The organism is Streptomyces incanus, assembly GCF_042656345.1.
Lineage (GTDB): Bacteria > Actinomycetota > Actinomycetes > Streptomycetales > Streptomycetaceae > Streptomyces > Streptomyces incanus.
Map to the genome: position 1 here is coordinate 1 of NZ_JBHSPC010000029.1, position 101,555 is coordinate 101,555.

The 101,555-nt window shown below is 71.3% G+C and carries 93 protein-coding genes, 1 tRNA gene and 4 pseudogenes; 35 read left to right on the forward strand and 63 right to left on the reverse strand.

Going from position 1 to position 101,555, the window contains the following annotated elements; genetic code table 11:
• Positions 1-400 (reverse strand): RNA-guided endonuclease InsQ/TnpB family protein (locus ACFP2V_RS11215; RefSeq protein WP_381209329.1); only part of this gene is annotated, 400 nt, incomplete at its 3' end.
• A 66-nt stretch (positions 401-466) separates the two neighbouring features.
• Positions 467-663 (reverse strand): annotated as a pseudogene (locus tag ACFP2V_RS11220) (glutamine synthetase); the annotation flags it as partial.
• A gap of 192 nt (positions 664-855) precedes the next feature.
• Between ACFP2V_RS11220 and ACFP2V_RS11225 the strand changes: the two are divergent.
• Entirely contained in the window at positions 856-1,545 is a 690-nt protein-coding gene (locus tag ACFP2V_RS11225; RefSeq protein ID WP_381209332.1) for a gamma-glutamyl-gamma-aminobutyrate hydrolase family protein, read from the forward strand.
• A 62-nt stretch (positions 1,546-1,607) separates the two neighbouring features.
• Here the strand turns inward: ACFP2V_RS11225 and ACFP2V_RS11230 are convergent, their stop codons facing one another.
• The 5 genes from ACFP2V_RS11230 to ACFP2V_RS11250 all read right to left on the reverse strand — a co-directional run bounded on the left by ACFP2V_RS11230 (position 1,608) and on the right by ACFP2V_RS11250 (position 7,964).
• On the reverse strand, positions 1,608-2,543 hold the full coding sequence (locus tag ACFP2V_RS11230) for a LysR family transcriptional regulator (protein WP_381209335.1): 936 nt from the start codon (positions 2,541-2,543) through the stop codon (positions 1,608-1,610).
• 9 nt (positions 2,544-2,552) lie between these two features.
• Complete coding sequence (locus ACFP2V_RS11235; RefSeq protein ID WP_381209338.1) at positions 2,553-3,299, reverse strand: helical backbone metal receptor; 747 nt, start codon at positions 3,297-3,299, stop codon at positions 2,553-2,555.
• Entirely contained in the window at positions 3,296-3,865 is a 570-nt protein-coding gene (locus tag ACFP2V_RS11240; RefSeq protein WP_381209341.1) for a helix-turn-helix domain-containing protein, read from the reverse strand. Before ACFP2V_RS11240 ends, ACFP2V_RS11235 begins: the two co-directional genes overlap by 4 nt.
• A gap of 393 nt (positions 3,866-4,258) precedes the next feature.
• On the reverse strand, positions 4,259-6,883 hold the full coding sequence (locus ACFP2V_RS11245; RefSeq protein ID WP_381209344.1) for an ABC transporter permease/substrate binding protein: 2,625 nt from the start codon (positions 6,881-6,883) through the stop codon (positions 4,259-4,261).
• Positions 6,876-7,964 (reverse strand): quaternary amine ABC transporter ATP-binding protein, encoded by a 1,089-nt coding sequence (locus ACFP2V_RS11250; RefSeq protein ID WP_381209347.1) that lies wholly within the window; start codon positions 7,962-7,964, stop codon positions 6,876-6,878. The genes ACFP2V_RS11245 and ACFP2V_RS11250 overlap by 8 nt, the downstream gene beginning before the upstream one ends.
• A 267-nt stretch (positions 7,965-8,231) precedes the next feature.
• Here ACFP2V_RS11250 and ACFP2V_RS11255 point away from each other — a divergent pair, with 267 nt between their 5' ends.
• The 4 genes from ACFP2V_RS11255 (at position 8,232) to ACFP2V_RS11270 (ending at position 11,697) form a co-directional block, all read left to right on the forward strand.
• On the forward strand, positions 8,232-9,161 hold the full coding sequence (locus ACFP2V_RS11255; protein ID WP_381209568.1) for a 5'-3' exonuclease: 930 nt from the start codon (positions 8,232-8,234) through the stop codon (positions 9,159-9,161).
• Between the two features lie 83 nt (positions 9,162-9,244).
• Positions 9,245-10,093: a siderophore-interacting protein gene (locus ACFP2V_RS11260; protein WP_381209350.1), complete on the forward strand. Its 849-nt coding sequence runs from the start codon at positions 9,245-9,247 to the stop codon at positions 10,091-10,093.
• 231 nt (positions 10,094-10,324) lie between these two features.
• Positions 10,325-10,612: a hypothetical protein gene (locus ACFP2V_RS11265; RefSeq protein WP_381209352.1), complete on the forward strand. Its 288-nt coding sequence runs from the start codon at positions 10,325-10,327 to the stop codon at positions 10,610-10,612.
• Positions 10,613-10,614: 2 nt separating this feature from the next.
• Positions 10,615-11,697, forward strand: coding sequence for an RluA family pseudouridine synthase (locus tag ACFP2V_RS11270; RefSeq protein ID WP_381209355.1), 1,083 nt, complete (start codon positions 10,615-10,617; stop codon positions 11,695-11,697).
• On the opposite strand, the gene ACFP2V_RS11275 is transcribed toward ACFP2V_RS11270, so the two are convergent.
• The 17 genes from ACFP2V_RS11275 to ACFP2V_RS11355 all read right to left on the reverse strand — a co-directional run bounded on the left by ACFP2V_RS11275 (position 11,691) and on the right by ACFP2V_RS11355 (position 29,487).
• The gene (locus ACFP2V_RS11275; protein WP_381209358.1) at positions 11,691-13,253 is read right to left on the reverse strand and encodes a cytochrome P450 family protein; all 1,563 of its coding nucleotides are present in this window, start codon (positions 13,251-13,253) and stop codon (positions 11,691-11,693) included. The two genes, ACFP2V_RS11270 and ACFP2V_RS11275, sit on opposite strands and share 7 nt — an antisense overlap.
• Before the next feature lie 57 nt (positions 13,254-13,310).
• Complete coding sequence (locus tag ACFP2V_RS11280; protein WP_381209360.1) at positions 13,311-13,931, reverse strand: GTP-binding protein; 621 nt, start codon at positions 13,929-13,931, stop codon at positions 13,311-13,313.
• Positions 13,912-14,319 (reverse strand): DUF742 domain-containing protein, encoded by a 408-nt coding sequence (locus ACFP2V_RS11285; protein WP_381209363.1) that lies wholly within the window; start codon positions 14,317-14,319, stop codon positions 13,912-13,914. Before ACFP2V_RS11285 ends, ACFP2V_RS11280 begins: the two co-directional genes overlap by 20 nt.
• Complete coding sequence (locus ACFP2V_RS11290; RefSeq protein WP_042168469.1) at positions 14,316-14,723, reverse strand: roadblock/LC7 domain-containing protein; 408 nt, start codon at positions 14,721-14,723, stop codon at positions 14,316-14,318. The genes ACFP2V_RS11285 and ACFP2V_RS11290 overlap by 4 nt, the downstream gene beginning before the upstream one ends.
• On the reverse strand, positions 14,720-16,354 hold the full coding sequence (locus tag ACFP2V_RS11295; RefSeq protein ID WP_381209366.1) for a sensor histidine kinase: 1,635 nt from the start codon (positions 16,352-16,354) through the stop codon (positions 14,720-14,722). The genes ACFP2V_RS11290 and ACFP2V_RS11295 overlap by 4 nt, the downstream gene beginning before the upstream one ends.
• An 806-nt stretch (positions 16,355-17,160) precedes the next feature.
• The gene (locus tag ACFP2V_RS11300) at positions 17,161-20,016 is read right to left on the reverse strand and encodes a DEAD/DEAH box helicase (protein ID WP_381209369.1); all 2,856 of its coding nucleotides are present in this window, start codon (positions 20,014-20,016) and stop codon (positions 17,161-17,163) included.
• 60 nt (positions 20,017-20,076) lie between these two features.
• Entirely contained in the window at positions 20,077-20,967 is an 891-nt protein-coding gene (locus ACFP2V_RS11305; RefSeq protein WP_381209372.1) for a diacylglycerol kinase, read from the reverse strand.
• A 30-nt stretch (positions 20,968-20,997) separates the two neighbouring features.
• On the reverse strand, positions 20,998-21,948 hold the full coding sequence (tatC, locus tag ACFP2V_RS11310; protein ID WP_381209375.1) for a twin-arginine translocase subunit TatC: 951 nt from the start codon (positions 21,946-21,948) through the stop codon (positions 20,998-21,000).
• A gap of 48 nt (positions 21,949-21,996) precedes the next feature.
• The gene (tatA, locus tag ACFP2V_RS11315) at positions 21,997-22,284 is read right to left on the reverse strand and encodes a Sec-independent protein translocase subunit TatA (RefSeq protein ID WP_381209378.1); all 288 of its coding nucleotides are present in this window, start codon (positions 22,282-22,284) and stop codon (positions 21,997-21,999) included.
• A gap of 239 nt (positions 22,285-22,523) precedes the next feature.
• Positions 22,524-22,718, reverse strand: coding sequence for a hypothetical protein (locus ACFP2V_RS11320; protein ID WP_381209381.1), 195 nt, complete (start codon positions 22,716-22,718; stop codon positions 22,524-22,526).
• A 77-nt stretch (positions 22,719-22,795) separates the two neighbouring features.
• On the reverse strand, positions 22,796-23,089 hold the full coding sequence (locus tag ACFP2V_RS11325) for a hypothetical protein (RefSeq protein ID WP_381209383.1): 294 nt from the start codon (positions 23,087-23,089) through the stop codon (positions 22,796-22,798).
• A gap of 61 nt (positions 23,090-23,150) precedes the next feature.
• Positions 23,151-24,146 (reverse strand): helix-turn-helix transcriptional regulator, encoded by a 996-nt coding sequence (locus ACFP2V_RS11330; protein WP_381209386.1) that lies wholly within the window; start codon positions 24,144-24,146, stop codon positions 23,151-23,153.
• 17 nt (positions 24,147-24,163) lie between these two features.
• Positions 24,164-25,117 carry a helix-turn-helix transcriptional regulator gene (locus tag ACFP2V_RS11335; protein WP_381209389.1) on the reverse strand — a complete coding sequence of 318 codons (954 nt, stop codon included), beginning with the start codon at positions 25,115-25,117 and terminating at the stop codon, positions 24,164-24,166.
• Positions 25,118-25,287: 170 nt separating this feature from the next.
• Positions 25,288-25,659: an FKBP-type peptidyl-prolyl cis-trans isomerase gene (locus ACFP2V_RS11340; protein WP_381209392.1), complete on the reverse strand. Its 372-nt coding sequence runs from the start codon at positions 25,657-25,659 to the stop codon at positions 25,288-25,290.
• A gap of 60 nt (positions 25,660-25,719) precedes the next feature.
• Entirely contained in the window at positions 25,720-26,721 is a 1,002-nt protein-coding gene (locus tag ACFP2V_RS11345) for an FKBP-type peptidyl-prolyl cis-trans isomerase (protein ID WP_381209395.1), read from the reverse strand.
• A 135-nt stretch (positions 26,722-26,856) separates the two neighbouring features.
• Positions 26,857-28,218 (reverse strand): Pup--protein ligase, encoded by a 1,362-nt coding sequence (gene pafA, locus ACFP2V_RS11350; protein ID WP_381209398.1) that lies wholly within the window; start codon positions 28,216-28,218, stop codon positions 26,857-26,859.
• Positions 28,219-28,227: 9 nt separating this feature from the next.
• On the reverse strand, positions 28,228-29,487 hold the full coding sequence (locus ACFP2V_RS11355) for an MFS transporter (protein WP_381209401.1): 1,260 nt from the start codon (positions 29,485-29,487) through the stop codon (positions 28,228-28,230).
• 130 nt (positions 29,488-29,617) lie between these two features.
• Here ACFP2V_RS11355 and ACFP2V_RS11360 point away from each other — a divergent pair, with 130 nt between their 5' ends.
• A complete protein-coding gene (locus ACFP2V_RS11360; RefSeq protein WP_381209404.1) occupies positions 29,618-30,634 on the forward strand; it encodes a LacI family DNA-binding transcriptional regulator in 1,017 nt (338 codons plus the stop codon).
• Positions 30,635-30,809: 175 nt separating this feature from the next.
• On the opposite strand, the gene prcA is transcribed toward ACFP2V_RS11360, so the two are convergent.
• From prcA to arc, 6 genes are all read right to left on the reverse strand, one after another.
• Positions 30,810-31,601: a proteasome subunit alpha gene (prcA, locus tag ACFP2V_RS11365; protein ID WP_381209407.1), complete on the reverse strand. Its 792-nt coding sequence runs from the start codon at positions 31,599-31,601 to the stop codon at positions 30,810-30,812.
• A gap of 76 nt (positions 31,602-31,677) precedes the next feature.
• On the reverse strand, positions 31,678-32,523 hold the full coding sequence (gene prcB / locus ACFP2V_RS11370; protein ID WP_381209410.1) for a proteasome subunit beta: 846 nt from the start codon (positions 32,521-32,523) through the stop codon (positions 31,678-31,680).
• The gene (locus ACFP2V_RS11375; RefSeq protein ID WP_381209413.1) at positions 32,475-32,903 is read right to left on the reverse strand and encodes an endonuclease VII domain-containing protein; all 429 of its coding nucleotides are present in this window, start codon (positions 32,901-32,903) and stop codon (positions 32,475-32,477) included. Before ACFP2V_RS11375 ends, prcB begins: the two co-directional genes overlap by 49 nt.
• Before the next feature lie 217 nt (positions 32,904-33,120).
• Entirely contained in the window at positions 33,121-33,336 is a 216-nt protein-coding gene (locus ACFP2V_RS11380) for a ubiquitin-like protein Pup (RefSeq protein ID WP_042168504.1), read from the reverse strand.
• Positions 33,337-33,491: 155 nt separating this feature from the next.
• Complete coding sequence (gene dop / locus ACFP2V_RS11385) at positions 33,492-35,003, reverse strand: depupylase/deamidase Dop (RefSeq protein ID WP_381209417.1); 1,512 nt, start codon at positions 35,001-35,003, stop codon at positions 33,492-33,494.
• Positions 35,004-35,238: 235 nt separating this feature from the next.
• Positions 35,239-37,005 (reverse strand): proteasome ATPase, encoded by a 1,767-nt coding sequence (arc, locus tag ACFP2V_RS11390; RefSeq protein WP_381209420.1) that lies wholly within the window; start codon positions 37,003-37,005, stop codon positions 35,239-35,241.
• Between the two features lie 260 nt (positions 37,006-37,265).
• Between arc and ACFP2V_RS11395 the strand changes: the two genes are divergently transcribed.
• Complete coding sequence (locus tag ACFP2V_RS11395) at positions 37,266-37,571, forward strand: ferredoxin (protein ID WP_381209423.1); 306 nt, start codon at positions 37,266-37,268, stop codon at positions 37,569-37,571.
• A gap of 124 nt (positions 37,572-37,695) precedes the next feature.
• Here ACFP2V_RS11395 and ACFP2V_RS11400 read toward each other — a convergent pair whose 3' ends face one another.
• The 3 genes from ACFP2V_RS11400 to ACFP2V_RS11410 all read right to left on the reverse strand — a co-directional run bounded on the left by ACFP2V_RS11400 (position 37,696) and on the right by ACFP2V_RS11410 (position 41,379).
• Positions 37,696-38,274: a hypothetical protein gene (locus ACFP2V_RS11400; RefSeq protein ID WP_381209426.1), complete on the reverse strand. Its 579-nt coding sequence runs from the start codon at positions 38,272-38,274 to the stop codon at positions 37,696-37,698.
• Positions 38,275-38,482: 208 nt separating this feature from the next.
• Complete coding sequence (locus ACFP2V_RS11405) at positions 38,483-39,385, reverse strand: tRNA (adenine-N1)-methyltransferase (RefSeq protein ID WP_055597854.1); 903 nt, start codon at positions 39,383-39,385, stop codon at positions 38,483-38,485.
• A 92-nt stretch (positions 39,386-39,477) separates the two neighbouring features.
• On the reverse strand, positions 39,478-41,379 hold the full coding sequence (locus tag ACFP2V_RS11410; protein ID WP_381209429.1) for a site-2 protease family protein: 1,902 nt from the start codon (positions 41,377-41,379) through the stop codon (positions 39,478-39,480).
• Between the two features lie 211 nt (positions 41,380-41,590).
• On the opposite strand from ACFP2V_RS11410, the gene ACFP2V_RS11415 reads away from it, so the two are divergent.
• Both ACFP2V_RS11415 and ACFP2V_RS11420 read left to right on the forward strand, forming a co-directional pair.
• Positions 41,591-42,568 carry a RecB family exonuclease gene (locus tag ACFP2V_RS11415; protein WP_381209432.1) on the forward strand — a complete coding sequence of 326 codons (978 nt, stop codon included), beginning with the start codon at positions 41,591-41,593 and terminating at the stop codon, positions 42,566-42,568.
• 69 nt (positions 42,569-42,637) lie between these two features.
• Positions 42,638-43,309 (forward strand): response regulator, encoded by a 672-nt coding sequence (locus tag ACFP2V_RS11420; RefSeq protein ID WP_055606214.1) that lies wholly within the window; start codon positions 42,638-42,640, stop codon positions 43,307-43,309.
• Between the two features lie 149 nt (positions 43,310-43,458).
• On the opposite strand, the gene ACFP2V_RS11425 is transcribed toward ACFP2V_RS11420, so the two are convergent.
• From ACFP2V_RS11425 to metH, 3 genes are all read right to left on the reverse strand, one after another.
• Positions 43,459-45,060 (reverse strand): ABC transporter substrate-binding protein, encoded by a 1,602-nt coding sequence (locus ACFP2V_RS11425; protein ID WP_381209436.1) that lies wholly within the window; start codon positions 45,058-45,060, stop codon positions 43,459-43,461.
• Positions 45,061-45,504: 444 nt separating this feature from the next.
• Positions 45,505-46,245, reverse strand: coding sequence for an HAD family hydrolase (locus ACFP2V_RS11430; protein ID WP_381209439.1), 741 nt, complete (start codon positions 46,243-46,245; stop codon positions 45,505-45,507).
• 129 nt (positions 46,246-46,374) lie between these two features.
• Positions 46,375-49,887 carry a methionine synthase gene (gene metH / locus ACFP2V_RS11435; protein ID WP_381209442.1) on the reverse strand — a complete coding sequence of 1,171 codons (3,513 nt, stop codon included), beginning with the start codon at positions 49,885-49,887 and terminating at the stop codon, positions 46,375-46,377.
• 316 nt (positions 49,888-50,203) lie between these two features.
• Between metH and ACFP2V_RS11440 the strand changes: the two genes are divergently transcribed.
• The 6 genes from ACFP2V_RS11440 to ACFP2V_RS11465 all read left to right on the forward strand — a co-directional run bounded on the left by ACFP2V_RS11440 (position 50,204) and on the right by ACFP2V_RS11465 (position 57,530).
• Complete coding sequence (locus ACFP2V_RS11440) at positions 50,204-50,968, forward strand: IclR family transcriptional regulator (protein WP_381209445.1); 765 nt, start codon at positions 50,204-50,206, stop codon at positions 50,966-50,968.
• 442 nt (positions 50,969-51,410) lie between these two features.
• Positions 51,411-52,205, forward strand: coding sequence for an MIP/aquaporin family protein (locus ACFP2V_RS11445; protein ID WP_381209448.1), 795 nt, complete (start codon positions 51,411-51,413; stop codon positions 52,203-52,205).
• A 110-nt stretch (positions 52,206-52,315) separates the two neighbouring features.
• Positions 52,316-53,851 carry a glycerol kinase GlpK gene (glpK, locus tag ACFP2V_RS11450; protein ID WP_381209571.1) on the forward strand — a complete coding sequence of 512 codons (1,536 nt, stop codon included), beginning with the start codon at positions 52,316-52,318 and terminating at the stop codon, positions 53,849-53,851.
• Positions 53,852-53,869: 18 nt separating this feature from the next.
• Entirely contained in the window at positions 53,870-55,486 is a 1,617-nt protein-coding gene (locus tag ACFP2V_RS11455) for a glycerol-3-phosphate dehydrogenase/oxidase (RefSeq protein WP_381209452.1), read from the forward strand.
• Positions 55,487-55,672: 186 nt separating this feature from the next.
• On the forward strand, positions 55,673-56,362 hold the full coding sequence (locus ACFP2V_RS11460) for a FadR/GntR family transcriptional regulator (protein ID WP_381209574.1): 690 nt from the start codon (positions 55,673-55,675) through the stop codon (positions 56,360-56,362).
• A 181-nt stretch (positions 56,363-56,543) separates the two neighbouring features.
• Positions 56,544-57,530 carry a PAC2 family protein gene (locus tag ACFP2V_RS11465; RefSeq protein ID WP_381209455.1) on the forward strand — a complete coding sequence of 329 codons (987 nt, stop codon included), beginning with the start codon at positions 56,544-56,546 and terminating at the stop codon, positions 57,528-57,530.
• An 86-nt stretch (positions 57,531-57,616) separates the two neighbouring features.
• Here the strand turns inward: ACFP2V_RS11465 and mshC are convergent, their stop codons facing one another.
• From mshC to ACFP2V_RS11485, 4 genes are all read right to left on the reverse strand, one after another.
• Positions 57,617-58,846, reverse strand: a complete 1,230-nt coding sequence (gene mshC, locus ACFP2V_RS11470; RefSeq protein ID WP_381209458.1) for a cysteine--1-D-myo-inosityl 2-amino-2-deoxy-alpha-D-glucopyranoside ligase — start codon at positions 58,844-58,846, stop codon at positions 57,617-57,619.
• Positions 58,847-59,149: 303 nt separating this feature from the next.
• Complete coding sequence (locus tag ACFP2V_RS11475) at positions 59,150-59,950, reverse strand: SCO1664 family protein (protein ID WP_381209461.1); 801 nt, start codon at positions 59,948-59,950, stop codon at positions 59,150-59,152.
• Positions 59,947-60,537: a DUF3090 domain-containing protein gene (locus ACFP2V_RS11480; protein WP_381209463.1), complete on the reverse strand. Its 591-nt coding sequence runs from the start codon at positions 60,535-60,537 to the stop codon at positions 59,947-59,949. Before ACFP2V_RS11480 ends, ACFP2V_RS11475 begins: the two co-directional genes overlap by 4 nt.
• A 78-nt stretch (positions 60,538-60,615) precedes the next feature.
• Positions 60,616-61,302 (reverse strand): histidine phosphatase family protein, encoded by a 687-nt coding sequence (locus ACFP2V_RS11485; protein WP_381209466.1) that lies wholly within the window; start codon positions 61,300-61,302, stop codon positions 60,616-60,618.
• Positions 61,303-61,412: 110 nt separating this feature from the next.
• Between ACFP2V_RS11485 and corA the strand changes: the two genes are divergently transcribed.
• Entirely contained in the window at positions 61,413-62,417 is a 1,005-nt protein-coding gene (corA, locus tag ACFP2V_RS11490) for a magnesium/cobalt transporter CorA (RefSeq protein ID WP_381209469.1), read from the forward strand.
• Positions 62,418-62,451: 34 nt separating this feature from the next.
• Here the strand turns inward: corA and ACFP2V_RS11495 are convergent, their stop codons facing one another.
• Positions 62,452-63,240, reverse strand: a complete 789-nt coding sequence (locus ACFP2V_RS11495; RefSeq protein WP_381209577.1) for a ferritin-like domain-containing protein — start codon at positions 63,238-63,240, stop codon at positions 62,452-62,454.
• Positions 63,241-63,559: 319 nt separating this feature from the next.
• Positions 63,560-64,615 carry an LLM class F420-dependent oxidoreductase gene (locus ACFP2V_RS11500; RefSeq protein WP_381209472.1) on the reverse strand — a complete coding sequence of 352 codons (1,056 nt, stop codon included), beginning with the start codon at positions 64,613-64,615 and terminating at the stop codon, positions 63,560-63,562.
• A 181-nt stretch (positions 64,616-64,796) separates the two neighbouring features.
• Between ACFP2V_RS11500 and ACFP2V_RS11505 the strand changes: the two genes are divergently transcribed.
• Positions 64,797-65,783, forward strand: a complete 987-nt coding sequence (locus ACFP2V_RS11505) for an aldo/keto reductase (RefSeq protein ID WP_381209475.1) — start codon at positions 64,797-64,799, stop codon at positions 65,781-65,783.
• Positions 65,780-68,098, forward strand: a complete 2,319-nt coding sequence (locus ACFP2V_RS11510) for an ATP-binding domain-containing protein (RefSeq protein ID WP_381209478.1) — start codon at positions 65,780-65,782, stop codon at positions 68,096-68,098. The genes ACFP2V_RS11505 and ACFP2V_RS11510 overlap by 4 nt, the downstream gene beginning before the upstream one ends.
• A 108-nt stretch (positions 68,099-68,206) precedes the next feature.
• On the opposite strand, the gene ACFP2V_RS11515 is transcribed toward ACFP2V_RS11510, so the two are convergent.
• On the reverse strand, positions 68,207-68,914 hold the full coding sequence (locus tag ACFP2V_RS11515) for a hypothetical protein (RefSeq protein ID WP_381209480.1): 708 nt from the start codon (positions 68,912-68,914) through the stop codon (positions 68,207-68,209).
• Between the two features lie 47 nt (positions 68,915-68,961).
• On the opposite strand from ACFP2V_RS11515, the gene ACFP2V_RS11520 reads away from it, so the two are divergent.
• Complete coding sequence (locus ACFP2V_RS11520) at positions 68,962-69,150, forward strand: DUF5703 family protein (protein ID WP_055592975.1); 189 nt, start codon at positions 68,962-68,964, stop codon at positions 69,148-69,150.
• Between the two features lie 102 nt (positions 69,151-69,252).
• Here ACFP2V_RS11520 and ACFP2V_RS11525 read toward each other — a convergent pair whose 3' ends face one another.
• The 3 genes from ACFP2V_RS11525 to ACFP2V_RS11535 form a co-directional block, all read right to left on the reverse strand.
• Complete coding sequence (locus ACFP2V_RS11525; protein WP_381209484.1) at positions 69,253-69,939, reverse strand: chaplin; 687 nt, start codon at positions 69,937-69,939, stop codon at positions 69,253-69,255.
• 212 nt (positions 69,940-70,151) lie between these two features.
• A complete protein-coding gene (chpH, locus tag ACFP2V_RS11530) occupies positions 70,152-70,385 on the reverse strand; it encodes a chaplin ChpH (protein ID WP_055626490.1) in 234 nt (77 codons plus the stop codon).
• A 142-nt stretch (positions 70,386-70,527) separates the two neighbouring features.
• Positions 70,528-71,853, reverse strand: a complete 1,326-nt coding sequence (locus ACFP2V_RS11535; protein ID WP_381209488.1) for a M20/M25/M40 family metallo-hydrolase — start codon at positions 71,851-71,853, stop codon at positions 70,528-70,530.
• A gap of 269 nt (positions 71,854-72,122) precedes the next feature.
• On the opposite strand from ACFP2V_RS11535, the gene ACFP2V_RS11540 reads away from it, so the two are divergent.
• Positions 72,123-72,207: transfer RNA gene (locus ACFP2V_RS11540), tRNA-Leu, on the forward strand.
• Positions 72,208-72,279: 72 nt separating this feature from the next.
• Positions 72,280-72,654, forward strand: coding sequence for a YchJ family protein (locus tag ACFP2V_RS11545; RefSeq protein ID WP_381209491.1), 375 nt, complete (start codon positions 72,280-72,282; stop codon positions 72,652-72,654).
• Between the two features lie 112 nt (positions 72,655-72,766).
• Here ACFP2V_RS11545 and ACFP2V_RS11550 read toward each other — a convergent pair whose 3' ends face one another.
• The gene (locus ACFP2V_RS11550) at positions 72,767-73,468 is read right to left on the reverse strand and encodes a FadR/GntR family transcriptional regulator (protein ID WP_381209494.1); all 702 of its coding nucleotides are present in this window, start codon (positions 73,466-73,468) and stop codon (positions 72,767-72,769) included.
• 137 nt (positions 73,469-73,605) lie between these two features.
• Here ACFP2V_RS11550 and ACFP2V_RS11555 point away from each other — a divergent pair, with 137 nt between their 5' ends.
• Together ACFP2V_RS11555 and ACFP2V_RS11560 are read left to right on the forward strand one after the other, a co-directional pair.
• Positions 73,606-74,124, forward strand: a complete 519-nt coding sequence (locus ACFP2V_RS11555) for a gluconokinase (protein WP_381209497.1) — start codon at positions 73,606-73,608, stop codon at positions 74,122-74,124.
• A gap of 150 nt (positions 74,125-74,274) precedes the next feature.
• Positions 74,275-75,672, forward strand: coding sequence for a GntT/GntP/DsdX family permease (locus tag ACFP2V_RS11560; RefSeq protein ID WP_381209500.1), 1,398 nt, complete (start codon positions 74,275-74,277; stop codon positions 75,670-75,672).
• A 135-nt stretch (positions 75,673-75,807) separates the two neighbouring features.
• Here ACFP2V_RS11560 and ACFP2V_RS11565 read toward each other — a convergent pair whose 3' ends face one another.
• From ACFP2V_RS11565 to ACFP2V_RS11580, 4 genes are all read right to left on the reverse strand, one after another.
• Complete coding sequence (locus ACFP2V_RS11565; protein ID WP_381209503.1) at positions 75,808-76,440, reverse strand: cytochrome b/b6 domain-containing protein; 633 nt, start codon at positions 76,438-76,440, stop codon at positions 75,808-75,810.
• Positions 76,424-77,200 (reverse strand): molybdopterin-dependent oxidoreductase, encoded by a 777-nt coding sequence (locus ACFP2V_RS11570; protein ID WP_381209506.1) that lies wholly within the window; start codon positions 77,198-77,200, stop codon positions 76,424-76,426. The genes ACFP2V_RS11565 and ACFP2V_RS11570 overlap by 17 nt, the downstream gene beginning before the upstream one ends.
• 113 nt (positions 77,201-77,313) lie before the next feature.
• Positions 77,314-78,867 (reverse strand): APC family permease, encoded by a 1,554-nt coding sequence (locus tag ACFP2V_RS11575; protein ID WP_381209509.1) that lies wholly within the window; start codon positions 78,865-78,867, stop codon positions 77,314-77,316.
• A gap of 105 nt (positions 78,868-78,972) precedes the next feature.
• On the reverse strand, positions 78,973-79,923 hold the full coding sequence (locus ACFP2V_RS11580; RefSeq protein ID WP_381209512.1) for a hypothetical protein: 951 nt from the start codon (positions 79,921-79,923) through the stop codon (positions 78,973-78,975).
• A 322-nt stretch (positions 79,924-80,245) separates the two neighbouring features.
• Here ACFP2V_RS11580 and ACFP2V_RS11585 point away from each other — a divergent pair, with 322 nt between their 5' ends.
• The 4 genes from ACFP2V_RS11585 (at position 80,246) to ACFP2V_RS11600 (ending at position 82,526) form a co-directional block, all read left to right on the forward strand.
• Entirely contained in the window at positions 80,246-81,139 is an 894-nt protein-coding gene (locus tag ACFP2V_RS11585; protein WP_381209515.1) for a DMT family transporter, read from the forward strand.
• A 51-nt stretch (positions 81,140-81,190) separates the two neighbouring features.
• Positions 81,191-81,697: an NUDIX hydrolase gene (locus tag ACFP2V_RS11590; RefSeq protein ID WP_381209518.1), complete on the forward strand. Its 507-nt coding sequence runs from the start codon at positions 81,191-81,193 to the stop codon at positions 81,695-81,697.
• A 101-nt stretch (positions 81,698-81,798) separates the two neighbouring features.
• Positions 81,799-82,194, forward strand: coding sequence for a YidH family protein (locus ACFP2V_RS11595; RefSeq protein ID WP_381209521.1), 396 nt, complete (start codon positions 81,799-81,801; stop codon positions 82,192-82,194).
• Positions 82,191-82,526, forward strand: coding sequence for a DUF202 domain-containing protein (locus ACFP2V_RS11600; RefSeq protein ID WP_381209580.1), 336 nt, complete (start codon positions 82,191-82,193; stop codon positions 82,524-82,526). The genes ACFP2V_RS11595 and ACFP2V_RS11600 overlap by 4 nt, the downstream gene beginning before the upstream one ends.
• A gap of 25 nt (positions 82,527-82,551) precedes the next feature.
• On the opposite strand, the gene ACFP2V_RS11605 is transcribed toward ACFP2V_RS11600, so the two are convergent.
• A complete protein-coding gene (locus ACFP2V_RS11605) occupies positions 82,552-83,514 on the reverse strand; it encodes an NADP-dependent oxidoreductase (RefSeq protein WP_381209524.1) in 963 nt (320 codons plus the stop codon).
• A gap of 204 nt (positions 83,515-83,718) precedes the next feature.
• On the opposite strand from ACFP2V_RS11605, the gene ACFP2V_RS11610 reads away from it, so the two are divergent.
• Positions 83,719-84,765 carry a phosphotransferase family protein gene (locus tag ACFP2V_RS11610; RefSeq protein ID WP_381209527.1) on the forward strand — a complete coding sequence of 349 codons (1,047 nt, stop codon included), beginning with the start codon at positions 83,719-83,721 and terminating at the stop codon, positions 84,763-84,765.
• Between the two features lie 3 nt (positions 84,766-84,768).
• Positions 84,769-85,983 carry an acyl-CoA dehydrogenase family protein gene (locus ACFP2V_RS11615; RefSeq protein ID WP_381209530.1) on the forward strand — a complete coding sequence of 405 codons (1,215 nt, stop codon included), beginning with the start codon at positions 84,769-84,771 and terminating at the stop codon, positions 85,981-85,983.
• Positions 85,984-86,331: 348 nt separating this feature from the next.
• On the opposite strand, the gene ACFP2V_RS11620 is transcribed toward ACFP2V_RS11615, so the two are convergent.
• Both ACFP2V_RS11620 and ACFP2V_RS11625 read right to left on the reverse strand, forming a co-directional pair.
• On the reverse strand, positions 86,332-86,925 hold the full coding sequence (locus ACFP2V_RS11620; RefSeq protein WP_326751862.1) for a TetR/AcrR family transcriptional regulator: 594 nt from the start codon (positions 86,923-86,925) through the stop codon (positions 86,332-86,334).
• 176 nt (positions 86,926-87,101) lie between these two features.
• Positions 87,102-87,875, reverse strand: coding sequence for an SDR family oxidoreductase (locus tag ACFP2V_RS11625; RefSeq protein WP_381209533.1), 774 nt, complete (start codon positions 87,873-87,875; stop codon positions 87,102-87,104).
• A 232-nt stretch (positions 87,876-88,107) separates the two neighbouring features.
• Between ACFP2V_RS11625 and ACFP2V_RS11630 the strand changes: the two genes are divergently transcribed.
• Together ACFP2V_RS11630 and ACFP2V_RS11635 are read left to right on the forward strand one after the other, a co-directional pair.
• The gene (locus tag ACFP2V_RS11630; protein WP_381209536.1) at positions 88,108-89,403 is read left to right on the forward strand and encodes an exo-beta-N-acetylmuramidase NamZ family protein; all 1,296 of its coding nucleotides are present in this window, start codon (positions 88,108-88,110) and stop codon (positions 89,401-89,403) included.
• A 552-nt stretch (positions 89,404-89,955) separates the two neighbouring features.
• On the forward strand, positions 89,956-90,558 hold the full coding sequence (locus ACFP2V_RS11635; protein ID WP_381209538.1) for a hypothetical protein: 603 nt from the start codon (positions 89,956-89,958) through the stop codon (positions 90,556-90,558).
• A 39-nt stretch (positions 90,559-90,597) separates the two neighbouring features.
• Here ACFP2V_RS11635 and soxR read toward each other — a convergent pair whose 3' ends face one another.
• Positions 90,598-91,104 (reverse strand): redox-sensitive transcriptional activator SoxR, encoded by a 507-nt coding sequence (gene soxR, locus ACFP2V_RS11640; protein WP_381209541.1) that lies wholly within the window; start codon positions 91,102-91,104, stop codon positions 90,598-90,600.
• 131 nt (positions 91,105-91,235) lie between these two features.
• Between soxR and ACFP2V_RS11645 the strand changes: the two genes are divergently transcribed.
• On the forward strand, positions 91,236-91,697 hold the full coding sequence (locus ACFP2V_RS11645; RefSeq protein WP_381209544.1) for a MaoC family dehydratase: 462 nt from the start codon (positions 91,236-91,238) through the stop codon (positions 91,695-91,697).
• 18 nt (positions 91,698-91,715) lie between these two features.
• On the opposite strand, the gene ACFP2V_RS11650 is transcribed toward ACFP2V_RS11645, so the two are convergent.
• From ACFP2V_RS11650 to ACFP2V_RS11660, 3 genes are all read right to left on the reverse strand, one after another.
• Entirely contained in the window at positions 91,716-92,363 is a 648-nt protein-coding gene (locus ACFP2V_RS11650; RefSeq protein WP_381209547.1) for a TetR/AcrR family transcriptional regulator, read from the reverse strand.
• Positions 92,364-92,479: 116 nt separating this feature from the next.
• The gene (locus ACFP2V_RS11655; RefSeq protein WP_381209550.1) at positions 92,480-92,767 is read right to left on the reverse strand and encodes a YiaA/YiaB family inner membrane protein; all 288 of its coding nucleotides are present in this window, start codon (positions 92,765-92,767) and stop codon (positions 92,480-92,482) included.
• A gap of 171 nt (positions 92,768-92,938) precedes the next feature.
• Entirely contained in the window at positions 92,939-94,090 is a 1,152-nt protein-coding gene (locus ACFP2V_RS11660) for an acyl-CoA dehydrogenase family protein (RefSeq protein WP_381209583.1), read from the reverse strand.
• A 69-nt stretch (positions 94,091-94,159) separates the two neighbouring features.
• Here ACFP2V_RS11660 and ACFP2V_RS11665 point away from each other — a divergent pair, with 69 nt between their 5' ends.
• The 3 genes from ACFP2V_RS11665 to ACFP2V_RS11675 all read left to right on the forward strand — a co-directional run bounded on the left by ACFP2V_RS11665 (position 94,160) and on the right by ACFP2V_RS11675 (position 96,830).
• Complete coding sequence (locus tag ACFP2V_RS11665) at positions 94,160-94,801, forward strand: TetR/AcrR family transcriptional regulator (RefSeq protein ID WP_381209553.1); 642 nt, start codon at positions 94,160-94,162, stop codon at positions 94,799-94,801.
• A 92-nt stretch (positions 94,802-94,893) separates the two neighbouring features.
• On the forward strand, positions 94,894-95,604 hold the full coding sequence (locus ACFP2V_RS11670; RefSeq protein ID WP_381209556.1) for an ArsR/SmtB family transcription factor: 711 nt from the start codon (positions 94,894-94,896) through the stop codon (positions 95,602-95,604).
• A 182-nt stretch (positions 95,605-95,786) separates the two neighbouring features.
• Positions 95,787-96,830, forward strand: a complete 1,044-nt coding sequence (locus tag ACFP2V_RS11675; protein WP_381209559.1) for a DMT family transporter — start codon at positions 95,787-95,789, stop codon at positions 96,828-96,830.
• Between the two features lie 163 nt (positions 96,831-96,993).
• On the opposite strand, the pseudogene ACFP2V_RS11680 reads toward ACFP2V_RS11675, so the two are convergent.
• The 5 genes and pseudogenes from ACFP2V_RS11680 to ACFP2V_RS11700 all read right to left on the reverse strand — a co-directional run.
• Positions 96,994-98,076, reverse strand: a pseudogene (locus tag ACFP2V_RS11680) (Zn-dependent alcohol dehydrogenase); the annotation flags it as partial.
• An 88-nt stretch (positions 98,077-98,164) separates the two neighbouring features.
• Positions 98,165-99,553 (reverse strand): aldehyde dehydrogenase family protein, encoded by a 1,389-nt coding sequence (locus tag ACFP2V_RS11685; RefSeq protein ID WP_381209562.1) that lies wholly within the window; start codon positions 99,551-99,553, stop codon positions 98,165-98,167.
• A gap of 134 nt (positions 99,554-99,687) precedes the next feature.
• Positions 99,688-99,870 (reverse strand): annotated as a pseudogene (locus ACFP2V_RS11690) (sugar ABC transporter ATP-binding protein); the annotation flags it as partial.
• A 144-nt stretch (positions 99,871-100,014) separates the two neighbouring features.
• Positions 100,015-100,926 (reverse strand): annotated as a pseudogene (locus ACFP2V_RS11695) (molybdopterin dinucleotide binding domain-containing protein); the annotation flags it as partial.
• A gap of 60 nt (positions 100,927-100,986) precedes the next feature.
• A partial coding sequence (locus tag ACFP2V_RS11700) for an RNA-guided endonuclease TnpB family protein (protein ID WP_381209565.1) occupies positions 100,987-101,555 on the reverse strand: 569 nt, incomplete at its 5' end.

Genomic DNA, 101,555 nt, shown 5'->3' on the forward strand with positions numbered 1-101,555 from the left:
TTTTCGCCAGCGTCAGCTTCCCCTCGCGGAAGCGGAAACCGCTGGTGGTGTACTCGGCGGACTTGCGGGACTTCTTCCGGCTCTTGAAGCGGGGGTACTGGGACCGTTTGCCGAAGAAGTGGGTGAACGCGTTCTGCAGGTGGCGCAGCGTCTGCTGCAACGGCACGGAGGACACGTCGTTGAGGTAGGCGAGTTCCTCGGTCTTCTTCCACGCGGTCAGCATGGCCGAGGTGGCGTTGTAGTTGACCCGCTCCTGCCGCGCCCACGCCTCGGTACGGGCGGCGAGGGCGAGGTTGTAGACCTTGCGCACGCAGCCGAACGTGCGCGACAGCTCCGCCGCCTGCGCACCGGTCGGATGGAAGCGGTACTTGAACGCCCGCTTCACACACGTCGTGGTCACGCTCACAAACTAGCGTCACTGCGACTTAAGGCCAAACCTGTGGGTCAGAGCACTGGCATCCGCCCTGGAGTCGACGGCGAGCAGGTAGGTGCAGCCCTCGGCGCCGTGCCGGAGCACCTCGTCGAGGAAGAAGCGCACGGCGAACCGCTTGCCCTGGAGCCGCCCCTGCATGTCGGGAAAGCCAGGACGACCGTGTCGATCTCACCGCCCGCGACGAGGGCGTGCAGCTCCTCGACACCGAGCGGGGGTGTGGGGTCTGCCACGGAAGGTCCTCCTCGGGCTGCTGCTGGAGCTTCTGGCCACATGCGGCCGCTGGTGCATCCGGTGGCGAAGGCGCCGGAGGAAGAGCTCGCGGCGCCGGCGGCGGCCGGGGCAGAGTTGTCCCGGGACTGGCTGGGCGGGGCCGCACGGGACCGGGCAGGACCGGACCGGCGTCGGAGACGGAGGAGCACGGCATGACGACCAGGCCGCTGATCGGCATCAGCACGTACGAGGAGTCCGGGGTGCGGTGGGGCGCGTGGCAGCTGGACGCCGCACTGCTGCCCCTCGGGTATCCGCGGCTGGTGCAGCGGGCCGGCGGGCTGGCCGCGATGCTCCCACCGGACGCGCCCGAGCACGCGGCGGCGACGGTGGCCAGGCTCGACGGGCTGGTCGTCGCGGGCGGCCCGGACGTGGAGCCGGTCCGCTACGGCGCCGAGCCCGACCCGCGCACCGGGCCGCCCGACCGCGCCCGGGACACCTGGGAGCTCGCCCTGATCCGGGCGGCGCTGGACCGCCGTGTTCCGCTGCTCGGGATCTGCCGGGGCATGCAGCTGCTGAACGTCGCCCTGGGCGGCACCCTCGTCCAGCACCTCGACGGCCACCAGGGGGCGCCGGGGATCATCGGCCTGCACCCGGTCAAGCCGGTGCCGGGCACCCGGTACGCCGACGCCGTCCCGGAGGAGACCTCCGTACCGACCTTCCACCACCAGGCGGTGGACCACCTCGGCGAGGGCCTGATCCCGTCGGCGTACGCGGCGGACGGGACCGTGGAAGCGGTCGAACTCCGGTCCGCCGCATGGGTGCTGGGCGTGCAATGGCATCCGGAGCTGGGCGAGGACCTGCGGGTCGTACGCCACCTGATCCAGGCGGCCACCACACCGTGACCCACGCGGGCGGCGACGGCACCCCGACCACTGACCACCCGCGTGCCCGGCGCGCGAGGTGTTCAACCGCGGGTCAGGGTCAGCAGGTCGCGGGCCGGGCCCGTGGGGCGGTGGCCGGTCGGCCAGACCGCGCGCAGTTCGCGGGCCAGGGCGATGCCGTCCACGGGAACGCGGATGAGGCGGCGCATCGCCAGCTCCTCCCCGACGGCCAGTTCGCTGAGGACGGCCGGGCCCGCGCCGCTGACCGCCGCGGCCTTCACCGCGGTCGTGGAGGACAGCTCGATCAGCGGGCGGGCCAGACCGCCCAGCGCGGTGTCCAGGACCTGTCGGGTGCCGGAGCCCTCCTCGCGCAGGATCAGCGGAGTGGTCGCCAGCTCCTCGGCGGCGAGCGGACGACGGCGGCGGGCCCAGGCGTGGGACGGCGCCGTCACCACGATCAGCCGGTCGTGGGCGATCACTGCGGAGTCCAGGCCCGTGGGCACGGTCAGCCCTTCCACGAACCCCACGTCCGCCTCGTCCGCCAGCAGCCGCTCCGCGACCGTCGCGGAGTTCCCGGCCAGCAGGGACACCGCCGTGTCCGGCCGCTGCGCGCGCAGCGCGAGCAGCCAGCCCGGCAGCAGATACTCGGCGATCGTCATGCTCGCCGCCACCCGCAGCCGTGAGTCCCGGCGGTCCCGCAGCGCCTGCGCGCCGGCATCGAAGACCTCCGCGGCCTCCACGATCCGCCGTGCCCAGTCGGTGACCAGCGCTCCGGCGTCGGTCAGGCGCGATCCGCGCGGTGAGCGGTCCACCAGCGCCACGCCGAGCTGCCGCTCCATGGACCGGACCCGGCTGCTGGCCGCGGGCTGGGTGATGCCCAGTTCGCGCGCCGCGCCGCCCAGGCTCCCGACGCGCGCCACCGCCAGCAGCAGCTCCAGCGCCCCGAGGTCCGGCACCCGGTGCGCGAGGGGCCCCGCGGTCACCGGCCGATGTCCCGCGTGGTCGTCCCTCGTACTCATCACGCCAGCTTATGTCGCGCGGTGCTGCCGACGGCCTGCCGCTCGCAGCTCCCGGGGCAGCACCGCCGCCGCCTCGGCCAGCGACGGCCCGTACCAGGTGAGGTGCCGGCCGCCGACCAGGGCGCAGGGCAGTCCGGGGAAGGCGTCCGGGCCGTCGTCGGCGGTGAAGCGGTACGGCTCGTCGGGCAGTACGACGAGGTCCGGGGCCGCCGCGCGCAATTCGTCCAGGGGCACACGGGGATAGCGTTGCGGGTGATCCGAGTGGAGGTGGTCGACGCCGAGGCGGGACAACAGGTCGCCGGCGAAGGTGTCGCGGCCCAGCACCATCCAGGGCCGCCGCCAGACCGGCACGACCGCGGTCCGGCGGGGTGTGAGGGGTACCACCGCTTCCCAGACGGCTTCGGCGTCGTCCAGCCACCGGGGACGGCCGGCCGCACCGCACGCCGTGAGCACCCTGGCCAGCTCGCCGAAAGCCTGGGGCAGTGTCCGCACCTCCGTCACCAGCACCTCGAGGCCCGCCGCACGCAGGGCGTCGAGATCGGGTGCGCGGTTCTCCTCCTCGTTGGCGATCACCAGATCGGGGGCGAGGGCGGCGATCCGGCCCACGTCCGGGTTCTTCGTGCCGCCGATCCGTACGACGTCCAGGCCGGCCGGGTGCGTGCACCAGTCGGTGGCGCCGACCAGGGCGCCGGGAGCGGACAGCGCCACGGCCTCGGTGAGGGACGGGACGAGGGAGACGACGCGCGCGGCTGTCACCGGCGCGGCTTGTCCCGGACCGCCTCGATGTGCTCGGCGACGGCGACGACGACCAGCCGGGTCTCCGCAACCGTGGCCCGCCACCGGTGCCGGACGCCTCCGGTGAGGTACAGGGTGTCGCCGCGGCCGAGGCGGTAGGCGCGACCCTCCGCCTCGATCTCCACGGCGCCGTCCGCCACGTACATCAACTGGTCGTTGCGGAACTGGAATTCGCGCCCGGCGTCATGGTCGCCGGTGAACTCGGAAGCGTGCATCTGATGATGGCCCCGCACCAGGGACCGGACGCGGGGTTCGAGCAACTGCTCGGTGCCCTCCGCGCGGACGACGTCGACGCTGCACGCCGGGTCGGCGGCGGCGAGGAGTTCCACGGCGGTGGTGCGCAGGGCGTCGGCGACCTTCTCCAGGGAGGTCTGGCTGGGGCGCGCGCGCTCGTTCTCGATCTGGCTCAGGAACGGGACCGACAGGCCGCTGCGCTGGGCCACGACGGCAAGCGTGAGATCCAGCGCACGGCGTCGCCGCCGCACGGCCGCGCCCACGCGCAGCGGCTGTTCTTTGTGGTCGCCCATCGCTCCGGCTCCCTCCTTCACCCGTCGTCCCGTGCTTGTGCCCCGTTGTCCCGGCGCACTCCTCCTGTTGAGCTGTCTGCACCCTACGCATGTTCGGCAAACCGTTTCAGGCGCCTGTCACGTCGTCGTCATGCGCGATCGCGCACGACCCCACAGTTCACGCCAGCCGATGCGCGAGCCGTCCGGTTCGATGTGCGCAGGATGCGGGGTGTTTACACCATTGTCGCCCGAAGAGGGGCGGGAGGTCGCGGCGAGGGCCGGAGGCCCGGGGAGGGCGTAGCGCTGCGTGATTGGCCGGATTCTTATCGTGTTCCCGTCGGGTTGCGTGCCCGTTGTGACGGTGGGCCCCGTTCGGCTTGCCCGCACATGCCCCGAGGGGCGGGCGGTGCGACGTCACCGCGGGGTCATGCGCCCCACCACGTCGGGGTGCTCCTCGAGCCAGGCGGCGACGGCCGCCTCCTCCTTGCCCTGGCCCCGGTCCTTGATCTTCTTCTCGAGCGTGCCGAGTTCGTCCTCGCTCATCGTGAACCCCTTGATCCACTTGGTGAGTTCGGGGTACTGCTCGGGGAACTCCTTGTGCGCGATGGTACGGATGGTGTTGCCCTCACCGAAGAGCTTCTTGCCGTCCTTCAGCTTGGTCAGCTCGTACTCGCTGTACGACCAGTGCGGCGACCAGAGGGTGACCGCGACGGGCTCCTTCTTGGAATAGGCGCGCTTGAGCTCGGCCAGCATCGCCGGCGTGGAGCCGTTGACGACCTTGTACTCCTTGTCCAGGCCGTAGCCCGGCAGAACCTTGTTCTTGAGCAGGTCCATCTGGCCGGTGCCCGGTTCGATGCCGATGATCCGCCCGTCGAACAGGTCGGCCTTGCCCTTGAGGTCCTCGAAGGACTCGACGCCCTCGACGTACGACGGGACGGCGACGTCCAGGGAGGTCGGCTCGTACCAGGTGCCGAGGTCGACCAGCTTGTCCTTGCTCTGGTCCCAGAAGTTCTTCTGGGCATGGGGCAGCCAGGCGTCGAAGTTGAGGTCGATGTCGCCGGTGGAGAGGCCGGTGTAGACCGGGCCGACCTCCATCTGCTTCAGGTTCATCTCGTAGCCGCGCCGCTCGAGGACGTTCTTCCACAGGTAGGTGACCGCGATGTCCTCCTCCCAGGGGAACCACGCGACGGTCAGCGGGCGCTTCGCCTCGGCCGGTGCGGCGGTGGAACCGGACTTCACCGGCGCCAGCTTGTCGACGACGCCCGGGTGGTCCTTGAGCCAGGCGCGGACGGCATCCTGCTGCTTGCCCTTGCCGGCCTTGTTGATCTCGGCCTCCAGGCTGGTGAGTTCCTCCTCGGTCATCGAGAAGTCCTTCATCCACTGGCCGACGGTGGGGTTCTCGGCGGTGAAGCCCTTGCGCGCCAGGGTGTGCACGCCGTCGCCCTCGCCCCAGGTGCCCTTGGGGTCCTTCAGCTTCTTCAGGTCGTAGTCGCTGTACGCCCAGTGCGGCGACCAGAGCGTGACGACGACCGGTTCCTGCTTGCTGTAGGCGCGCTTGAGCTCGGCCAGCATCGCCGGCGTGGAGCTGTCGACGACCTTGTACTCCTTGTCCAGGCCGTACCCCTTGAGGACCTTGTCCTTGAGCAGGCCCATCATTCCGGCACTGGACTCGATGCCGGTGATCTCCCCGCCGAAGGTGCCGGCCTTGCCCTTGAGGTCCTCGAGGGAGTCGAAGTCCTCCATGTAGGCGGGCACCGCGAGTTCGAGCGTCGTCTCCTCGTACCAGGTACCGAGGTCCTCGAGCTGCTTGCCGTACTTCTTCCAGTACGCGTCGTGGGTGGTGGGCAGCCACGCGTCCGTCTGGAAGTCGATGTTGCCCTGCGCGAGCGCGGTGTAGAGCGGGCCCGCGTCGAACTGCGTGGCCTCGACCTCGAAGCCCCGCTGCTCGAGGACCTCCTTCCACAGGAAGGTGGAGGCGACGCCCTCGTCCCAGGGGATGTAACCGATGGAGATCTTCTTGCCGTTGCCGACGTTCTCGGCGTCGGCGACGGTGTCCGTACCGCCGCTCTTGCCGCTGCCGCCGAAGATGCCCATGCCACCGGCCACCAGGGCCAGGACGACGACACCGATCACGGCGACCTGCGGGCGCGGCCGGTAGGACCAGATCTTCAGTCCCTGCGCGGCGCGGGCCTTGGCGGCGGCCCGGCGGCCGAGCGGGGACACCTGGGTGCCCAGGGCGCTGGTCATACGGTCGAGGTAGATCGCCAGGATGACGATGGCGAGACCGGACTCGGCGCCGAGACCGACGTTGAGCTGGCCGATGGCCTCGATGACGGCGCCGCCGAGGCCGCCGGTGCCGACCATGCCGGCGATCGCGGCCATGGACAGGCCGAGCATGATCACCTGGTTGACGCCCGCCATCACGGTGGGCAGCGCCAGCGGCAGCTGGACGCGCAGCAGGGTGTTGCGGGGCGTGGTGCCGAACGCCTCGGCCGCCTCCACGAGATCCTTGTCGACCTGGCGGATGCCCAGCTCGGTCATGCGCACGCCGGGGGCGAGCGCGAAGATCAGGGTGGCGACGATGCCGGGGGCGGAGCCGGTTCCGAAGAAGAGGATCGCCGGGATGAGGTAGATCATCGCGGGCAGCGTCTGCATGAAGTCGAGGACCGGGCGCACGAAGGCGCTGACCCGGTCCGAGCGTGCCGCCCAGATGCCCACGGGCACGGCTATGACGAGCGCGATGACGGTGGCGACGACGACCAGGGCCAGCGTCACCATCGAGTCGCCCCACAGTTCGAGGGAGTCGATGAAGGCGAATCCCACGAAGGTGAGGACACCGGCGACGGTGCCGCGCAGCCAGAAGGCGATCACCGCGAAGATAGCGGCGAGCAACAGCGGCTCGGGCGCCTGGAGGACGGCGTTGACGCCCTCATAGGCGCCGGTGAAGACGGCCTTGAAGAAGTCGAACAGCCAGGCCACATGGGCGAGCAGCCAGTCGACGGCGCTGTTGACCGATTCGCCGAGCGGAATCCTAGGCACGGGCCAACACCTTCTCGCCCTCGCCGCGCGGAGAGTCGCAGGCGCCGGGGGCACCGTCCTCGTCACCGATGAAGCCGACGAGTCGCTGCCGGGGCACTACGCCGATGACCGCGCCCTCACCGTCGAGGACCGCCACGGGGTGTGTCACGCGGGCGCTCATCGCGCACAGGTCGGTGAACGGCGTCTGCGCCGTCGCGGTTTCGCAGGCGCAGTCGGCCTCGTCGCCGCGCACCTCCCGCTCCATCACGGCTCCGGCGGTCAGCACCCGGGAGCGGTCGACGTCCTGGGTGAAGGAGGCGACGTAGTCGTTGGCGGGGCGGATGAGGATGTCCTGCGCGGTGCCGATCTGCACGATGCGGCCGTCCCGCATCACCGCGATGCGGTCGCCCAGGCGCATGGCCTCGTTGAGGTCGTGCGTGATGAAGACGATCGTCTTCTTCAGCTTCTTCTGCAGCTCCACCAGCTGGTCCTGCATGTCACGGCGGATCAGCGGGTCGAGTGCGCTGAAGGACTCGTCCATCAGCAGCAGGTCGGCGTCGGTCGCGAGCGCGCGGGCCAGGCCGACCCGCTGCTGCATGCCGCCGGACAGTTCGTCGGGCCAGGAGCGCTCCCAGCCGGCCAGGCCACACAGGGCGAGCGCCTCGTCGGCGCGGCGTTCGCGCTCGGCGCGGGGCACGCCCTGCACTTCCAGGCCGTACGCGGCGTTCTCGCGAACGCTGCGGTGCGGGAAGAGCGCGAAGTGCTGGAAGACCATGCTGATCTTCTTGGAACGAACCTCGCGCAGCTCGCGGTCGGACAGCGCGGTGAGGTCCTGGCCGTCGAATCGCACCTCTCCGGCGGTCGGCTCCGACAAGCCGTTCAGCATGCGCAGCAGGGTGGACTTGCCTGAGCCGGACAGGCCCATGACGACGAAGATCTCGCCGGGTTCCACGGTGAACGAGGCGTCGATGACGGCTGCCGTGGTGCCCTGGGCACGCAACTCCTCACGTTCGGCCTTGTTCTGGCGCAGTCTCTCGACCGCCTGGCCCGGTCGTCTGCCGAACACCTTGTACAGATGCTCGGCCTCTAGCCTCGTTGACACGCGTACCTCTTGGCTCGACAGCAAGGGAGAGGAGCGGCGCCCGTCGGGCGGTTCGCGGGTTCCTGACAGCTGAACCTGCAACCGGCGTCACTCCGGAGCCGCGCCTCCCCCGTTTCACCGGTCGCAAACACCTACGTGTCCTGCCTCACAATCGGACCGCCTCGTCCGACGGGTGGCTCCCGCTTCAAGGACCCCTCGTCCGACGGGTGCCGCGTCCCGCCCTCGCGGGCATGCGGCTGCGGGGCACTGTCGGTGGCGTGCGGCATGATGCGGAGCGTGACCGGACGACTGATGCTGCTCGATACCGCCTCCCTCTACTTCCGCGCCTACTTCGGTGTCCCGGACTCCGTCAGGGCCCCGGACGGCTCGCCGGTGAACGCCGTGCGCGGGCTGCTCGACTTCATCGACCGCCTGGTCAAGGACCATCACCCGGACGATCTGGTGGCGTGCATGGACGCCGACTGGCGTCCGGCGTGGCGGGTGGAGCTGATCCCCTCCTACAAGGCGCACCGGGTGGCCGAGGAGCGTCCGTCGGGCCCCGACGAGGAGGAGGTGCCCGACACGCTGTCCCCGCAGGTGCCGGTCATCGAGGCCGTTCTGGACGCCATCGGCATCGCGCGCGTGGGCGTCGCCGCGTACGAGGCGGACGACGTGATCGGTACGTTCACCGCGCGGGCGCGCGGTCCGGTGGACATCGTCACCGGCGACCGCGACCTGTACCAGCTGGTGGACGACGCGCGCGGGGTGCGGGTGCTGTATCCGCTCAAGGGGGTCGGCACGCTCCAGATCACCGACGAGGCCGTGCTGCGCGAGAAGTACGGGGTGGGTGGCGCGGGGTACGCGGATCTGGCGCTGCTGCGCGGCGACCCGAGCGACGGCCTGCCGGGCGTGCCGGGGGTGGGCGAGAAGACGGCCGCCAAACTGCTGGCCGAGTTCGGCGACCTGGCCGGGATCCTGGCGGCGGTCGACGATCCGCAGGCCAGGCTCACCCCGACCCAGCGCAAGCGCCTCACCGAGGCACGCCCATATCTGGCGGTCGCCCCGAAGGTCGTCCGGGTCGCGGACGACGTCCCGCTCCCGGAGGTCGGCACGGCACTGCCGCGGGCGCCGCGCGACCCGGACGCCGTACGGGAACTGGCGGCCCGCTGGGGCCTCGGCGGCTCCCTGGAGCGGCTGCTGACGACCCTCTCACGGTAGGAATCCCTGCCGATGCGCACAGGTAATCGCCGGACGGAAGTGTTAACTTAGGTAAACCTAACTGAGCGACAGGGAGATCCCACATGGCACAGCGACCGGGACGCCAGCCGCGCGCACCCCACTCCGGGCAGGTGCTCCGCACCGAGCGGCTGACCCCGCACATGCAGCGGGTGGTGCTGGGCGGCGAGGGCCTGGCCGACTTCACGGCGGACACCTGCACCGACCACTACGTGAAGCTGCTGTTCCCCGCCGAGGGCGTCACCTACCCGGAGCCGTTCGACATGCGGCGGATCCGCGAGGAGTTCCCGCGCGACCAGTGGCCGGTGACCCGGACGTACACCGTGCGCCACTGGGACGCCGAGCATCGCGAGCTGACCCTGGACTTCGTGATCCACGGCGACGAAGGGCTGGCGGGTCCCTGGGCCCGGCGGGTCCTGCCGGGCGAGACGGTTTTCTTCATCGGTCCCGGCGGCGCCTACGCCCCCGACCCGAGTGCCGACTGGCATCTGCTGGTGGGTGACGAGAGCGCGCTGCCCGCGATCGCCCGGTCGCTGGAGGCCTTGCCCGGCGGGGCCAGGGCGTACGCCTTCGTGGAGGTCGAGGGGCCTCAGGAGGAGCAGAAGATCGACTCCGAGGTGGCGGTCACCTGGCTGCACCGGGGGGACCGTCCGGTCGGCGAGATGCTGGTGGAGGCCGTGCAGGGGCTGGAGTTCCCCGAGGGCCGGGTGCATGCCTTCGTCCATGGCGAGGCGCACTTCGTGAAGGAGCTGCGGCGTCTGCTGCGGGTCGAGCGGCAGATAGCGCGCGAGGACCTCTCGATCTCCGGCTACTGGCGGCGCGGTCACAACGAGGACGGCTGGCAGGCCTCGAAGCAGGAGTGGAACGCGCAGGTCGAGGCGGAGCAGGCGGAGTCGTCGGCCGCGGCGGGCTGAGCCGCCGTCGGGTCACCGCCGAGCCGCCGTCGGGTCACCGCCGAGCCGCACCTGAGCCACCACCGAACCACTGCTGATCCGCTGCTGATCCGCTGCCCCGACCGAACCGGCGTCCCCGGGCCCCGGCCGGCCCACGCGGCGGCGCCGGTCGGGTGAACCCCGGCCCCCGCGCCGCGGCGGACGGCGTGGCGCGGTGTCCCGTCCCCGCCCGCTGCCCGAGGATCCGGGCGCGTGACAGACACCTTCGAAGAACTCGTGGCCAAACAGCGCGCGGCGGACGAGGCGCACGTCCGCGTGCGCCATCTGCAGGAGACGTACGGGCCTCCCACGCACACCCAGTGGAGCAACCGGCAGACCACCACCTGGGAGACGGCCTGGCGGGCCTGGCGCGACCTCGCCCGTGACGTCCAGGTGGCGGTGAGCGACTTCGCGCGGGCCGAGGGGAAACCGCGCCACGTGGTCGAGGCCGAGGTCAAGCAGGCGGTACGGCACGAGCAGCAGGGCGGGGCGGACACGTAGCCTTGGCCCTCGTGACCCGCAGACGCAGGACCCTCCCGCCCTCCCCGCTGCCGCAGCGCGACGGCGTGGATCCGGTGCGGGTGCGCCTGCCCGGCACGGGGCAGTGGGCCACCGTACGGGACCATCTCGTGGCCCGGCTCCCGGCCGGCTCCGGTGTCGTCGACGGCATGTTCGACGCGGGGCTGATCGTGGGCGCGGACGGGCGGCCCGTGCCGGCCGACGCCGTGTACGCGCCGGGGCTGTTTCTGTGGTTCCACCGGGAGCTGCCGGCCGAGGTACCGGTGCCCTTCCCGCTGGAGGTCGTGTACCGGGACGAGCACATCGTCGTCGCCGACAAACCCCACTTCCTGGCCACCACACCGCGCGGCAGCCATGTCACCCAGACCGCGCTGGCCCGGCTGCGCCGCGAGCTGGGCATCCCGCTGCTGGGCGCCGCGCACCGCCTCGACCGGCTCACCGCCGGGCTGATGCTGTTCACCGTGCGGCCCGAGGAGCGTGGCGCGTACCAGACGCTGTTCCGCGACCGGCTGATCCACAAGGAGTACGAGGCCGTCGCCCCCCACGATCCGGCGCTCGCCCTGCCCCGGACCGTGCGCAGCCGGATCGTGAAGGAGCGCGGGGTGCTGACCGCCCGCGAGGTCGAGGGCGAGCCGAACGCGCTCAGCCGGGTCGAGCTCCTGGACCACCGGGCCGACGGCCTCGCCCGGTACCGGCTGGTCCCCGGCACCGGGCAGACCCATCAGCTGCGGGTGCACATGAACGCGCTGGGCGTGCCGATCCTCGGCGACCCCCTGTATCCGGAGGTGACCGGCCCCGTCCCGGCCGGTGACTTCCGGCGCCCGCTGCAACTGCTGTCGCGGGTAATGGAGTTCACCGACCCGGTGACGGGGGCACGGCACCGGCTGCGCAGTGGCCGAACGCTCGCGGCTTGGACCTCGTACGGGGCCTGGGCCGCAGAGGGCCACGCCGCCGGGGACTGCGCCTCGGCCGACCGCGCCGCCGAGGCACGGACCACCGCGGACCGGGCCGCCATGGACCGGGCCGCTGCTCACCGGCCCCCGGTGCCCCGGGCCTCCGGTCAGTAGCCGCGCCACCACCGCAGGAAGCGCTGCCAGGCGCCCGGCGCGCGGGCCGGTTCCGCGGGGCCGGCGGCGGCCGACGGCTCGGCGACCGGCGGCTCGGCCGACTGCGCGCCCGCTGTCCCTGCCGTGGCCACGGGTCGCGGTGCGGGGACGTCATGGTTCTCGGACGGATCGGGGCGGGGGGCGGGCGACGGTGCCGGCTCCTCCGGTTCGGGACTGCCGATGTGCCAGTCGCGGCGCGGGGCCGCCGGCCGGTGGTCGTGGTTCGGCCGCTCGGTGACGTCCTGCGGCGCCCTCGGGGTGAACCGGACGGGCAGTTCGACGAGATGGCGCGAGGCGATCGACTCGGTGTGGCGCAGATCCTCGTCGTCGACGTCGAGTTCGAGGTCGGGCAGCCGCATCAGCAGCGCGTCGACGCCGATCTCGGCGATGGCGCGCCCGATGTCCTGTCCGGGGCACTCGTGCGGGCCACCGCTGAAGGCGAGGTGGGAGCGGTTGCCCTGCATGTGGGCGGTCGGATCCGGGCGCACCCGCGGGTCGACGTTGGCCGGGGCCGGGGCGAACAGCAGTCCGTCGCCCCGGCGGATGCGCTGGCCGCCGAGCTCCGTCTCCTGCTTGGCGAAGTAGGCGAAGATGGTGCTGAACGGCGGCTCGTCCCAGAGCAGTTGCTCCACCGCCTCCGGCACGGTCATCTGTCCGCCGTTGAGCTGGGCCCGGAAGCGCGGGTCGACCAGCACCGTGCGCAGCACGTTGGCGAGGAGGTTGGCGGTCGACTCGTAGGCGGCGATGAGCACCACCCGCAGGTGCTCCCTGACCTCGTCGTCGGTCAGTTCGGCCGGGTGGGTGATGAGATGGCTGGCGAAGTCGTCCTGCTGTTCAAGCCGGCGGCGCGCGGTGAGCCGGCTCAGCGCGTCCATGACGTACGCGTTGCTGGCGATGGCGGTCTCGGTGCCCCTGATCATGTCGCGGGCCGACTCGACCATCCGGTCGTTGTACTCGTCGGGCATGCCGAGGATGTGGCACATCACGGCCATCGGCAGGTGCTCGGCGTACTGGCCGACGACCTCGGCCTCGCCCACTTCGCAGAACCGGTTGACGAGACGCTGGGTGCAGCGGTCGATGTGCCGGCGCAGACTGCGGAAGTCGATGGTCGACACGGCGAAGTCGATCACGCCGCGCAGCCGCTCGTGTTCGTCGCCCTCGGCGTGGGCGCACATCGGCTGCCAGGCGATGTGCGGCATCAGCGGGTGGTCGGGTTTGACCAGGCCGTCCCGGAGCGGGGACCAGATACGGCTGTCCTTGGTGTACTGCGCGGGGGTGCGCACCATGTGCAGGTTCTCGGCGTGGCCGAGGACCACCCACACCGGAACGTCGTCGTGGAGCAGCGCGGGCGCCACGGGGCCGTGTTCGGCGCGGAGTTCCTCGTACAGGTTCTTCAGGTCCGCCGATTCGTGCAGCCGGTGCAGTCCCCCGGGGCCCTGGCCGTGTGCGGGGCAGCCGGGGGGCGGGGCGACCCGGGAGTCGTCCGTTCCGGTCGGGGAGTGGGATTCAGGCGTCACAGTGGTCGCTCCGGAAAACAGGGGGAGAGCAGGGGGGGGAGAGCAGGGGTCGGGGTGTCAGGTGCGCGAGCCCGTCATGGCGAGCGAGTGCAGGAACCGCATCAGCGTGATCAGTACGTCCCGGCTGGAGGCGCGGCGTCGCACATCGCAGTCCATGATCGGGACGTCCTCGGACAGGTCGAGCGCCGTCCGCAGATCCGTGACCGGGTAACGGGGTGCGTCCGGGAAGGTGTTGACGGCGACGACGAAGGGGACGCCGCGTTCCTCCAGCCGTCCCATGACGTCGAAGCTGACTTCCAGGCGGCGCGTGTCGACCAGCACCACCGCGCCGAGCGCTCCCTCGAACAGGCCGTTCCACAGGAACCAGAAGCGTTCCTGGCCCGGGGTGCCGAAGAGGTAGAGCACCAACTGGTCGGTGATCTTGATGCGGCCGAAGTCCATGGCCACCGTGGTGGCGGTCTTGGAGGCGGAGCCGAAGTTGTCGTCGACTCCGACTCCGGCCTGGGTCATGGTCTCCTCGGTGGTCAGCGGCTTGATCTCGCTGACCGATCCGACCATGGTCGTCTTGCCGACCCCGAAGCCGCCCACGATCACGATCTTCGCCGCGGCCTCGGCCGTGTGCGGCAGCTGGTCCTCGGTCCGTGGGCCCGGGATGGTCTCAGAGCCTTTGAAGTCCATGCATCACCGCTTCGAGAAGGGAACGGTCGGGGAGCGCCTTGCGGACGATCGGGGCGCGCGCCTGCACCAGTTCCGCCGCCAGCATCTCGGTGAGCAGCACGGTCACCACGCCGAACGGCAGGCTGAGGTAGGCCGAGAGTTCGGCCACGGACAGGGGGGCGGCGCAGAGCCGGAGCAGTGCCGCCTGCTCGGGCGTGGCGGAGTGCGGGGGGTCCTCGACGCGCGCCACGATCAGTGTCACGAGGTCGAGGTCCGCACGGTTCCCGTCCGCACCGGCGACGACGTACAGCCGCTCCGGGTTGGGCCGTCCGTCCTCCTTCTTGTCCTGGGCCGGTTGCGGGGGAGGGTCTTCCTGTGGGGAGCGCCTCTGGCGTTGCGGAGGAGTCATACGGTCGTCCCGTTCCGGCGGGGCGGGCTGGTGAGATGGGCGCCGATACGGACGACGAGGTCGCGCATCATGGCCCCCATCCGCCCGGGTTCACAGGTCATGTCGGAGAGCACCGCGAGATAGGCGTTGGCGCCGGCGGCCATCAGGTAGAAGTAGCCGCCGTTGATCTCGATGATCACCATCTTCATCTCGCCGTCGCTGCGCGGGAGTTCCCCGGCGACGGCACCGGCAAGGCTCTGCACGCCGGCGCAGGCCGCGGCGACCCGGTCGGCGGCGTCCGGCTCGCCGCCGAAGCGGGCGATGCGCAGGCCGTCGGCCGAGAGCACCACGATCATCTCGACGCCGGGTACGCCGTCGGCGAGCTCCTTGAGCATCCAGTCGAAGTTGGCGCGTTGCTGGATCACTTGAGGTCCCCCTCGTCGTCGGCCTCGGTGCGGGCCGGTTCGTTGATCAGATGCAGGTACGCGGTCGGATTCCGGGTGAAGTCGGTCGGATGGACGCCGGGTTCGAGGTCCTTCTTCAGGCCGTCCCAGAACGCGTCGACCCACAGCCCGGGTTCACGCTCGTCCTTCGGCTCGGCCGGTTCGGGCTCGGGTGCCGGCCAGGGGGACCGGGTTGTCTCGCCCCGGGCGGCGGCCTCCTGCTCGGCCCGTTCGGCGGCGGCCTGCTCGGCGTACCGCTGGGTCAGCGACGTCTTCACCCGGCTGCGGCGCTGCGGCAGCCCGTTGGAGGTCCATTCGGTGACCTCGGGGACGTCGTCCTCCATGGAGACGGTGGCGGGGATGCTCGGGCTGGTGGGGCGGCGCTTCTTGGGGGCGCGCTTGGGGCCCGGGAGTGCGTCGACCTGCATGGGCACCGCGGTCGCGCCGATGCCGTGGGCGAGACCGACGCCGGGCTCGGTGGTCATCATGTCGCTCGGCACGATGAGGACCGCGCGGACGCCGCCGTAGGCGGAGGCCCGCAGCGAGACCTGCATCTTGTACCCGGAGCAGAGCCGGCCGATGACGGCGAGGCCCAGACGAGGGCTCGTGCCGAGGTCCTGGAGGTCGACGCCCGCCTTGGCCTTCTCCAGCTTGTCCTCGATCCGGGCCCGCGCCTTCTCGTCGAGGCTGACTCCGGCGTCCTCGATCTCGATGGCGACGCCGGTCTGCACCTCGATGGCGGTGACGTGGACCTTGGTGTGGGGCGGCGAGTAGCGCGTGGCGTTGTCGAGGAGTTCGGCGACGGCGTGGATGACCGGCTCGACGGAGATGCCCTTGATGTTGACCTTGGCGATGGACTTCAGGTCGATGCGCCGGTACTCGAGGATGCGGGACATCGCGCCGCGCAGCACGCTGTAGAGGGCGACGGGCTCGGGCCACTGGCGTCCGGGGCGGCCACCGCCGAGTACGGAGATGGAGTCGGCGAGGCGGCCGATCAGCGCGGTGCCGTGGTCGATGCGCAGCAGGTCGTCGAAGACCTCGGGGTTGCGGCCGTGGTCCTCCTCCATCTCCCTGAGTTCCTTGGCCTGCTGGTGGACGATCGCCTGGACGCGGCGGGCGATGCTGACGAAGGAGCGCTGGGAGGAGTCGCGCAGGGCTTCCTCGTCGTCGATGATCTTCAGCATCGTCTTGAGCAGCTTGATCTGGTACTCGGGCAGATCACGCCAGGCCGGGTTGACCTCCTTGAGGTGGAGGAGCACTTCCCTGGGAGTGTTTCCGCGGTGCAGGAAGTCCAGAGCCTCGGGGACCACGGCGTCCGCGAAGTGCAGCGTCTCCGTGTCATGGGCGGCGATCCGCGCTTCCAGATGCGCGCGGTGACGGTCGTGTTCGGCTCGCTCGTCCCGCAGGGCACGACCGCGGCGCACCGCCTCGGCCGCGGCGACGATCACCAGCAGGGTGGCGACGACACCACAGGCGCCGACGGCGATCCGGGCGGGCTCCGTCACCAGGGCAACGGCGGCTCCGGTTGCCGCGGCCATCACTATGGCCGGCAGCAACAGCACGCGTGCATAGGGAAGTTCGCGGCGACCGGGCGTGGATTGGACACTCACCATGTAGGCCTCTGAAAACGAATCGGCTGGCGGTCGGGGGACATACGGGTGGGGATGGACCGGGAAATGATGGGAATCATCCGCGCAATAGTGAACAGACACACGAATTCATCCCAACTCGGTGCGCTGCGGGCGAGCTTAGTCCGACAGGATCAACGCCGTGTCATATTCGGCAAGTGCCGGAAATGGCCCCTGGGGCAGGAGTACGCTCGGGCTCATTTGCACGCCAAGCCATCGTTCGAACACACAGTGTGACGACATGCGGGTGTACGAAACTCACTCACCGTGCAGGGTGAGGAACGCCGTCGACGGCCGCGGAACCATCCGGTCCCGGGGTCTTTCGTGCGGATCGGGCCGGATCAGGGAGCGGGGTCCGGTGCCGGGGGCGCCGCCCACGCCCTTCGGGCAGTGGGGGCCCGCAGGGCGGAGGGGGGAGCCTGTGGGGGCCCCTGCTCACGGGGGTCCCTGCCCATGGGGATCCCCCCACTCACGGGGGTCCCTGCCCATGGGGATCCCCCCACTCATAAAACCCCCCGCTCACGGGGATCCCTGCTCACGGGGGCCCCGCTCATGGAGCCCCCCTGCCCATGGAGGTCCCCCCGCTCGAGCGGAGCCGGGGGTGAGGGAAAGGTCGAGAGCTCGGGGAAGGAGCCCCGGGAACCGATGACAACGCGGCGAGGTGCGGTGCCGCGGCCCACGAGCCCAGCGTGATCCAAACGACAGGCTCTGGCCCGGCGCGCACGGAGCGCGCCGGGCCGGCCCCGCCGGCGGGGTGGGGTGGGCGGGACGGTGCGAGGCACCGGGGGCGGTCAGCCCACGGAGGAGTAGGCCACCACTCCGCGCAGCAGTCCGTCCACCGCCTTGCGGGCGTTCTTCGCGACCGTGGAGCCCTCCACCGCCGGTGCCGCGGCCGAGATCTGGCCGAGCACGTCGATGACCTGCTTGCACCAGCGCACGAAGTCCCCCGCCGGCATCTCCACCTCGCGCAGCACCTCGTCGAGGCCCTTGCCGGACGTCCACATGTAGGCCGCCCAGGCGAAGCCGAGGTCGGGTTCGCGCTGGCCCACGCCCTCGGTCTGGGTGATCCGGAAGTCCTCCTCCAGGGCGTCCAGCCGCCCCCAGATACGGACCATCTCGCCGAGCGCGGCCTTCGCCTTGCCGGAGGGCACCTTGGGCACCGCCGCGTCGTCGCTGGCCCGGGCCTCGTACACCAGCGCCGAGACACAGGCGGCGAGTTCGGCCGGGCCCAGCTGCTCCCAGACGCCCTCGCGCAGGCATTCGCTGGCCAGCAGGTCGAGTTCGCCGTACAGCCGGGCGAGCCGCTTGCCGTGTGCGGTGACTTCGTCGCCGCGCAGGTAGTCCAGCTCGGTCAGCAGGGCGACGATACGGTCGAAGGTGCGGGCGATGGTGTTCGTCCGGCCCTCGATGCGCCGCTCCAGCTGCTTGGTGTCCCGCCGCAGCCGGTGGTAGCGCTCGGCCCAGCGGGCGTGGTCCTCACGGTCGTCGCAGCCGTGGCACGGGTGCGCCCGGATCGCCTTGCGCAGCCGGTCGATCTCCCGGTCGTCGGCCGCCTGGGAGCGCCGCTTGCGGTGCCGCTCCGGCTCGATGTGCCCGGCCTTGGTACGCAGTGCGGAAGCCAGGTCGCGGCGGGACTGCGGCGAGCGCGCGTTGAACGACTTCGGGATCCGCATCCGATCCAGCGCCTCGACGGGCACCGGGAAGTCGATCGACGCCAGCCGCTTGACCTGCCGTTCCGCGGTCAGCACCAGAGGGCGCGGCTCGTCGTGGTACTCGATGCCGCGGTGCCCGCCCGCACGGCCCGCGGGCAGCCCCGGGTCGAGGACCAGGGCCAGCCCGGTGTACTTGCCGGCGGGTACGTGGATGATGTCGCCGGGCTTGAGCTTCTCCAGGGCGACGGCCGCCTCGGCGCGCCGCTGCGCCGCGCCCTGGCGGGCCAGCTCCGTCTCCCGGTCCTTCAGGTCGCGGCGCAGCCGCGCGTACTCCTCGAAGTCGCCGAGGTGGCAGGTCATGGAGGCCTGGTAGCCCTCGAGGCCTTCCTCGTTGCGCTGCACCTGCCGCGAGATGCCGACCACCGAACGGTCCGCCTGGAACTGGGCGAACGACGTCTCCAGCAGCTCGCGCGAGCGGTGCCGGCCGAACTGCTCGACCAGGTTGACCGCCATGTTGTACGACGGTCTGAAACTGGAGCGCAGCGGATAGGTGCGGGTTCCGGCCAGCCCCGCGAGGTGCTCGGGGTCCATACCGCGCTGCCACAGCACGACCGCGTGGCCCTCGACATCGATGCCGCGCCGGCCGGCCCGGCCGGTCAGCTGGGTGTACTCGCCGGGGGTGATGTCGGCGTGCTGCTCGCCGTTCCACTTGACGAGCTTCTCCAGCACCACCGAGCGGGCGGGCATGTTGATGCCCAGGGCGAGGGTCTCGGTCGCGAAGACCGCCTTGACCAGGCCGCGGACGAACAGCTCCTCGACGACCTCCTTGAACGTCGGCAGCATGCCCGCGTGGTGGGCCGCGATGCCGCGCTCCAGGCCCTCCAGCCACTCGTAGTAGCCGAGGACGTGCAGGTCCTCGGTGGGGATGGAGGCGGTGCGCTCCTCGACGAGGGCGCGGACCTGCTCCCGCGCCTGGTCGTCGTTGAGCCGCAGCCCCGCGTACAGGCACTGCTGGACGGCGGCCTCGCAGGCGGCGCGGCTGAAGATGAAGGTGATGGCGGGCAGCAGGCCCTGGGCGTCGAGCCGCTCGATCACCTCGGGCCGGCCCGGTGTCCAGACCCGCGTGCGCTGTCTGCGCTCCCGCTCCCGGTCCGCCTCGCGCATGTTCCGGCCGCGGCGCCTCTCGCCCCACGACGGGCGGGTCGCCTCCATCCGGGCCATCCGTGTGAGGTCGGGGTTGACGGCCTTCTTCTGGCCCTCGCCCTCCTCGAACAGGTCGTAGATCCGGCGCCCGGCGAGTACGTGCTGGAACAGCGGCACGGGCCGGTGCTCGGAGACGATGACCTCGGTGTGACCGCGGACGGTGTCCAGCCAGTCGCCGAACTCCTCCGCGTTCGACACCGTCGCCGAGAGGGAGACCAGGGTCACCGACTCGGGGAGGTGGATGATCACTTCCTCCCAGACGGCACCCCGGAAGCGGTCGGAGAGGTAGTGCACCTCGTCCATGACCACGTAGCCGAGGCCGAGGAGCGTCTGCGAGCCCGCGTACAGCATGTTCCGCAGTACCTCGGTGGTCATCACGACCACGGGGGCACCGGAGTTGACGCTGTTGTCACCGGTGAGCAGGCCGACCTTGTCGGCGCCGTAACGGCGGCACAGGTCGGCGTACTTCTGGTTCGACAGCGCCTTGATGGGCGTCGTGTAGAAGCACTTCTTGCCCTGCTGAAGGGCGAGGTGGACGGCGAACTCGCCGACGATCGTCTTGCCCGAGCCGGTGGGCGCGGCCACCAGCACACCCTTCCCCGCTTCGAGCGCCTGGCATGCCTCGATCTGGAAGGGGTCGAGGCCGAAGTCGTACATCTCGCGGAAGGAGGCGAGTACGGTGGCCTGCTCGGCAGCGCGCCTGCGTGCTGCCGCGTACCGCTCGGCCGGTGAGAGATCCTCTGTCATCGTGCTTTCGAGCGTACCGGGCCGCACTGACAACAGGACGATCATTATCCGGATCCCTACCCGCCGGTCCTCGGTCCGCCCAGCTCAGGGGCGGTTTTGCCCTGCTCAGGGGCCCACGACCCGTACCGCGCCGCGCACACAGCTCGCGGTCAGCGGCAGCGGTCCGAGCGGTTCCCCGTCCGCGTACCCGGTGACCTCCTCGGCGGCCAGCTCCACCCGCGACGCCCGGAACACGCTCACCTCGGGCCGGTCGACGTGCGTTCCGCGGTACACGGTGGGGAAGACCCGCAGCAGTGTGGCCCGGCCGCAGTCGCCGACCACCGTGACGTCGAACAACCCGTCGGTGAGGTCGGCCCCCGGGCAGATCCGCATGCCGCCGCCGTACGACGCCCCGTTGCCGACGGCGACCAGCGTCGCCTCGACCTCGCGGACGTCGCCGTCGTCGAGGGTGATCCGGTACGGGATCGGGCGCAGGGCCCCGAGTTCGGCGACCATGGCGAGGTCGTACTTGAAGCGCCCCACGGGCAGCCGCATCCGGTTGCCGCGGTCGTTGACCCGGGAGTCGAAGCCGGAGGCGAGGACGGTGCCGAACCAGCGGTCACCGGCCCGCCCGAGGTCGATGTCGCGCACCCGTCCGCACTTGAGGGCGTCGGCGATCATCCGGCCGGCGGCGGCCGGTTCCTTCAGCGGCATGCCGAGCGAGCGGGCGAAGTCGTTACCGGTGCCGGCGGCGATCAGGCCGAGCGGGGTGCCGGTGCCGACGACGGCCTGCAGGGCCAGGTTCGCCATACCGTCACCGCCGACGGCGACCAGGGCGCCGGTGCCCTCCTCGACGGCGCCGCGCGCGCGGGTGAGCGCGTCCACGGCGTCCTCGCCGAGCACGGTCCGCACCGAGAAACCGGCCGCGCGCAACGCGGAGGCGGCCGGCAGCGCCGCCCGGGCGCCCCGGCCGCGTCCCGCGGTGGGGTTGACGAAGAGGGTGATCTCGCTGGTCACCCCGTGACCCTACGAGCTTCGGCCCGGTGTTCAGGTCACGTCGTCATAACCGTTGACCCGGTCCGTGCCCGCCTGCTCGGGCAGGGCACGCCTGGCCGACACGGGTTCGGTCTCGCCGATGTCCTCGGGGGTGAGGTCGAGGTCGGAGGCCTCGTCGTCGGCGGGACCCACGGCCTCCAGCCGGCGCCTGCGGCGATCGTTGAACAGGGAGACGCCGACGGCCCCGAAGTACAGGATCCAGATCGGTCCGGCGAGGGTCATCATGGTCAACGGGTCGGTGCTCGGCGTGGCCAGGGCCGCGAACACCGTGATACCCATGATCATGCCGCGCCACCAGCCGAGCATGCGCTTGCCGGTCAGCGCTCCGGTGAAGTTGAGCATGATCAGCAGCAGCGGCAGCTCGAAGGAGAGCCCGAAGACGATCACCATGCGCGTGACGAGGTCGAGCAGATCGTCCAGCGGCAGCAGGTTGCCGACGCCGATCGGCGTGAAGTCGATGAGCACCTTCGCCGTGGTCGGCAGCACCCGGTAGGCGAAGTAGGCGCCGCCCAGGAAGAGCGGGAAGCCCGTGGCGACGAACCCGTACGCGTACTTCCTCTCGTGCCGGTGCAGGCCGGGGGCGACGAACGACCACAGTTGGTACAGCCAGACCGGCGAGGCCAGCACGACGCCGGCCATCAGCGAGACCTTCAGCGCCAGGGTGAACGGCGTGAGCAGACCGTTGATGGTGATCTGCGCGCAGGGCTGCTTGTCGCGTGCGGAGGTGGCGAGTTCCTCGAAGGAATAGCCGCAGCCGACCGACTTGAGCACCGGGTCGGTGAAGAAGTTGATGATCTCGTTGTAGAAGAAGGCCGCGACGATCGTCACCAGGACGATGCCCAGCAGCGCCTTCGCGAGCCGGTTGCGGAGCTCACGAAGGTGCTCCGCGAGGGGCATCCGTCCCTCGGGATCCCTCTCCTGCTTGCGGGCAGACTTGAGCAACCCACGTTCCCATCTCGTGCGGCGGGCCGGACGGTGTCCGGCCCTGCGTCAGCGCTTGGTCGTGTCCGTCGGCTCCGTGACCGGGCGGGAGCTGGTCACGTCACCGGGAGCGGCCTGGATGGTGCGCTGCGCCGGGGACTCGTCGCCGGGGGTCGGTGGGTCGGCGGGGGCGGAGGACTTGTCCTTGTCCTCCTTCATCGCCTTGGCCTCGCTCTTGAGGATGCGGGCGGACTTGCCGAGCGACCGCGCCATGTCCGGAAGCTTCTTCGCGCCGAACAGCAGGATGATGACGACGAGGATGAGAATGATCTCGGGAGCTCCGAGCCTTCCGAACATTTCTTTACCTTCTCACCGAGGCTGCTGGGGTGGGGGGTGCTGCCCTGTCCGACCGTTCGGACACGCGAGCGTTGACCGCGTTGCCAGCGATCGTAACGCTCAGGGGTGAACGTAGGGCAATCCCCGTGCGTACTCCCGTCCGCGGTCCGGGCCTCGTTCTCCGGGCCACGGTCAGCAGCGTACCCGCCCGGTTCGTCAACTCGACAGGGCGTGCGGTCCGAGGGCCGTCCGGGGTCCGGTCAGAGTGCTTCCGCGGAGCGGGCCGCGCCGGCCGCCGCCCGCTCCAGGTCCTCCGCGGCCCGGCTGATGCGCCGCGCCGAGTCCGTGACCTGTCTGCCGAGCCGCTCCGCCTCGAGGAAGACCCGTACGGCGAACACCCCGAGCACCACAAGCCCCAGGAACCCCACAGCAACCGCGAACATCGCCCAGAACATAGGGGGGAGCCTAGACGGTCCCCGCCTGCACGGGACGCCCGGCGTCCGGGGAGGGGACCGCGGCCGTCGGGGGACCGCTACGCCGTCGAGTGCAGCCGCAGGGTGCTGACCCCGCCGCCGGTGAGGAGTTCGACGACCCGCTCCCCCGCCGGCTTACGGACCGCCGCCTCGCACGCGGGGCAGGTGAACGAGTAGAAGGTGGTGCGCCTGCTGGCACCTATGACCAGGCGCAGCGCGCTCGCGCCCAGCTCGAAACGCCCCCTGCAGTCCGGGCAGCCCGCCCGGAACACGACCGGTGCCACGCCTCTCATGCCGGAGAACGCGGACGCCACCGTCACGCCCCGTACTCCAGGGGTCGCCGACTCGCTCACAGTCCTCGCTCCTGCCTGTCGTCCAGCCCGCCCCGGACCGCGCACACCGGGTGCGGCCCGCTCATCCGGCCGCCCCGGTACCGTCGTACGCCGCCAGCGCCTCGCGGGCGGCCCGCCGGGCGCTGTCCGCGAGGTCGTCCGGCACGACGATCCGGCCGTCCCGCCCGAGCCGCAGCGCCAGCCGCTTGAGCGACGCCGGGTCGGGTGTCCGCAAGGTGATACGCAGCCCGCCGTCGGGCAGCTCATCCGCGCTGTCGTGCGGGTAGTACTCGGCTACCCAGCGACCGCCCGGCCCGACCTCGACCACGACCTCCGGATCCTCCGCCGACGGCTGCACCAGCCCTTCCGACAGGTCTCGCAGTTCGACCTCGGGCGGCGCGGACGGCTCGTCGAGGATCTTGATCTCGGCGACCCGGTCGAGCCGGAACGTGCGGCGCGCCTCGGAGCGGCGGCACCAGGCCTCCACATAGGTGTGCCCGACGCTGACCAGGCGGATGGGGTCGATTTCGCGCTCACTGAGCTCGTCACGGGCGGGCGAGTAGTAGCGGATCCACAGTCTGCGGCGCTCGGCGATGGCCCGGTCGACGTCCGCGAAGACACCGCCCTCGGACTCGAAGGTCACCGACAGCCGGGCACTGGCGCCCGCCGCCTCACCGGCCGCGGTCTCCACCTTGGCGGTGGCCCGCAGCAGCGCCTGCCGGTCGCTCTCGCGCAGTCCGGGCAGGGTGGCCACGGCGCGCGCGGCGACGAGCAGGGCGGTGGCCTCGTCCGCTGCGAGGCGGAGCGGCTCGGCGGCCTCCGCCCCGAGCGCGGCCGGGTTGTGCCACCAGATGCGCTCCCCGTCGGTGTCGATGTCCAGCAGGTCGCCGCCGCGGAAACTGGTGCCGCACATGGGCAGCACGTCGAGGTCCGAGACCAGCTCGTCCTCGGTGATGCCGAAGGCGCGCGCCACGTCCTCGATCCGGGCGCCCGGACGCTCCCTCAGATACGTGACCAGGGAGAGCATCCTGCGAGTCTGGTCGATGGCGTTCACTGGCCTGACCGGTTTGCCTGCCACGTTCTTGTCCGTCCCCCTCAGCCCTTGGCCACGGCGCGCAGCCGGTCCACCACGTCGGCCCGCAGCTCGGCGGGCTCCAGGACCACCACGTCCGCTCCGAACTCCACCAGCCAGGCGTCCAGGCCGTGCCCGTACGGAATCTCCAACTCTTCCCAGCCGTCGCCGAGTTCCCGCACCGAGGTGGCTTTCGCCCGAAGGGGGTACCCCGCGTCGGTGCGCAGCCGGATCCGTGCGGAGCGGTCGGCGCTCTCCCCCGCCCAGCTCGCGACCGTCTCGCGGACCGTGACGACGTCCGGCACCGGAGCGGTGTACCGGTTGCCGCGCGAGCGCACCTTGCCGGTGATCCGGGACAGCCTGAAGACCCGCTCGGCGCCCCGGTCGCGGTCCCAGCCCGCCAGGTACCAGTGACCGCGCCAGCACTCCAGCGCCCACGGCTCGACGTGGCGCGGCTCGGGCTGCGCGGCGTTGGCCTTGCGGTAGTCGAAGACGACGGGGCGGCGGTCGCGGCAGGCCAGCATCAGCGGTTCGAAGGCGGCCTCGTGCACGGGGATGCGGGGCTCGAGCGCACTGTGGGACTCGTGGGGATCGACGTCCTCGGGCAGTCCTGCCGCACGCAGTTTCTGCAGGGCGCCGCTGGCCGCGCCGGCCAGTCTGGCCTGCTGCCACACCTTGGCCGCCAGGCCCAGCGCGGCTGCCTCCTCGGCGTCGAGGGTGATGGGAGGCAGGCGGTTGCTGTCCCGCCGGGCCAGGTAACCGACCTCGCCGTCGAGGTTCTCCACGGTCTCGATGACGAGCCCGAGTTCGCGCAGGTCGTCCTTGTCGCGCTCGAACATGCGGTTGAAGGCGTCGTCCGAGGCCGCCTCGAGATAGGCCTCGAGGGACTCGCGCAGCTCACGCTTGCTCAGTGGCCGCCGCGTGCCCAGCAGGCACAGCGCCAGGTTCATCAGCCGCTCGGCCTTGGCAATGGCCATCGACGCCCTTCGCCTCCTCATACTGCTCAGTCCGATGACCGTACCGCCCCGTGGGGGCGCGGCAAAAGCCGAGGGTCCATGCCCGGACAGGCATGGACCCCAGGTGATCGACTCCGGTCGCGACCCGACCCGATGCCGCACGGGCGACTGGTCGGCGATCGGGTGCGCGATCAGACCCCGAGCAGGTCGACCACGAAGATCAGCGTCTCGCCGGGCTTGATCGCCGGAGTCGGGCTCTGGTTGCCGTAGGCCAGGTGAGCGGGGATGGTCAGCTGGCGACGGCCGCCGACCTTCATGCCCTGCACGCCCTGGTCCCAGCCCTTGATGACCCGGCCGCCGCCCAGCGGGAAGCGGAAGGGAGTGCCGCGGTTCCAGCTGGCGTCGAACTCCTCACCCGTGCTGAAGGCGACACCGACGTAGTGGACGGTGACGGTCTGACCCGCCTGCGCCACCTCTCCGTCGCCCTTCCAGATGTCCTTGATCTCGAGGTCCGCCGGGGGCTCGCCACCCGGGAAGTCGATCTCGGGCTTGTCGATGCTCACGTCTAACGCTCCTGCTTGTTTACGGAAAGGCGAACAGACACAGTCTTACATCACGCGCGGTCACAACTTCGCGAGGATGTCGACCGAGAAGACCAGCGTGGAGTCCTTCTTGATGTCGCTGCCCTCCGGCGGCGTGTCGCCGTACCCCAGCTCCGGCGGGATGACGATGAGGACCCGGCTGCCGACCTTCTTGCCAGTCAGCCCCTGCGCCCAGCCCTTGACGACCTGCTGCAGCGAGAACGAGGTCAGCTGCCCCCGCCCGTACGTCGAGTCGAACTCCTTGCCGCCGTCCCACAGCACGCCCTTGTACTGCACGAGCACACTGTTGTCGGCGCCGACCTCCTCGCCGTCGCCCTCGAGGATGTACCTCGACACGAGCTTCTTCGGGGGGGCCACGTCGGGCACCTCGATGGAGGGCGCCTTACCGTCCGTGTTCGTGCCGACCTTGGGCAGATCAGTGGTGTCCTGGGCGACCTCGCCGCCCTCGGCGGAGCTCTTCGCGTTGAACGTGTCCTGCACGTCCACCACGAACACCAGTGTGTCGGTGCCCTTGATGCCCGCCTGCTCATTGCCCTGCGGGCCGTAACCCCAGGTGGGCGGGATCGCCATCTGGACCCGGCTGCCGGCCTTCTTGCCCGCCAGCCCGTACCGCCAGCCGTCGATGATGCTGCCCTGGGCCAGCTGGATCGCCAGCGGAGCCTTGCGATCGTAGGAGTTGTCGAACACCTTCGCGGTGCTCCACACCTGGCCCAGATAGTGGGCCACCACGAAGTCGTTCTCGGCGATGACCCTGCCGCCGCCCGCGATGACGGTCTTCACCGCGAGGTCCTTGGACGGGTCGCCGCTGCCCTTGGCCACGGTGGGCTTCTCACCGAACTTCACGCCCTCGGTGATCGCCGGCAGCGGACCGCCGACGATCTTCGGCGGGGGCGCGGCCGACCCGTCCGGCGCGGACGGCGAGGCGCTCTCGCTGGCCTTGCTCGAATCGGACCCGCCGTCGCCGCACGCGGCGAGAGTGGCCAGTCCAGCGGGTACGGCAATGAGAAGTGAGCGTCGGCGCACGGTGGGGGCCTCGTAATCATCGATCTTGTCGGTGGCGTCCGCGCAACTCTACGGCGTGAGAAGGGCGCCGCACTGAGTAACGTACGGCGCCCGTGTGGCGTTCCGCGGTCCGGGAGAACCGCGGAGCCACGCGTCTCACATACCGGCGATCAGCTTCTCCACCCGCTCGTCCACCGAGCGGAACGGGTCCTTGCACAGCACCGTCCGCTGCGCCTGGTCGTTGAGCTTGAGGTGCACCCAGTCGACGGTGAAGTCCCGCCGCTGCTCCTGCGCCCGGCGGATGAAGTCACCGCGCAGCCGCGCCCGGGTGGTCTGCGGCGGAACGGACTTGCCCTCGAAGATCTTCATATCGTTGCAGATCCGGGCGGCCTGCCCCTTCTTCTCCAGCAGGTAGTACAGACCACGACGGCGGTGGATGTCGTGGTAGGCGAGGTCTATCTGCGCGACCCGCGGATGCGACATGGTCATGTTGTGCTTGGCCCGGTACCGCTCGATGAGCTTGTACTTCATCACCCAGTCGATCTCGGTGCCGATACGGTCGAGGTCCTCGGCCTCGATCGAGTCCAGCGTGCGGCCCCACAGCTCGAGCACCTGCTCGACCGTGCCGGTGCGGATGCCGCGGCGCTCGCAGAAGTCCACCGCCTTCTCGTAGTACTCGCGCTGCACCTCCAGGGCGGAGGCCTCACGGCCGCTCGCCAGGCGGACCTTGCGGCGGCCCGTGAGGTCGTGGCTCACCTCACGGATCGCCCGGATCGGGTTCTCCAGCGTGAGGTCACGCATCACCGTGCCCGCTTCGATCATGCGCAGCACCAGATCGGTGGCACCGACCTTCAGCAGCATGGTCGTCTCGGACATGTTCGAGTCGCCGACGATGACATGGAGCCGGCGGTACCGCTCGGCGTCCGCGTGCGGTTCGTCACGCGTGTTGATGATCGGCCGGGACCGGGTCGTCGCCGAGGAGACGCCCTCCCAGATGTGCTCGGCCCGCTGGCTGACGCAGTACACCGCGCCACGCGGCGTCTGCAGCACCTTCCCGGCGCCGCACAGTAGCTGGCGGGTCACCAGGAACGGGATGAGGATGTCCGCGAGCCGCGAGAACTCCCCGTGCCGGGCCACCAGATAGTTCTCGTGACACCCGTACGAGTTACCCGCTGAGTCGGTGTTGTTCTTGAACAGGTAGACGTCGCCCGCGATTCCCTCCTCGTGCAGGCGTCGTTCGGCGTCCACCAGGAGTCCTTCGAGAATGCGCTCCCCGGCCTTGTCGTGGGTGACCAGCTCGGTCACGTTGTCACATTCGGGTGTGGCGTATTCCGGATGCGAACCCACGTCGAGATAAAGGCGGGCGCCGTTGCGCAGAAAGACGTTGCTGCTGCGGCCCCATGACACGACACGGCGGAAGAGGTACCGCGCCACCTCGTCAGGAGACAGGCGGCGCTGTCCCCTGAACGTGCACGTGACGCCGTACTCGTTCTCCAGCCCGAAAATGCGGCGGTCCATGACTGAACATTACGCCCGATCCCCCGAACCCAAACGGGGTTCGACGGCACGGTTCGGATCATTTTCCGAACCGGCCGCAACTACGGCCCCGCCTGCGGGAACCGCCAATACCCTTCCGGTGCACATCAAAACCAACAAAGCCACGCCACCCGCGACAGCCGGTATCGCGAAGCCCCCCTGCGCACCGCCCGCCTCCACCACCGGCCCGGCCAGGCCCGTTCCCACCGAAGCGCCCACGGTGAACGTCGTCACCAGCCATGAGAACGCCTCCGTGACCGTCCCGGCCGGTGCGTGCCGGTCCACCAGCACGAAGGCACATGCGATCGCCGGGGCCAGGAAAACGCCGGCGACCACCGCGAGCAGGGTCATCGCCACCGGCCCGGGCATCAGCGTCAGCGGCAGATAACACACCGCCAGGAAGGCCACCAGCACCTGCAGTCGCCGCGCCGGCTCACCCGCCCACTGCCGCGCCCCGTACGCCATACCGCCGACGAGCGCGCCGAGACCCAGGCCCGCCATCAGCCAGCCGTACACGTGTTCGCCGCCGTGTTCGTCCCCATAGGGCACCGAGGCCACCGTGATGGACCCCAGGGCGATGCCGACGAACAGGAAGGCGCCCAGCAGCGCCAGCAGTCCCGGCGAGCGCAGCGCACCCAGCCAGTGCGCCTCGCGCGGCGCCGACCGCCACGCGCGCGAGGGCGCCGACACCACCACGGACAGCGCGCCCAGCACCCCCAGCCCGTTCAGCACCAGCAGGGCGGCCTGGGGCGACCACACCGACACGCACACCGTCACGAGCAGCGGCCCGACGGTGAACATCACCTCCTGCGCCACCGCGTCCATCGCGTACGCCCGGTGCACCTGCTCCTCGCGGTGCAGCACCGAGGACCACAGGGCCCGCAGCCCGCCCTCCAGCGGCGGCGTGAACAGCCCCGCGGCGGCCACCGCCGCACAGGCCGCAGCCCGCGGATCGATCCCCACGAACGCGAAGACCGCCATCGCCAGGGCCGACAGCACCGCGGCCGGCAACTGGACCTGCGGCTGGCCCCGCAGATCCACGAGCCGCCCCAGCACCGGCTGCCCGACCGCGTTGGCCACGCCGTACACCGCCGCCAGGGCGCCGGCCAGACTGTACGAACCGCCCTCCGCGCGGACGAACAGCACGATCGCGATGGCCGCGGTCCCGTTGGGCAGCCGGCCCACCAGCGTGCCCACCAGCAGCCGGGCGGCGTGCCGCACCCGGAGGATCTCCAGGTATCCCGTGGCCATGCGGCGCCCTCCACTCCCCCGCCGATGCCCCTCGGAACCTCGACGTTGTACGTATAACCTTGTTCTCCATACGTACCATGTCCGCTGTTCGCCAGTCCAGACGGAGTCCAGTCGAAGGAGCGGTCCCACGGTGGCCCGAGCCCAGACCCGCCCCACCAGCCGGGACGTCGCGCAGGCCGCCGGCGTCTCCCAGGCCGCCGTCTCCCTCGTCATGGGCGACAAATGGCGCGGCCGCGTCTCGGAAACCACGGCACAGCGCGTACGCGAGGCGGCGGACACCCTCGGCTACCGCCCGAACCTGGCCGCCCGCAATCTGCGCCTCGGCCACACCCGCACGGTGCTCCTGGTCGTCCCCGCCCTCACCACCGAGTTCTTCGCCGGCGTCTACACCGGCGCCGCGCGCGTCGCCGCCCAGCACGGCTTCGGCGTCGTCCTCTACCCCTCCCCCGAGGGCATCGGCCCCGCCCGCAACCCCTTCGCCTCCGCGCAGGCCGCCCTCGACGGCGTCATCGCCTCCTCCATGGCCGCAGACGCCCTCACCGAGATCCGCGGCGACCAACTCCCCCTGGTCATGCTCGACAGCGACCCCCGGAGCACCCTGGGCGCCGCGACGGTCAACCTCGACATCGCCGACGGCGTCCGCCGGATCGCCCGCCATCTCCTGGACCTGGGCCACCGCGACGTCCTCCACCTGGCAGCGGATGTCCCCTCCTGGACCTTCGACGTACGCGCCCGCGAACTGGCGGCCCAGTTGGCCGCGGTCCCCGGTACGACCCTGCGCACCACCCGGTCGCCCCTCACCATCCAGGGCGCCGTCACCGCCGCCCACGCCGCCCTGGCCGCCCCCGGCCGCCCCACCGCCGTCGTCTGCGACGACGACAAGCTCGCGGCGGGCGCCTACAAGGCAGCCCGCCGACTCGGCCTGCGTGTCCCCGACGACCTCTCCGTCACCGGCCTCGACGACCTGGCCCTGGCCACGGCCCTCGAGCCGGAACTCACCACGGTCCGCCTCGACGCGGAGCTCTTCGGCGAACGCGGCATGCAGGCCCTCCTCGCGGTCCTCGACAACCGCGCCCCCGAGGCCGACGACATCCCCGTCCACCTGGTGATCCGGGGATCGACGGCCCCGCCCGCCGCCCGCCCCTGAGTACTCGCGGACGCTCCCGGGCGCTCCTCGGCACCCCGGAGACACCGGACGCGGACCGGACGCGCACGGCAGGTCCGGTAACGGGATGAGGGCGTCCGCCCGCGGCACGGACGCACACCCCCACCGGGCTGCTCAGGCCCGCCACCCCACCCGAGCGAGCCGGGCGGGGCCGGATCTACTCCTCGCCCTCGGCCGTGCCCCCGACGGCGCCTCCGGCCTCGTCCTCCGCCTCCACATCGGCCTCCGCCTCGGACGCCGTCTCCGCGCCGTCGACCTCGAGCAGCCGCGCCAGCTGCCGTCCGGTGATGCGCTTGAACTTGCGCTTCTGCGGCCGCGTACGGTCCAGCACGGCCACTTCCAGCCGCTCCGCGGGAATCTCCCGCTCGCTGCCGTTGGTGTCCCGCGACAGCGACTGCACCGCCAGCGCGAGCGCCTGGGCCAGCGTCATGCCGTCCCGGTGACGCTGGTCCAGATAGCCGCTGATCTGCTCCGCGTTGCCCCCCACCGCCACCGAGCCGTGCTCGTCGACGATGGAACCGTCGTGCGGCAGCCGGTAGATCTGGTCACCCTCCGGGGTCTCGCCGACCTCGGCCACCACCAGCTCCACCTCGTACGGCTTCTCCGCCGCACTCGAGAAGATCGTGCCCAGAGTCTGCGCGTACACGTTCGCCAGGCCCCGGGCCGTCACGTCGTCCCGGTCATAGGTGTAACCCCGCAGATCGGCGTAGCGCACGCCACCGATCCGCAGATTCTCGTACTCGTTGTACTTACCGGCGGCGGCGAAGCCGATCCGGTCGTAGATCTCGCTGAACTTGTGCAGCGCACGGGAGGGGTTCTCGCCGACGAACACGATGCCGTCGGCATACTGCAGCACGACCAGGCTGCGGCCGCGCGCGATCCCTTTGCGGGCGTACTCCGCCCGGTCGGCCATCGCCTGCTGGGGTGAGACATAGAACGGCGTCGACACGGGTCAACCGTCCCTTTCTGTCGAAGTCACTGGATGGGGGCTGGGTGGAGGACCGTCGTCCAACGAACCGCGCGCCCTACAGCAGCGCGGCGCGCGGACCGTCCGGCTGCTCCAGCCGCCGCTCCAGCACCGACCGGGCGACCTCGGACGCCTCGTCCTCGGTGAGCCGGCGGAAGCCGTCCTCGGTGATCACCGTGACAATCGGGTAGATCCGGCGGGCGACATCGGGACCGCCGGTCGCCGAGTCGTCGTCCGCGGCGTCGTACAGGGCCTGCACCACCAGGGTGGTCGCCTCCGACTCGCTCAGATCGCCCCGGAAGAGCTTCTTCATGGCACTGCGTGCGAAGACCGACCCGGAACCGGTGGCCGCGTACCCCTGCTCCTCCGAACGCCCACCCGTGACGTCGTAGGAGAAGATCCGGCCCTTCTCCCGGTCCACGTCGTACCCCGCGAACAGCGGGACCACGGCCAGGCCCTGCATCGCCATCCCGAGGTTGGACCGGATCATGGTCGACAGCCGGTTCGCCTTGCCCTCCAGGGACAGCTGGGCGCCCTCGACCTTCTCGAAGTGCTCCAGCTCCAGCTGGAACAGCTTCACCATCTCCACGGCGAGCCCCGCCGTGCCGGCGATGCCCACCGCCGAGTACTCGTCCGCGGGGAACACCTTCTCGATGTCCCGCTGGGCGATGACATTGCCCATGGTGGCCCGGCGGTCACCGGCGAGCACCACACCACCGGGGAAGCTCACGGCGACGATCGTGGTCCCGTGCGGCGCCTCGATCACGCCCCGGGTGGGCGGCAGTTGCCGCTTCCCCGGGAGCATCTCCGGCTGATGCTCCGACAGGAAGTCCATGAAGGACGACGATCCAGGGGTCAGGAAGGCAGCCGGTAGACGCCCGGTGCTACGAGTGTTGGCTTCCACGCGATTCCTTCCACGTAAGCGGCAGCCCGCCTGATGGCATCGGGCCGGTCCTTGAACTGCCCCAGCGCGGCATTGCAGCTGAAGCACGGTACGCCACGGACCCTACCCGTCTTGTGGCAGTGATCCACATGTGCGGCCGGAGCAGACAAACATATGCAGCAGGCGCCATCTTGCGAGGCGATCAGTTCGTCGCGCTCGGCTTCGGTGATGCCGTACTGACGCTTCAGACGGTCTTGCCGCCCCGGGCCGCCTCGCACGCCTTGCGACGTGTCGAGACCGCCGGACGCGGTCGCATGACGGTGCCACTCGCTGTGCGGTTCGATCTCGCCGCACGTTCGGTAGAGCTTGGATCCAGCCGGGACGTCCGCCTTCTCGCGCACGGGCTTCCCGACGACCTCCCGGCGGTGCCGGGAGTGCGCGGCACTGTACCCCGCCGCGCGCTCCCGGCACCGCACCTGAAGGCCATCACGCCGATTCCCGCCCCGCGCGAAAGCCGCGAGAGGCGACGCCCGCCTGCAGCCCGTGCGCCGCTTCTCGGGCGTCTCTACAGCCATCCCCCGTGACCTTCAATTCAAAGGCACGGCGACCTGGAACCCGTTACTGCCCGCCCTTTTGCACAAATGAGCGCACGAAATCTTCTGCATTGGCCTCGAGCACATCATCGATTTCGTCGAGGACGTCGTCCACGTCGTCGCTCAGCTTCTCCTGGCGCTCCTTGAGGTCTTCGGATGCCTGCGCCTCGGGCGCCTCCTCGACCTCCTCGGTGGAGCGCGTCGCCTTCTGCTGTCCGCCGCCGGTGTCCTTGGTCGCCATAACCCTCACCCCGCTCGGTTCGACGTTCTTGATCAGACCCTACAAGCAGGGTCCGACAGAGGCCCCGCAGTTCCTACAACGTACGGCGGCCACCTCGATGATTCCCTTCCACCGGACTTTCCACCCTGTCCGGCGGACCGGTCGTGTGGGCCGGCTCAATTGCCCGACAACACCCTGACCAGGTCTTCTGCCGTACGGCAGCGGTCCAGGAGCTCCTTGACATGATTACGCGTTCCGCGAAGCGGTTCCAGGGTTGGGACCCGCTGGAGTGAGTCCCGGCCCGGCAGGTCGAAGATCACCGAGTCCCAGGAGGCCGCCGCGACGTCGTCCGCGTACTGCTCCAGGCAGCGTCCGCGGAAATAGGCACGGGTGTCCTCCGGTGGCTTCGTCCGGGCCCGCTCGACCTCTGTCTCGTCCAGCAGCCGCTTGATGCTGCCGCGGGCGACGAGACGGTTGTAGAGCCCCTTGTCGGGCCGTACGTCGGCGTACTGGAGGTCGACGAGGTGCAGCCGGGCGGAGTCCCAGTCCAGACCGTCCCTGCGCCGGTAGCCCTCCATGACCTGCCGCTTGGCGACCCAGTCCAGCTCGCCGGCCAGGCTCATGGGGTTGTTCTCCAGGCGGTTGAGGGTGTCCTCCCAGCGGGTCAGGACGTCCTTGGTCTGATCGTCGGCGTCGGCTCCGTACCGTTCCTCGACGTACTTGCGAGCGAGTTCGTAGTACTCCATCTGGAGCTGGACGGCGGTGAGTGTACGGCCGCTGCGGAGCGTGACCAGCCGCTTCAGGGTGGGGTCGTGCGAGACCTGGTGCAGGGTCCGTACGGGCTGATCGACCGCGAGGTCCACGGCGATGAAGCCGTCCTCGATCATCGACAGGACGAGCGCGGTCGTGCCGAGCTTCAGGTAGGTCGAGATCTCGGACAGGTTCGCGTCGCCGATGATCACATGGAGCCGGCGGTGCTTCTCGGCGTCGGCGTGCGGTTCGTCGCGGGTGTTGATGATGGGCCGCTTCAGCGTGGTCTCGAGACCGACCTCGACCTCGAAGTAGTCCGCCCGCTGGCTGAGCTGGAAGCCGTGCTCGTGGCCGTCCTGGCCGATGCCGACGCGTCCTGCGCCGGTGAAGACCTGGCGCGAGACGAAGAACGGGGTGAGGTGGCGGACGATGTCCGAGAAGGGCGTCTCCCGCTTCATCAGGTAGTTCTCGTGGGTGCCGTAGGAGGCGCCCTTGTTGTCGGTGTTGTTCTTGTACAGGTGGATGGGCTGCGCGCCCGGGAGCGCGGCGGCCCGTTCCGCGGCCTCGGCCATGATCCGCTCGCCGGCCTTGTCCCAGAGGACGGCGTCGCGGGGATTGGTGACCTCGGGGGCACTGTATTCGGGGTGTGCGTGGTCTACGTAGAGTCGCGCGCCATTGGTGAGGATGACGTTGGCGAGGCCGATGTCCTCGTCGGTGAGCTGGCTGGAGTCGGCGGCCTCGCGGGCGAGGTCGAAGCCTCGCGCGTCCCGCAGCGGGTTCTCCTCCTCGAAGTCCCAGCGGGCCCGGCGGGCCCGGTGCATCGCCGCCGCGTAGGCGTTCACGATCTGGGACGAGGTGAGCATGGCATTGGCGTTGGGGTGGCCGGGGACGGAGATCCCGTACTCCGTCTCGATGCCCATTACTCGCCGTACAGTCATGCGACCCTCCTTGCCCGGCGGCGTCCCCGGTCGGGGGCGCTGCTCAAGTACCGCTGACGCTCCGGTGCGTGTGCGGTGCCCGTCCCCGCGCTGTGCGACTCGGCGGTACCAAAGAGCCTAGAACGCCTTTGCGCTGGTGGGGAGATCATTTGCGTCATTGCCGTGTTCCGGACGCGACTGGGGAAAACAGTCGGCTGCGGGTACCCACCGAGGGCACCCGCAGCCACCCTGCGTTTTACAGGTACTGACCGGTATTCGCCACCGTGTCGATGGAGCGTCCGGTGTCCGAGCCCTGCTTTCCGGTGATGAGGGTACGGATGTAAACGATCCGCTCGCCCTTCTTGCCGGAGATCCGGGCCCAGTCGTCGGGGTTGGTGGTGTTGGGGAGGTCCTCGTTCTCCTTGAATTCGTCCACGCAGGCCTGGAGCAGATGGGAGACGCGGAGGCCCTTCTGGCTCTTTTCGAGGAAGTCCTTGATCGCCATTTTCTTGGCGCGGCCGACGATGTTCTCGATCATGGCGCCGGAGTTGAAGTCCTTGAAGTAGAGGACTTCCTTGTCTCCGTTGGCGTAGGTGACTTCCAGGAAGCGGTTTTCCTCGGTTTCGGCGTACATGTGTTCCACGGCGCTCTGGATCATGCTCTGGACCGTCATGTCCCGGTCGCTGCTGTGTTCGGCGAGGTCGTCGCCGTGCAGCGGGAGGCGCGCGGTGAGGTACTTGCCGAAGATGTCCTTGGCCGCCTCGGCGTCCGGACGTTCGATCTTGATCTTCACGTCGAGCCGGCCGGGCCGCAGGATGGCGGGGTCGATCATGTCCTCACGGTTGGAGGCACCGATCACGACCACGTTCTGCAGGCCCTCCACGCCGTCGATCTCGGCGAGGAGCTGCGGGACGATCGTGTTCTCCACGTCGGAGCTGACGCCGGAGCCGCGGGTGCGGAAGAGGGATTCCATCTCGTCGAAGAAGACGATGACGGGGGTGCCCTCGCTGGCCTTCTCACGGGCCCGCTGGAAGACGAGGCGGATCTGCCGCTCGGTCTCGCCGACGTACTTGTTGAGGAGCTCGGGGCCCTTGATGTTGAGGAAGAAGCTCTTGCCGGCGGCCTGGCCGGTCACTTCGGCGACCTTCTTGGCCAGCGAGTTGGCGACGGCCTTGGCGATGAGCGTCTTGCCGCATCCGGGAGGCCCGTAGAGCAGGACGCCCTTGGGCGGACGCAGTTCGTGCTCCTTGAACAGGTCCGGGTGGAGGTAGGGCAGCTCGACGGCGTCACGGATGGCTTCGATCTGGTTGCCGAGGCCGCCGATCTGCTCGTAGCCGATGTCGGGGACTTCTTCGAGGACGAGCTCCTCGACCTCGCTCTTGGGGACGACCTCGTAGACGTACCCGGAGCGGGGTTCGAGCAGGAGCGCGTCGCCGGGGCGGATGGTGATGCCCAGCAGGGGCTCGGCGAGCCGGACCACCCGTTCCTCGTCGGTGTGACCGAGGACGAGTGCCCGTTCGCCGTCCTCGAGGATCTCCTTGAGGGTGACGATGTCGCCGACGCGCTCGAACTCCATGGCCTCGACCACGTTGAGTGCTTCGTTGAGCATCACTTCCTGGCCACGCCTGAGCTCGTCGAGGTCGACGCCGGGACTCACGTTCACCCGGAGCTTTCTGCCGCCGGTGAAGATGTCGGCGGTGCCGTCCTCGTTCGCCATGAGGAAGACTCCGAAGCCGGCCGGGGGCTGCGCGAGCCGGTCGACCTCCTCCTTGAGGGCCACGATCTGGTCGCGGGCCTCGCGGAGTGTGCCGGCGAGTCGTTCGTTCTGGGCGGACACGCCGGCCAGGTTGGTCTGCAGCTCGACGATCCGCTCTTCGAGAATCCTCGTGTGTCGCGGAGAGTCGGCGAGCTTGCGGCGCAGGACGGCGATCTCCTGCTCAAGGTAGGCAATCTGCCCGGCCGGGTCCTCGGACCCGCGTCCCGGGCGGATGCCGCGGTTCATGTCGTCGTCGTGGGCTGCCACGGTCCTCACCTCCTCCAAGGGGAGCTGGACGCTTCCAGACCCTACCTGGGCGGGTGTCGATTGAAACCCCTAGATCACAAAGACGGTCGGGGTGTGTCCGATCTTCACCCTTGCGCTCTCCCTCACGCCAGGGGAATACCCACCAAGGGTGACGGGAACCCCGGCGAAGGTAGGGTCGATGTGTTCAACACCCGTCGGAGCTGGCCGGATTCCCGTTCGGTTCGACGCGGGAGACCGGGACACGAAAGACGGCAGGAGAGATGAGCGTGCAGCAGGAGGCCGGAGTCGAGGACGAGGCCCTGGAGGTCTGGATCGACCAGGACCTGTGTACCGGCGACGGCATCTGCGCGCAGTACGCGCCCGAGGTGTTCGAGCTGGACATCGACGGGCTGGCGTATGTGAAGGGCCCGGACGACGAGTTGTTGCAGGCCACGGGGGCGACGACGCGTGTGCCGCTGCCGATCCTCACGGATGTGGTCGATTCCGCGAAGGAGTGTCCGGGCGAGTGCATCCATGTGCGTCGCGTGGCGGACGGCGTGGAGGTGTACGGGCCGGACGCCGGGTAACCGGTCCGGCACCGTTCGTCACCGTTGTCCGTCTCCTCGCGCGTTTTCCGGCGCTCCGGAGCGCGTGCGTGAGCGTGTGCCGGGGCGTGTGCCCCGAGTTGCGCGAGGTGCGCCCGCGCCGGGTTCACACGCTCCGGGCACCGGAGGGCTCGGACTGGACGAACACCCCGTTGTCCCAGTGCCACTTCACGCTCTTGCGCACGTCGGGGCAGCAACGGGGCACGTCGATGGACGAGTAGCCGAGAAGCGCCGCGGTGATCTCGCCGTCGCGCACGGCGAAGTCGTCGACGTTGGTGCGATCCCCGGGGTCGACGAGGGTGGCCACCAAGCGGGGCGTGTCGACCCCGGCGGCCTGGGTCAGCACGTACACGCCGTCGGGCGGGGTGCCCATGGAGGCGTCGCAGTGGACGGCCGCCACCGTCTCGGGCCGGCCGTCGCCGTCCAGGTCTCCGGCCACGTGCTTCTTGACCACCACGCCCACCGGACCGCACTCGAGCGGGAACTCGACGGCCGCCGGGTCGGGGGGCGTCATGTGCGCCGGGGCGCTCTTCGTCTCCGGGGCGGGCGTCTGGGCCGCCGTCGCGGCCTTGGGCTGCGTCAGGGAGGAGAGCGCCACCACACCTGCGACGGCCGTGGCGGTGGCGACCCAGTGGATCGGGCGGGTGTGCGTGTGCGCGAGCTCCGGAACGGCGGATGACTGCACGAGGAGCGTCTCCTGTGAGAGCTGTGCCGGTGGGGTGGCCAGCATCGTGCCACACGTCACAGTGCGGGGGAACGGTGGGGTGTGCGGTTGCGGTGCGGCCGGTCGGCCCCCTCCCGTCGCGTCAACACGAGAGCGCCGTGGCGCAGTTCCCGGTGCGGGTGGGGAACTGCGCCACGGCGCTCGTGCGTTGTCGTGGTGGCGGGTCTCGTCAGCGTGCGGTGCCCGCGTCGGCGTTGGGTCCCGAGTAGTCCTCGCCGTAGGCGCCCTTGGCCGGGCGGCGGCGGCGCATGGGGGGTTCCACTCCGTCGGCGAGCCGGCGGGCGGTGAGCAGGAAACCGGTGTGGCCGATCATCCGGTGGTCCGGGCGGACGGCGAGACCTTCGATGTGCCAGTTGCGGATCATCGATTCCCAGGCGGTCGGCTCGTTGAAGGAGCCGATCTCCCGGATGGACTCGACGGTCCGGGCGAGCTGGGTGGTGGTCGCCACGTAGCAGCAGAGGATGCCGCCGGGGACGAGCGCCTTGGAGACTGCCTCCAGGCATTCCCAGGGGGCGAGCATGTCGAGGATGACACGGTCGACCTCGGTGTCGGACAGGTTGTCCTGGAGGTCGCCGACGGTCAGCTGCCAGGCGGGGTGCGGGCCGCCGAAGTAGCGCTCCACGTTGGCCTGGGCGATCTCGGCGAAGTCCTCGCGGCGTTCGTAGCTGTGCAGCATGCCCTGGTCGCCGATGGCGCGCAGCAGGAAGCTGCTGAGCGAGCCGGAGCCGACACCGGCCTCCACCACGCGGGCGCCGGGGAAGATGTCGGCGAAGGCGAGGATCTGCCCCGCGTCCTTCGGGTAGACGACGGCTGCCCCGCGGGGCATGGACAGGACGTAGTCGGGGAGCAGGGGGCGCAGCGCGAGGTAGGCGACGTTCCCGGTGGTGCGGACAACGCTGCCCTCGGGTGCGCCGATCAGCTCGTCGTGGGGGAAGGAACCCTTGTGGGTGTGGAAGTTCTTCCCGGCCTCGAGCGTGAACGTGTAGTGACGGCCCTTGGGGTCGGTCAGCTGTACCTGGTCCCCGACCTTGAAGGGCCCGCGTCGGCGGGCGGCACCGGTCGGTTCGGACATGTGACCAGCCTACCGGTCCCGGCACGGGCCGCTGACCACCCAGGGTCCGGGGGCGGGCGGCGGGCAGGACGGCCGTCGGGCGGCGGCGGGCGTCAGGCGGGGCGGGCCATGGCCTTGACGAAGGCGCGCTCGACGTCGGCCGCGGACAGGACGCCGTAGATCTCGCCGGTCGCCTCGACGACCAGGTACTCGGTGGCGGGTGCGGCACGCAGGGCTTCCAGGAGTTCCTCCCCCGCAAGCTCGGCGGAGACGCGCATGCCGTCGGTGAGGTCCTGGGAGAGCCCGCTGACCGCGACCCAGGGGCGGCGGTGCTCGGGTACGCCGACGATGGCGGCCTCGCGCACCAGGGACAGCGGGGTGCCGTCGGCGTCGACGACGACGAGGGCGCGGGCTCCGGCGGCGTTGGCGCGGCGCAGCGCCTCGGAGAGGGGGGTGTCGGTCTCGACGGGCACCGCGCGGCGGGTCAGGGCGCGGGCGCGCAGTTCCGGCAGGTGCTCGCGCAGGCGGGCCATGCGCAGGCTGTTGCCGGCGCCGGTCCAGATGATCGCCGCGAGGATCGCGGCGAGCAGGGCATCGAGGACGGTGTCCATGCCGACGCCGTCCGCGGCTTCGGAGCCGAGGGCTCCGGACTGGGTGAGGAGGGGAAGGCCGACCAGGACGGAGATGGCGAGGGCGCGGCCCACCCAGGCGGCGGCGACAGTGCCGCTCATCGGCTTGCCGGTGATCTTCCAGACGACCGCGCGGAGCATGCGTCCGCCGTCGAGGGGGAGGCCGGGCAGGAGGTTGAAGGCGGCCACGATGAGGTTGGAGATCATCAGGCCGGCCAGGAGGACGCCGGGTACGGAGCCGGGGTCGACCGCGAGCAGTCCGAGGTAGAACAAGCCGGACAGGACGAGGGAGAGCAGCGGGCCCACGAAGGCGAGCACGAACTCCCGTCCGGGGGTCTCGGCCTCCTTCTCGATCTCGGAGACGCCACCGAAGAACTGGAGCTGGATGCGGCGCACCGGGAGCTTGAAGCGGAGGGCGGCCAGTGTGTGGGCGAGTTCGTGGACCAGCACCGAGGCGTAGAAGGCGACGGCGAAGAACAGTGAGACCAGGTAGCTGGCGGCGCCGAGCTCGGGCAGCACGCGGTCGATCTGGCCGCCGAAGACCCAGGTGATGAGGATGGCGACGAGGAACCAGCTGGGCGCGACGTAGACGGGCACGCCGAAAGGGCGTCCCATCAGCAGTCCGCCGCGCTGCTGCTCCACCGGGGGCCGGGGGGCGGGTTCCTTGCCGGGCGGCGAGTGGGCGAGGGTGCGGTCGGTGTGGTGGGGCTGGTCCGGCTCGGGTGCGGGCCGGTGGCCGGCCGTCGGGGTGGTGCCGGGTCCGGGTCCGGTGGTGGACGGCGGCTGGACCCCGGGACCGGGCCGGCCGGCCGGGGCCGCGTCGGGCGAGGGCCCGGCCTCGCGGCTGCCGGGCGGAGCGTCGGGTCCCGCGTCGGCCGTCCGGCCGTCCGACGGCGCATGGGGCGCCGGCCCGCGGGTTTCGCGGGGGGACGCCTGCTCGGCCGGCGGGCGGCCCACGGCGCCGCTCTCGGCGGCGTCTGTCTCGTCCGGGATTCGTGGGGCGCGGTTTCCGGTGGGTTCGCCCGGCTCCTCCGGATGCTCCGGACCGGCCACGTTCCGCGACTGGGTGTCGGCGCCTTCGGCTGGAGGCCGCACCGGACCGGAGGGCCGCTCGGGCTCTCCGTCCCGAGGCGCCGTCCCGGCCTCCGCCGGGGCGCCGCCGGTCCGCGACGGAGCGTTTCCGGAGCTCGGCGGGGTGCGGTCGGCGGAGTGCCCGGCGATCCGGTCGTCCGAGGGGTCCGAGGGGTTCAAGGGGTTCGGGGTGGTTTCGGCCGGGTCGAAGCGGCCCCCGTCCGTGGGGGGTTCGCCTGCCGGGTGCCCTGCGTGGCGCTCGGCCGACTCGTCGTTGCCGGAGCGCGGCTGCCCGCGTCCGCCGCTTGCGTCCACCGGTGTCCCCTCGTTCGCTGCGTCTCCCGCGCCTGCCGGGCGGGAGGGTCTTGAGTCGATGGTATGCGGCCGTTGCCGCACGTTTCGCCTCGGCACCCCTGACCGTTCCCCTCCGTCACCGCGCCTGCTCTCCCCCTCCTTCCCCTTCTCCCCCTTCGGTCACCCCGCAACGTGCGATCACTGTCAGTGCCGGGCCGTAAGGTCTGTGGACATGGAGACGAGCACCGGGGCCGCGGGGCGGTCCGACAGCATGCCGATCGTGGCGGTGGATGCGCCGGCCGCGGCCGGGGAGGCGGCCGTGGGCGAGGACGCGGCCGTGGCCGTGGCGGCCGGGGACGCCGCAGTGCCTGCCGTGCGGCCCGCCGCGCCGCCCGCCTCGCTGTCCCCGTCGCGCGCCAGTGACTTCATGCAGTGTCCGCTGCTGTACCGGTTCCGGGTCATCGACCGGCTGCCGGAGAAGCCGAGCGAGGCGGCGACGCGGGGCACTCTGGTGCACGCGGTACTGGAACGCCTGTTCGATGTCCCGGCCGCCGAGCGCACCGCGCCGCGGGCGAAGGCGCTGGTACCGGGGCAGTGGGACCGGTTGCGGGAGTCCCGGCCGGAGGTCATGGAGCTGTTCGCCGAGGATCCGGAGGGTGAGCGGCTGGCCCGCTGGCTGGCGGAGGCGGAGCAGCTGGTGGAGCGCTGGTTCGGCCTGGAGGATCCGAGCCGGCTGGAGCCCGCCGAGCGGGAGTTGTTCGTGGAGGCCGAGCTGGATTCCGGGCTGAGGCTGCGCGGGATCATCGACCGGGTGGATGTGGCGCCCACCGGTGAGGTGCGGATCGTCGACTACAAGACGGGCAAAGCACCGCGGCCGGAGTACGCGGAGGGCGCGCTGTTCCAGATGAAGTTCTACGCCCTGGTGGTATGGCGGCTGAAGCAGGTGATTCCGCGCCGGCTGCAGCTCGTGTACCTGGGCAGCGGCGATGTGCTGACGTACGACCCCGTCCGCGCCGATCTGGAGCGCGTCGAGCGCAAGCTGCTGGCGTTGTGGGAGGCGATCCGGGAGGCCACGGAGACGGGTGACTGGCGGCCGCGCCCCACCAAGCTGTGCGGCTGGTGCGACCACCGGGCGCACTGCCCGGAGTTCGGCGGCACTCCCCCGCCCTATCCGCTGCCGGTACGGACCGCCGGGTCCGACGCGGTGTGATGTGCCCCGGACTCCGGCGGGCCGGAGGGCCCAGGGCACAATGAGGGCGGACTAGCGAAGGAGACTTACGTGGCCATCCGCGTCCTACTGGTCGATGACCAGCCGCTGCTGCGCACCGGCTTCCGGATGATCCTGGAGGCCGAGCAGGACATCGCGGTCGTCGGCGAGGCCGGGGACGGCCTCCAGGCCCAGGATCAGGTGCGGGCGCTGCAGCCCGACGTGGTGCTGATGGACATCCGCATGCCGCGGATGGACGGCGTGGAGGCGACCCGGCAGATCACCGGCCCCGAGCGGGACGGCCCGGCGAAGGTCCTGGTGTTGACCACGTTCGATCTCGACGAGTACGTGGTGGAGGCACTGCGCGCGGGCGCCAGCGGCTTCCTGCTGAAGGACGCCCCGGCCGATGAGCTGGTGCAGGCGATCCGGGTGGTGGCCGCCGGTGAGGCGATGCTCGCCCCGAGCATCACGCGCCGGCTGCTGGACAAGTACGCCACGCATCTGCCATCCGGTGACGAGCCGGTGCCGGACACACTGCACACGCTGACCGACCGGGAGGTCGAGGTGCTGAAGCTGGTGGCACGGGGACTGTCCAACGCGGAGATCGCCGCGGACCTGTTCGTCAGCGAGACCACGGTGAAGACGCACGTCGGTCATGTCCTGACGAAGCTCGGGCTGCGCGACCGGGTGCAGGCCGCGGTGTACGCGTACGAGAGCGGGCTGGTGCGCCCCGGGGCGCAGTAGCGCACGCCGGGGCCGCACGGCGCCCCTTGTCAGGAGCGTCTTCGCCCTGTTCATCGCGCTCGTACGACACCGAGGGCGCCTCCACTACCCACGAGCCGGGTAGTGGAGGCGCCCTCGGTGTGTGCGGACCCGGTCCGGGCCCTGTCGTGTCAGCCGCTCACGCCGCGGCCCAGCTCCCACAGCTGGAGCGTGGAGGAGGAGTTGAGCAGGTACGCGGTACCGGTGACGTTGTCGTTCGCGGCGACGTACTGCTTGCCCTGCCACAGCGGCAGCACGGGCACGTCCTCGGCAACGATGTCCTGGATCTTGTTCAGGCTGCCGGCGGCGGCCAGACGGTCGGCCTGACGGCGGGACTCCGGAATCAGTTCCTTGCGGACCTTGGCGTTGGCGTACGGCGAGTTGAGGAAGTTGTCCTCGTCCAGGAACGGCGCGATGAACGCGTCGGCGTCCGGGTAGTCGGGGAACCAGCCCATGCCGTAGACGTCGAACTTGCCCTCCTGGCCGTCCGGCCGGAAGGTTTCCCAGGCCGCGCCCTTGGTGTCGGTGTCGAACAGGCCGCTGTCGTTGAGTTGCTTGCTGAGCTGCTCGAACTCCGCCTTGGTCGCGGGACCGTAGTGGTCGGTCGTGTAATGCAGCGTCATCTTCACCGGGGTGGTGATGGCGGCCTCCTCCAGCAACTGGCGGGCCTTGGAGATGTCGGGGTCGCCGTACTTGTTGAAGAACGCGTTGGAGTGACCGGTGACGGTCGCGGGAACCAGCGAGTACAGCGGCTCGGCCTGGGAGCCGTAGACCTTGGCGACCAGTTCGCTGCGGTTGATGATGTAGGCCATGGCCTGGCGGACGGCCTTGGCCTCCACGCCGGGGGCCTCGGTATTGAAGGCCAGGTAGCGGATCTCCAGACCCGGCGACTCAATGAGGTCGATGGTGTCGTCGGAGTTGTTGTCGAGCTCCCGGACTTGCTCAGGGGACATGCTGCGGGTCATGACGTCGATCTCGTGGCTCTCGAGCGCCTCGCCCATGGCCTCGGCGCTCTCGTAGGAGAGCATCTCGATCCTGTCGTGGCCGACCTTCAGGGACCCCTTGTAGGAGGGGTTCTTGATGTAGGTGGCGCGGGTCAGCACACCGTCCTTGACCTCGGTCTCGAACGTGTACGGGCCGGAGCCGTCGACGTCGAACCCGTCGCGCAGCTTGCCCTTGTCGTAGGAGCCCTCGGGGACGATGCCCGCGACCGGGGTGGACAGCTTGTACGGGAAGGTGGCGTCCGCCGACTCGAGGTGGAAGATCACCTCGCGGTCGCCCTGCGTCTCGACGGTGTCGATGGTGGACAGCAGCGCGAAGACACCGCTGTCGGCCTTGATCGCCAGGGCGCGGTCGATGGAGTACTTCACATCGGCCGCGGTGATGGGGTCACCGTTCGAGAACTTCAGGCCTTCGCGCAGGGTGCAGCTGTACCGCTCGTTGCCGGAGTCGGTGAAACCGCAGCTCTCGGCTGCCTCGGGCACCGGCGCGCCGTCACCGCGCGGCTGGATCAGCAGCGTCTGCACGGTCTGGCGCAGGATGTTCCAGGTACCGACGTCGTAGGCGTACGCCGGGTCGACCGGCGCGGGCTCCTCCTCCGAAGCGGTGAACCGGTCCGTGGTGCCGACGACGATCGCGTCGCCGCCGCTCCCGCCATCGGTATCGCCACAGCCGGCGAGTACCGGCGCGAGCAGACCAATCGTGGCCGCCAACACCAAAGTCTTGCGGTTCATGCTCGAGTTTCTCCAGAGCTGTCGACTCCGTGTATGCGGCATACAGGGTGTTGCTACCGACTCACGGGGATGGGGGCAAGGTTCTCGCGATGAGGTTAGTCCGGACTCGCGGGAAGGGCCGCAGCCACCGAAGTTGAGTCTCCATCACGCAGTGGAACCGGGTGCGAACGCACCGACAAACGCCGGTGCGGCAGGATTGGTGCAGTGATCCACCAATCGGGACACAAGGGAACGCGAAGGCCTGTCGAAATGGGGCGGACAACACATGCCGACCCCCCTGTCGAGACTCCGAAAAGTGTCGAACATCACACGTGAAATCCGGCCCGGGTGGACGGAATTCACCGTTCGGTAGCAGTCCGAATTCCTTCGGGCACCCATCAGGACGTCCGGGGCGCGGGCTCTTGGAATTCCGGCCGCTTACACCGGTCTACGCTCGGTGAACGACTAGCGCATTTCCGTCATCAGGCCGTGCAGAAAGGTCAGGTCGACGGCTTCCAGCGAGGGGACGACGGTCCGCCGGACGGCAGCCTCGATCGGGGCCACCGAGGGCACCGCCACGACGTGGCACCCCGCGGCCTCGGCGGAAGCGACACCGGTCGCCGTGTCCTCGACGGCGGCGCACCTCAGGGGGTTCACACCGAGTCCGACGGCGGCGGCCAGATACGGGTCGGGGTGCGGCTTGGTGCGCGGAACCTCGTCACCGGCGACCGACAGCGCGAAGTGCTGGGGGCCCAGTGAGGTGAGCACCCGGTCGATGATGCGCCGGTGCGAGGCGGAGACCAGGGCCGTGGGGATGCCGTGCTCGGACAGTTCGGCCAGCAGGCGGGCGGCGCCGGGCATGAGCGGCAGGGCATCGGCGATACGGTCCTCGAAACCGTCGTTGAGCAGCACCGCCAGTTCGGCGAGGGGGATGTCGGCCCCGGTCGCCTCGATGAGGAAGCCCGCGCTGCGGGTCATGGGGCCGCCGACCACGACGTGCCGCCAGGAGTCGTCGAGGGTGTGGCCGAGGGAGGCGAACACCTCGACCTCGACGTCCCACCAGAAGCCCTCGGTGTCGACCAGGGTGCCGTCCATGTCCAGGAATACGGCCTGAAGGGTGAACCCTCCGGCCGTGCGGGGCTCCCCCGCCCGGGCGGACCGGAGACTCTGGGGAAGGCCGTCGAGCGCGGGAACCGTACTGGTCATCCACGTACCTCCGTCAAAGGGACGATCAGGCCGGTTCCCACAAAGGGAACCGGCCTGCGATGGACCGACCAGTGTACGTGGTGCCCGGGGCAAACGCTTCCGGTGACTCACGGGTCTCCTGGGCCCGGGTCAGCGGGCGTTGAAGTACTTGGCCTCCGGGTGGTGGATCACGATGGCGTCCGTGGACTGCTCGGGGTGGAGCTGGAACTCCTCGGACAGGTGGACGCCGATGCGCTCCGGCCGGAGCATCTCGGCGATCTTGGCGCGGTCCTCCAGATCGGGGCAGGCGCCGTAGCCGAGGGAGAAGCGGGCGCCCCGGTACCTCAGGGCGAACATGTCCTCCATTCCGGCCGGGTCCTCACCGGCGAAGCCGAGTTCGGAGCGCACCCGCGCGTGCCAGTACTCGGCGAGCGCCTCGGCCAGCTGCACGGACAGTCCGTGCAGTTCGAGGTAGTCGCGGTAGGCGTTGGCCGCGAACATCCGCGCGGTCTCCTCGCCGATGCGGGAGCCGACGGTGACGATCTGGAAGCCGACGACATCGGTCTCGCCGGACTCCTCCGGGCGGAAGAAGTCGGCCAGGCACAGCCGGCGTCCGCGGCGCTGGCGCGGGAAGGTGAAGCGGGTGCGTTCGTTGCCCGCCTCGTCCAGGACGATCAGGTCGTCGTCCTTGGAGACGCACGGGAAGTAGCCGTACACCACGGCCGCCTCGAGCAGGTTGTCCGTCTGGAGCCGGTCCAGCAGGCCGCGCAGCCTGGGCCGGCCCTCGGTCTCCACGAGCTCCTCGTACGTCGGCCCGTCGCCGGCGCGGGCCTGCTTCAGGCCCCACTGCCCCTTGAACAGGGCGCCCTCGTCGAGCCAGGACGCGTACTCCTTGAGCTGGATCCCCTTGATCACCCGGGTGCCCCAGAACGGGGGTTCCGGGACCGGGTTGTCGACGGCGACGTCCGAGCGGACATGACCGGCCTCGGGGCGCTCGTCGATCTCCACGGTGGCCGCGCGGACTCGGCGCTGCTTCAGCTCGGGCAGCTGGGCGCCGGGCACGCCGCGCTTGATGCCGATGAGGGCGTCCATCAGACGCAGGCCCTCGAAGGCGTCGCGGGCGTAGCGGACCTCGCCCTGGTAGATCTCGTGCAGGTCCTGTTCGACGTAGGCGCGGGTCAGTGCGGCGCCGCCGAGGATCACCGGGAAGTCGGCGGCCATGCCGCGCTGGTTGAGCTCCTCCAGGTTCTCCTTCATGATCACCGTGGATTTCACCAGCAGCCCCGACATGCCGATGACGTCGGCACGGTGCTGGTCGGCGGCCTCCAGGATGGCCGAGACGGGCTGCTTGATGCCGAGGTTGACCACGTTGTAGCCGTTGTTCGACAGGATGATGTCGACCAGGTTCTTGCCGATGTCGTGGACGTCGCCGCGGACGGTGGCGAGCACGATGGTGCCCTTGCCGTCCTCGTCGGTCTTCTCCATGTGCGGTTCCAGGTGGGCGACCGCGTTCTTCATCACCTCGGCGGACTGGAGCACGAACGGGAGCTGCATCTGGCCGGAGCCGAACAGCTCGCCGACCACCTTCATCCCGTCCAGCAGGGTGTCGTTGACGATGTCGAGGGCCTTGCGGGTCTCGAGCGCCTGGTCGAGGTCGGCCTCCAGGCCGTTGCGCTCGCCGTCGATGATCCGCCGCTTGAGTCGCTCGTCCAGGGGCAGCGCGGCCAGCTCCTCGGCCTTGTCGGCCTTCAGGGACTTGGCGGTGGCGCCCTCGAAGAGCTGCATCAGCTTCTGCAGCGGGTCGTAGCCCTCGCGGCGCCGGTCGTGGATCAGGTCGAGGGCGGTGGTGACCTCTTCCTCGCTGAAGCGGGCGATGGGCAGGATCTTCGACGCGTGCACGATCGCCGAGTCCAGGCCCGCCTTGACGCATTCGTCGAGGAAGACGGAGTTGAGCAGAATGCGGGCGGCCGGGTTGAGGCCGAAGGAGATGTTCGACAGTCCCAGGGTGGTCTGCACCTCGGGGTGGCGACGCTTCAGCTCGCGGATGCCCTCGATGGTGGCGACGCCGTCCTTGCGGGACTCCTCCTGGCCGGTGCAGATGGTGAAGGTGAGGCAGTCGATGAGGATGTCCTCCTCGTGGATGCCCCAGTTTCCGGTCAGGTCGGCGATCAGGCGCTCGGCGATCTCGACCTTCTTCTCGGCGGTGCGGGCCTGGCCCACCTCGTCGATGGTCAGCGCGATCAGCGCCGCGCCGTGTTCCCTGGCCAGCTGCGCGACACGCGCGAAGCGGGACTCGGGGCCGTCGCCGTCCTCGTAGTTCACCGAGTTGATGACCGCCCGGCCGCCGAGCTTCTCCAGACCGGCCCGCAGGACGGGGACCTCGGTGGAGTCCAGCACGATCGGCAGGGTGGAGGCGGTGGCGAACCGGCCGGCCAGTTCCTCCATGTCGGCGACGCCGTCGCGGCCGACGTAGTCGATGCACAGGTCGAGCATGTGCGCGCCCTCGCGGATCTGCTCGCGGGCCAGTTCCACGCAGTCGTCCCAGCGGCCCTCGAGCATGGCCTCCCGGAACTTCTTGGACCCGTTGGCGTTGGTGCGCTCACCGATCGCGAGGTAGGAGGTGTCCTGGCGGAAGGGCACGCTCTGGTAGAGGGAGGCGGCGCCCGGCTCCGGCTGGGGGGTGCGCTCGGGCGGGGTGACGCCCCGTACGCGTTCCACGAGCTGCCGCAGGTGCTCCGGGGTGGTGCCGCAGCAGCCGCCGACCAGGGACAGGCCGTAGTCGCGGACGAAGGTGTCCTGGGCGTCGGCCAGGCCCTCGGGACCGAGCGGGAAGTGGGCGCCGTCCTTGGTGAGGACCGGCAGGCCGGCGTTGGGCATGCACAGCAGGGGGATGCGGGAGTGCCGGGCGAGGTAGCGAAGGTGCTCGCTCATCTCGGCGGGGCCGGTGGAGCAGTTCAGGCCGATCATGTCGATGCCGAGCGGCTCCAGCGCGGTGAGCGCGGCGCCGATCTCGGACCCGAGGAGCATGGTGCCGGTGGTCTCGAACGCCATGGAGGCCAACAACGGCACCTCGACGCCGGTCGCCTCCATGGCGCGGCGGGCGCCGAGGATCGACGCCTTGGTCTGGAGCAGGTCCTGGGTGGTCTCGACGATCAGTGCGTCGGCGCCGCCGGCGAGCAGGCCCTCGGTGTTGGCCTGGTAGCCGTCGCGGATCGTGCCGTAGCCGATGTGGCCGAGGGTCGGGAGCTTGGTGCCGGGGCCGATCGAGCCGAGCACCCAGCGGATGCGGCCGTCGCGTGCGGTGTGCTCGTCGGCGACCTCGCGGGCGAGACGGGCACCCGCCTCGGAGAGCTCGTGCACGCGGTCGGCGATGTCGTACTCGGAGGCGGCGCTGTGGTTGGCGCCGAAGGTGTTGGTCTCGACGCAGTCGACGCCGGCGTCGAAGTACTCGGAGTGGACCGAGCGGACGATGTCCGGGCGTGTCAGGTTCAGGATCTCGTTGCAGCCCTCGAGGTCCTCGAAGTCTTCGAGTGTGGGGTCCTGCGCCTGAAGCATGGTGCCCATCGCTCCGTCGGCGACCACCACTCGGGTGGCGAGGGCCTCTCGGAGCGCGGACACACGGGTCCGGCTGTCGACGGAAGGGTTCAGCGGCAACGAGGCCATGTCAAAGGGCTCCCTCAAATGCGACGACTGTCGGCTTTGCGGCTGTCCGGAACGATCCCCGATGGAACCTCCCGGGCAGGGCACGTCGCCAGCGTAGCCGGGACCGCTCCCCGGTGTTCGGGCAGTCCACAAGCCGGACCATGATGAACGGGCCCCGGTGTCCCGCGTTCGGGTGACGCGACGGACGACACCGCGGTTCCCGGCCGATGACGGCGGATCGTTGGCGGGAGATCGACATCGGGCGGTAGTGTTCGGCATTGCCGAACAGTGGCAGCGTCGCGGGGCGGCGGTCGAGGGGATCGGAGGCAGCACGGCGATGGCACGGAACATCCAGTCGCTCGAACGGGCGGCAGCGATGCTGCGCCTGCTGGCGGGCGGCGAGCGGCGGCTCGGCCTCTCGGACATCGCCTCGTCGCTGGGCCTCGCCAAGGGGACGGCCCACGGCATCCTGCGCACCCTCCAGCACGTGGGCTTCGTCGAACAGGACGAAGTCTCCGGCCGTTACCAGCTGGGCGCGGAGCTGCTGCGCCTGGGAACCACCTATCTCGACGTGCACGAGCTGCGGGCGCGCGCCCTGGTGTGGACGGACGACCTGGCCCGCTCCAGCGGGGAGAGCGTCTATCTGGGGGTGCTGCACCAGCAGGGCGTGCTGATCGTGCACCACGTGTTCCGGCCCGACGACAGCCGGCAGGTCCTGGAGGTGGGGGCCATGCAGCCACTGCACTCCACGGCTCTGGGCAAGGTGCTGGCGGCCTACGACCCGGTGGCCCACAGCGAGGCCCTGGAGGCCGACCGCAAGGCGTTCACCGAGCGCACCGTGTGCGACCCGGACGCCTTCGAGCGGATCCTCGACGTCACCCGCGCGCGCGGGTACGCGGCGGACGTCGAGGAGACCTGGGAGGGAGTGGCCTCGATCGCCGCCCCCGTCCACGACCGGCGGCGCATGCCGGTCGGCGCGGTCGGCGTCATGGGCGCGGTGGAGCGGCTGCAGCGGGACGGCGAGCTGCGTCCCGAGCTGGTCGCGGCGGTCCGGGACTGCGCCCGCGCGGTGTCGCGAGACCTGGGCGCCCGCCGCTTCTGAACGCGGCGCGGGCGCGCCGGCCGGGCCCGGCCGGCCATGCGGGCCGCAGGCGGACCGAGGACGGCCCCCGGTCGTGCACCAGGCCGGATTCCGTGCGGCACCGGTTCGACGCATACCTCACGAACCCCCGGCCGGGACGCCGTACGGCGTCCCGGCCGTCGTCGTACTCCGCGAGAGGGGAGCGGGACATATCCCCATGGATCGATTCCGAGGATCGGCGTTCCTGGGCACCCGGTAACGATCGCGCTTCCGACGGCCAAACCCTTGACGCACAGGTGAGGGCGGGGAAAGACTCCCGTCCATCGGTCGGCATTGTCGAACACCTACCGGCAATACGCGTTAGGGTGTGGCAAGGGCCGGCCTCGCTCTCACCACGGAGGGCGCCAATCCCCGGCGGGACCCGGGGATCGGTTTCCCTGGACGAAGGACAAAGGAGTCGCGGGTGTCCAGCTCCGACATCTTCATCGGCGAGACCATCGGTACCGCCATACTCATCCTGCTCGGCGGCGGTGTGTGTGCCGCCGTGACCCTGAAGGCCTCCAAGGCCCGCAACGCCGGCTGGCTCGCCATCGCCCTCGGCTGGGGCTTCGCCGTCATGACGGCGGTGTACATCTCCGCTCCGCTCTCCGGAGCCCACCTCAACCCGGCCGTGACCGTGGCGCTCGCGATCAAGGACGGCGACTGGAGCAACGTTCCGGTCTACTTCGCCGGAGAGTTCCTCGGCGCGATGATCGGCGCGGCGCTGGTCTGGGTGGCCTACTACGGTCAGTTCCAGGCGCACCTCACCGACGGGGAGATCGTCGGCGACCGGGCCACGCAGGCCGCCGACGCCAAGGCGGTCGAGGCCCGGGAGAGGGGCGCCGGCCCGGTGCTCGGCGTCTTCTCCACCGGCCCGGAGATCCGCAACGCGGTGCAGAACCTCGCCACGGAGATCGTCGGCACCTTCGTGCTGATCATCGCCGTGCTCACCCAGGGCCTGAACGACGCGGGCAACGGCCTCGGCGTGCTGGGCGGTCTGGTCACGGCCCTCGTGGTCGTCTCCATCGGTCTGTCGCTGGGCGGACCGACCGGTTACGCGATCAACCCGGCCCGTGACCTCGGTCCGCGCATCGTGCACGCCCTTCTGCCGCTGCCCAACAAGGGCGGTTCCGACTGGACCTACGCATGGGTCCCGGTGGTCGGTCCGCTGCTCGGCGGCGCCCTCGCGGCGGGCGTCTACAACATCGCCTTCGCCTGAGGGTGCCCCCGCCGCCGGGAAACCCCGAGTCTTGTAGAAGCGCCGTACGTACAGCCCCGCACCCAAGGAACCTCCAGGAGCACACAGTGACCGACGACCACTCCGCCGGCATCGCCTCCCACGGCCACGGTCCGTTCATCGCCGCCATCGACCAGGGCACGACCTCGTCGCGCTGCATCGTCTTCGACCGCGACGGCCGCATCGTCGCCGTCGACCAGAAGGAACACGAGCAGATCTTCCCCAAGCCGGGCTGGGTCGAACACGACGCCACCGAGATCTGGACCAACGTCCAGGAGGTCGTCGCCGGCGCCGTCGAGAAGGCCGGCATCACCCGGGACGACATCAAGGCCATCGGCATCACCAACCAGCGCGAGACCACCGTGCTGTGGGACCGGCACACCGGTGAGCCGGTCCACAACGCCATCGTCTGGCAGGACACCCGCACCGACGCCCTCTGCCGCGAGCTCGGCCGCAACGTGGGGCAGGACCGTTTCCGCCGCGAGACGGGTCTCCCCCTCGCCTCCTACTTCGCCGGGCCCAAGGCCCGCTGGCTGCTCGACAACGTCGAAGGGCTCAAGGAGCGCGCCGAGGCGGGCGACATCCTCTTCGGCACCATGGACACCTGGGTCATCTGGAACCTGACCGGCGGTGCGGACGGCGGCAAGCACGTCACCGACGTCACCAACGCGTCCCGCACCATGCTGATGAACCTGCACACCATGCAGTGGGACGAAAAGATCGCCGAGTCCATCGGCGTCCCGACGGCGATGCTGCCCGAGATCCGCTCCTCCGCCGAGGTCTACGGCGAGATCGAGGGCGGCAGCCTGGGCGACCTGCTCGGCGGCATCCCGGTCGCCTCCGCGCTCGGCGACCAGCAGGCGGCCCTGTTCGGCCAGACCTGTTTCGCCGAGGGCGAGACCAAGTCGACGTACGGCACCGGCACCTTCATGGTGATGAACACCGGCGACAAGATCATCAACTCCTACAGCGGGCTGCTGACCACCGTCGGCTACCAGATCGGCGACCAGAAGCCGGTCTACGCCCTCGAGGGCTCCATCGCCGTCACCGGTTCGCTGGTGCAGTGGATGCGCGACCAGATGGGCCTGATCTCCACCGCCGCCGAGATCGAGACGCTCGCGCTCTCGGTCGAGGACAACGGCGGCGCCTACTTCGTACCGGCCTTCTCCGGTCTGTTCGCCCCGTACTGGCGCTCCGACGCGCGCGGTGTGATCGCCGGCCTGACCCGGTACGTCACCAAGGCGCACCTCGCGCGCGCCGTCCTGGAGGCCACCGCCTGGCAGACGCGGGAGATCGCCGACGCCATGACGAAGGACTCCGGTGTCGAACTGGCCGCCCTCAAGGTCGACGGCGGCATGACCTCCAACAACCTGCTGATGCAGACCCTCTCGGACTTCCTGGACGCGCCCGTGGTGCGTCCCATGGTCGCCGAGACCACCTGCCTCGGTGCCGCCTACGCCGCCGGCCTCGCCGTCGGCTTCTGGAACAACACCGACGACCTGCGCGCCAACTGGCGCCGGGCCGCCGAGTGGACCCCCCGCATGGACGCGGAGATCCGCGACCGTGAGTACAAGAGCTGGCTCAAGGCCGTCGAGCGGACCATGGGCTGGCTCGAGGACGAAGACTGACGAGGAGCACGACCCGACATGACCACTCAGTCCACCCTGCAGTCCGTGCCTGCCCTGGGGACGCACCCGGCTTCCAGCTCGAACCCGAGCCGGGCCGAGACCCGGGAGCAGCTCTCCAAGGCGTCGTACGACCTTCTCGTGATCGGCGGCGGCATCCTGGGCATCTCCACCGCCTGGCACGCCGCGCAGTCCGGCCTCAGGGTGGCACTGGTGGACGCCGGCGACTTCGCCGGCGCCACCTCCTCCGCCTCCTCCAAGCTCCTCCACGGCGGCCTGCGCTATCTGCAGACCGGCGCGGTGAAGCTGGTGGCGGAGAACCACTTCGAGCGCCGTGCGGTCTCCCGCCAGGTGGCACCCCACCTGGCGAACCCGCTCACGTTCTACCTCCCCGTGTACAAGGGCGGGCCGCACGGCGCGGCGAAGCTCGGAGCAGGTGTCTTCGCGTACTCGGCCCTGTCGGCCTTCGGCGACGGGGTGGGTCACCTGCTCTCCCCCGCCAAGGCCGCACGGGACGTGCCGGAGCTGCGCACGGACAACCTCAAGGCCGTGGCCGTGTACGGCGACGACCAGATGAACGACGCGCGGATGGCCCTGATGACGGTCCGCGCGGCGGCCGAGTCGGGCGCGGTCGTCCTCAACCACGCCGAGGTGACCGGTCTGCGGTTCACCCGGGGCCGGGTGACGGGTGCCGAGCTGCGCGACCGGCTGTCGGGCGACGAGTTCGGCGTCGACGCCCGTCTGGTGCTGAACGCGACCGGGCCGTGGGTGGATCACCTGCGCCGGATGGAGGACCCGAAGGCGGCGCCGTCCATCCGTCTGTCCAAGGGCGCGCACCTGGTCCTGAAGCGGACCGCCCCGTGGCGGGCCGCGCTGGCCACGCCGATCGACAAGTACCGCATCACCTTCGCCCTCCCCTGGGAGGACATGCTGCTGCTCGGCACGACCGACGAGGAGTTCGAGGGCGACCCGGCGGATGTCGCGGTCACCGAGAAGGACACCGCCCAGATACTCGACGAGGCCGCGTTCTCCATCCGCGACCAGCAGCTGGACCGTGACCTGATCACGTACTCCTTCGCCGGTCTGCGGGTGCTGCCGGGCGGCCCCGGGGACACCGCGAAGGCCAAGCGCGAGACGGTCGTCAGTGAGGGCCGCGGCGGGATGCTGTCCGTCGCGGGCGGCAAGTGGACCACCTTCCGCCACATCGGCCGCACGGTGATGCGCAAGCTCCAGGAACTGCCCGGCCACCCGCTGGGCGACGCCTTCGAGCCCGTCGGCTCGCTGCCGAGCAAGCTGCCGCTGCCGGGGGTCGCCAACCCGCGCGCGGTCGCCCACCGGCTGCTGGTGGACGGCCCCGCGCCCGGCCCGCGCATGGCGGCGGACACCGCCCGGCACCTGGCCACCCACTACGGTTCGCTGGCCTTCGACATCGCCCGGCTGGCCAACGACGACCCGGCGCTGGCCCGGCGCGTCCACCCGGACGCGCCGGAGATCTGGGCGCAGGTCGTCTGGGCCCGGGACCACGAGTGGGCCGAGACGGCGGACGACGTGCTGCGCCGCCGTACGACGCTGACGATCCGGGGGCTGGCCACGGACGAGGTCCGTGCGGAGGTCCAGGACCTGCTCGACAAGAAGTGACCGCGCGGTCACCGGTCCTGCCCGCGCGGGAGCGGTCCTCCCTCCGGCACGGGGACGGTGACGGCGACGCGAAGGGGCGACTCCGGGCCGGTCCTGCGGGCCGGCGGAGTTGCTCCTTCCGGCTGTGGGGCCTGCCCCCGGGCCACGCATGATGGCCCGAATACATCGGACGTCCGTTCCCAGTGGATCCGCAGGGAGGCCGGGACGGCAGTCACCGACGAGGCGATCGAGAAGACCAAGGGGCTGATCGTCGCCGGCCCGCTGCGTCCCGGCGACCGGCTGCCCGAGGAGAGCGAACTCGCCGCCGGACCGGGGCTGTCGCGCAACTCCCCGCCGGAGGCGGTGCGCGCGCTGTCGCTGATCCGGATCCTGGACGTGCGGCAGGGCGACGGCACGGACGTCACCATCCTGGATCCGCACCTGCTGCTGGAGGCGCTGAGTTTCGTCGTGGACTTCCACCGGGACGACACGGTCCTGGAGTCCCTCGCCGTGCGCCGCATCCTGGGGCCGGCCGCGACGGCCACCGCGGCCGGCCTGATCAGCGAGCGGGAACCGGACGCGCTGTCGGAGCAGTTGGACGGGCTGGGCCCCGAACCGTCGGTGGAGGCCCCGGTCGCCGCCGATCTGGACTTCCACCGGGGCATCACGCGGGGCTCGGGCAACTCCGTGCTCTGTTCCCTGCTCGAGGGTCTGTCCGGTCCCACCGCCCGGGCCCGCGTCCGGCGGGGGCTCACCCAGGAGGACACCGTCGGCCGGACCCTGCGCGAGCACCGGGCCATCCTGGCGGCCCTGCGCGACCGGGACGCGGAGGCGGCGCGGTCGTGGGCCACCGTCCACATCGCGAGCGTCGAGCAGTGGCTGCGCTCCACGCGGTGAAGGCCCGCCGTCCGCGCCGTGAGTGGGCTGCCCTCCCGGACAGCTCGGATCGATGCGGGGTGTTCCCCGGCGTCTGCCGGGGCAGTGTTGGGGCATTCCCCCTGCGAGGGGGCTGCGGGCGTTCCCCCGGCACGCCGTAAGGTTGGGGCGTACGCGAGGGCACGTCGGAAGGAGGCGCTGGGTGATCGAGCTCGAGGGGGTTCCCGAGCTGATCGACCCGGTCATGGTGGCCGCGTTCGAGGGCTGGAACGATGCCGGCGACGCCGCCTCCACCGCGGTCGCGCATCTGGACAGGGAATGGAAGGGCGAGGTGTTCGCGGCGCTGGACGCCGAGGACTACTACGACTTCCAGGTCAACCGGCCCACGGTGTTCATGGACGGCGGTGTCCGGAAGATCACCTGGCCGACGACGCGGTTGTCGGTGGTCCGGGTCGGTGGCGACAAGCCACGCGACCTGGTGCTGGTCCGCGGGATCGAACCGTCCATGCGCTGGCGCTCGTTCTGCAACGAGTTGCTGGGCTTCGCCCATGAACTCGGGGTGGAGCTGGTGGTCGTCCTGGGCGCCCTGCTCGGCGACACTCCGCACACCCGTCCGGTCCCGATCAGCGGGACCACGTCCGATCCGGACCTGGCCCGCCGCATGGACCTGGAGGAGACCAAGTACGAGGGTCCCACGGGGATCGTCGGCATTCTCCAGGAGGCGTGCACGCACGCGGGCGTCCCGGCGGTGTCTCTGTGGGCGGCGGTCCCGCACTACGTGTCGCAGCCGCCCAACCCGAAGGCGACGCTGGCCCTCCTGAACCGGCTGGAGGACCTGATCGACGTGCGCATCCCGCTGGGCGAACTGTCCGAGGACGCGCGCGCCTGGCAGGTGGGCGTGGACCAACTGGCCGCGGAGGACAGCGAGGTCGCGGAGTACGTCCAGTCGCTGGAGGAGGCCCGGGACACGGCCGAGCTGCCGGAGGCGTCGGGCGAGGCGATCGCCCGCGAGTTCGAGCGCTACCTGCGGCGCCGTGACGGCTCGTCCGGCCCCCCGCAGCCCGGCGGCCACGCCACAGCCGACGGCGGGGACGGTCCGTCGTTCCGGCGGGACACGCCGGGCAGCCTGCCCCGCCCGCCGAAGCCGCCGAAACCGGACACGGACGGCGAGGACCCCTCGGAGGATTAGAGGGCCCCTCGGAGAACCAGAGGGCCGAACTGCAGGAGTGGGGCGCCCCGTCGGCGGACGGGGCGCCCCACTGCGTTCTCGATCGCTTACAGTGCCACGCCGAGCAGGGCGTCCACGGCGCGGGAGACGACCCCGGGCGCGCCCGCGTCCGTGCCCCCCCGCTGCTCCTGGGCCACGGCCCAGCGGTCGACGGCGGTCAGCGCCGCCGGGGCGTCCAGGTCGTTGGCCAGGGCTTCGCGGATCTCGTCCACGAGGGCCTCGGCGGACGGGCCGTCGGGGCGGGAGACGGCGGCCCGCCAGTGCCCGAGCCGCGTCACGGCGTCCTGGAGGACCTGGTCGGTCCATTCCCAGTCCGCGCGGTAGTGGTGGGCGAGCAGCGCCAGCCGGATCGCCGCCGGGTCCACGCCGTCCTGCCGCAGCCGGGACACGAAGACCAGGTTGCCCTTGGACTTGGACATCTTCTCGCCGTGCAGGGCGACCATCCCGGCGTGGACGTACGCCTTGGCCATGGGGAACTCGCCGGTGAGCACCTGGGCGTGTGAGGCGCCCATCTCGTGGTGCGGGAAGACCAGGTCGGAGCCGCCGCCCTGGACGTCGAAGCCCATGCCCAGGTGGTCGAGGGCGATGGCCACGCACTCGATGTGCCAGCCCGGACGGCCCCGGCCCAGCGACCCGCCGTCCCAGCTGGGCTCGCCCTCGCGGGCGGCCGACCAGAGCATCGGATCGAGGGGGTTCTTCTTGCCCGGACGGTCCGGGTCGCCGCCGCGTTCGGCGGACAGCAGCCGCATGGCGGCCGCGTCGAGACGCGAGACCTGCCCGAAGTGCGGGTCGGCCTCGACCGAGAAGTAGGTGTCGCCCTCGAGTTCGTACGCGGCACCGAGGTCGCGCAGCCGTTCGACGAGCGGGACGATGCCGGGTATCGCCTCCACGGCGCCTATGTACTGCCCGGGCGGCAGCATCCGCAGGGCCGTCATGTCCTCGCGGAAGAGCTGGGTCTCCTGCTCGGCGAGCGCGGCCCAGTCGATACCGTCCCGCTCGGCCCGCTCCAGCAGCGGGTCATCGATGTCGGTGACGTTCTGGACGTAGTGGACCTGCCGCTTGGTGTCGAGCCACACGCGCTGTACGAGGTCGAACGCGTTGTACGTCGCCGCGTGTCCGATGTGGGTGGCGTCGTACGGGGTGATGCCGCAGACGTAGATACGGGCTACGGGGCCGGGGTCAAGTGTGATCGGGCCCCCGGTCGCGGTGTCGTGAATCCTCAGGTCGCGTCCCTGACCGGGCAGGGCGGGGACCTCGGAAGCGGGCCAGGCATGCATGTCATGAGCGTAACCGGACCATGGTCCAGGATACGAACCGGAGCAGGCCGGACGGCCGGGAAGGGACTCTTGCGCATCAGCGCCGAATGTGCAGGTGGCGCACGGGCGGAGGGTGTGCGGGGCCGTCCCCACCCGGCCCGGGCACGGTCCGGACCGAGGCCGGACCCGAGCCGAACCCCCGGACCCGAGTCGGACCAGCAGACCCGGGCCGGACCGGCAGACCCGGGCCAAACCGGCAGACCCGGGCCAAACCGGCAGACCCGGGCCGGACCGGCGGGCTTGGGCCGGACCGGCGGGCCCGGGTCAGACCGGCGGCCAGGGGATCGCCGGCCAGTCCCCGCCGGGCTCGGGATGGGTGCCGGAGGCGAGGAGGGACGCCACCCGCGCGCGGGTGGCGTCGATCTCGGCGGGGGTGATCAGCGGGGCCAGCGAGGCGGCCAGCGGGCCACCCTCGGCGAGTGCCTTCCCGAGGGCCTCGAGGACCTCGCGCGCCTCCCCGGTCAGGGGCTCCCCCGCCCAGCCCCACAGCAGGGTGCGCAGCTTGTCCTCGACGTTGAAGGTGACACCGTGGTCGATGCCGTAGAGCCGGCCGTCCCGGGTGGGCAGGAGGTGCCCGCCCTTGCGATCGGCGTTGTTGATCACCGTGTCGAGCACGGCCATCCGCCGCAGCCGCGCGTCATCGGCGTGCACGAGCAACGCGGTGCGTCCCTCGCCCACCTCGGCGAACCCGATCGCCCTCCAGCCGGGTGCGGGTTCCTCCCGGTCGACCAGGGCGAGGAGCTCCGTGTCCGGGGCGGTCTCGATCCACAACTGGCACATGCCCTCGCCGTACGGCCCGTCCCGCAGCACGGTGGGCGGCACCAGCCCCCAGCCGGTCGCCTCGGAGACCAGGTACGCCGCGACCTCACGCCCGGCGAGCGTCCCGTCCGGGAAGTCCCACAGGGGCCGCTCCCCCGCGACGGGCTTGTAGACACAGGCGATCTCGCGGCCCTCGTGGGTCACGGTGCAGTACAGCGCCGCGTTCGACGCCTCACGGATGCGGCCGCGCACGGTCAGCTCGCCCTCGGCGAGCAGCACCGCGGCGGCGGGGTCTGCGGTGGTCACGCTCCGCGTCGGTATCCGTTCTGGCGCGGACACACGTGTCCTTCCGGGTCGAGGGGGAGGCTGCACAGCGGGCACGGCGGCCGGCCCGCGTTGACGACCTCGAGGGCGCGCTTGGCGAAGGCACGGGCCTGGAGGCCGGTGAGCCGGACCCTGAGCATCGGGGGCCCGTTCTCCTCGTCCTGGAGCAGCCGCTCCTCCGCCTCGGCGAGGTCCTCCTCGGATTCGGCGTCCAGTTCGACGAGCGCCTGCGCCTCGACGATCATGCACTCCTCCTCGCCGTCCCAGGCGAGCGCCATGGTGCCGACGCGGAACTCCTCCTCCACGGGGGCGTCCAGCGGGGCGGTGTCGGCGATCTCCGCCGGTGCCACGGCGGGCACGGCGGCGCTGCCCCCGCTACGGCGTACGACCTCGTCGAGCAGTTCGTCCATGCGTTCGGCGAGTGCGGCGACCTGGGTCTTCTCCAGGGCCACGCTGGTCACCCGGGAGCCGGCTGAGGCCTGGAGGAAGAACGTACGGCGCCCTGGCAGTCCGACCGTACCGGCCACGAAACGTTCCGGTTGGTCGTAGAGGAACACCTGACGGGACACGTCCTGTCTCCATTGAGAGTTGTGGGTACCTGTATCCACGGCGCTGCCGCGTCGGCTTCACCCTACTGCGGCCGACGATCACGGTGCGCCCGCGCCGCCCCCCACCGGGGCGTCGTCGGAGGGCGCCTCGTCGCGCGGTGCCAGGGCGGCGAAGTCGCCGGTGTCGCCGAGCCGCACGAGGTAGGGGCGCAGCCGCGTGTACCGGATCGCGGTGATGGAACACGGATCGACGGAAATCCGCTGGAAGAGGTCCAGATGAAGCCCGAGTGCTTCGGCGACGAGAGATTTGATGATGTCCCCGTGCGAACACATCAGGTAGACGGCGTCGGCTCCGTGATCGCGCTCCACGCGCGCGTTCCACTCGCGTACCGCCTCGGCGGCGCGTGTCTGCATCGCGCGCATGGACTCCCCGCCGGGGAAGGCGACGGCCGACGGATGGGCCTGGACGACCTCCATGAGGGGCTCGTCCTTCAGCTCGGCGAGCTTGCGGCCCGTCCAGTCGCCGTAGTGGCACTCCCCGATGCGGTCGTCGGTGTGGGCGGTGAGGCCGGGCCGGGCGTCCAGGAGCGGCCGGATCGTCTCCTGGCAGCGCTGGAGGGGGCTGGCGACGACCTCGGAGAGGGGCAGGGCGGCGAGTCGTCCGGGCAGGGCGGCGGCCTGCCCGGCCCCGCGTTCGTCGAGGGCGACGCCGGGCGTCCAGCCGGCGAGCAGTCCCTCGGTGTTGGCGGTGGATCGTCCGTGCCGGACCAGGAGCAACGTGGGCATGCGGCCCAGGGTAGGCGCACGCACGGATGTGCGGTCGGGCGCGTCGCACAGTGCACCGTCCGCTGCGCCGCCGGATGTGTTGTCCGGCCGGTGCGGGGAATGTGCGCTCCATGATCGTCGACTGTGCCGTGTACCGGGAGGGGCGCCGGACGGAGGGATCCGCCGACCTCTCCGACGCACTCGATCAGGCGCGGACCTCGGGGGGCTTCGTCTGGATCGGGCTGCACGAGCCGACGGCGGACGAGTTCGACCTGGTCACGCAGGAGTTCGGACTGCATCCGCTGGCGGTCGAGGACGCCCTCAAGGCGCATCAGCGGCCGAAGCTGGAGGTGTACGACGACTCGCTGTTCATGGTCCTCAAGCCGGTCGCCTACGAGCCGAACAGCGACACCGTCTCCACCGGCGAGATCATGATCTTTCTGGGGGACGCGTTCGTGGTGACCGTCCGGCACGGCGAGGGCTCCTCGCTGAACGCCGTACAGAGCCGTCTGGAGCACGAGCCGAAACTGCTGGGCAAGGGGCCGACGTCGGTGGTGTACGCGATCGCCGACGCCGCCGTCGACCACTATCTCGACGTGGCGACCGAACTGCAGACCGACCTGGAGGAGCTGGAGGCGGAGGTCTTCTCCCCCGGCGGCGCCGGTACGGGGCACACCGCGTCCCGGATCTACACCTTCAAGCGGCAGATCCTGGAGTTCCGCCGGGCGACGGGGCCGCTGACGGCCCCGATGGCGCGGCTGGCGGGGATGGCGGGGACGGGCGTGTTCGGTGTGGCGGTACCCTTCGTGGCCAAGAAGGCGCAGCCCTTCTTCCGTGACGTGCACGATCACCTCACGCGGGTGAACGAGTCCGTGGAGGGCCTGGACCGGCTGGTCTCGGACATCCTCTCGGCGCATCTGGCCCAGGTGAGCGTCCAGCAGAACGACGACATGCGGAAGATCTCCGCGTGGGCCGCCATGGCGGCAGTTCCCACGCTGCTCGCGGGGATCTACGGCATGAACTTCCGGCACATGCCGGAGCTGCGGTGGGAGTGGTCCTATCCGGCGGTGATCCTGGTGATGGCCATGTTGGAGGTGCTGCTGTACCGGCTGTTCAAGCGGCGCGGCTGGATGTAGCGGGCGGCCGGCCGTATCCGGCTCCGTCCGTGGCTCAGGCGAACTCGGGCTCCGTGCTCGCCGGGCCGCCCAGGGCGTTGCGGCGGTCCGGCATCCGCAGCGAGGCCATGCGGCGCCAGCCGCCCAGGCGCTCGTAGACGTACACCGCGTGGATGCCGGCCGCCAGCAGTATCGCCCTGGCCCTGGACCAGCCGAGGATGCGGCCCATCCGGTCCATCACCGCGAGGCTGACGTCCCGGTGGACGCGGATCTCGGCGAGCGCGCAGGCGCGCAGGAGGCGCTGGATGACGCGGCCGTGTCCGGCGTAGGCGAAGCGCAGGAGTTCCTCGTGGCAGTAGGCGAGGTGGTTGTCCTCGTCGTCGGAGATCATCCTGACCGCGCGGCCGAGTTCGGGGTGGTCGGAGAAGTGCTTGCGGAGCAGTTCCATCTGCTCGGAGGCGCGCTGTTCGGTGACCCGGCTGTGGGCGAGGTAGGTGACGATGTCCTCGGCGGTGAGCGGCTCGTCGCGCCTGAGCTTGTCGTGCGCCAGGCCGATGCCGCCACGCTCGAGAAGCATCGTGTAGTCGGCCTCGGGCGGGACGGGGACGGGCCGCACACCGCGCTTCTTCATCAGTGCGTTGAAGATGCGGCCGTGCTTGTCCTCGTCGGCGCCGTGCCTGGTGATCTTGGGAGCGAGCGCGCGCTGGGACTCGGGGACCAGCGCGGCGATCCGCGCGTTCTCCCAGCCGCCCTGGGACTCCCCGCTGGCGGCGATGGAACAGAACAGTGCGAAGGACCCGTCGTCGTCGAGGATCTCCTGGAACAGACTCTTGGCCGAAAGCATCATGGACCCCTCTCCGCAAGGATTCTCCGCGGTTCCGCGGTTCCGCGGTCATCGGTCCGCGGTGCTCCGCGGTGTCCGCGGTGGTCCGAAGCGGTCCGCAGAGAAGGAGTCAAATGCGGAGAGGGGCATACGGCAACAGGGATGGCCGACAACTGCGCCAAACGAAGGATGGGCGAGGGCGCGCCGGGGCGTAACCACGGGGGCCGCCGGGCGTTGTTGTGGGTGGCGGCCGTGGCGGGGAAGACCCCCAAGCCCCCACCACGGCCGTGGAATTTCTCGCGGGCTGCCCCGGCGGCCAGTCGCAGCCCCGCGGGCAGTCCTATGCGAGGCCGGCGCGTTCCAGGGCCTCGGTGCCGGCGCGCAGCGACGCGAGCCGCTCGTCGAGGGTGAAACCGGCCGGGGCGAGGGTGAGGGTGGTGACCCCGGCCGCCGCGTAGGCCTTCATCCGGTCCGCGATGCGGTCCACGGAGCCGAGGAGCGTCGTGGAGTCGATCAGGTCGTGCGGTACGGCCGCGGCGGCGCCCTGCTTGTCGCCGGACAGGTACTTGTCCTGGATCTCGGCGGCCTCCCGCTCGTAACCCATGCGCCCGGCGAGCTGGTTGTAGAAGTTCTGCTTGCGGCTGCCCATGCCGCCGACGTACAGCGCGGTGTAGGGGCGGAAGGTGTCGGCGAGGGCGGTGACGTCCTTGTCGTCACCGACGGCGAGGGGCACTGTGGGGCAGATGTCGAAGCCGTCGAGGGTCTTGCCCGCCTTCTCGCGGCCCGCCCTCAGGTAGGTGACGGCGGTGTCCTCGAGGTGGTCGGCGGAGGGGAAGATCAGCAGGGCACCGTCGGCGATCTCGCCGGTCTGTTCGAGGTTCTTCGGGCCGATCGCGGCGATGTAGAGGGGGATGTGCTCGCGCTGCGGGTGCACGGTGAGCTTGATGGGCTTGCCGGGGCCGCCGGGGAGGGGAAGCGTCCAGTGCTCGCCGTCGTGGGTGAGGCGCTCGCGCGTCATGGCCTTGCGGATGATCTCGACGTACTCGCGGGTCCGGGCGAGCGGCTTGTCGAACTTGACGCCGTACCAGCCCTCGGAGACCTGCGGGCCGGAGACGCCGAGGCCGAGGCGGAACCGGCCGCCGGAGAGGGAGTCGAGGGTGGCGGCCGTCATCGCGGTCATCGCGGGCTGACGGGCCGGGATCTGGAAGATGGCCGAGCCCACGCCGATGCGTTCGGTCTGGGCGGCGACCCAGGTGAGCACGGTGGCGGCGTCGGAGCCGTACGCCTCGGCCGCCCAGCAGACCGCGTACCCGAGGCGGTCGGCCTCCTGTGCCACGGCGAGGTTGTCCGCGTCCATTCCGGCGCCCCAGTAGCCGAGGTTGATCCCGAGCTGCATGGCCGTCTCCCCTTACCCATCAGTAACGTCGCTTGTGCGGAGACCCTATACCGCGGGGGCCGGACGGGGCGCCGGCGCCGCTCGCGGCCTTCGTGCCGGGCGGCCTGGTGCCTGGTGCCTGGGGAAATCCGTTGTCCACAGGTACCCACACCACAAGGTCTGGCCAGTAATCTCGGCGTTCATGGAGCAGAGGCATCTCGGCCGTACCGGCCTGCGCGTGTCCCGGATCGGCCTCGGGACCCTGACCTGGGGTCGGGACACCGACGAGCACGACGCCGCGGACCTCTTGAAGACCTTCTGGGAAGCGGGCGGGAACCTCGTCGACACCGCCGACGTGTACGGCGACGGGGAGGCCGAGTATCTGCTCGGGCAGCTCATGGACGGGCTGGTGCCGCGCCGGGACCTCGTCATCTCGACCAAGGCCGGCAGCGTGCCGGATCCGGACCGCAGGGTCGACGGCTCGCGCGGTCATCTGCTCTCCGCGCTGGACGCCTCGCTCGCGCGCCTGGGCACCGATCACGTCGACGTGTGGCACATCCACTCCTACGATCCCGCCACCCCACTGGAGGAGACGCTCCAGGCCCTCGACATCGCCGTCGCCAGCGGGCGGGCCCGCTATGCCGGCGTGTCCAACTTCTGCGGCTGGCAGCTGGCCAAAGCGGCGACCTGGCAGCTCGCCGCGCCCGGCTCGCGGGCCCGGCTCGCGAGTACCCAGATGGAGTACTCGCTGCTCCAGCGGGGCGTGGAGCGGGAGGTGCTGCCGGCCGCCGTCGACACCGGGATCGGGTTGCTTCCCTCGTCACCGCTCGGGCGGGGCGTGCTGACCGGCAAGTACCGGGGCGATGCCATGCCGCCGGACTCGCGGGGCGCCTCCGAGCATCTGGCGCCGTTCGTGGAGCCGTATCTGGACGACACGGCGAGCAGGATCGTGGACGCGGTGACGACGGCGGCGGACGGACTCGCCGTGACCGCACTCCAGGTGGCTCTCGCGTGGGTGCGGGACCGGCCGGGCGTGGCCGCCCCCGTGGTCGGCGCGCGCAACGCGCGGCAGCTCACGGCGGCGTTGTCGGTGGAGGCCCTTAGTCTTCCTGACGAGATCTGCCGGGCGCTCGACGATGTGTCGGCGCCCGTGCACCGCTATCCCGATCACGACTGGAGCACGCTGTGAGCACGGAGCCGCCCGAGGAGACCACGGAGAACGCCGAGCCGGGGACACCGGGCGAGGCCGCGGACACCCCGGAGGCCGCGGCGACCTCGGAGACCTCGCCCGGGACCGCCCCGGTCGCCCCCGCGGAGGCGGAGGTCACAGAGGCGGAGAGCGGGCAGGCGGAGGGCGGGCAGACGCCCGAGGCCGGGCAGACCTCCGAGGCCGGGCAGACCTCCGAGGCCGGGCAGGTGTCCGAGGCCGAGGCCGAGCTGCTGGCGCAGCGGGCCGAGCGGGAGCGGATCGAGCGGCGGAAGGCGGAGCGGCAGGGGCCGATCGAGGCCGGCGGCAAGCTGAGCGGCACGGCAGCCGATCTGCTCGCCGCCGTACGGGCCGTGGAGAGCGGCGAGAAGCCGACGGCCGCGGTGTTCGAGGAGGCCCGGCCCGCGCCGCGGCGGCCCGCCCCCGAACCGATGCGGCCGACACCGCCGGCACCGCCGGTGGCCGTCGAGCCGACCCCCGCCGACGGCGTGGTCGCGGCCGTACGCGGGGTGCTCGCCCAGGGCGGCGCGCCCGAAGGACTCGCCGTGCAGGCTGCCGGTGTGCTGGGCGAGGGGGCCGCACAGGCGTTGCGGGCCGATCCCTGGCTGCTGTTGCGGGTGGCGGGTGTGCGGCCCGAGCAGGCGGACGGCTTCGCACGGGCGCTGCTCGGCGGCGAGGCCGGGCCGGGCGACGGGCGGCGGGAGCGCGCGGTCACCGGATGGCTGCTGGAGCAGGCGGCGACGGCCGGGCACACCGCCCTGGAGATGTCCGCGCTGACCACCGCGCTGGCCCGGCAGGGGGTACCGGATCCCGAGGAGGCCGTGCAGGCCGCGATCTCCGACGGTGACGTCCTGGTCTTCCAGGACCCGCTGCCGGAGACGGGCACCCCGGCACCGCAGCGGGACGACGCCGGGGACGGCGCGGACGGCGCTGAGGAGGAGCGGCCCGTCAGGGTGCTCGTGGGGCTCGAGCGGTACGCGATGGCCGAGGAGAGCCTCGCCGACGGGCTGGCCCGGCTCGTCAACTCAGCTCCCCCGCAGGACGATGCGGAGTGGGAGCAGGCCGCCGCCTTGGCGGGCGGGTCCGCGGCGGAGCTGATCCGCGCGGTCGCCGGTCATGGACTGGTGCTGCACACGGGCGGGGAGGCGTCGCGCGCCGAGCCGGCGGCTCTGCTCCGGGCGGCACACGGTCTCGGACTGCGCGCCTGGGCCACCACCCACACCCCGGTCGGGCGTGCCCGGTTCGCGGCGCTGCTGGAGGGCGCCACGGCCGGGGACACGGACACCGGGGAGACGAACGCCGGCGTCACCGCGGCGGGAGACGAGAGGGCCGGGGGACCCGGGGTCGCCACCGTCGCCGGGCTGCTGTCCGGTGCCGAGGGGCCGGGGCGGGACGCCGACGGGGCGCTGCTGCTCGACCTGCTCGTCGTGCTGGACGCTCCCCTGCTGGACGTCGAGGCGGCCGCGCTGGTCACGGAGTCGCTGCCGGACGGCTCCCGGCTGCTGCTGGCCGGGGATCCGGGCGTGCTGTGGTCCGTCGGTCCGGGGCGGGTGTTCGCCGATCTGCTGGCTGCGCGCGCGTGCCCGCAGATCGCCTCCCGGCGGCCGGATCCCGGACCGCTGGGCGAACTGGTCTCCGGTATCGGGGTCGGTGAGCTGAACCAGGTGGCGGCCCCCGGCAGGGAGGTCGTCATCGTGCCGGTGCGGGACCCGGGCGAGGCCGTGCACCGGACGGTGCAGCTCGTGGTCGACTCGGTGCCGCGCGCGATCGGGGTACCGGCGGAGGAGACACAGGTGATCACGCCGGGGCACGGGGGTGCGGTGGGCACGCGCGCACTGAACGCGGCGTTGAAGGAGCGGCTGAATCCGGGGCCGGGGCGCTTCGGCGGGTTCGACCCGGGCGACCGGATCGCCTACTCCCCCGCCCGGGGGCGTACGGTGCCGGGCCGGGTGGTGAAGGCCGACGCCGACGGGCTGCACCTGTCCTGCGCGGGCGAGGCCGTCGTCGTACCGCAGGAGCGGGTGGAGCAGTCGGTACGGCACGGCTGGGCGCTGACGGCACACCAGGCGGTGGGGGGCCGGTGGCCGGCCGTGGTCGTGGTCCTGCCCGGCGATGCCGTGCAGGCGCTGAGCCGGCCCTGGGTGTACACGGCGTTCAGCAGGGCGGACCGCCATCTGTCCGTGGTGCACGGGGTGGAGCAGGCGCTGCCGCGTGCCGTGGCGGAGGTGGCGGCGAAGCCCCGGACGACCCGGCTGCCGGTACTGCTGGCGCCGCAGGTCCCGGCAGCGGCCGGCTGACTCCGGACACCACCCGTAACGGCGGTGGCGGTGGCACCCCCGGTGCCACCGCCGATGCCGCTCTCGCCGCCACCGTCGCCCATGCCGTCGGCGCGGCTCCGGGCATGATCAGCGGTCGGTGTCGAGGGCCGGAACCGGCCCGTCCTCGAGGTCGTCGCCGGTGTCGTCCGGCTCGTCGAGGTCGTGCACATCGTCGTCGAGATCCTCGTCGAAGACGGCGCTGACGTCGAAGCGGCACACGACCTCCGCAGGGTCCACCTGTTCGAACGGGGCCTCCAGCCACTCACCGGGTTCCGTCGGTTCGTCCGATGCCGTCACCCAGAGTGTGGAATCGCCCTCCTCCAGGCCGAACTCCTTGTGCCGGGAGGCGATCTCGTCCGGCTCGTACTCGCCGAACAGGAGGCCGAGCGCGCCGTGGACGGTGCCCGAGGTGTCGGAGGTGTCGGAGGCGTCGGAGATGTCGCTGTCCGCCGCCTCGATCCGCTGCGCGTGCGCCAGCAGCCGCTGCGGCTCCACGACGGCGTAGTCGCGGCGGATCAGCACGCTGAGCGCGCTGGGCTCCTCGGGCCCGGTGTAGGGCGGCAGCACGTCCTCGGCCGCGGGGATCTCGAAGGGGGTCACCTCGTCGTAGCGGTCGTAGAGCAGTTCGTCGTACGACTCGGCGGCCACGGCCAGCTCGTTGAACGCCTCGTAGACGGCCGGGTCGTCCTCCCCCGACCGGCGTTCGACCGCGGCCAGGTGGCGGTCGAGCGCGGTCTTGACCGCCTCGGCGGCGGCGCGTACCTCGGCAGCGGTGGGCTGCGCAGCATCAGACATAGTGCAGACGCTATCCGTACCGGGGCCCAGCCCGCACAATAGATGCGATGCCGGAATACGAATTTGTCGACGTGCACGTACCTCGTGGGGTCTCCCGCAAGGAGGCGGCCCGTCTGCTGACGGACCACGCGGAGTACGGTCACTGGGAATTGGACCGACTGCGCCTGCTGCGCGACGGGAGCCGCAAGGTGCGGCTGCGGCGACGGATCATCCGCCAGGTGCGCGCGACCTGGTGAGTTCGGACACACCGCCGACCGGTACGCCTTCACCCACGGAGCGGCCCCGGCGCAGCCGGGCCCGCTCCGCACGACCGGTGCGGGCCGCTGTCGCGGCCGGTGTCACGCGGCGGCTCGTGCCTTGCGGTAGAGGACCACGCCGGCGAGCAGCGCGCCCGCGCCGACCGGCAGGGCGAGACCGATCGGCAGTTCACTGCCCGTCTGAGCGAGTTCCACGTCGCCCAGGGGCTGGGCGGCGGAGTGGGTGCCCGGCTGGTTGCGGGGCGCCGAGCCATCGGGGGTGGCCTCGCCCGGAAGGGACGGCGTGCCCGGCTCGACCTCGTCAGGCTCGCCGGGCAGGCCGGGCGTCTCCCGGTCGCCGGATTCGCCGCTCGCGCAGTCGTTGCCCAGAGCGGCGTTGCCGAGGCCGATGACGTCGACGCTGTTGCCACAGACGTTCACCGGAATGTGGACCGGCGCCTCGATCCGGTTGCCGGACGCCACGCCGGGCGAGCCGGCGGTGTGCCCGGCGGCCTGCGCGCCACCGTGACCGCTCGACGGTGAGCCGCCGTGGTGGGCGCAGGAGTTGCCCACGGACGGATTGAGGACGCCGACGGCGTCGACCGTGTTTCCGCAGGCGTTGACCGGCGCGTGCACCGGCGCTTGGAGCGAGTTCCCGGAGAGCACGCCGGGTGAGCCCTTGGCCGCACCCTGCGCACCGGAGTCGGCGTGCGCGACCCCGCCCGCGGCGGCGATCACGCCGGACGCGGCTACCACGGTCATCAGGCCCTTACGGGTGACCTGTCGCATGTACTGATTCCCTGCCTTCGACCAATACCGGGAAGGGGTTCCCCGGGTTCCTGGGATTCCTCGACTTCTCGGACTCCACTGGCTCCACGGATTCCCTTTCCGGTGTTCGGGACGTACTGGAAAACCGGTCGGCCCCCGAGCGCATGGCGCGCGCTCCGGGGCCGACAAGCTCAAACCCTGAAAGGGCGTGCCCTAAGGGGCGAGGAACAACGTCACTGGTTGACGCAGGTGTTGCCGAACGCGGGGTTCAGCAGCCCGATCACGGAGACCGTGTTGCCGCAGGCGTTCACCGGGACGTGCACCGGAACCTGAACGACGTTGCCCGAGGCGACACCCGGGGAGTTCACGGCGGCACCCTGGGCACCGGAATCGGCGGCGGCCATGCCCGCACCCGCGAGAACCAGTCCACCGGTGGCGGCAGCGACAGCGACGACCTTCTTGAGCATTATTCCTCCTCGTTGGCAATGCGATCCAAATCCGCGGATCACATCACGGGTAACGAGGAGGGAGTAATGAGGCTACGAGCTTATCGTTGGATTCACTCTTCCCGGTCACCTCCGCACGTCTGCACGAATAGTGACGCACTGTTCAGGACGCGTCCAGGAACCGGTCGAGCACCCGCACACCGAACTTCAGACCGTCCACCGGAACCCGCTCGTCGACCCCGTGGAACATGCCGGCGAAGTCCAGCTCCGGCGGCAGCTTCAACGGGGCGAAGCCGAAGCAGCGGATACCGAGGTCGTCGAAGGACTTGGCGTCGGTGCCGCCGGAGAGCATGTACGGCACCGCCCGCGCGATCGGGTCCTCGGCGCCGAGCGCCAGCTGCATGGCGTCGACGAGCCGGCCGTCGAAACCGGTCTCCAGCGCCTTGTCCGCGTGCACGTCCTCCCGCTTCACGCGCGGGCCGAGGATCCGGTCGAGGTCGGCCAGGAACTCCTTTTCGTATCCGGGCAGGAAGCGGCCGTCGACGTGGGCGGTGGCCTGGCCCGGGATGACGTTGACCTTGTAGCCGGCGCCGAGCATGGTGGGCGCCGCCGAGTTGCGCAGCGTGGTGCCGATCATGCGGGCGATGCCGCCGAGCTTGGCGAGGGTCTCGTCCATGTCCTCCGGGTCGAGCTCGGTGCCGAGGGCGTCGGAGAGCTCGTCCAGGAAGGCCCGTACCGTCTTGGTGACCCGTACCGGCCACGTGTGGCGGCCGAGCCGGGCGACCGCCTCGGAGAGTTCGGTGATCGCGTTGTCGTCGTTGGTCATCGAGCCGTGGCCGGCCGTGCCGTCGACGGTGAGCCGCATCCAGTGCATGCCCTTCTCCGCGGTCTCGACGAGGTAGAGGCGCAGCTTCTCGTTGACGGTGAAGGAGAACCCGCCTACCTCACCGATCGCCTCGGTGACGCCCTCGAACAGCTCGGGGTGTTCGCGGACCAGATGCTTGGCACCGTAGGTGCCGCCGGCCTCCTCGTCGGCGAGGAAGGCGAGGACGACGTCGCGCGGGGGCTTGCGCCCGCTGCGCATCCGGTCGCGGACGACCGCCAGGGTCATCGCGTCCATGTCCTTCATGTCGACGGCCCCGCGCCCCCACACGCACCCGTCGGCGATCTCGCCGGAGAAGGGGTGGTGGGTCCAGTCGTCGGCGTTGGCCGGTACGACGTCGGTGTGGCCGTGGATCAGCAGCGCCGGCCGCGAGGGGTCCTCCCCCTCGATCCGGGCCACGGTGGAGGCCCGGCCCTTGTGCGACTCGAAGATCTGCGGTTCGAGCCCCACCTCGGCGAGCTTCTCGGCGACGTACTCGGCCGCCTTGCGCTCGCCGGGACCCGAGTGGTCGCCGTAGTTGCTGGTGTCGATCCGGATCAGGTCGCGGCAGAGGTCCACGACCTCGTCCTCACCGGTGACGCCCTTGGCCGTGTCCGTCGCGCTCACGTGGTTCCTCCCGCTGTCACTGCACGCTGTCACTGCTCGTGGGTCTCCCCTCATCCTCTCCCCTGCACGGCCCCGCCCCAAGACCGGACCCGGCCCGTCACACGGCGTTCACGCCGGGACGGAACACAACCCGGGCGGGAGCCGGGTGGGAACACGGCCGGACACGAGCGCAGCCGGGCCACACACCCACCGGGGGTGATCAGCCACCCCGGAAAGCCTGGTAATGTTTACGTCGTCGCAGCGGGGGAAACCCGCGCGTCAGACACCTTGTCCGGGTGGCGGAATGGCAGACGCGCTAGCTTGAGGTGCTAGTGCCCTTTAACGGGCGTGGGGGTTCAAGTCCCCCCTCGGACACATGAACGCGAGGGCCGCGACCATCAGGTCGCGGCCCTCGCGCGTTGTCGCGCCCTGTCACGGAGGAAGACCATGGCCGATCACCCCTGCCCCTGTGGGCTCCCCGAGACCTACGGGGCGTGCTGCGGCCGCTTCCACTCAGGGGCGGCCGCCGCGCCGACCGCCGAGCGGCTGATGCGGTCGCGGTACTGCGCTTTCGTCCGGCTGGACGCCGGTTATCTGCTGCGGACCTGGCATCCGCGGACGCGGCCGGAACGGGCCGACCTCGATCCCGGGATGCGGTGGACCGGGCTGGAGATCCTGGAGGCGGCCGGCGGGTCCGCCTTCCACTCCACCGGGACGGTGACCTTCCGGGCGTCCTACCGGGGCGGCTCGCTGCACGAGCGGAGCCGCTTCGAGCGGGTGGGTGGGGCGTGGGTGTACGTCGACGGTGAATTTCTGAGCTAGGGCCTGCCTGCGAACTCCCGCCCACCGGGCCCGCACTGGTGGTCGTCGACGCCCCGCCCGGCCGGGTCGAGTCCAAGCAGCCGGGACGAGGCCACATCCCGTCCCGCCCCGGTCACGGCGCCAGGATGTCCAGTTCCTGGAGTGCGCCCACGGTGATCTCGCGGGTCAGTTCCTCCGCGCGGGCGGCGTCGCGCTCGCGGACCGCTTCGGCGACCTGGACGTGCAGGGTGACCGCGGCCGGGTCGGGGTCGTCGAACATCACGTCATGATGGGTGCGGCCGGCCAGGACCTCGGCGACGACGTCGCCGAGGCGGGCGAACATGTCGTTGCCGGACGCGGTGAGGATCACCCGGTGGAAGGCCATGTCGTGGAAGAGGTACCCCTCCAGCCGGTGGCCGCGCGAGTTGGCGACCATGCCGAGGGCGCACGCGGTGAGTTCGGCGCACTGCTCGGCGGTGGCGTTGCGGGCGGCGAGCCCCGCCGCGACCGGTTCGACGGCCGAGCGCAGCACCGTGAGCGAGCGCAGTTGCCGGGGGCGGTCCGCGCCGGCCAGCCGCCAGCGGATGACCTGGGGGTCGTACACGTTCCAGTCGCAGGCCGGGCGGACCGTGACGCCCACGCGGCGCCGGGACTCGACCAGGCGCATGGACTCCAGGACGCGCACCACTTCGCGCATCACGGAACGTGACACCTCGAAACGCTGGGCGAGTTCGTCGGTGCGCAGGACGCTGCCGGGTGGGTATGCGCCCGCTGTGATCTCGGGGCCGAGGGTGTCCAGTACGCGGCCGTGCAGTCCCCGGCCCGTGTTGCTCATGCACTCAGAGTACGGGGCGGATCACCGGAACCAAAGGTCAGACTTATTCATCACAAGGTCTTGTTTTTGTCGTACCTTTAGGTTTCAGTTGCCTCGACATCAGGTTGTCGAAGACGACAGCAGACAGTGAGGCAGCGATGAACACCCCCCATGTCGTAGTGGTCATGGGCGTCGCGGGCACCGGAAAGACCACCATCGGTCCCCTGCTCGCGGCCCGGTACGGCGTCCCGTACGCCGAGGGCGACGACTTCCACCCGCCGGCCAACATCGCCAAGATGTCGGCGGGCACCCCGCTCGACGACGAGGACCGTTGGCCCTGGCTGGACGCCATCGGCGCGTGGGCGCACGAACGGGCCGGGCTCGGCGGGGTGGTCAGCTCCTCGGCGCTGAAGCGGTCGTACCGCGACCGGCTGCGGGCTGCGGCACCCGGCGTGGTCTTCGTCCACCTCACCGGTGACCGTGCGCTCATCGAGGACCGGATGTCGCACCGCGAGGGGCACTTCATGCCCACGGCCCTGCTCGACTCCCAATTCGCCACGCTCCAGCCGCTGGAGCCGGACGAGGCCGGGGTCGCCGTGGAGGTCTCGGGCAGCCCCGAGGAGATCACCGAGCAGGCGGTCGCCGCCCTCGCGAACCTCTCCGGGGCGACCTCGTAGCTGCCGGCCGAAGTCACCTTCGCCGGTCGGTCCCCTTCCGTCCGAGCCGACTCCGTCTGCCGCTGCCGGACCCCATGAACCCCGGGACGCCCCCATCGCCCCGGTCCTCTCCCTGATTTTCTTCCTCCCCGTACTCACAAGGAATCCACCGTGACCAGTCTCAGAGTCGAGATGCTGGCAGCGGACGTACCCGAGTCCATCACCTCGGCCGGCCACGCACAGCTGGGCATCGCAGTCCTGGCGGGTATCGCCGTCATCGTTCTGCTCATCACCAAATTCAAGCTGCACGCCTTCCTGGCGCTGACCATCGGTTCGCTGGCGCTCGGCGCGTTCGCCGGGGCGCCGCTGGACAAGGTCATCGCCAGTTTCAGCGCGGGCCTCGGTTCCACCGTCGCCGGTGTCGGCGTGCTCATCGCCCTCGGAGCGATCCTCGGCAAGATGCTCGCCGACTCGGGCGGCGCCGACCAGATCGTCGACACGATCCTCGCCAGGGCCAAGGGCCGCACCATGCCGTGGGCGATGGTGCTGATCGCCTCGGTCATCGGTCTGCCGCTGTTCTTCGAGGTCGGCGTCGTCCTGCTGATCCCGGTCGTGCTGATCGTCGCCAAGCGCGGCAACTACTCGCTGATGCGGATCGGCATCCCGGCGCTCGCCGGTCTGTCCGTGATGCACGGCCTGGTGCCCCCGCACCCCGGCCCGCTGGTCGCGATCGACGCGATCGACGCCAACCTCGGCGTGACACTCGCGCTGGGTGTGCTCATCGCCATCCCGACGGTGATCATCGCCGGTCCGGTCTTCTCCAAGTACGCCGCCCGCTGGGTGGACGTCCCCGCCCCGGACCGGATGATCCCGCAGCGCCCCTCCGAGGACCTGGAGAAGCGTCCCGGGTTCGGTCCGACGCTGGCGACCATTCTGCTGCCGGTCGTGCTGATGCTGGGCAGGGCCCTGGTCGAGATCGTCGTCGACGACCCGGAGAACGGCGTTCAGCGCGTGTTCAACGTCATCGGCTCCCCGATGATCGCCCTGCTCGCGTCCGTGCTCCTCGGCATCTTCACGCTGGTCCTGCCCGCCGGATTCAGCAAGGAGCGGATCTCGGGACTGGTCGAGAAGGGACTCGCCCCGATCGCGGGCATCCTGCTCATCGTCGGCGCCGGCGGCGGCTTCAAGCAGACGCTGATCGACTCGGGTGTCGGCCAGATGATCCTCGACATATCCGCGGACTGGGCGATCCCGGCCCTGCTGCTCGGCTGGCTGATCGCGGTGGCGATCCGGCTGGCGACCGGTTCCGCGACCGTGGCGACCATCTCGGCGGCCGGACTGGTGGCACCGCTGGCGGCCGACATGTCGACCACGCACGCCGCCCTGCTGGTGCTGGCCATCGGCGCCGGCTCGGTCTTCTTCAGCCATGTCAACGACGCCGGCTTCTGGCTGGTGAAGGAGTACTTCGGACTGAGCGTCGGCCAGACCATCAAGACCTGGTCGGTGATGGAGACGATCATCTCGGTGGTCGCCGGAGCGCTGGTGCTGCTGCTGTCGTTGGTCATTTAGCTGATCACCGGAGCGGGTCACCGAGGCCGGTCACCACAGCCGGTCGTCCGGCCGATCACCTGACCGACCGTCCGATACGGCCGCGACCGCGGCACCGCCCACGCGGTGCCGCGGTCGCGGCCGTTCGCCCTGTGCTCAGGGCCGCCACAGCGGGTGCTCGCGCCGCGCCCAGTCCCGGCCGACGGTTCCGGTGCGCATGCCCCGGCGGGCCTCCGAGTCGGCCAGGGCCATGCCGACGTGGCCGGCGAGGACGATGCCGAGGGTGAGCGCCAGCCAGTCGTGGACGAAGGTCGCGCTGGTGCGCCACACCAGCGGGGTGAGGTGGATGAACCACATCATCAGGCCGGTGCCGAGCATCACCAGCGTGGCACCGGCGATCCAGGCCGCGTAGATCTTCTGTCCGGCGTTGAACTTGCCGGCCGGCCGCCGCGAGGGACGTTTGTCGCGGCGCAGCGCGGCCCGCAGCCACGTGCGGTCGTGCGGGCCGAAACGGTTCAGACGGCCCAGGTCGGTACGGAAGGCCCGGGAGAGCAGTCCGGCCAGGGCCGGCCCCGGCAGCGCGAGCCCGGACCACTGGTGGACGGTGATCACCAGGGCGCGGCGCCCGACCGACTGGGCGAGCTGGGGGACGTACAGGCAGGCGGCGGTGAACACGCAGAGGCCCATCAGCACGGCCGTGGTGCGGTGCACCCACCGCACGGTGCGGGTGAAGCGCGGGACGCCGGTGGCACCGGTGGCGGCGGGCGGCAGGTCAGTTCGTGGGCTCATCGTCGCGTCCGTTCGAGCGGCCGACCCAGGCGTCGATGTCGTAGCCGCGCTCCTCCCAGTAGCCGGGTTCGACGTCCTCGGTGACGGTGATGCCGGAGAGCCACTTGGCCGACTTGTAGAAGTACATGGGGGCGACGTAGAGGCGGACCGGGCCGCCGTGGGCGTGGCCCAGGTCCTCGTCCTGCATGCGCAGGGCGACCAGGACGTCCGCCCGGCGGGCCTGGGCGAGGGTGAGGCTCTCCGAGTAGGCGCCGTCGAAGCAGGTGAAGCGCACCGCCCCGGCCGTGGCGCGCACGCCCGCCGCGTCCAGGAGCCGGGACAGGCGCACCCCCTCGAACGGGGTGCGGGGCACCCGCCAGCCGGTGACGCACTGGACGTCGCGGACCATGCGGGTCTGCGGCAGGGCCCTGAGGTCGGCGAGGGTGTAGGCGCGGGGACGGTCGACCAGGCCGTCGACGGTGAGGCGGTAGGTCCCGGCGCTCTTCCGCGGGACGGACGAGGTGACGGAGTAGTAGCGGAAGCCGCCGCCGTTCGGGAGCAGTCCGGTCAGGCCGGTGGGGTCCTTGTCGGACGCTCCGGCGAGGAAGGACTCCAGGCCGCGCTGGAGCACGGGGGCGGCGGCCACGCCGAGGGCGCCGAGTCCGAGGGTGCCCAGGAAGACACGGCGGCCGATGGGCCTGCCCCGGCCGTCGGGCGCCGCCTCGTCCGGCTGTTCGCGTGCTTCCGGCCGTTCCCGGCTTTGCGGTCGTTCGGAGTTCACTGTTCCATTCGAGCACCCGCGCCCCGTTGGGACCAGGGTTCGCGGGTGCCCGTCGGACTTCCGTAAGCTTCCCGGCCGCGCGGCGGGCTGCCCCGTCCGCACTCCGGTGCGGGCTACGGCGTGCGCTCGGCTTCCTTGTCCAGCTGGAACGCCTCGTTGCCGAGCCCGATACGGGCGTGCGTCCCGGGGGCGCGGGAGCGCAGAACCAGGCCCTGGACCAGGCCTGCGACGAGGGCCAGCCCGATGATGCCGGGCAGCAGCAGACTCAGGGCGGAGCCGGGCCCGGCTCCGACGAGTACGTCGAAGTCCTTGACGGTGTAGCCGGCGATCACGGCCAGGGCGAGGCCCGCCAGCGCCGAGGTGACCAGCCGCCAGGCCTGGGCGCCCGCGGCACCGCGGCGGACGAAGAAGACGACGACGGACAGCGAGGCGATCGCCATCAGGACGATCACGCCGAGGGCGCCGACGTTGCCGAACCAGGTGAACAGGTGCAGGACGGGCGCGGTCGGGTCGCCGGTCGGCTTGTCGTCGGTGAGCGCGAAGGCGAGGACGAGCACCGCGGCGATGCCCGTCTGGAGCAGCGACCCGGTGCCGGGGGCGCCGCTGGCGCCGGTGGTGCGGCCGAAGGCGGCGGGCAGCAGGCCCTCGCGGCCCATGGCGAAGGCGTACCGGGCGACGACGTTGTGGAAGCTGAGCATGGCGGCGAACATGCCGGTGACGAAGAGGATGTGCAGGACATCCGTGAAGGTGCCGCCGAGCCGGGACTCGGTGAGGAAGAACAGCAGTCCCGCGCTCTGCTCCTGCGAGGTGGCGACGATGCCGGCGGGGCCGGTGGCGACGGTGAGGGCCCAACTGCTGATCGCGAAGAACACGGCGACGCCCGTGACGGCCAGGAACATCACGCGCGGCACCAGGACGTGCGGCCTGCTGGTCTCCTCCGCGTACACCGGGGCCTGTTCGAAGCCGAGGAAGGCCGCGATGCAGAAGCACAGGGCGGTGCCGACGCCGGCGCCGGTGAGGGTGTCCGGGTTGAAGGCGTGCAGCGACAGCCCTTCCTTGCCCGGGTCGGCGATCGCGGCGACGTCGAAGACGACGACCAGGAGCACCTCGATGACCAGCAGGACGCCGAGCACGCGCGCGTTCACGTCGATCTTGAGCCAGCCCAGCGCGCCGACGGCGGCCAGGGCCACCAGCGACGGTATCCACCAGGCGACCTCGAGGTCGGCGTAGGTGGCGAAGAGCCCCGAGACCTCGAAGCCGAAGATGCCGTAGATGCCGACCTGGAGTGCGTTGTAGGCGACCAGCGCGACCAGCGCGGCACCCGCGCCGACGGTGCCGCCGAGGCCGCGGGAGATGTACGCGTAGAAGGCACCGGCGTTGTGGACGTGCCGGCTCATCTCGGCGTATCCGAGGCTGAACAGCGCCAGCACGACGCCGAGGACGACGAAGAGCAACGGCTGGCCCACGATGCCCATCACCGCGAATGTGGTGGGCATGACACCCGCAACGACCATGAGAGGAGCGGTCGCGGCGAGCACGGAGAGCAGCAGACCGCCCGTGCCGAGACGGTCGGCACGCAGGGCGCGCTCCCGCCCCTTGAAGGTGCTGATGCCGTCCGCCGCGGATCTGCTCGTGCTCGAACTGTCCGTCGAACTGTCCGTCGTCATCGGGAGAACCGTCCTTGGGTCGGGAGTGAGTGCTGCGTGGTGGGTGCTGGTGGTGGAGGGAGCGGGCTGGGTGGAGCGGGCTGGGTTCCGGGGGATCGCGGGGGGTCATCCGGTGCCGAGGGCGGCGGTCCGCGCGGTGCGGAAAGCGGTGAGCGGGTCACGGTCGGGGTACGACCAGGGGACCGGGGTGGCCTTGTCGCCGATCCGGTGGAACAGGGCGGCGGCCTCGGCGCCCCGGCCCTCGCAGACCTTGGCGTGGGCGAGGAAGTTCAGGTCGATCAGGCGGCGCGGATGCTCTTCGTGCTCCCACTCCAGCCACCAGTCGAAGGCGGCCTTCATCACCTGCCGGGCACGGCGGCCCATCCAGTGTCCGGAGGCGGCCGGGTCGGCGCGCTCGTGACCGGAGGCGGCGAGGGCGCGGTAGCGCTCGGCGTGCGCGATGACCGGCAGGATCGCCAGGGGCGAGTCCGCGGGTGCCTGCTCCGCGGACCAGTTGGCGAAGTCGTAGACCTCGTGCAGTGGGTCCGGGCCCGCCTCCACACGGCGTTCGGCGAGCCAGGCGACCACCAGATGGTGGGCGTGGTGGTGGTCCGCGTACCGGGAGCGGATCTGCTCGAAGACGCGGACCGCGTCGCCGTCGGCACCCTGGGCGCGCTCCAGCAGGAGCAGGCCGAGCCAGGGGGTGGGGTCGGCGGGCAGCGCGGCGGCGGCCCGGTGGCAGGCCTCGCGCGCGCGGGCGGGCTTGTCCTTGCCGCGCAGGGCGCGCCGCACCTGGGCCAAGGCGAGCAGGGCGGCCCCGTCCCCGGAGTCGGGTTCGGCGAGCAGCCAGTCGCGGGCCCAGGCGGCGCAGGAGGGCTCCCGGGCGAGGACCGTGATCCGGTGGCCGCGGCGGTCCCAGTCGTCCCCCGTGCGCACCAGCAGCGAGCGGCTGTTCTGCCACCGGCCCTGCGCCAGTGCGGCTCGCGCGGCAACGAGTTCTTCGTCGTCGAGGGCCTCGTCAAAGGTCTGTGCCGCCCGTCTGCGGACACGGCCAAGGGGAGGCGGGGGTGGGGACACCGCGGACTTCCTCACGCGCTCTTCTTGTGGTCGTCGGCTCACGACAGGTGGTCGGTACGGCAGTGGTCGGCTGCCGATTGCCATGAGCCGATCACTCACAGCAAACCGTCAGCCAACAGATCACGTCAAGGGCGCCCCATGCGTTACACGCGTCAACTGCGTTCACAAACAAGCGACTTGTGACGCCCCGAGCCGAAAGGTCGCGCAGGCGGCGTGAGGCTGCCGGCATTTCCCACACCCCGGACGGAGGCGTCGCGGGCGAGCGGTGGTTAGAGTCGGCCTCACACGTCCGTCACCCCGCACGATCATCGAGGTACGCAACGTGTCGGTTCCGGTACTGGTACTCGCCGTGAGTGCCGCGTGCTGCCTGGGCTTCGGTTTCGTCCTCCAGCAGAACGCGGCGCATCAGGCACCGCTCGGCGATTTCCTCTCCCCCCGGCTCCTTCTCGACCTGGTGAAGGTGCCCCGCTGGCTGGGCGGCATGGCCCTCATGGTGACCGGCATGGCACTCGGCGCGGCGGCCCTGGGCCACGGCGAGCTGTCGCTGGTGGAGCCGCTGCTGGCGACGAACCTGCTGTTCGCGCTGGCGCTCTCCCGGCACCAGACGGGCCGGCCCCTGGGCCGCCAGGGCTGGGCGGGCCTCGCGCTGCTCGCGGGCGGGGTGACCGCGTTCGTCGTCGCGGGACAGCCGACGGGCAGCCATGTACTCACAGATCCGCTGCGGCAGTGGCTGATCATCGGCGGCGTGGTCGGGCTGGCCATGCTGCTCACGGGATGCGCCAAGCGGTCCCGGCTCACCGTGGGCCCGATACTGCTGGCGCTGGCCGCGGGCCTGCTCTACGGCGTGCAGGACGCGCTGACCCGGGTGAGCGGGCAGCGCTTCACCGCCGAGGGCTTCGCGGGGCTGCTGAGCGGATGGCAGCCGTACGCGGTGCTGGCGCTGGGTGTGACGGGGCTGGTGCTCGTGCAGAGCGCCTTCGAGACCGCACCCCTGCGGATGTCCCTGCCGGCCCTGACCACGGCCCAGCCGCTGGCCGGGATCGCCTGCGGCGTCGGCTTCCTCGGGGACCGGCTGCGCACCGACACGGGGGCGCTGGCCTGGGAGGCGTGCGGGCTCGCGGCGATCGTCGTGGGCATCGTGCTGCTGGGGCTGCATCCCGCGATGCCGCCGGGTGTGGCCAAGAGGGCGCACATGGGCGATGTGCGGGTGGAGTGAGCGGTCGGGCCCGCGCCGGGCGAGGGCCGGCGCCACTGCTTGGATGGCCGTATGAGTGCTGACGAGATCCTCGACATCGTCGACGAGAACGACCGGGTGGTCGGACAGTCCCCGCGCGGTGAGGCCTATGCGCGGGGGCTGCGGCACCGCTGCTCGTTCATTCTGGTCAGGGACGCCGAGGACCGGATCTTCGTGCACCGGCGCACCGCGACGAAACTGGTCCACCCCTCCCTGTACGACATGTTCGTCGGCGGGGTGGTGGGCACCGGCGAGAGCTACGCCGAGGCTGCCCTGCGCGAGGCCGAGGAGGAACTGGGCGTGTCCGGGCTGCCGCAACCCACGCACCTCTTCACGTTCCTCTACGCCGACGACGACGGGCGGAGCTGGTGGTCGGCGGTCCACGAGGTCCGCTGCGACCTGCCCGTACGGCCCCAGGTGGAGGAAGTGGCCTGGCACGCCTTCCTGACCGAGCCGGAGCTGGAGCGCCGCCTGGGCGAATGGGCATGGGCTCCGGACGGCCTGGAAGCGTACGAACGCCTCAAGGCCCACCGCGGGTAACCGCACCGCCGGACCCCGCACCGCCCGAGCGGGCCGGCCGGCTGCACCGGCCGGCTGCACCGGCCCCGCCCGCGTCCGGGCGTCCCGGGTAGGGTCGCGGAGTGATCGACTTCGTACGGAACGTCCGGCTGTGGTTCGCGCCCCAGGACGTGCGGCAGGAGGGGGACACGCCCGACTACCGGTTCTCGCTGGCGAACGAGCGCACGTTCCTGGCCTGGCTGCGGACCGCGCTCGCGCTGATCGCCGGCGGCTTCGCCGTGGACCAGTTCCTGCCGGACCTGCGCTGGGGCTGGCGGGTCGGGCTCGCGCTGGCGCTGCTCGCCGCGGGGGTGCTGTGCGCGCTGCGCGCGGTCGACCACTGGGTGCGCTGCGAGCGGGCCATGCGGCGCAAGGAGGATCTGCCGGTGTCCCGGTTCCCGGTGCTGCTGAGTCTGGTCGTCGCCGCCGTCGCCGTGGCGATGGTCGTCGTGGTGGTGCTCACCGGGTGGAACGGGTGACCGGCCCGGCCGCGGTACGGGCGGACCGGGACCCGGGGCTGCAGCCCGAGCGGACCCGGCTCGCGTGGCGCCGTACGACCCTGGCGTACACGGTCGCGTCCGTCCTGGCGGTGCGGACCGCGCTGTACGGCGGGGTCTCGGCCGTCGGGGTGGTCCTGTGCGCGTTGGGCTGCGCCTGCTGGCTGGGGTTCCTCCTGGTCGCCCACCGCCGGATCCGTACCCTCTCGGCCACCGGCACCCCGGCCGCGCCCGCCCCGCGGCACCTCACCGCGGCGGTGCTGTGCACCACGGCCCTGGCCGTGTGCGGGGCGGCCCTCGTCCTGCAGAGCTGACGTACGCGGCCGACGGGCGGCCGGCCTACCGGACGCCCCTCGTCTCCCCGCCCGCCGTGTCCCCGCCCACCGTCACCACGATCTTCCCCCTGGTCCGGCCCTCCTGGTTGAGGCGGTGGGCGTCCGCCGCGCGTCCCAGCGGGAACGTCTCGGAGACGTGCACGCTCACCACGCCCTGTTCCGCCAGTTCGGACAGGTGCCCGAGATCCTGCGGGTCGGGGCGGACGAACCAGTAGTGTCCGCCGTACTCCACGACGGCGGGGTCGGTGATCGACGCGAGCCGGCCCTCGGAGGCCAGGGCGGTGGCGGAGGCCTTCAGGGCGTCGCCGCCGACCGAGTCGAACACGGCGTCCACGCCGTCCGGGGCCAGCCCTCGCAGCCGCTCGGCGAAGCCGTCACCGTAGGCCACCGGCTCCCCGCCCAGACTTCGGACGAAGTCGTGGTTGCGCTCGCTCGCCGTACCGAGGACGCGGGCACCGAGGTGTGCGGCGAGCTGGACGGCGATGGAGCCGACGCCGCCGGCCGCGGCGTGCACCAGGACGGTCTCGCCCCGCCTCACCCGCAGGACCTTGTGCAGCACCTGGTAGGCGGTGAGTCCCGCGAGGGGCAGTCCTGCGGCCTCCTCGAAGGACAGGTTGCGCGGCTTGCGCGCGAGGGCCCGTACCGGGGCGGCCACGTACTCGGCGAAGGTGCCGCGGGAGAGGAAGTCCTCGCGCACATAGCCGATGACCTCGTCGCCGACGGCGAACTCGGGGACGGCGGCGCCCGGTCGTACCACCACGCCCGAGACGTCCCACCCCGGAACCACGGGGAACACCGGGGCCAGGACCTGGTCGAGGTAGCCTTCGCGGCACTTCCAGTCGACCGGGTTGACGGCTGCCGCCCGCACCTTCACGAGCACCGAGTCGGGGCCGACCCGGGGCTCCGGCATCTCCGTGAGTTCGAGTACCTCGGGGCCGCCGTACCGCGCATAGCTGATCGCCTTCATGGGCTAGAGCCTTCGCCGTCGTCTCCCGCCACGCAAGTGGGGATACCGGGACCGGGCCGTTCACGGCACGCCCGTCCCCTGCCGCACACCGGCAGGGGACGGAGTTTCCTCGTGGCTCCGATCACGTTTCACCCTCACCCTGGACGGCATACCGACTGGTCGGCATCATGTGTCGGGTACTGTCACCGTCCCGTAGGAGCGAGCATGAGCCCCGACCACCCGCCCGGACTGGATCTCGACCGGCTGGGCGCGCTGCTCGGCCGGGAGCGGCCCGGTCTGGTGAACGGCCCGCTCTCCGGCCGACTCATCGAGGGCGGCAGGTCGAACCTCACCTACGCGGTCTCCGACGGCACCGTGAAGTGGGTGGTACGGCGCCCCCCGCTCGGGCATGTCCTGGCCACCGCGCACGACATGAAGCGCGAGCACCGCGTGATCAGCGCGCTGCACCCCACTCCCGTCCCGGTGCCCCGCACGGTCCTGCTGTGCGAGGACGAGGAGGTGCTCGGGGCGCCCTTCTACGTCATGGAGTTCGTCGAGGGCACCCCGTACCGGACGGCGGACCAGCTGGCGCCGCTCGGCCCGGAGCGCACCCGGCAGGCGGTGCTCGCCCTGGTGGACACGCTGGTCGACCTGCACGCGGTGGACCCCGGTGAGGTGGGCCTGGCCGACTTCGGCCGCCCCGAGGGCTTCCTCGACCGGCAGCTGCGGCGCTGGGGCAAGCAACTGGACGCCTCCCGCAACCGTGAGCTGGCCGGGATCGACGAACTGCACGCCGCGCTCGGCCGGGAGCTGCCCCGCTCCCCCGCGCCGGCCGTGGTGCACGGCGACTACCGCCTGGACAACGTCCTGATCGCGAGCGCCGGCGGGGGCGCCGACTCGATCCGGGCGGTCCTCGACTGGGAGATGTCCACACTCGGCGATCCACTGACCGACCTCGGCCTGCTGGTGATGTACGGCATGCCGCTGGGCATGCCCGACTCCCCGGTCTCCACGACCGCCGAGGCCCCCGGGCATCCGTCGCCCGCCGAGCTGATCGAGCGGTACGCCGCCCGTTCGGGCCGCGACGTCTCCGGGGTCGCCTGGTACACGGCGTTCGCCTGGTTCAAGCTTGCGGTGATCCTCGAGGGCATCCACTACCGCTACACGCTGGGGCAGACGGTCGGCCCCGGTTTCGACCACATCGGCGATCTCGTCCCCGTCTTCATCGAGCACGGTCTGACCACGCTCCGCGAAGGCCTCCAGGAGGGCTGAACCATGGACTTCACGTTCGACGCGCGCACCGAGGAACTGCGGGCCGGACTCCTCGCCTTCATGGACGAGCACGTCCACCCCGCCGAGCAGGTCGCCGACGAGCAGCGCGCCGTGCTGGACTCGCCGTGGGCGACCCCCCCGGTGGTGGAGGAACTCAAGGCCGAAGCGCGCAGGCAGGGCTTGTGGAACCTCTTTCTGCCCGACTCCGCGTACGGTGCCGGGCTCACCAACCTCCAGTACGCGCCGCTCGCCGAGATCATGGGCCGCTCCCCGCAGCTGGCGCCCACGGCGACGAACTGCGCGGCGCCCGACACCGGCAACATGGAGGTGCTGGCGCAGTTCGGCGACGAGCGGCAGCGGAAGCAGTGGCTGGAGCCGCTGCTGGCGGGTGAGATCCGCTCGGCGTTCGCGATGACCGAGCCGGACGTGGCCTCCTCCGACGCCACCAACATCACCACGCGGATCGAGCGGGACGGCGACGAATACGTCATCACGGGCCGCAAGTGGTACATCTCCGGGGCGATGCACCCGGACTGCCGGATCTTCATCGTGATGGGCAAGACCGATCCGGGCGGGGCCGACGTCCGGCGTCAGCAGTCCATGGTCCTGGTGCCGCGCGGCACCCCGGGCGTCACGATCACGCGCGCCATGCGGGTGTTCGGCTACGAGGACCACTACCACGGCGGCCATGCCGAGGTGGTCTTCGACCAGGCACGCGTGCCGGTGTCGAACCTGATCGGCGAGGAGGGCGGCGGCTTCGCCATCGCGCAGGCCCGGCTCGGTCCCGGCCGGATCCACCACTGCATGCGGCTGATCGGCATGGCCGAGCGGGCGATCGAGCTGATGTGCCGGCGGGCCGTGTCCCGTGACGCCTTCGGCAAGGCGTTGGCCCAGCAGGGCGTCGTGCAGAACTGGATCGCGGACGCGCGGGTCGCCGTCGAGCAGCTGCGGCTGCTGGTGCTGAAGACGGCCTGGATGATGGACACGGTCGGCAACCGGGGCGCGCACACCGAGATCCAGGCCATCAAGATCGCCACTCCGCGCACGGTCGTCGGCATCCTCGACCGGGCCATCCAGCTGTACGGCGCGGGCGGGGTCAGCCAGGATCACCCGCTGGCCGAGCTGTACGCGGCCGCCCGGACCCTGATGATCGCCGACGGACCGGACGAGGTGCACCAGCGGTCGCTGGCGCGGCGGGAGATCAAGAAGTACCGGTAGGGCCTCTCGTGTGGATCATGTCGGGCTCGCGGGCCCCTGCACCGCACCTCGCGGAGCCTGGCACCACACCCCGCAGGACCCGGCACCACACCTCACAGGACCCGGCACCACACCTCGTGGCGTTGTCGTCGGTCTCCGGGGCTCCTTCCACGAGCTCTCGGCCTCTCCCCCACTCTGGGCTCCGCTCGAGTGGGGGACCCCCATGGACAGGAGAGACTCCAACCGGCTCCCTCCTCCGCCTTGCGATGCTCCCCCACCGTCCGAAGGGCGTGGGCGGCGCCCCCGGCACCGGACCCCGCTCAGGTCTGACTCGAACGAAGACCCCAGCCCTCCCGGGCCCCCGGCGCCTCAGGGCCGCAGGGCGCGCAGCAGCAGGTCGGCGAGGTGGTCGGCGACCTGCTGCGGGGTGAGGGGACCGTCGGGGCGGTACCAGGTCGACAGGTGGTGGACGGAGCCGAAGTGGTAGTCCACCACCAGGTCGGCCGGGGTCGCCGTGGAGAACACGCCCGCCGCCTGGCCTTCCTCCACCAGCGCGCGGAAGCGCTCGTGGTAGCGGCGGCGCTCGGCCCGTACCTGTTTGTTCTTCTCCGGACTCAGATGGTGCATGGAACGGAAGAAGATCGACGCGTCGTCGAGGTTCTCGATCGTCGTGACGACGACGTCGGCCGCCGCGCCCCGCAGGCGCTTCTCGATCGGCTCGTCGGCGTTCGCGTAGGCGTCCAGACGCTCCTGCTGGACGCGCAGCACGCGCGCGTAGACCTCGTGCAGCAGGTCGTCCTTGGAGCCGAAGTAGTGGTAGAGCGCACCCTTGGTGACTCCGGCCGCCTCGACGATCTCTTGCACCGAAGTGCGGTCGTAGCCCTGCTCGGCGAAGAGCCGGGTGGCGGCGGCCAGGAGCCGCTGCGGCACCGGGGGCCCGTCGCCGTCCGTCGTCCTGGGCACTTCCGCCACCTGCCTTCCGTGTCACTGCCGGTCGTCGTCGGACACTGCCGGTACCGTCGGCCGCCATCGGCCGGGGAGCGCGGTCCGTTTCCCTGAGGGGGATCTTCCCACCCCTCGGCCCCGGCGCGTCGGGCAGGATCGCATCGCGGTACGCGGGATCTCACCGCGTACCGGGGTCACCGGGTGGACTCCCAGTGCCGCTGGATGCGGTTCATGCCGCCGAGCCAGCGCTCCGGGTCGGCGGCGCGGGCCTGGTAGTACTCGGCGACCTCGGGGTGCGGCAGGATCAGGAAGCGGTCCTCGTCGATGCCGCGGAACAGCGCGTCGGCCACGTCGTCCGGCTCGATCGCGGTCGGCTTGAGGACCAGGTCGCCCGCGCTGCCGCTGGCGGTGAGCATGTCGGTGCGTACGCCCTGGGGGCAGATCGCGTGGACCTTCACCCCGCGGTGGCGGTACGTCAGCGACAGCCACTCGGCGAAGGCGTAGGCGCCGTGCTTGGTGACGCTGTAGGGGGCCGTGCCGATCATGGTGAGCAGTCCGGCGGCGGAGACGGTGGAGACGAAGCGGCCGCTGCCGCGCTCCAGCCAGTGAGGGAGCAGCGCGTGCGCCGCGCGGACGTGGGCCATGACGTTGACGTCCCAGGAGAGCGCCCAGCCCTGCTCGTCGAGGGGTTCGCCGGGTTCTCCGCCGTCGCGGCCGACGCCGGCGTTGGCGCAGTAGACGTCGACCGTGCCACCGAGCGCGTCGCGGGCGTCGGGGACGACGGACGAGGCGTCGCCCGGGACGGCGATGCCGCCGATCTCCTCGGCGACGGCCTTGGCACGGTCGGCGTCCAGGTCGTTGACGACGACCAGGGCCCCCTGGCCGGCGAAGCGGCGGGCGAGTGCCGCCCCGATGCCGCCCCCGGCCCCCGTGACGACCACCTTCGCACCCTGTACGGCTTCCACCATCGGCTCCTTCGGCGCGGCTGCCCGGTTGCTTCCCGACCACGTGACGGCATGCCCCGTGGCCGCCTCGGTCGCACGGCCGCGGGGCCGTGCGACGCGTCGCGCCAGACTAACCGGTCGGTATGCCGGGTGGAAGAGAAGTGCCGAACGGCGGCGGTCCGGCTCGTCCCCCGGGCGGTTCACGCGCGTTAACGTGCGTGGGCATGACACCGGCAGCGATCACGGAGGTCACGGTATGAGACTGTCCAGACGGAGCCTGCTCGCCACCACCACAGCCACCCTCGCGGCCGCCGCCGCGACCCCGGCTGCCTTTGCGGCGGCCGCTCAGGGCCCTACGGAAGGGCACACGGAATCCGGGCGGGCGACCCCGGTGGCCGGGGGCCGGGGCCTGCGCACCGGCTTCGAGCAGCTCGCCGCGGACGGTTACGCGCGGCTCGCCGGGGAACGGGTCGGCGTGGTCACCAACCCGACGGGCATCACCCGGGACGTGCGGCACATCGTCGACGTCATGCACGCCGACGACCGCGTGGACCTGACCGCCGTGTTCGGCCCCGAGCACGGTTTCCGGGGCACCGCGCAGGCCGGCGGCTCGGAGGGCCGCCACGACGACCCGGCGACCGGACTGCCCGTCTACGACACGTACCTGAAGAGCGGCCGGCCGCTCGCCGACGTCTTCACCGCGTCGGGCGTCGACACGGTCGTCTTCGACATCCAGGACGCGGGCGCCCGCTTCTACACATACATCTGGACGCTGTACGACTGTATGGAGGCGGCGCAGCTCGCGGGCAAGCGGTTCGTGGTCCTCGACCGGCCGAACCCGGTGACCGGGCGGGCCGCCCTGGGGCCCGTGCTGCACCCGGAGTTCGCGACGTTCGTCGGGCGGCAGCCGATCGCGCAGGCGCACGGGATGACGGTGGCGGAGCTGGCGCGGCTGTTCAACGCCGAGTTCCTGACCGAGCCGGTGCGGCTGGAGACGGTACGGATGTCGGGCTGGCGGCGGTCCGACTTCTACGACGCCTCGGGGTTGCCCTGGGTACCGCCCAGCCCGAACATGCCGACGCCCGAGACGGCCCTGGTGTACGCGGGGACGTGTCTGTTCGAGGGCACCAACCTGTCCGAGGGCCGCGGGACGACCCGGCCGTTCGAGCTCCTGGGCGCGGAGGGGATCGACGGGCGCTGGGCGGCCGAGGCGAACGGCCTGGGTCTGGCGGGCGTGCGGCTGCGTGAGGCGTACTTCGCTCCCACGTTCTCCAAGTTCCAGGGGAGGACGATCGGGGGTGTGCAACTCCATGTGCACGACCGGAAGGCGTTCGATCCGGTGCGTACGGGGGTGGGGCTGCTGGTGAGCGCGAAGCGGACGTGGAGCGGGTTCGCCTGGCGCCCGGACCACTGGATCGACAGGCTCACCGGCTCCGAGCGGGTGCGCACGATGATCGACGCGGGCGCGGACACGGACGAGGTGGTGGCCGGCTGGCGGGAGGAACTGGCGGCGTTCCGGCGGACGCGGCGGGAGTACCTGCTGTACCGCTGAGCGCGCGCCTCGGGCACCGGCGCCCCGGGCAGCGGCCGACCGCCGCCGTCCGGGGCGCTCGGCGTGTGCCGGCCCTCCACCGCTGCCACCTGCGCGGACACCGTCTCGGCGGCGCTCTGTGGGACAGCGGGGTGATCAGGGACGCGATCGGTGCGCATAACGCCGCGGTCTTCAGGAACCCGTGGAGGCCGCGGGGAGTTCTCTGTCTGTCGAGGGTGGTACGTGCGGCACGGTGCCTCCCCCGACGGGGCCGGAGTGCCGGGACATTCCCGCCGGGCATGCGCACGGACCGCCACGGACAGTCGCGAGGACCGGAGCGGCGAGGGGAACGGCGAGGGACATGACCATGGAGCGGACCACGGAGGCGCCGTGGGCGACCACAACTGAATCATGGGTCACGGGAGTTGACTCACAGCTCCGCGGCCGGCCGAGGGAGGCCGCCGGAAAAAGGATGGAGCCGATTCGCTTGTCGATACGTCTATTCGACGACGTCCGTTCGACGACGCCGAAGTGACCGGATTACAGGTGCAGGTGTGACGGAGGTGCAGGACGATGGCCGGTTTCCGAAGTCTGGCGAGACAGGTCCGAGATCCGCGGTGCGACCTGGCACTGCGGCGTTATTCGCTGCGCAAGTGCCTTGAGCGGTTCGCTCCGTACGGGCACAGGGCGACCTGGGACCATCTGTGCGCGCGTGCGGGATTCGACCCCGAGGACCGCTCCGTCGACCCGGCGCGGCTCGTGGCCGCACTGGACGAGCTGGAGGAGGCCCGCGCGGTCTGGCTGGGCTACGAGGTGGAGTTCGCCGAGCGCCGCAGGAAGGAGAAGCACGGCGGCCTGCGCAGGCCGGGCAGTGTGGACGACTGGCACCGGCTGACCTGGGGCGGTTTCGGCGTGGCCTGGTGCGACGACCCGCGGGTGCATCCGCGGGAGCCGCTGGCCGAGGTGCTGCGGCGGCTGATCGCCGCGCTGGAGCGCGAGCCGGGTGCGGTCTGCCCCGTGTGCCGGGGGGAACGGCTCAGGTGGCGGCACGGCCTGGACCACGAGCCGTCGGCGGGACCGGTCTGCGCGGGCTGCGGAATCCTGGTGCCGCGCCCCGTCCTGACGACCGAGGCGCTGGCGGACGCCAGGCGGTCGAAGATGCTGGTGTCGGCCTGAGGAGTGTGGGGGTGCGCCGGGGATGCCGCGCCCCCACGGTCACGCGGTGCCGGTGCCGGTGCCGACCTGCGGGGCGGCCGGCCCAGGGGTGCCTTTCTCGGCCAGCAGCCGGGAGCCCGTCAGGCGGTCACCGAAGACGTCGTCCGGGTTGGACAGGACGCAGGTCTCCAGCGAGAGGCAGCCGCAGCCGATGCAGTCGGTGAGGTGGTCGCGCAGCCTGTTGAGCTGCCTGATGCGCTCGTCCAGCTCCGCACGCCACGCCTCGGAGAGATGGGCCCAGTCGTCCCGGGTGGGGGTGCGTTCCTGGGGCAGTTCGGCGAGCGCCCCGCGGATCGTGGCGAGCGGGATACCGACCCGCTGGGCGGCCCGGATGAAGGCGACCCGGCGCAGGGTGTCACGGCTGTAGCGGCGCTGGTTGCCCGAGGTGCGTCGGCTGCTGATCAGACCCTTGGCCTCGTAGAAGTGCAGGGCCGAGACGGCGGCGCCGCTGCGCGCGGCGAGCCGGCCGACCGTGAGCTCGTGGATCTTCTCCGGAATCTGAGGCACGCCTCGAAGGCTACCCACCCCGCCGCGGTCGCGGGTCCGTTGACAAGGGCCGTACGGCCGACCATGCTAAGCAGTCGCTTAGGTATGCGCGCGGGTGGCGCGTGCGATCACGTGACGCGGGAGGCCGGGACATGGCAGAGCCGAGAATCTTCACGTCCGTCGACGACCTGAAGGCGGCGGTGGGTGAGCAGCTGGGGTACACGGACTGGCTGGAGGTCGACCAGAAGCGGATCGACCTGTTCGCCGAGGCCACCGGTGACCACCAGTGGATCCACGTCGATCCGGAGCGGGCCGCGGCGGGGCCGTTCGGCACGACCATCGCGCACGGCTATCTGACGCTGTCGCTGCTGCCCCTGTTCGGCCCGCAGCTGCTCTCCGTCGAGAACGTGAAGATGGGCGTCAACTACGGTACGAACAAGGTGCGCTTCCCCGCGCCCGTCCCGGTGGGATCGCGGGTGCGTGCCACCGCCGAGGTCACCGCCGTCGACGAGGTGGGGGGCGGTGTCCAGGTGACCACGGCGTTCACCGTGGAGCGCGAGGGCGGCGACAAGCCGGTGTGCGTGGCCGAGTCGGTGGCCCGGTACTACCTCTGAAGCCCGGCGGGCCGTGCGCTACTCCCCCGCAACGGTGCCCGTGCGCTCGGCGCCGACCATGCGCAGCACGAGGTCGGCGTAGAGGGCGCCGACCTCCTCGGGGGTGCGGGAGCCGTTGACGTTGAACCAGCGCGCCACGTCGATGCAGAGGGAGAGCACGGCGAGGGTGGTCCCCCGCACGTCGGGGACGTCGAACTCGCCCGAGCGCACACCTTCCTCGATGATCCCGCGCACCTCGGCGTCGACCTGACGGCGCAGGGCGATGATCTCGGCGCGGGCATCGGGGCCGAGCGAGTCGAGTTCGTACTGCACGACCCGTGCGGTGGTGCGTCCGCCCGCGTGCCAGCGGACGAAGGAGCTCACCGCCTCGGCGAGGCGCCTGGTCGGGCTGCCCTCGGCGCGGGCCGCGGTACGCAGGATGTCCAGCGCCTTCTCGTGGCCGATCCTGCTGATGCGGTGGAGCAGCTCTTCCTTGGTCTTGTAGTGGATGTAGAGCGCGGCCGGGCTCATGCCGGCGCGGCCCGCGATGTCGCGGGTCGTCGTGGCGTGGTAGCCACGCTCCGCGAACGCCTCGACGGCGGCGAGCAGCAGCCGTCGGGCCGCGTCGGGCGTGACCTCGCCCCACGGCTGCGCCTCGGCGCCGGCCGTCTCCTCCGCCGTACTCATCGCTCACCCCATTCACTGGCAGGGGTAACACCATACCGGCAAGGGTGAGCGATCGCTTAGGAATCGTCTCCCGCCCGCTCATCCGAGCGGGGACCGGTCACCGTCCCGCGGAGTGCTCACAGCTTCTCGAAGGGGTCGTGCTCCGCGAGGAGCTTCTCCAGCCGCGCCTGGTCCACCCGGCTCACGATCCGGCCGGCCTCCTGGCGGTCGCGGATGACCTTGGCCAGGGTGAAGGCGGAGGTGACGAGGTACAGGACGGCGATCGCCATGAAGCCGCGCACCCAGGCGTCGGCCTCGAGCCGGACGATGCCGAAGGCGGTCGCCCCCAGGGCGACGGCGAACGATGCGACGGCCTGACCGTAGAAGGCCGCCGTGTTCTGCTGCTTGACGGATGTGTCACTCATGGGGAACAGGGTCGGCGACCGCGACACCCCGCGCATCCGTCGGGATACTCAGATCCACCAGGACCGGCTACTCGGACCGGCTGGTCCGCCCGGACCGGTCCGAGTAGCCGGACCGGTCCGAGTAGCCGGTCCGCCCCGTCCGTACGGTCCCGCCCGGCGGCCTCCCTCGTCTCAGAACGCCGAAACCCCGGTCAGCGCACGCCCGATGACCAGCTTCTGGATCTGGCTCGTGCCCTCGTAGAGCGTCATGACGCGGGCGTCGCGCAGCAGCTTGCCCACCGGGTACTCGTCGATGTAGCCGTAACCGCCGTAGACCTGGAGGGCGTTGTTGGCGGCGCGGACGGCCGCCTCCGAGGCGAAGAGCTTGGCCTTGGAGGACTCGACGGCGAACGGCTGCCCGCGATCGATCAGGTCGGCGACCCGCCAGGTCAGCAGCCGGGCGGCGTCGACGTCCACGGCGATGTCGCTGATCAGCTCCTGGACGAGCTGGTGATGGGCGATGGTCTTCCCGAACTGCTCGCGCTCCCCCGCGTACCGCACGGCCGCGTCGAGCGCGGCCCGGGCTATGCCGACACAGCCCGCGGCGACCGACATACGGCCCTTGGCGAGGGCGGACATGGCGACCGGGAAGCCCTTGCCCTCGGGGCCCAGCATCGCGGACGCGGGCACGCGTACGTCCTCCAGGACCAGCTCGGCGGTGGCCTGGCCGCGCAGGCCGAGCTTGCCGTGCAGGGCGCGGCGGGTCAGGCCGGGGGTGTCGGCGGGCACGAGGAAGGCGGACACACCCTTGTGGCCGGGGGCGTCGGTGGACCGGGCGAACAGCAGAACGACATCGGCCCAGGTGCCGTTGGTGATGAACGTCTTGGTGCCGTTGATGACGTAGTCGTCGCCGTCGCGCACCGCACGGGTGGAGAGGTTCCCGGCGTCGGAACCGGTACCCGGCTCGGTGAGGCCGAAGCAGCCGACGTATGCGCCGGAGGTGAGCCCGGGGAGCCAGGTCCGCTTCTGCTCCTCGCTGCCCCACGCGGCGACGGTCTTGGCGACCAGCCCCAGGGACACGGAGACGATCCCGCGCACGGAGGAGTCGCCGCGGCCCAGCTCCTCGGTGACCAGGCAGTACGCGAGATGGTCGCCGCCACAGCCGCCGTACCGCTCGTCGATCGTCAGCCCGAGGAAGCCGAGGTCGCCGAGTTTCCTCACGATGCCCCGGTCGACCTCCTCGGCACGGTCCCAGGCCGTGGCGTGGGGAACGACCTCACGCTCGACGAAGTCCCGGGCGAGCCGGCGGACGGCGCTCTGCTCCTCGCTGAGCTCCAGGTTCATGACAGTCACCCAACCCCGGGATTTTAATTACCACTGCTAGTTTTCTGGTCCGGCCCTACTATGTGCGCCATGGCCCGACCGCGCAAGCCCTTGCTCAGCACCGACCGGATCGTCGAGACGGCACGGGAGCTCGTGGACGCGGAGGGCCTGGCGACCCTCTCCACGCGTCGGCTCGCCGCACGGCTGGGAGTCAGCGGGCCCTCGCTCTACAACCATTTCCGCACCAAGGACGAGATCCTGGAGGCGGTGGCCGACTCGGTGAGCGCGCTGGTCGACCTGTCGATGTTCGAGGACGGCCGGGACTGGCGGACCGCGCTGCACGACTGGGCCGTCTCCTACCGGGCAGCGCTGCGCACCCACCCCAACATCGTGCCGGTCCTGGCGCGCGGCCCCGGCCGCCGCCCGGCCGCCCTGCGGCTTGCCGACGCGGTCTACGGCGCGATGGTCGAGGCGGGCTGGCCGCCCGCGCAGGCCACGTCCATCGGCGCGCTGATGCGGTACTTCATCATGGGTTCGGCGCTCGGCTCCTTCGCCGGGGGGTTCGTGGACGACGCCGGCGCCTACGACCCCGCCGACTATCCCCACCTCGGCCAGGCCCATCTGCTCGCCGAGAAGCAGGAGAAGATCGACGAGCGGGCCTTCGAGGCGGGCCTGACGGCGCTGCTGGACGGCTTGGCGGGGCAGTACGAGCGGGCGCGGGGCACCGAGTAGGGCATCCGCAGCCGGCACGGGCGCGCGCCGTGGGACGGTACGACGGTACGGTTCGGCCGTCGCCGAAGTGTCCGTACCGCATGCTGGGACGCATGACCACGAAGGACTCCCGGGCCGCCGGACTCGCGCGGCTCACCGGGCTGATCGCCGACGAGACCCGGGCCGCGTGTCTGCTGGCACTGCTGGACGGCCGGGCGTGGACGGCGGGAGAGCTGGCGCGGCACGCGGGTGTCGCCCCCTCCACGCTGAGCGAGCATCTGGGCAAGCTCGTCGCCGGCGGGCTGCTCGCCGAGGACCGGCAGGGCCGGCACCGGTACGTACGGCTCGCCGACGCGCGGGTCGCCCAGCTGGTGGAGGAACTGGCCTCGCAGGTCGTCCCGGGTGCGGATCCGCGTCCGCACACCCTGCGGCAGGCGGGTGCGGACTCGGCGATGGCCCGCGGGCGGACCTGCTACGACCACCTCGCCGGCCGTCTCGGCATCGCGGTCACGGACGCGTTCACGGCCCGCGGACTGCTGCTCCAGGACACCGGGTTCGCACTCACCGAGGCGGGCCTGCGCTGGTTCGACGCCCTCGGCACCGGCCTCGACCGGCGCGGCCGCCGCCCGCTGGCCCGCGCCTGCCTGGACTGGACGGAGCGCCGCCCTCACCTCGCCGGAGCCGCCGGGGCGGCCCTGTGCCGGCACGCCCTGGACGTGCGGTGGTGCGTCCGCATCGGCTCCGCGCGCGCGGTGAAGGTGACGCAGGAGGGCGAACGGGCGCTGTCGGAACTGCTGGGGATCGAGGAGTGGGCCCTGCGCTGACCGGCGCCCACCGCACCGCACCGCTCACTCCGCCCTGTCCAGCCCCGTACACCCGTACGCTCCGCACACCCGTACGCTCCGCACACCCGTACGCTCCGTACGCCCGTACGCTCCGTACGCTCCGTACGCCCCGTCCGAAAACCGCGAGCCTGCGGGCCCCTTCCCCTCCTAGCCTCTGGATCATGATGAACGTCTTCCGTCCGCGCCCCGCCCGGCGTGCGGAGCTGCTCGCCGCCGGGGCCGCCACCGTCACCGTGGTGCTGTGGGCCTCCGCCTTCGTGTCGATCCGCAGCGCGGGGGCCGCCTACTCGCCGGGAGCACTCGCCCTCGGGCGGCTGACCGCCGGCGTCCTGGTGCTGGGGACGATCTGCCTGTGGCGGAGGGAAGGGATACCGCCGCGCTCCGCGTGGCGCGGGATCATGGTGTCGGGGGTGCTCTGGTTCGGCTTCTACATGGTCGTCCTCAACTGGGGCGAGCAGCAGGTCGACGCGGGCACCGCGGCCCTCGTGGTGAATGTCGGGCCGATCCTCATCGCGCTGCTCGGCGCCCGGCTGCTCGGGGACTCGGTGCCGCCGCGGCTGCTGGCCGGCATGGCCGTGTCGTTCGCCGGGGCGGTGACCGTGGGGCTGTCGATGTCCGGCGAGGGCGGCTCATCGGTGCTCGGGGTGGTGCTGTGTCTGCTGGCGGCGATGGCGTACGCGGCGGGCGTGGTCGCGCAGAAGCCCGCCCTGGGGACGGGGAGCCCCCTGCAGGTGACGACGTACGGGTGCCTGGTCGGGGCGGTGGTGTGTCTGCCCTTCGCCGGGCAGCTCGTCCGGGAGGCCGCCGACGCGCCCGTCTCCGCCACGCTCAACATGGTCTACCTGGGCGTCTTCCCGACCGCCCTCGCGTTCACCACCTGGGCCTACGCCCTGACCAGGACGACCGCGAGCCGAATGGGCGCGACCACGTACGCGGTGCCCGCCCTGGTGGTGCTGATGTCCTGGCTCGCGCTGGGCGAGGTACCGGGCCCGCTCACCCTGCTGGGAGGCACCCTGTGCCTCGCGGGCGTGGCGGTGTCGCGGTCCCGGGCCGGGGCGGGGAAGCGGGCCGGGTCCGGGGCCATGGGTCCGGCGGGCACAGTCCCGGACCCGGACCCGGAGGAACCCCGGGAAAGGACACACGGCGTCCGGGAGGCACGGGACACGCGGGAGGTACAGCCCGACCGGGCGTCCGGCTCGGCATGACCAAGTGCCCGGCGCCCCGCCCTCGAGGGAAATCCCGGAGCATCACGGCCCACGGCCGGACCCGGGTCCGTTGCGCAACGCCCACCTACCGGGCGACGTCGTGCCCGTTCCCCGAACTCCGGTCGAACGGCGGAACCTCCGCTCGCCGCACCGGGTCCTTCTGGAAGACCACCAGGGCCCGTCCTCCCTTGCCCGCCAGCATGTTGTCGAAGGCGGCCGGGATGCCGTCCAGGGCGATCCGTTCCGTCACCAGGGCGCCCAGGTCGAGCCGGCCCGCCCGGATGTGTCCGGCGAGGACGGGGAGGTCGCGGGCGGGGTCGGAGTTGCCGTAGACGCAGCCGGACAGGGTCCTGCCCCAGTGGAAGATCTCCAGGGCGTTGAAGGTGACCTGCTGGTCCTTGCCGCCGATGCCGACGACCGCGGTGCGTCCGCCGCGCCGGGTGGATTCCCAGGCGGTGCGGATGGTGCTCGCGCGGCCCACGCACTCGACGGCCACGTCCACGCCCTGCTTCCCGGTGAGGGCCCGGATCTCGCGGGCGGTGGCGTCCGAGGCCACGACGTACTCGGTCGCCCCCGCGGAGCGGGCCAGCTCCTCCTTCTCCGGGGAGACGTCGACCGCGACGATCGTCGCCGCGCCCGCGATCCGGGCCGCCTGGAGGGCGGCGAGGCCCACTCCCCCGACGCCGAACACCGCGACCGACTCACCGGGCCGGACCTGCGCGCAGTGGTGGACGGCGCCGTAGCCGGTGAGCACGGCGCAGCCGAGCAGGGCGGCGTCGGTGAGCGGCACGCCGTCGGGGGCGGGCAGGACGCAGGACGCGGGCACCACCGTCTCCTCGGCGAAGGCGGCGACGTTCAGGCCGGGGTGGAGCGCGGTGCCGTCGTCGGCGCGGTGGGCGTGCACCGCGGCGGCGCCGCTCAGGGCGTCGGCGCACAGCCACACCTCGCCGCGCGCGCAGGCGGGGCAGACACCGCAGGAGGGCGCCCAGTTGAGGACGACACCGTCGCCGGGCGCGACACGGGTGACACCCTCGCCGACGGAGACGACCGTGCCGGCCCCCTCGTGGCCCAGCACCGCCGGGACCGGGAGACGCATGGTGCCGTTGGTCAGGGACAGGTCGGAGTGGCAGACCCCGGCTGCGGCGAGCCGGACCCGGACCTTCCCGGGGCCGGGCTCGGGCAGGTCGATCCCCGTGATCTCCAACGGGGCGTCGACGGCGGACAGTACGGCGGCGCGGACAACCATGGCAGTGGGACTCCCCTGGAACCGGAGGGACTTGGTCAGTGCTCGAGGAAATGGGCCCGAGTCGGGTCAGAACCGGCTCAGAACCGGCTCAGAACTGGAGGGACTTGGTCTGGAGGTACTCGGTCAGGCCGTGCACGCCGAGTTCGCGGCCCACGCCCGACTGCTTGTAACCGCCGAAGGGCGCGAGGGGGTTGAAGCGGCCGCCGTTGATGTCGACCTGGCCGGTCTCCATGCGGCGGGCGAACGCCGCCGCCTGCGCCTCGTCGGCGGCCCAGACCGCGCCGGCGAGTCCGTAGACGGTGCCGTTGGCGATGCGCAGGGCGTCCTCCTCGTCCTCGTAGCGCAGGACGGACAGGACGGGGCCGAAGATCTCCTCCTGCGCGATGGTCATGTCCGGGGTGACGTCGGCGAAGACGGTGGGGCTGACGAAGCAGCCCTGCTCGCGCGGCGCGTCGGGGCCACCGGCGACCAGGCGCGCACCCTCGGCGACGCCCTTCTCGATGTAACCCCGCACCCGTTCCTGCTGCTTGGCGTTGACGAGGGGGCCGATGCGGTCGCCGTACTTGGCGGCGGCGGCCGCGGCGAGCTCGACGGCCTCGTCGTACTGGTCGCGGTGGACCAGCATGCGGGTCCAGGCGCTGCACGTCTGGCCGGAGTTGGACATCACGTTGGCGACCCCGACGTTGACCGCCCGTGCCAGGTCGGCGCCGGGGAGGATCACGTTGGCGGACTTGCCGCCGAGTTCGAGGGCGACCTTCTTGACGGCGGCCGCGGCGACGGCGCCGATCCGGCGGCCGACGGCGGTGGAGCCGGTGAAGGAGACCAGGTCGACGCCCGGGTGTTCGGCGAGGGCCTGGCCGGCCACCGGGCCGAGGCCGGTGACCAGGTTGAACACGCCCGCCGGGACACCGGCCTCGTGCACCGCCTCCGCGAAGAGCCGGGCGACCAGCGGGGTGTCCTCTGCGGGCTTGACGACGATGGTGCAGCCGGCGGCGAGGGCCGGGGCGGCCTTGGCGACGATCTGGTGCAGGGGATAGTTCCAGGGGGTGATCGCGCCGACCACACCGACCGGCTCGTGCAGGACGGTCGAGTTGCCCGTCCGCTCCTCGAAGGGGTACGTCGCCGCCAGCTCGGCGTACGAGCCCGCCACCGCGATCGGCACGGCCGCGTGCACGTTCTGCGAGAGCTTCAGGGGTGCTCCGAGTTCGGCGGTCACCGTCTGCGCGATCTCGTCCCGCCGGGCCGCCAGCACGTCCCGGAGGGCGGCGAGACGGGCCGCGCGCTCGGCGGGCGCGGTCGCGGCCCAGGCGGGGAGGGCGGCGCGGGCCGCCCGCACGGCGGCGTCCACGTCCTCGACCGTGCCCGCGGGGACGGTGGCGATCACCTGCCCGTCGGCCGGGTTCACGACCTCGATCACGTCCTGGCCGGCGGCGGGGCGCCAGGCGCCGTCGATGTACATGCCGTCGTATGCCTTCATCGCGTTTCCTCCGGGGCGGGGTGTCGTCGTCCACCTCATAAACTAGCGGCGCTAATTTAATGACGCCAGGGGAACACGGACACGGCTCGGCAGCGGCTGGTGCGGGACCGGGGGCGTCCGGGCGGGCCGCAGCGTCACTCGTCCAGGTCGGGCAGCCGCGCCGGGGTGGGACAGCTCCGTTCTCCGTGCCGGTCGAAGGCGGACAGGCGGGCGAGGTCGGCCAGGAGCGGCACCCGCGTTCCGTGCCGGAGACCGATGTCCGGGGCGGTGGGCCGGACGACGAGGTCGCCGGGCAGCCGGGGCCCGGCGGGGGCGGGATCCGACGGGGGCGGGATCCGGCTGCGCCCGCTCGGTCCGCTCCCCTGGCACCGGGATGTCGCGCCCGGCCCGCCGGCAAGCGCAGAACACCGGGTCGCGGCTCTGTCCGGCTCAGCGCGGTGACAGCGTGGTGCGCCTTTCGGTCACGTGGCCGATCCTGGTGCGGCCCCGGGCGCGGCCCCCGGTGCGATCTCGACGGGCACCCCGTTGAGCACGGCGTTGCCCGACAGCGGGTCGAGGAGGCTGCCGTCGAGCAGTTGGTTGACGTTGACGCCGGGGTCGGCCGCCGCGTGCCGCAGCCGGGTGCCGGGCCGGTCGTGGCCCCAGCCGTGCGGCAGGCTCACCGTGCCCCGGCGCAGCCCGTCGGTCACTTCGGCGGGCGCGGTCACCTCTCCCCCGGCGCCCCGGACGCGTACCGGCTGTCCGTCCCGGACACCGAGGCGTTCGGCGTCGTCGGGGTGGATCTGCAGGGTGCACCGGTTGGTGCCGCCGGTGAGGGCGGGCACGTTGTGCATCCAGCTGTTGTTGGAGCGCAGATGGCGGCGGCCGACCAGGACGAAGCCCTCGGGGCGTTCGTCGAGGGCGGCGCGCAGCCGGGGAAGGTCGGCGGCGATCGGTTCCGGCAGGATTTCCACCTGCCCGCTGCGGGTCTTCAGGGGCTGCGGAAGGCGGGGGTTCAGGGGGCCGAGGTCGATGCCGTGCGGGTGGGCGAGCAGCCGGTCGAGGGTGAGGCCGTCCGGGTCGGCGCCGAAGCCGTCGCCGTAGGGGCCGAGGCGGAGCATCATGTCCAGCCGCCGCTCGGGGCCGTCGTGACCGGTGAGCAGCCCCGCGAGTTCCTTCGGGTCGCGGCCGTGCACCGGGGAGTGCGGGTCGTGCACCGCCCTGCCCAGGGTCTGGTCGATGACCAACTGGTCGACGGCCGCAGGGTCGGCACCGTGCCGGCCGGTGGCGGCGAGGAGGAGGAGGAGGAGGAGGAGGAGGAGGAGGAGGAGGAGCCGGGCCAGGATCTCGGTCTCCGCCATGCGGCCGGGTTCCAGCGGGAGGGCGGGGCGGGTTTGACTTGCTCTCCCTCCTGAAGGAGGGAGATTCTGGCCTGCTCGCTCGGTGCTGTGCCGCTACGCGGCACGGGCGTCGGGCGGGCTTCCCTGGCTTCCTGTTTCTTCGCGCTGTGCCGGGATCGCTCCTGGTCTTACCGGCGCTCCGCAGGCCGATACCGCCAGTCCGGCGGCCGTCTTCACGTTGATCGCTGCATTGTGGTCCCGGTCGTGGAGCGTGCCGCAGGCGCGGCAGGTCCATTCCCGCACGTGCAGGGGTTTGGGCCCGTCGCGGTGCCCGCAGGCGGAGCACATCTGGCTGGTGGGCTCGAACCGCCCCACCTTCACAAAGGTACGGCCGTACCGTTGCGCTTTGTATTCCAGCATGCTGGTGAACGAGGACCACCCGCTGTCGTGCACGGACTTGGCCAGCCTGGTGCGGGCCAGTCCCACCACCGACAGGTCCTCCACGGCGATCCCTTGGTTCTCGGCGATCAGCTTGGTGGAGAGTTGGTGGTGGAACTCGCGGCGCGCGTCGGTGACCTTGGCGTGGGCGCGGGCGGCCTTCAGGCGGGCTTTCTCGCGGTTCTTCGATCCCCTCTGTTTGCGGGACAGCTCCCGCTGGGTCTTCTTCAGCTTCTTCTCCGCGC

What these genes read in the sequence shown, in the direction of transcription:
- ACFP2V_RS11225 (WP_381209332.1), top strand. Translation starts at nt 856, where the DNA reads ATGACGACCAGGCCGCTGATCGGCATCAGCACGTACGAGGAGTCCGGG.
- ACFP2V_RS11230 (WP_381209335.1), bottom strand. Translation starts at nt 2,543, where the DNA reads ATGAGTACGAGGGACGACCACGCGGGACATCGGCCGGTGACCGCGGGG.
- ACFP2V_RS11240 (WP_381209341.1), bottom strand. Translation starts at nt 3,865, where the DNA reads ATGGGCGACCACAAAGAACAGCCGCTGCGCGTGGGCGCGGCCGTGCGG.
- ACFP2V_RS11255 (WP_381209568.1), top strand. Translation starts at nt 8,232, where the DNA reads ATGCGGAGCGTGACCGGACGACTGATGCTGCTCGATACCGCCTCCCTC.
- ACFP2V_RS11260 (WP_381209350.1), top strand. Translation starts at nt 9,245, where the DNA reads ATGGCACAGCGACCGGGACGCCAGCCGCGCGCACCCCACTCCGGGCAG.
- ACFP2V_RS11280 (WP_381209360.1), bottom strand. Translation starts at nt 13,931, where the DNA reads ATGGACTTCAAAGGCTCTGAGACCATCCCGGGCCCACGGACCGAGGAC.
- ACFP2V_RS11285 (WP_381209363.1), bottom strand. Translation starts at nt 14,319, where the DNA reads ATGACTCCTCCGCAACGCCAGAGGCGCTCCCCACAGGAAGACCCTCCC.
- ACFP2V_RS11295 (WP_381209366.1), bottom strand. Translation starts at nt 16,354, where the DNA reads ATGGTGAGTGTCCAATCCACGCCCGGTCGCCGCGAACTTCCCTATGCA.
- ACFP2V_RS11300 (WP_381209369.1), bottom strand. Translation starts at nt 20,016, where the DNA reads ATGATCGTCCTGTTGTCAGTGCGGCCCGGTACGCTCGAAAGCACGATG.
- tatA (WP_381209378.1), bottom strand. Translation starts at nt 22,284, where the DNA reads ATGTTCGGAAGGCTCGGAGCTCCCGAGATCATTCTCATCCTCGTCGTC.
- ACFP2V_RS11320 (WP_381209381.1), bottom strand. Translation starts at nt 22,718, where the DNA reads ATGTTCTGGGCGATGTTCGCGGTTGCTGTGGGGTTCCTGGGGCTTGTG.
- ACFP2V_RS11335 (WP_381209389.1), bottom strand. Translation starts at nt 25,117, where the DNA reads ATGGCCATTGCCAAGGCCGAGCGGCTGATGAACCTGGCGCTGTGCCTG.
- pafA (WP_381209398.1), bottom strand. Translation starts at nt 28,218, where the DNA reads ATGGACCGCCGCATTTTCGGGCTGGAGAACGAGTACGGCGTCACGTGC.
- ACFP2V_RS11355 (WP_381209401.1), bottom strand. Translation starts at nt 29,487, where the DNA reads ATGGCCACGGGATACCTGGAGATCCTCCGGGTGCGGCACGCCGCCCGG.
- ACFP2V_RS11380 (WP_042168504.1), bottom strand. Translation starts at nt 33,336, where the DNA reads ATGGCGACCAAGGACACCGGCGGCGGACAGCAGAAGGCGACGCGCTCC.
- dop (WP_381209417.1), bottom strand. Translation starts at nt 35,003, where the DNA reads ATGACTGTACGGCGAGTAATGGGCATCGAGACGGAGTACGGGATCTCC.
- ACFP2V_RS11395 (WP_381209423.1), top strand. Translation starts at nt 37,266, where the DNA reads ATGAGCGTGCAGCAGGAGGCCGGAGTCGAGGACGAGGCCCTGGAGGTC.
- ACFP2V_RS11405 (WP_055597854.1), bottom strand. Translation starts at nt 39,385, where the DNA reads ATGTCCGAACCGACCGGTGCCGCCCGCCGACGCGGGCCCTTCAAGGTC.
- ACFP2V_RS11415 (WP_381209432.1), top strand. Translation starts at nt 41,591, where the DNA reads ATGGAGACGAGCACCGGGGCCGCGGGGCGGTCCGACAGCATGCCGATC.
- ACFP2V_RS11425 (WP_381209436.1), bottom strand. Translation starts at nt 45,060, where the DNA reads ATGAACCGCAAGACTTTGGTGTTGGCGGCCACGATTGGTCTGCTCGCG.
- ACFP2V_RS11430 (WP_381209439.1), bottom strand. Translation starts at nt 46,245, where the DNA reads ATGACCAGTACGGTTCCCGCGCTCGACGGCCTTCCCCAGAGTCTCCGG.
- metH (WP_381209442.1), bottom strand. Translation starts at nt 49,887, where the DNA reads ATGGCCTCGTTGCCGCTGAACCCTTCCGTCGACAGCCGGACCCGTGTG.
- ACFP2V_RS11440 (WP_381209445.1), top strand. Translation starts at nt 50,204, where the DNA reads ATGGCACGGAACATCCAGTCGCTCGAACGGGCGGCAGCGATGCTGCGC.
- ACFP2V_RS11455 (WP_381209452.1), top strand. Translation starts at nt 53,870, where the DNA reads ATGACCACTCAGTCCACCCTGCAGTCCGTGCCTGCCCTGGGGACGCAC.
- mshC (WP_381209458.1), bottom strand. Translation starts at nt 58,846, where the DNA reads ATGCATGCCTGGCCCGCTTCCGAGGTCCCCGCCCTGCCCGGTCAGGGA.
- ACFP2V_RS11485 (WP_381209466.1), bottom strand. Translation starts at nt 61,302, where the DNA reads ATGCCCACGTTGCTCCTGGTCCGGCACGGACGATCCACCGCCAACACC.
- corA (WP_381209469.1), top strand. Translation starts at nt 61,413, where the DNA reads ATGATCGTCGACTGTGCCGTGTACCGGGAGGGGCGCCGGACGGAGGGA.
- ACFP2V_RS11495 (WP_381209577.1), bottom strand. Translation starts at nt 63,240, where the DNA reads ATGCTTTCGGCCAAGAGTCTGTTCCAGGAGATCCTCGACGACGACGGG.
- ACFP2V_RS11500 (WP_381209472.1), bottom strand. Translation starts at nt 64,615, where the DNA reads ATGCAGCTCGGGATCAACCTCGGCTACTGGGGCGCCGGAATGGACGCG.
- ACFP2V_RS11505 (WP_381209475.1), top strand. Translation starts at nt 64,797, where the DNA reads ATGGAGCAGAGGCATCTCGGCCGTACCGGCCTGCGCGTGTCCCGGATC.
- ACFP2V_RS11515 (WP_381209480.1), bottom strand. Translation starts at nt 68,914, where the DNA reads ATGTCTGATGCTGCGCAGCCCACCGCTGCCGAGGTACGCGCCGCCGCC.
- ACFP2V_RS11520 (WP_055592975.1), top strand. Translation starts at nt 68,962, where the DNA reads ATGCCGGAATACGAATTTGTCGACGTGCACGTACCTCGTGGGGTCTCC.
- ACFP2V_RS11525 (WP_381209484.1), bottom strand. Translation starts at nt 69,939, where the DNA reads ATGCGACAGGTCACCCGTAAGGGCCTGATGACCGTGGTAGCCGCGTCC.
- chpH (WP_055626490.1), bottom strand. Translation starts at nt 70,385, where the DNA reads ATGCTCAAGAAGGTCGTCGCTGTCGCTGCCGCCACCGGTGGACTGGTT.
- ACFP2V_RS11545 (WP_381209491.1), top strand. Translation starts at nt 72,280, where the DNA reads ATGGCCGATCACCCCTGCCCCTGTGGGCTCCCCGAGACCTACGGGGCG.
- ACFP2V_RS11550 (WP_381209494.1), bottom strand. Translation starts at nt 73,468, where the DNA reads ATGAGCAACACGGGCCGGGGACTGCACGGCCGCGTACTGGACACCCTC.
- ACFP2V_RS11555 (WP_381209497.1), top strand. Translation starts at nt 73,606, where the DNA reads ATGAACACCCCCCATGTCGTAGTGGTCATGGGCGTCGCGGGCACCGGA.
- ACFP2V_RS11565 (WP_381209503.1), bottom strand. Translation starts at nt 76,440, where the DNA reads ATGAGCCCACGAACTGACCTGCCGCCCGCCGCCACCGGTGCCACCGGC.
- ACFP2V_RS11575 (WP_381209509.1), bottom strand. Translation starts at nt 78,867, where the DNA reads ATGACGACGGACAGTTCGACGGACAGTTCGAGCACGAGCAGATCCGCG.
- ACFP2V_RS11590 (WP_381209518.1), top strand. Translation starts at nt 81,191, where the DNA reads ATGAGTGCTGACGAGATCCTCGACATCGTCGACGAGAACGACCGGGTG.
- ACFP2V_RS11605 (WP_381209524.1), bottom strand. Translation starts at nt 83,514, where the DNA reads ATGAAGGCGATCAGCTATGCGCGGTACGGCGGCCCCGAGGTACTCGAA.
- ACFP2V_RS11610 (WP_381209527.1), top strand. Translation starts at nt 83,719, where the DNA reads ATGAGCCCCGACCACCCGCCCGGACTGGATCTCGACCGGCTGGGCGCG.
- ACFP2V_RS11615 (WP_381209530.1), top strand. Translation starts at nt 84,769, where the DNA reads ATGGACTTCACGTTCGACGCGCGCACCGAGGAACTGCGGGCCGGACTC.
- ACFP2V_RS11625 (WP_381209533.1), bottom strand. Translation starts at nt 87,875, where the DNA reads ATGGTGGAAGCCGTACAGGGTGCGAAGGTGGTCGTCACGGGGGCCGGG.
- ACFP2V_RS11630 (WP_381209536.1), top strand. Translation starts at nt 88,108, where the DNA reads ATGAGACTGTCCAGACGGAGCCTGCTCGCCACCACCACAGCCACCCTC.
- ACFP2V_RS11635 (WP_381209538.1), top strand. Translation starts at nt 89,956, where the DNA reads ATGGCCGGTTTCCGAAGTCTGGCGAGACAGGTCCGAGATCCGCGGTGC.
- ACFP2V_RS11645 (WP_381209544.1), top strand. Translation starts at nt 91,236, where the DNA reads ATGGCAGAGCCGAGAATCTTCACGTCCGTCGACGACCTGAAGGCGGCG.
- ACFP2V_RS11650 (WP_381209547.1), bottom strand. Translation starts at nt 92,363, where the DNA reads ATGAGTACGGCGGAGGAGACGGCCGGCGCCGAGGCGCAGCCGTGGGGC.
- ACFP2V_RS11655 (WP_381209550.1), bottom strand. Translation starts at nt 92,767, where the DNA reads ATGAGTGACACATCCGTCAAGCAGCAGAACACGGCGGCCTTCTACGGT.
- ACFP2V_RS11660 (WP_381209583.1), bottom strand. Translation starts at nt 94,090, where the DNA reads ATGAACCTGGAGCTCAGCGAGGAGCAGAGCGCCGTCCGCCGGCTCGCC.
- ACFP2V_RS11665 (WP_381209553.1), top strand. Translation starts at nt 94,160, where the DNA reads ATGGCCCGACCGCGCAAGCCCTTGCTCAGCACCGACCGGATCGTCGAG.
- ACFP2V_RS11670 (WP_381209556.1), top strand. Translation starts at nt 94,894, where the DNA reads ATGACCACGAAGGACTCCCGGGCCGCCGGACTCGCGCGGCTCACCGGG.
- ACFP2V_RS11675 (WP_381209559.1), top strand. Translation starts at nt 95,787, where the DNA reads ATGATGAACGTCTTCCGTCCGCGCCCCGCCCGGCGTGCGGAGCTGCTC.
- ACFP2V_RS11685 (WP_381209562.1), bottom strand. Translation starts at nt 99,553, where the DNA reads ATGAAGGCATACGACGGCATGTACATCGACGGCGCCTGGCGCCCCGCC.